Source organism: Pseudoalteromonas maris (genome assembly GCF_049257235.1).
Lineage (GTDB): Bacteria > Pseudomonadota > Gammaproteobacteria > Enterobacterales > Alteromonadaceae > Pseudoalteromonas.
The window spans coordinates 57,672-164,676 of sequence record NZ_JBMMUF010000008.1; the positions used below are offsets into that span (position 1 = coordinate 57,672).

The 107,005-nt window shown below is 44.4% G+C and carries 79 protein-coding genes and 2 pseudogenes (1 of these 81 running past the window's edge); 43 read left to right on the forward strand and 38 right to left on the reverse strand.

Annotated features, from left to right (window positions below):
* Positions 1-586 carry the end of an EAL domain-containing protein gene (locus tag AAEU32_RS11970; RefSeq protein WP_421970762.1) on the forward strand. 1,463 nt of this gene lie to the left of the window's left edge, so 586 of the gene's 2,049 nt are visible here — the last part of the coding sequence; its start codon lies beyond the left edge, outside the window; its stop codon occupies positions 584-586.
* Positions 587-731: 145 nt separating this feature from the next.
* On the opposite strand, the gene AAEU32_RS11975 is transcribed toward AAEU32_RS11970, so the two are convergent.
* Positions 732-2,024 (reverse strand): alkaline phosphatase, encoded by a 1,293-nt coding sequence (locus AAEU32_RS11975; protein ID WP_421970763.1) that lies wholly within the window; start codon positions 2,022-2,024, stop codon positions 732-734.
* A gap of 82 nt (positions 2,025-2,106) precedes the next feature.
* On the opposite strand from AAEU32_RS11975, the gene AAEU32_RS11980 reads away from it, so the two are divergent.
* The 6 genes from AAEU32_RS11980 (at position 2,107) to AAEU32_RS12005 (ending at position 8,035) form a co-directional block, all read left to right on the forward strand.
* On the forward strand, positions 2,107-2,970 hold the full coding sequence (locus AAEU32_RS11980) for an alpha/beta fold hydrolase (RefSeq protein ID WP_421970764.1): 864 nt from the start codon (positions 2,107-2,109) through the stop codon (positions 2,968-2,970).
* Positions 2,971-3,200: 230 nt separating this feature from the next.
* Positions 3,201-4,865 (forward strand): long-chain-fatty-acid--CoA ligase FadD, encoded by a 1,665-nt coding sequence (fadD, locus tag AAEU32_RS11985; protein WP_421970765.1) that lies wholly within the window; start codon positions 3,201-3,203, stop codon positions 4,863-4,865.
* Between the two features lie 45 nt (positions 4,866-4,910).
* On the forward strand, positions 4,911-6,050 hold the full coding sequence (gene rnd, locus AAEU32_RS11990) for a ribonuclease D (protein ID WP_421970766.1): 1,140 nt from the start codon (positions 4,911-4,913) through the stop codon (positions 6,048-6,050).
* Positions 6,051-6,115: 65 nt separating this feature from the next.
* Positions 6,116-6,850: a hypothetical protein gene (locus tag AAEU32_RS11995; RefSeq protein ID WP_421970767.1), complete on the forward strand. Its 735-nt coding sequence runs from the start codon at positions 6,116-6,118 to the stop codon at positions 6,848-6,850.
* 45 nt (positions 6,851-6,895) lie between these two features.
* Positions 6,896-7,519 (forward strand): DUF1294 domain-containing protein, encoded by a 624-nt coding sequence (locus tag AAEU32_RS12000; RefSeq protein ID WP_421970768.1) that lies wholly within the window; start codon positions 6,896-6,898, stop codon positions 7,517-7,519.
* Between the two features lie 228 nt (positions 7,520-7,747).
* The gene (locus tag AAEU32_RS12005) at positions 7,748-8,035 is read left to right on the forward strand and encodes a tetratricopeptide repeat protein (RefSeq protein WP_421970769.1); all 288 of its coding nucleotides are present in this window, start codon (positions 7,748-7,750) and stop codon (positions 8,033-8,035) included.
* A gap of 70 nt (positions 8,036-8,105) precedes the next feature.
* Here AAEU32_RS12005 and minE read toward each other — a convergent pair whose 3' ends face one another.
* The 3 genes from minE to minC are packed head-to-tail and all read right to left on the reverse strand — an operon-like array spanning position 8,106 to position 9,876.
* Positions 8,106-8,366: a cell division topological specificity factor MinE gene (gene minE / locus AAEU32_RS12010; RefSeq protein ID WP_421970770.1), complete on the reverse strand. Its 261-nt coding sequence runs from the start codon at positions 8,364-8,366 to the stop codon at positions 8,106-8,108.
* A 1-nt stretch (position 8,367) separates the two neighbouring features.
* The gene (minD, locus tag AAEU32_RS12015; RefSeq protein WP_421970771.1) at positions 8,368-9,177 is read right to left on the reverse strand and encodes a septum site-determining protein MinD; all 810 of its coding nucleotides are present in this window, start codon (positions 9,175-9,177) and stop codon (positions 8,368-8,370) included.
* A 6-nt stretch (positions 9,178-9,183) separates the two neighbouring features.
* The gene (minC, locus tag AAEU32_RS12020; protein ID WP_421970772.1) at positions 9,184-9,876 is read right to left on the reverse strand and encodes a septum site-determining protein MinC; all 693 of its coding nucleotides are present in this window, start codon (positions 9,874-9,876) and stop codon (positions 9,184-9,186) included.
* 185 nt (positions 9,877-10,061) lie between these two features.
* Here minC and AAEU32_RS12025 point away from each other — a divergent pair, with 185 nt between their 5' ends.
* From AAEU32_RS12025 to AAEU32_RS12045, 5 genes are all read left to right on the forward strand, one after another.
* Positions 10,062-10,343, forward strand: a complete 282-nt coding sequence (locus tag AAEU32_RS12025) for a YcgL domain-containing protein (RefSeq protein ID WP_421970773.1) — start codon at positions 10,062-10,064, stop codon at positions 10,341-10,343.
* A 106-nt stretch (positions 10,344-10,449) separates the two neighbouring features.
* Complete coding sequence (locus AAEU32_RS12030) at positions 10,450-11,424, forward strand: lytic murein transglycosylase (RefSeq protein WP_421970838.1); 975 nt, start codon at positions 10,450-10,452, stop codon at positions 11,422-11,424.
* 63 nt (positions 11,425-11,487) lie between these two features.
* Positions 11,488-11,985 carry a YcgN family cysteine cluster protein gene (locus AAEU32_RS12035; RefSeq protein WP_421970774.1) on the forward strand — a complete coding sequence of 166 codons (498 nt, stop codon included), beginning with the start codon at positions 11,488-11,490 and terminating at the stop codon, positions 11,983-11,985.
* A 325-nt stretch (positions 11,986-12,310) separates the two neighbouring features.
* Positions 12,311-12,697: an STAS/SEC14 domain-containing protein gene (locus AAEU32_RS12040; RefSeq protein ID WP_421970775.1), complete on the forward strand. Its 387-nt coding sequence runs from the start codon at positions 12,311-12,313 to the stop codon at positions 12,695-12,697.
* A gap of 195 nt (positions 12,698-12,892) precedes the next feature.
* On the forward strand, positions 12,893-13,555 hold the full coding sequence (locus AAEU32_RS12045; RefSeq protein ID WP_421970776.1) for a substrate-binding periplasmic protein: 663 nt from the start codon (positions 12,893-12,895) through the stop codon (positions 13,553-13,555).
* Positions 13,556-13,565: 10 nt separating this feature from the next.
* Here the strand turns inward: AAEU32_RS12045 and yegS are convergent, their stop codons facing one another.
* Entirely contained in the window at positions 13,566-14,462 is an 897-nt protein-coding gene (yegS, locus tag AAEU32_RS12050) for a lipid kinase YegS (protein ID WP_421970777.1), read from the reverse strand.
* 184 nt (positions 14,463-14,646) lie between these two features.
* Between yegS and AAEU32_RS12055 the strand changes: the two genes are divergently transcribed.
* The 4 genes from AAEU32_RS12055 to AAEU32_RS12070 all read left to right on the forward strand — a co-directional run bounded on the left by AAEU32_RS12055 (position 14,647) and on the right by AAEU32_RS12070 (position 21,615).
* Positions 14,647-15,918: a sugar MFS transporter gene (locus AAEU32_RS12055; protein WP_421970778.1), complete on the forward strand. Its 1,272-nt coding sequence runs from the start codon at positions 14,647-14,649 to the stop codon at positions 15,916-15,918.
* Positions 15,919-16,181: 263 nt separating this feature from the next.
* Positions 16,182-17,291: an aspartate-semialdehyde dehydrogenase gene (asd, locus tag AAEU32_RS12060; RefSeq protein WP_421970779.1), complete on the forward strand. Its 1,110-nt coding sequence runs from the start codon at positions 16,182-16,184 to the stop codon at positions 17,289-17,291.
* 202 nt (positions 17,292-17,493) lie between these two features.
* A complete protein-coding gene (locus AAEU32_RS12065; protein ID WP_421970780.1) occupies positions 17,494-18,276 on the forward strand; it encodes a substrate-binding periplasmic protein in 783 nt (260 codons plus the stop codon).
* A gap of 141 nt (positions 18,277-18,417) precedes the next feature.
* On the forward strand, positions 18,418-21,615 hold the full coding sequence (locus tag AAEU32_RS12070; protein ID WP_421970781.1) for an HD domain-containing phosphohydrolase: 3,198 nt from the start codon (positions 18,418-18,420) through the stop codon (positions 21,613-21,615).
* Here the strand turns inward: AAEU32_RS12070 and AAEU32_RS12075 are convergent.
* The 5 genes and pseudogenes from AAEU32_RS12075 to AAEU32_RS12095 all read right to left on the reverse strand — a co-directional run bounded on the left by AAEU32_RS12075 (position 21,600) and on the right by AAEU32_RS12095 (position 32,399).
* On the reverse strand, positions 21,600-22,580 hold the full coding sequence (locus AAEU32_RS12075; protein ID WP_421970782.1) for a proprotein convertase P-domain-containing protein: 981 nt from the start codon (positions 22,578-22,580) through the stop codon (positions 21,600-21,602). The two genes, AAEU32_RS12070 and AAEU32_RS12075, sit on opposite strands and share 16 nt — an antisense overlap.
* A 104-nt stretch (positions 22,581-22,684) precedes the next feature.
* Positions 22,685-26,188, reverse strand: coding sequence for a S8 family serine peptidase (locus AAEU32_RS12080; RefSeq protein WP_421970783.1), 3,504 nt, complete (start codon positions 26,186-26,188; stop codon positions 22,685-22,687).
* Between the two features lie 808 nt (positions 26,189-26,996).
* Positions 26,997-28,833 (reverse strand): annotated as a pseudogene (locus AAEU32_RS12085) (S8 family serine peptidase).
* Between the two features lie 554 nt (positions 28,834-29,387).
* Positions 29,388-31,622 carry a tetratricopeptide repeat protein gene (locus tag AAEU32_RS12090; protein WP_421970784.1) on the reverse strand — a complete coding sequence of 745 codons (2,235 nt, stop codon included), beginning with the start codon at positions 31,620-31,622 and terminating at the stop codon, positions 29,388-29,390.
* 3 nt (positions 31,623-31,625) lie between these two features.
* On the reverse strand, positions 31,626-32,399 hold the full coding sequence (locus AAEU32_RS12095; RefSeq protein ID WP_421970785.1) for a response regulator transcription factor: 774 nt from the start codon (positions 32,397-32,399) through the stop codon (positions 31,626-31,628).
* 419 nt (positions 32,400-32,818) lie between these two features.
* On the opposite strand from AAEU32_RS12095, the gene AAEU32_RS12100 reads away from it, so the two are divergent.
* The 6 genes from AAEU32_RS12100 to AAEU32_RS12125 all read left to right on the forward strand — a co-directional run bounded on the left by AAEU32_RS12100 (position 32,819) and on the right by AAEU32_RS12125 (position 45,091).
* On the forward strand, positions 32,819-33,319 hold the full coding sequence (locus AAEU32_RS12100; protein ID WP_421970786.1) for a YfiR family protein: 501 nt from the start codon (positions 32,819-32,821) through the stop codon (positions 33,317-33,319).
* On the forward strand, positions 33,316-35,712 hold the full coding sequence (locus tag AAEU32_RS12105) for a bifunctional diguanylate cyclase/phosphodiesterase (protein ID WP_421970787.1): 2,397 nt from the start codon (positions 33,316-33,318) through the stop codon (positions 35,710-35,712). The genes AAEU32_RS12100 and AAEU32_RS12105 overlap by 4 nt, the downstream gene beginning before the upstream one ends.
* A complete protein-coding gene (locus AAEU32_RS12110; protein WP_421970788.1) occupies positions 35,700-37,844 on the forward strand; it encodes a TonB-dependent receptor plug domain-containing protein in 2,145 nt (714 codons plus the stop codon). The genes AAEU32_RS12105 and AAEU32_RS12110 overlap by 13 nt, the downstream gene beginning before the upstream one ends.
* 307 nt (positions 37,845-38,151) lie before the next feature.
* Positions 38,152-38,637 carry an excalibur calcium-binding domain-containing protein gene (locus AAEU32_RS12115; RefSeq protein WP_421970839.1) on the forward strand — a complete coding sequence of 162 codons (486 nt, stop codon included), beginning with the start codon at positions 38,152-38,154 and terminating at the stop codon, positions 38,635-38,637.
* Between the two features lie 538 nt (positions 38,638-39,175).
* Positions 39,176-41,665: a sensor domain-containing protein gene (locus tag AAEU32_RS12120; RefSeq protein ID WP_421970789.1), complete on the forward strand. Its 2,490-nt coding sequence runs from the start codon at positions 39,176-39,178 to the stop codon at positions 41,663-41,665.
* A 24-nt stretch (positions 41,666-41,689) separates the two neighbouring features.
* Positions 41,690-45,091 (forward strand): hybrid sensor histidine kinase/response regulator, encoded by a 3,402-nt coding sequence (locus tag AAEU32_RS12125; RefSeq protein WP_421970790.1) that lies wholly within the window; start codon positions 41,690-41,692, stop codon positions 45,089-45,091.
* 62 nt (positions 45,092-45,153) lie between these two features.
* Here the strand turns inward: AAEU32_RS12125 and AAEU32_RS12130 are convergent, their stop codons facing one another.
* Positions 45,154-45,729 (reverse strand): lipid-binding SYLF domain-containing protein, encoded by a 576-nt coding sequence (locus AAEU32_RS12130; protein WP_421970791.1) that lies wholly within the window; start codon positions 45,727-45,729, stop codon positions 45,154-45,156.
* A gap of 84 nt (positions 45,730-45,813) precedes the next feature.
* On the opposite strand from AAEU32_RS12130, the gene AAEU32_RS12135 reads away from it, so the two are divergent.
* The gene (locus tag AAEU32_RS12135; RefSeq protein ID WP_421970840.1) at positions 45,814-47,025 is read left to right on the forward strand and encodes a tyrosine-type recombinase/integrase; all 1,212 of its coding nucleotides are present in this window, start codon (positions 45,814-45,816) and stop codon (positions 47,023-47,025) included.
* 7 nt (positions 47,026-47,032) lie between these two features.
* Positions 47,033-48,229 (forward strand): cation:proton antiporter, encoded by a 1,197-nt coding sequence (locus tag AAEU32_RS12140; protein ID WP_421970792.1) that lies wholly within the window; start codon positions 47,033-47,035, stop codon positions 48,227-48,229.
* Between the two features lies 1 nt (position 48,230).
* On the opposite strand, the gene ydiJ is transcribed toward AAEU32_RS12140, so the two are convergent.
* The gene (gene ydiJ / locus AAEU32_RS12145) at positions 48,231-51,272 is read right to left on the reverse strand and encodes a D-2-hydroxyglutarate dehydrogenase YdiJ (RefSeq protein WP_421970793.1); all 3,042 of its coding nucleotides are present in this window, start codon (positions 51,270-51,272) and stop codon (positions 48,231-48,233) included.
* 152 nt (positions 51,273-51,424) lie between these two features.
* Between ydiJ and AAEU32_RS12150 the strand changes: the two genes are divergently transcribed.
* Positions 51,425-51,637 (forward strand): PGPGW domain-containing protein, encoded by a 213-nt coding sequence (locus AAEU32_RS12150; protein WP_421970794.1) that lies wholly within the window; start codon positions 51,425-51,427, stop codon positions 51,635-51,637.
* A gap of 37 nt (positions 51,638-51,674) precedes the next feature.
* Here the strand turns inward: AAEU32_RS12150 and ppsA are convergent, their stop codons facing one another.
* Entirely contained in the window at positions 51,675-54,053 is a 2,379-nt protein-coding gene (gene ppsA, locus AAEU32_RS12155) for a phosphoenolpyruvate synthase (RefSeq protein WP_421970795.1), read from the reverse strand.
* Between the two features lie 147 nt (positions 54,054-54,200).
* Here ppsA and ppsR point away from each other — a divergent pair, with 147 nt between their 5' ends.
* Complete coding sequence (ppsR, locus tag AAEU32_RS12160) at positions 54,201-55,010, forward strand: posphoenolpyruvate synthetase regulatory kinase/phosphorylase PpsR (protein ID WP_421970796.1); 810 nt, start codon at positions 54,201-54,203, stop codon at positions 55,008-55,010.
* 62 nt (positions 55,011-55,072) lie between these two features.
* Here ppsR and AAEU32_RS12165 read toward each other — a convergent pair whose 3' ends face one another.
* Together AAEU32_RS12165 and AAEU32_RS12170 are read right to left on the reverse strand one after the other, a co-directional pair.
* Positions 55,073-56,422: a class II 3-deoxy-7-phosphoheptulonate synthase gene (locus tag AAEU32_RS12165; protein WP_421970797.1), complete on the reverse strand. Its 1,350-nt coding sequence runs from the start codon at positions 56,420-56,422 to the stop codon at positions 55,073-55,075.
* Positions 56,423-56,608: 186 nt separating this feature from the next.
* Positions 56,609-57,064: a low molecular weight protein-tyrosine-phosphatase gene (locus AAEU32_RS12170; protein WP_421970798.1), complete on the reverse strand. Its 456-nt coding sequence runs from the start codon at positions 57,062-57,064 to the stop codon at positions 56,609-56,611.
* Positions 57,065-57,264: 200 nt separating this feature from the next.
* Here AAEU32_RS12170 and AAEU32_RS12175 point away from each other — a divergent pair, with 200 nt between their 5' ends.
* On the forward strand, positions 57,265-58,137 hold the full coding sequence (locus AAEU32_RS12175) for a DNA replication terminus site-binding protein (RefSeq protein WP_421970799.1): 873 nt from the start codon (positions 57,265-57,267) through the stop codon (positions 58,135-58,137).
* 67 nt (positions 58,138-58,204) lie between these two features.
* Here the strand turns inward: AAEU32_RS12175 and AAEU32_RS12180 are convergent, their stop codons facing one another.
* The gene (locus AAEU32_RS12180; RefSeq protein WP_421970800.1) at positions 58,205-59,419 is read right to left on the reverse strand and encodes a replication protein A; all 1,215 of its coding nucleotides are present in this window, start codon (positions 59,417-59,419) and stop codon (positions 58,205-58,207) included.
* 785 nt (positions 59,420-60,204) lie between these two features.
* On the opposite strand from AAEU32_RS12180, the gene AAEU32_RS12185 reads away from it, so the two are divergent.
* The 4 genes from AAEU32_RS12185 to AAEU32_RS12200 all read left to right on the forward strand — a co-directional run bounded on the left by AAEU32_RS12185 (position 60,205) and on the right by AAEU32_RS12200 (position 67,258).
* On the forward strand, positions 60,205-61,443 hold the full coding sequence (locus AAEU32_RS12185) for an AAA family ATPase (RefSeq protein WP_421970801.1): 1,239 nt from the start codon (positions 60,205-60,207) through the stop codon (positions 61,441-61,443).
* A gap of 9 nt (positions 61,444-61,452) precedes the next feature.
* On the forward strand, positions 61,453-62,418 hold the full coding sequence (locus tag AAEU32_RS12190) for a transcriptional regulator (RefSeq protein WP_421970802.1): 966 nt from the start codon (positions 61,453-61,455) through the stop codon (positions 62,416-62,418).
* A gap of 136 nt (positions 62,419-62,554) precedes the next feature.
* Positions 62,555-65,590 (forward strand): DEAD/DEAH box helicase, encoded by a 3,036-nt coding sequence (locus tag AAEU32_RS12195; protein WP_421970803.1) that lies wholly within the window; start codon positions 62,555-62,557, stop codon positions 65,588-65,590.
* 396 nt (positions 65,591-65,986) lie between these two features.
* Positions 65,987-67,258 carry a DNA recombination protein RmuC gene (locus AAEU32_RS12200; protein WP_421970841.1) on the forward strand — a complete coding sequence of 424 codons (1,272 nt, stop codon included), beginning with the start codon at positions 65,987-65,989 and terminating at the stop codon, positions 67,256-67,258.
* On the opposite strand, the gene AAEU32_RS12205 is transcribed toward AAEU32_RS12200, so the two are convergent.
* Positions 67,259-67,408: a hypothetical protein gene (locus AAEU32_RS12205; RefSeq protein ID WP_421970804.1), complete on the reverse strand. Its 150-nt coding sequence runs from the start codon at positions 67,406-67,408 to the stop codon at positions 67,259-67,261.
* A 134-nt stretch (positions 67,409-67,542) separates the two neighbouring features.
* On the opposite strand from AAEU32_RS12205, the gene AAEU32_RS12210 reads away from it, so the two are divergent.
* Positions 67,543-69,210 (forward strand): substrate-binding domain-containing protein, encoded by a 1,668-nt coding sequence (locus AAEU32_RS12210; protein ID WP_421970805.1) that lies wholly within the window; start codon positions 67,543-67,545, stop codon positions 69,208-69,210.
* A 60-nt stretch (positions 69,211-69,270) separates the two neighbouring features.
* Complete coding sequence (locus tag AAEU32_RS12215) at positions 69,271-69,867, forward strand: hypothetical protein (protein WP_421970806.1); 597 nt, start codon at positions 69,271-69,273, stop codon at positions 69,865-69,867.
* Between the two features lie 391 nt (positions 69,868-70,258).
* On the opposite strand, the gene AAEU32_RS12220 is transcribed toward AAEU32_RS12215, so the two are convergent.
* Complete coding sequence (locus tag AAEU32_RS12220; RefSeq protein ID WP_421970807.1) at positions 70,259-71,863, reverse strand: isocitrate lyase; 1,605 nt, start codon at positions 71,861-71,863, stop codon at positions 70,259-70,261.
* 211 nt (positions 71,864-72,074) lie between these two features.
* Here AAEU32_RS12220 and AAEU32_RS12225 point away from each other — a divergent pair, with 211 nt between their 5' ends.
* Positions 72,075-74,252, forward strand: a complete 2,178-nt coding sequence (locus tag AAEU32_RS12225; RefSeq protein ID WP_421970808.1) for a malate synthase G — start codon at positions 72,075-72,077, stop codon at positions 74,250-74,252.
* Positions 74,253-74,319: 67 nt separating this feature from the next.
* Here the strand turns inward: AAEU32_RS12225 and AAEU32_RS12230 are convergent, their stop codons facing one another.
* Together AAEU32_RS12230 and AAEU32_RS12235 are read right to left on the reverse strand one after the other, a co-directional pair.
* Entirely contained in the window at positions 74,320-75,045 is a 726-nt protein-coding gene (locus AAEU32_RS12230; RefSeq protein WP_421970809.1) for a YebC/PmpR family DNA-binding transcriptional regulator, read from the reverse strand.
* 124 nt (positions 75,046-75,169) lie between these two features.
* Complete coding sequence (locus AAEU32_RS12235) at positions 75,170-75,766, reverse strand: HAD family hydrolase (protein WP_421970810.1); 597 nt, start codon at positions 75,764-75,766, stop codon at positions 75,170-75,172.
* A 343-nt stretch (positions 75,767-76,109) separates the two neighbouring features.
* On the opposite strand from AAEU32_RS12235, the gene AAEU32_RS12240 reads away from it, so the two are divergent.
* The 4 genes from AAEU32_RS12240 to AAEU32_RS12255 all read left to right on the forward strand — a co-directional run bounded on the left by AAEU32_RS12240 (position 76,110) and on the right by AAEU32_RS12255 (position 81,969).
* Positions 76,110-76,349: a hypothetical protein gene (locus tag AAEU32_RS12240; RefSeq protein WP_421970811.1), complete on the forward strand. Its 240-nt coding sequence runs from the start codon at positions 76,110-76,112 to the stop codon at positions 76,347-76,349.
* A 70-nt stretch (positions 76,350-76,419) separates the two neighbouring features.
* Positions 76,420-77,637 (forward strand): exonuclease subunit SbcD, encoded by a 1,218-nt coding sequence (gene sbcD / locus AAEU32_RS12245; protein ID WP_421970812.1) that lies wholly within the window; start codon positions 76,420-76,422, stop codon positions 77,635-77,637.
* Entirely contained in the window at positions 77,627-81,289 is a 3,663-nt protein-coding gene (locus tag AAEU32_RS12250) for an AAA family ATPase (RefSeq protein WP_421970813.1), read from the forward strand. Before sbcD ends, AAEU32_RS12250 begins: the two co-directional genes overlap by 11 nt.
* A 14-nt stretch (positions 81,290-81,303) precedes the next feature.
* Entirely contained in the window at positions 81,304-81,969 is a 666-nt protein-coding gene (locus AAEU32_RS12255; protein WP_421970814.1) for a class I SAM-dependent methyltransferase, read from the forward strand.
* Here the strand turns inward: AAEU32_RS12255 and AAEU32_RS12260 are convergent.
* On the reverse strand, positions 81,956-82,342 hold the full coding sequence (locus tag AAEU32_RS12260) for a response regulator (RefSeq protein ID WP_421970815.1): 387 nt from the start codon (positions 82,340-82,342) through the stop codon (positions 81,956-81,958). The genes AAEU32_RS12255 and AAEU32_RS12260 overlap by 14 nt on opposite strands.
* A 218-nt stretch (positions 82,343-82,560) precedes the next feature.
* On the reverse strand, positions 82,561-83,085 hold the full coding sequence (locus AAEU32_RS12265; protein ID WP_421970816.1) for a DUF6942 family protein: 525 nt from the start codon (positions 83,083-83,085) through the stop codon (positions 82,561-82,563).
* A gap of 176 nt (positions 83,086-83,261) precedes the next feature.
* On the opposite strand from AAEU32_RS12265, the gene AAEU32_RS12270 reads away from it, so the two are divergent.
* Together AAEU32_RS12270 and AAEU32_RS12275 are read left to right on the forward strand one after the other, a co-directional pair.
* Positions 83,262-83,774 carry a lipocalin family protein gene (locus AAEU32_RS12270; RefSeq protein WP_421970817.1) on the forward strand — a complete coding sequence of 171 codons (513 nt, stop codon included), beginning with the start codon at positions 83,262-83,264 and terminating at the stop codon, positions 83,772-83,774.
* Between the two features lie 387 nt (positions 83,775-84,161).
* Entirely contained in the window at positions 84,162-84,740 is a 579-nt protein-coding gene (locus tag AAEU32_RS12275; RefSeq protein WP_421970818.1) for a uracil-DNA glycosylase family protein, read from the forward strand.
* Positions 84,741-85,126: 386 nt separating this feature from the next.
* Here AAEU32_RS12275 and AAEU32_RS12280 read toward each other — a convergent pair whose 3' ends face one another.
* From AAEU32_RS12280 to AAEU32_RS12290, 3 genes are all read right to left on the reverse strand, one after another.
* On the reverse strand, positions 85,127-85,987 hold the full coding sequence (locus AAEU32_RS12280; protein ID WP_421970819.1) for a carboxylate/amino acid/amine transporter: 861 nt from the start codon (positions 85,985-85,987) through the stop codon (positions 85,127-85,129).
* Between the two features lie 117 nt (positions 85,988-86,104).
* The gene (locus tag AAEU32_RS12285) at positions 86,105-87,010 is read right to left on the reverse strand and encodes a dienelactone hydrolase family protein (RefSeq protein WP_421970820.1); all 906 of its coding nucleotides are present in this window, start codon (positions 87,008-87,010) and stop codon (positions 86,105-86,107) included.
* Positions 87,011-87,111: 101 nt separating this feature from the next.
* Positions 87,112-88,038, reverse strand: a complete 927-nt coding sequence (locus AAEU32_RS12290) for an NAD-dependent epimerase/dehydratase family protein (protein ID WP_421970821.1) — start codon at positions 88,036-88,038, stop codon at positions 87,112-87,114.
* Between the two features lie 284 nt (positions 88,039-88,322).
* On the opposite strand from AAEU32_RS12290, the gene arfB reads away from it, so the two are divergent.
* A complete protein-coding gene (arfB, locus tag AAEU32_RS12295) occupies positions 88,323-88,736 on the forward strand; it encodes an alternative ribosome rescue aminoacyl-tRNA hydrolase ArfB (protein ID WP_421970822.1) in 414 nt (137 codons plus the stop codon).
* Between the two features lie 78 nt (positions 88,737-88,814).
* A complete protein-coding gene (locus AAEU32_RS12300) occupies positions 88,815-89,309 on the forward strand; it encodes a type II secretion system protein (RefSeq protein ID WP_421970823.1) in 495 nt (164 codons plus the stop codon).
* 38 nt (positions 89,310-89,347) lie between these two features.
* On the opposite strand, the gene AAEU32_RS12305 is transcribed toward AAEU32_RS12300, so the two are convergent.
* Entirely contained in the window at positions 89,348-91,327 is a 1,980-nt protein-coding gene (locus AAEU32_RS12305) for a S9 family peptidase (RefSeq protein WP_421970842.1), read from the reverse strand.
* Between the two features lie 478 nt (positions 91,328-91,805).
* Between AAEU32_RS12305 and nhaD the strand changes: the two genes are divergently transcribed.
* Positions 91,806-93,233: a sodium:proton antiporter NhaD gene (nhaD, locus tag AAEU32_RS12310; RefSeq protein WP_421970824.1), complete on the forward strand. Its 1,428-nt coding sequence runs from the start codon at positions 91,806-91,808 to the stop codon at positions 93,231-93,233.
* 59 nt (positions 93,234-93,292) lie between these two features.
* Here the strand turns inward: nhaD and AAEU32_RS12315 are convergent, their stop codons facing one another.
* From AAEU32_RS12315 to AAEU32_RS12370, 12 genes and pseudogenes are all read right to left on the reverse strand, one after another.
* Complete coding sequence (locus AAEU32_RS12315) at positions 93,293-95,365, reverse strand: TonB-dependent receptor family protein (RefSeq protein WP_421970843.1); 2,073 nt, start codon at positions 95,363-95,365, stop codon at positions 93,293-93,295.
* A gap of 177 nt (positions 95,366-95,542) precedes the next feature.
* Positions 95,543-95,995, reverse strand: a complete 453-nt coding sequence (locus AAEU32_RS12320; RefSeq protein WP_421970825.1) for an NfeD family protein — start codon at positions 95,993-95,995, stop codon at positions 95,543-95,545.
* Positions 95,996-96,010: 15 nt separating this feature from the next.
* The gene (locus tag AAEU32_RS12325; RefSeq protein WP_421970826.1) at positions 96,011-96,967 is read right to left on the reverse strand and encodes an SPFH domain-containing protein; all 957 of its coding nucleotides are present in this window, start codon (positions 96,965-96,967) and stop codon (positions 96,011-96,013) included.
* A 275-nt stretch (positions 96,968-97,242) separates the two neighbouring features.
* Positions 97,243-98,733, reverse strand: coding sequence for a tryptophan halogenase family protein (locus AAEU32_RS12330; protein ID WP_421970827.1), 1,491 nt, complete (start codon positions 98,731-98,733; stop codon positions 97,243-97,245).
* A 15-nt stretch (positions 98,734-98,748) separates the two neighbouring features.
* Positions 98,749-99,762: a cupin-like domain-containing protein gene (locus AAEU32_RS12335; protein WP_421970828.1), complete on the reverse strand. Its 1,014-nt coding sequence runs from the start codon at positions 99,760-99,762 to the stop codon at positions 98,749-98,751.
* Between the two features lie 14 nt (positions 99,763-99,776).
* Positions 99,777-100,484, reverse strand: coding sequence for a SapC family protein (locus tag AAEU32_RS12340; protein WP_421970829.1), 708 nt, complete (start codon positions 100,482-100,484; stop codon positions 99,777-99,779).
* 14 nt (positions 100,485-100,498) lie between these two features.
* Complete coding sequence (locus AAEU32_RS12345; RefSeq protein WP_421970830.1) at positions 100,499-102,037, reverse strand: tryptophan halogenase family protein; 1,539 nt, start codon at positions 102,035-102,037, stop codon at positions 100,499-100,501.
* A gap of 117 nt (positions 102,038-102,154) precedes the next feature.
* Complete coding sequence (locus tag AAEU32_RS12350; RefSeq protein WP_421970831.1) at positions 102,155-105,133, reverse strand: TonB-dependent receptor; 2,979 nt, start codon at positions 105,131-105,133, stop codon at positions 102,155-102,157.
* Between the two features lie 431 nt (positions 105,134-105,564).
* Positions 105,565-105,765: a helix-turn-helix transcriptional regulator gene (locus AAEU32_RS12355; protein ID WP_421970832.1), complete on the reverse strand. Its 201-nt coding sequence runs from the start codon at positions 105,763-105,765 to the stop codon at positions 105,565-105,567.
* On the reverse strand, positions 105,762-106,193 hold the full coding sequence (locus AAEU32_RS12360) for a hypothetical protein (RefSeq protein WP_421970833.1): 432 nt from the start codon (positions 106,191-106,193) through the stop codon (positions 105,762-105,764). Before AAEU32_RS12360 ends, AAEU32_RS12355 begins: the two co-directional genes overlap by 4 nt.
* A gap of 86 nt (positions 106,194-106,279) precedes the next feature.
* Positions 106,280-106,498: a P-loop NTPase family protein gene (locus tag AAEU32_RS12365; protein ID WP_421970834.1), complete on the reverse strand. Its 219-nt coding sequence runs from the start codon at positions 106,496-106,498 to the stop codon at positions 106,280-106,282.
* Positions 106,499-106,656: 158 nt separating this feature from the next.
* Positions 106,657-107,005 (reverse strand): annotated as a pseudogene (locus AAEU32_RS12370) (transposase); the annotation flags it as partial.

A 107,005-nucleotide genomic window follows, 5' to 3' on the forward strand; every position in this document is an offset into this window, starting at 1 on the left:
GGACGTAGTCGACAGTTATGTGATTGATCAGCTTGAATTAGACTTACAGCAATTTAAGCGTCATAACTTGCATCCTAAAATTAGCTTCAATATCTCCCCTAAAAACCTCATTAATCGCCGCTACAAGCGCGTTATTAAGGCGTTTAGCAAGTTCCCTCAGCAGGTCGAGGTGGAAATTCTCGAGTCAACTTATATTGATGATTTTAATCGGACCCAAGAAATAGTTGGGCTGTTACAACAACAAGGAATACGGTGCGCGATTGATGACTTTGGTACGGGTTATTCCTGTTTGCATATCCTGAGTAAGTTAAACGTGGATACGATTAAATTAGATAGGAGCCTACTGCCTCTCGATAGTGAAGACAAAGCAATTCATTTGTATGAAAGCTTAACGCAGATGTGCAACCAACTTGGTTTTGAGGTCATCGCTGAAGGGATCGAAACTGAGTTTCATAAGCGCTTTATCGCGCCTCTAGCTGTTAGCCAATTACAAGGATATTACTTTGATGAGCCACTGCATCTAGAACAGGCAATGAGGCAGTTTGCTACTCATGCAAGCATACCTAAGCGAGCCAGAGCAGGATAATACCCATTGAATTAACTTGTTGTCGTAAAAAGTAAAAAAGCCGCTCTTGGAGCGGCTTTTGAGTCTTCAGTTTTCAGTAGGGTTGTTAAACTATGTTAACAAGCACTACAAACAGTAACTTAATATTGATTAGATATCAATAGTGTTATTTTTTGTTAATGAGGTTGATTAGTTTGGTTGCGATCTCGGTGTTGTTTTGCGATCCAATAAACTGCTCATAGCCCTGACCATAGGCGAATACTGGTACGTCAATTGCGGTATGGCCTGATGTTGTCCAGCCCGTATAGCTTGCTTCACTAATTAACTTTTTAACCGCTACCACCATGGTCTCAGAACCAGTTTGTTTCGCTTGTGTTAACAAAATTTCACGTTCACTCGTGTATTCCAAGCCACTGTCGGCTTCGAATTGAGTTTTCATGTCTTCACTGGCCATCAAGCGCTCAGCAATCACGTTTGCAGTCGCTTTTACACCTTTAACAACGTTGGCATCCCACAAATATTGGCCGTTGGCACCTAGTGTTAATCCGCCTGTTGAATGGTCCGCTGTGACGACCAACAAGGTATTCGGGTTTTTGGCGATAAAATCTTTCACTGCACTGATCGCGCCAGCGAAATCATCCATTTCAGCCATAGCGCAAGCGATGTCATTGGCATGCCCACACCAATCAATTTGGCTGCCCTCAATCATGATAAAAAATGGATTGTTATTTTGCTCAAGAAGAGACAAGGCTTTGCGTGTCATTTTAGTCAAGCGAGTTGGGTCGCTATCCAACGCAAAGGGTAAACCTTTTGCTGCGTATAAGCCGATCGCAGGTACTTGCTCGATATCGTTCAATTGCGTGAGGTTGTCATTGTATTGATAACCCGCAGCGACAAATTCATTGATTAGGTTTCTGTCGTCACGAATAAAATACTGCGTGCCACCACCGAGCATTAAATCAACTGGCATCTGACCTTTGATTTTGTTATCCACATAGTCGTTTGCGATGTCATTATAGTTACCGCGCGCTTCGTTATGCGCAGCGAAGCTCGCTGGAGTAGCGTGGTTGATTTGCGACGTGGCCACCAGTGCTGTTGTCATACCTCGTTCCTTGGCATACTCCAACATGGTTTTTAGCTGTTCTTTGTTCGTGTCAACGGCAATAGCGCCGTTATAACTTTTCGTTGCTGTTGCAAGTGCTGTAGCCCCAGCTGCACTGTCAGTAACATAGGTGTCATCATCAGGATAGGTGTGTGCTGAACCAACTAAAATGCTGTCAAACACGGTTGGGTCAACCACTTTGGTTTGTGGGTCATCCTTAAAATAACGATATGCGGTAGTGTAGGCAGGACCCATGCCATCACCAATCATGTAGATAATGTTTTGCGGTGCAGTTTGTTTTGCTGATGCTAAAAAGCTTGCGAGTGATAACGCGACTAATGTTATTGTACGTGCCATATCTATATCCTGTTGTCTGATAACGGCATCTTATACTGGCAAACTCAGAAATAAACAGCTTTGCGATGAATAAGGAATGGTTTTGTACTCATTTTCGATAAAAACACGAAATTTAGAGTTAAAAGGCTTAGCGAATACGCCGACACCCATCGGCTCTCATGAGCATGACATTGTGATTGCACTGCATGGTTGGCAAGACAATGCTGCGAGCTTTGCCCCTTTGATGTCATCAATGCCTAATGATATCCCAATGTATGCGTTTGATTGGCCAGGGCATGGGGGCTCAGATTGGCGAGGCGATGACGCGCACTATTATTTTGTGGATTACGTTGATGACTTAAACCAAGTCATTGAACAACTCTCGGCCAAGCGTATTCACTTAGTTGGGCACTCCATGGGGGCGATGGTCGCGTCGTTATTTTGCGCCTGCTTTGCTGATAAAGTAGCCAGTCTCACATTGATTGAAGGTATTGGCTTGTTGAGTGCCACACCCGTTGAATTGAAGTCTTTGCTGCAAAGAGCGTTGGTACAAAGAGGGCGAGAAGCAAAAATGAGGGTCTATGACTCAGAGCATGCACTGATTTGCCGTCGCGAGGCTGTGAGCGATTTTGACTATGATATTGCCGCGCAATTAATGCAACGTAACATCGCTGTCGTTGCCAATGGCGTGACGCTAACAACCGATCCTAAGATTAAGCACTACTCAGCATTTCGATTTAGTGAAAGCCAAGCCCATGCCTTGTTGGATGATATCTGTATTCCCACATTATTTATTAAAGGGATTGATGGTTACCAACAAGTCAAAAATAATGAAGTATTATTTTCTCATCATTACAGTAATTTATCTGTTCAAAGTATTGATGGCGGGCACCATTGTCACATGCAAAATGGTGCGCAATGCGCGCGCCTTATTGGTGCACATTTGCGTCAAAATGGCGCAAGATAATTGTAACTACACAACAAATGTGGGAATATCTGACAAAATTAGAGCTTTTGCTCGATTGTTATCAATTTCAACTTAGATTAAGGTTAGTAATGCTGTAGGTAGCAAAATGGTTATCTATGTGGGCATTAGTTTGGCGTCGCGCTTAATCACGCCGAGACTTGCGTAATCTGTTACGTCAAAACCCATGACTTCTAAGAGAACATTATAAGAAAAATTAATAGGAGCCTAGTGTGGAGAAAATCTGGCTTAAGCGTTATCCGAAGGGTTGTCCAGAGACCATCGATCCCGCTCATTACGATTCATTACTAACACTGTTTGAAAAGTGTTTCAGTGATTTTGCCAATTTGCCTGCATTCCAAAATATGGGTGTGACGCTGAGCTATCAGCAAATTGACGAAGCAACGAAAAAGGTTGCGTCATACATCAATAACGATCTTGGTCTAAAGCCAGGTTCAAAAGTCGCCGTGATGATGCCCAACTTACTGCAAACGCCTATTAGTATTTTGGGTGTGTTACGCGCCGGTTGCGTCGTGGTTAATGTGAACCCTCTGTACACTGTCAGAGAGCTTGAGCACCAGCTTAACGACTCGCAGGCGGACGCTATTTTTATCCTTGCTAACTTTGCCCATACGCTGGAAAAAGCCATTGCTCAGACTCAAGTCAAACATGTCATTGTCACAGAAGTTGGCGACATGGTAGGTGGTATTAAAAAGCACTTGGTAAATTTTGTTGTTAAGCACATCAAAAAGATGGTGCCAGCGTATAGCATCAACAACACCATTGCGTTTAGCGACGTGATGAAAAAAGGCGATGCGACTGCCTATAAACGCCCACAGGTGACCCTTGATGATCTTGCCTTTTTGCAATACACCGGTGGCACCACTGGCGTGTCAAAAGGTGCCATGCTCACTCATGGCAACATGGTTGGAAACCTCGAGCAGGTTTCGGGTTGCTTAGACAATATATTGGTTCGTGGTGAAGAAGTCGTCGTTACTGCATTGCCGCTGTATCACATCTTTGCACTGACGGCGAATTGCCTTACGTTTATGAAGTACGGTGGTAAAAACCTGCTAATCACTAACCCGCGCGACATGAAAGGCTTTGTCAAAGAGCTGAATGACAATAAGTTCACGATTGTTACCGGCGTGAACACCTTATTCAACGGATTGCTCAATACTGAGGGATTTGCTGACGTCGACTTTTCTAATTTAAAAATGTCATTAGGTGGCGGCATGGCTGTACAGCGCCCTGTGGCAGAGCAGTGGCAAAAAGTAACAGGCACGCGCTTGGTTGAAGGTTACGGCCTAACAGAGTGCTCGCCTTTGGTGACTGTAAGCCCTTATGACTTAGACGGTTACAATGGCTCTATCGGTTTACCTGCACCGAGCACAGACATTAAGTTGATGTTAGAAAACGGCGAAGAAGCACCGAAAGGCGAACCAGGAGAGTTATGGGTGAAAGGCCCACAAGTCATGAAAGGGTACTACAACCGCCCTGAAGCGACTGCTGAGTGCTTAAAAGATGGTTGGTTCGCAACGGGCGATATTGCCACATACGATGATGAAGGTTTCTTCTACATTGTTGATCGCAAAAAAGACATGATTTTAGTCTCTGGCTTTAATGTCTTCCCAAATGAAATTGAAGAAGTCATTGCTGAGCACAGTGGTGTGCTTGAAGTTGCCGCTGTTGGTATCCCTCACGAGGTCAGCGGTGAGCAAGTGAAAGTTTTTGTTGTGAAAAAGGACCCCTCGTTAACAGAAAAGGATATAATCAAGCACTGTCGTGATAATCTCACCAACTATAAAGTGCCTAAGTTGGTTGAATTCAGAGATGAATTACCTAAGACTAACGTAGGTAAGATACTGCGACGCGCACTGAAAGACGAACAAAAATAAAAAATAACAAGCCGGCATTAGCCGGTTTGTTTTTGAGGAGCAAAAGTGGAATATCAGTTAATTACTGAGCAGCATGTGCTGAATGATTTTGTTGAGGCAATTGGCAACTCAGAAGTGTTAGCGATAGATACAGAGTTTATGCGTCGCCGTACGCTCTATCCAGAAATAGCCTTGCTGCAGGTGTTTGATGGACGCCACCTTGCCCTGATTGACCCTCTTTGCGAACTTGATTTCGCCCCTTTATGGGAATTGCTAAAAAACCCAAACATTCTCAAGGTATTACATTCACCTTCGGAAGATATCGAAGTCTTTCAAAATTTTGCAGGCTTCGTACCCTCACCATTATTTGACACCCAGTTTGCTTTACAACTATTGGGCTCGGGAAACTGCGTTGGCTTTGCCGCTATGGTTAAAGACATTCTTGATATTGAAATCGATAAGAGTGAATCGCGTACTAACTGGTTACAACGGCCGTTGCGTGAGAGCCAACTTGAATATGCGTCTGCGGATGTGGCTCACCTTTTACCGTGCTTTGAAAAAATTGTGGCGCAAATTAATGAGCGACAATGGTTTGATATTGTTATCGCAGAGTCACAGTTAATCGCTCAAAAGCGGGCATTTCAAACCCCTGATGAATTGCTATACCGAGATATAAAGGGGGCATGGCAATTGGGAGGGCGCGATTTAGCGGTACTCAAGGAGTTGTCAATTTGGCGTCGCGAAAAAGCACAGCGAAAAAATTTAGCACTTAATTTTGTCGTCAAAGAAACCAACATGGTTGAAATCGCAAAACGTCGTCCAAGCTCGTTAAATAGTATGCGCAACATCCCCGGTGTGGATGCCATGGAAGTGAATCGCTCTGGCAAGGAAATGCTCGCGTGTATAGAACGTGGCAAAGCCGTTAGTGATGAACAATTGCCACAAAAAGTGCTGCGTTTAATGGATTACCGAGGTTATAAACAAGCCGCAAAAGACATTAAACATAAGATAGCAGCAGAGAGTAAAGAAACCGGGATCCCCGCGGATGTATTTGCTAGTAAAAAGCAGATAAATCAGTTAATTAGCTGGAGTTGGAAGCACGATGAGACTGAGCGGGCAATGCTGTTTGCACCTGATATATTGCAACCGTGGCGCGCTCAATATCTCACTGGCGCGCTAAAGGATTGGTTGCCAGAGCCCAAGTAGCCGTTAATAGTCAAATTGGACATACCCGTGCTTAAGATTATCTTTTAAGTACATGTTTTGATTTTATGAGCAAAGCAATGGTTTCCAATTTTAGGCAGTGTTTTTTACCTCTTGTGTTAGGTTTATGTGCAGGTTGCTCACCAGAGCCAAAAGAAAACAACCGCACAACAACGACATCATCCGATCCCCAAGTCAGCATTGCTCAAGGTGCGGCGCTGTTGCACGATGGTAAAACGCTATCAGGACAAACAGTCGCTCAAGGCTACGGCATGACGTATTCTGACACCGCGATGGATGAAATTATTCCTGCACTGCCCATCTTTGGCTTTGCCAATGGCCAAGGTTTTAATGGTGTAACAACTGTGTTCAGGGAAGATCATGAAGGTAATTGGCACTTGAGTGTCAGCGATCAAGTATACAATCCTGCACATGGACCTGCATCTGCAGCGAGTGGTTCACAATCAGTGCAAACAGTACATATTCAATTGCCCAATGAGCCACACATTGACGCCCGTTTTGGTAAGGAAATGGCGTATGGCGGCGGATATTTTCAAATAAAAAACGACGTTAATGCCGACACAACGACCAGTTGGAATACCTCTTTTAGCTATAAGCTGGAGATTGATAAGTGGCAAAAGCAAGAATCTCGGGTGGGATCATGTGGTAACCCTGCGCTTGGCAAGGCCAGCGGTAAAATATTCGCCAGCTTTAAAGGCTCCGAAATTGAAGGGCGGGTGCGTAACTCATGGATATCAGGACAGTTTACAGATGCCGCCATTGTTTATTGCCCAAAACAATAATAAAAATAAGTACCACATATAAAGATTGAACAATCAGGTTAAAAAATGAACTATCAAGGACAGGTCACGCAGTGGCATGATGATAAAGGTTATGGTTTTGTTCACACCAACGGCCAAAATGAACGGCTATTCGTTCATATTAAAGCGTTTGAGTCTTCACATTTGCGCCCTAAAGTGGGTGACATCATCGTGTTTAAAAAATCAAAAGATAGGCAAGGGCGTCTGCAAGCAACCGATATACGCTACGCTTCTAAGCACAGAGCTAAAAAGCAAAAACCTTCCCCTACGCGCAGGCATGGTGCAAGACTGTGTATTCATCTTTGCGCACTGGCGATTATTATCAGTGTGATTGCATCCGACATTCCAATTTGGCTATTGGCGGTGTTTGCGTTGATGAGTGTTATCACCGCACTCGCATATTATCGCGATAAAAATAAGGCCCAACGTGGTCTTTGGCGGACTCCCGAGTCAACCTTGCACCTGATGTCATTATTAGGTGGGTGGTATGGCGCTTTTTGGGCGCAAAACGCGTTTAACCATAAATCTAGAAAGCCGTCATTTTTATTTGGCTTTTGGTGTAGTGTTGTTGCCAATGTCGGATGTGTTATTTGGCTTACCACAGAGCATGGGGCAGAGTATGTGAGATTGCTTAATGCCTTTGCTATATGATTGGAACGTCTAGTGGATATACCACTCAATTAAATCCATGAGTTAAAAGGCACAATATAAAATGTCTCACTCGACACAGGTTAACGAAGGATTGAAATAGCGTATGAAAGCCATTTTTGGCGTCAAAGGTAAGGAATATAAAGTAGATTTCTCAACATCTCTTTGCAAGGTACACAGGCCATCATTGATTATTATGCGCAATTGTCTGAACAAAAATATGGTTTTACAGTGTCTGCCGAATCGTCATTGAGTGTGCTACCTGAGTCTAAGCTTGCAGATGCTGCGCAACAAAGCATAGAAATATATGAGCAAGTTGCTGCACTTTACCCAAATTCAGCATACGCTTTTAGTAACCTTGCATCAGCTTATGCCAGCGTAGGGAAGCTTGAAAAAGCAATAGAATTGCAAAATATCGCGGTCGAAAAGTCCAAAGAGATGGTGCAATGGCATCAAAACAATCTTCAAAACATACTGGATGAATACCAAAAGCAGCTAGGTACAGACAATGTACAGTGACATCGCGAGATAAATTAAAAAAGGAAGCCTATTGGCTTCCTTTTTTATGCACCCTATTGTCAAAAAGTGATTATTTTTCTGCGTCAGGCAAGGTGACGTTAAGTTCTAATACCGCTAGATCGTCTTCATTTTGCTCTAGCTGTACTTGTACTGCGTCTGCGTCAATGGCTACGTACTTACGGATCACGTCTAAAATATCTTGTTTTAATTGTGGTAAGTAATCCGGTGTGCCACGTTGCGAGCGCTCATGTGCAACGATAATTTGCAAACGCTCCTTCGCCATTGAGGCACTGGTTTTTTTCTCTGAACGAAAGTAATCGAGTAAAGACACATTATCCTCCAAAAATCCGTTTAAACAGGCCACGTTTCTCAACGTCCAAGAAGCGAAACTCAACTTGCTCACCAAGTAGGCGACTGATCGCATCATGATACGCTTGGCCTGCGTCAGATTCACTGTCTAGTGATACAGGTTGGCCCTGGTTTGATGCGTTAAGAACGGCTTGTGACTCTGGAATAACACCCAGTAAGTCAATCGCTAAAATGTCGTTAACGTCTTCCACCGATAACATTTCACCACGTTGAACGCGTTCTGGGTTATAGCGAGTAAGTAGCAAATGCTCCTTTACAGGCTCAAGACCTTCTTCCGCGCGGCGAGATTTACTTTGCAAGATGCCAAGGATACGGTCAGAGTCGCGCACTGATGAAACTTCAGGGTTCGTGGTTACAATCGCTTCATCGGCGAAGTAAAGTGCCATCATTGCACCTGCTTCAATACCCGCTGGAGAATCACAGATAATGAAATCGAAATCGTTTTTCAATTCATTAAGTACTTTCTCAACACCCTCTTTTGTCAGTGCATCTTTATCACGCGTTTGCGAAGCCGGTAGAATGAACAACTTATCAACACGCTTATCTTTAATAAGTGCTTGATTAAGGTTCGCTTCACCGTTGATTACGTTGACAAAGTCATACACAACGCGGCGCTCACAACCCATAATTAGGTCAAGGTTACGCAGGCCTATATCGAAATCGATAATGGCAGTTTTAAACCCTTTAAGCGCAAGGCCTGTACCAATTGCGGCGCTTGAGGTTGTTTTACCTACCCCGCCTTTACCAGAAGTTACGACAATAATTTTTGCCATGTGTCTTTATCCTTTAACCAATGCTGATATATGAAGTGAATCTTGGCGTTGGCGAATGCAGGCTGGTTGGCCCCATAGCTCACCTTGCAGTGAATCACTGATCCAATAACTGCCATTGACCGAAACTAATTCAGCTTCGAGCTTTTGGCAGAATATTGTGGCGTCTTTGTTACCTTGCGCACCGGCAATAGCACGGCCGCGCAACGTACCATAAATATGAATGTGGCCATCGGCGATGACTTCAGCACCATGGCTCACAGAGCCAAGTACAATTAAATCACGTCCTTTGGCATACACTTGCAGCCCCGAACGCACCGTTGTCTCAACAACCATTGTTGGTTGAGCTTCAACGGTTACTGGAGCAGGGGTCACAGCTTTAGGCTGCTGTGCATCTTTGGAATAGTTAACAACGGAAAAGCCAGCCTCTTTGGCTGCCGTATGCTGTATATCGCTGCCGCTACATACACCAACGGGATTAAAGGCAAGACCTTTTAATAAGGAATGAAGTTGGATGAAATCAATATCACACTCTTGGATGGCTTCAAGGTTGATCACCAAAGGTGCGCCCGCAAAAAACTTTGGGGCTTGGGCTATTTTAGCGTCCAATTGTTTACCCAAAGCAGACAAATCAGACGTTAACAACCGCAGCACAGAAAGAGTAAAGAGATTCCCTTTTAATTCGAATAATTGTTCCGACATAAGCGCTCATACTTGTGTGGCCGAATTATTAATTATCACCAGAATCGCACCGTAATTTTGTTGTTGTTAAGCATCATTGGTGTGCGAATTGGAGTTGAGCTTTGGCCACTAAACTTACCACATGATTATTCACTCATGGTATAGTGTCAAGGTGTGTTTCGCAACAACTTAAAGGCCCTAAAAACATGCTATGTGCAGTATATAAGAGCAAGAAAAAGCCAGATACCTACCTTTACTTGCCAAAAAGAGATTTTTTTGATGATGTACCAAAGCCACTGATGGACATGTTCGGTAAACCTGTGTTCGTGATGCTGATCAATCTTGCGACTAAATCACAGCTTGCATTGGCGGATATTGACAAGGTTAAGGAAGAATTAAGCGACAAAGGGTTTTATTTACAAGTGCCACCACCAACAGAGAACATGTTGGATGAACTAAGAAGACAAAATGGAGTAGATAGTGATTAAAAAAATCAGCAAGTATTTCGCCAGCGCCTTTAAACCAGTTGCACTTTCAAGCATTGCATTTGCAGTGAGCGCAACGGTTGCTTTTCCTTCTCTGGCAAACTCGCAGATGCAAAGTGTTGAACAACAGCAAAATGCGTTCGATACCTATGTTGCTAAATTACGCGAAGAAGCGTTACAAAAAGGCTATAGCGAACAGTTGATTGACTCGGCCTTTGCAACGATAACCTTTAAACCTAAGGTGATCAGTGCCGATAAGAATCAACCTGAAGTTAAAGAAACGCTTGAAACCTACCTCCCCAAGCGCGTACCTGATTGGAAGGTTAATCGCGCCCGTGAACTCTATAAAAAGCATCAAACAGTGCTTGAAAAAGTTGCCGAGGAATATGGTGTGCAAGCGCGTTTTATTGTTGCTTTATGGGGATTGGAGAGTAATTTCGGCCGCATTCAAGGTGGCTATCCTGTGATCTCTAGTTTAGTGACGCTCGCTTTTGACGGTCGTCGTGAGGCGCTATATAAAAGCCAGTTATGGGCAGCGCTCGATATTCTCAAAGAAGGGCACATCGATCTGGCGAACTTTAAAGGTTCTTGGGCTGGCGCGATGGGACAAACACAATTTATGCCCACATCTTTCAATGCCTACGCAGTGGATTACAACGGCGACGGTCGTAAAGACATATGGACAACAGAGGAAGATGCGTTCGCATCGATTGCCAATTATCTCAAAAGTGTGGGGTGGAATGACGAGCTAACGTGGGGTCGTCAGGTCAAATTGCCGTCAGACTTTGATCACAGCACGATATTACAGCGAGGCACGCGCAGCCATTCGCAGTGGCTCGATCACTGGGCTGACTCTGAGCGCTCATTGGCACAATGGCAGGACCTTGGTTTGCGCCGTATGGATGGCTCAGACTTACCTAAGCGTGATATCACCGCTGCACTGGTCATGCCTGATGATACAAAGGGCCGCATGTACTTAGCCTACGACAATTACAAAGCGTTGATGAATTGGAACCGTTCATATTACTTTGCTACCAGTGTTGGCTATCTTTCCGATCGCATTGGTTACCCTGCTATCAAGTAACTTCAGTTAGTAATCCCCTTTGCTAATTTGGTATACTGCGCCCCGAATCAAAGGGGCGTATGTATGTTAGAAGATAAGTTTTGGGAAACAAAATCACTCAAGCAAATGAGTGAGCAAGAGTGGGAAGCCATCTGCGATGGCTGTGGTAAGTGCTGCCTCAATACATTTATTGATAGTGAAGACCAAGAAGAGTTTACCCCCACAGATATGCTTCGACCCGGTGAAGAACTTATTTTTACCAATATCGTCTGTCAGTACCTTGATAATAAAACGTGCAACTGCACGGCGTATGAGCAACGACAAGAGCTGGTAGAAATGTGTGTGAAGCTCACCAAGGACAATATTGATGACTTCTTCTTTTTACCGAAAAGTTGCAGTTATCGTCGCCTTCATGAAGGGCGAGGGCTTGCCAGTTGGCATCCGTTGTTGAACAAGGGCAAAAAGTCAAAAATGCATGCTGCTGGCATGAGTGTACGCAACAAAGTAGTCAAAGACTGCGACGTGCCTTTGGAAGAATTTGAAGATCACATCGCTGATTGGCCGATGTTTGATTGTGACTAGGGCGTGTTGACCTTTGTTGTTTGTTTTTGCAGCACGGCCTAGCGCTGATGAACTTTGTTGTTGGTTTTTTCGCCAGTTGTTGGGGTGTTTTGACAATAGCATCATCAACTTTGCAACATGACCCATTCCAAGCATTGAACGCCTTAGGTTTGAACAAAATACATACCTCAAAGGTTAACAAGCGCCAACTGTGCGTACATATTCTCCCTAATCAATGCCTTTTGTTGCTTTTGCTCAAAAAAATATTATTTTTTGTTTACAGAACAAGTAAACATGTTAGCATGTGCGCGTTTTTTAACCAGAGTATGTCTGAGAGAAAAAATTAATGAGTTTAAGCCACGGTACCACGCATGTGGAATTACATGATGGCATCATTGAAGTTGCTTTTATTGGCAGTTTTAATATTTATGGTGTGCAGGCTTTCGTCCAGAAGGTCAAAGATATTGTTTCCCAGTTAGGTGAACAAGAATTCGCCATGCTTATTGATAATACCAAGGTGGAAGGTGGGACTCCTGAAGCATACGATGAGCTCAATAGGTACAATGAATGGCTGTGCACGCAAGCTATGGTAGCAAAAGCCTTTGTGATGGAATCGTCGATGGCTATCAGTATTCTTTTACAGCGCACCCCTTCGCTGGCTAAGCAAAACGTCGAATTTTTTACCAACGTTGAAGATGCACGCCAGTGGTTAAAACAAAGGCTCGCCAACTAGGGTGGGTGCTCTTGGCCGTTTTGCTCGGCCTGTAACTTATTCTTTTGGCTAATTTACCTAAGCCCCCATTCGTTACTATACTTTTCTTTATTTGCTTGTGTATTGGCTTTTATGTTGCGTCGAAGCATATGTTTTTGCTGTAGTTTAGCTACATTACTGCCGCTGTCTGCGGTGGCTCAAAATCTGACCGTTGGGATGGGAAACTTCGAGCCATACTTTAACGCTGAAACCAAAAACGGCATTTTTACTGAAGTCGTTCGCAAAGTGTTCGAAGAGATGCCCAACTACACCATAGATATGGTGTTTGGCTTGTCTAACAAAGAATTGCAACTGTCATTTGATAAACGCATCCTTGATGGCGTGACCAATGTGCTCGACTTTAAGGAAGACGCGTGCCTTACCGACCCTGTGTTTCGGTTTCAAGATGTTGCCGTGACGAAAGCTCACCGCAAAATTGAGATTAACAGCGTGAGCGACTTGAAAGGTAAAAAGGTTGTTACATATCAAGGTGCTAAAGTATTTTGGGGTAGCCAGTTTGCAAATGCAGTAGGGTCAGCAAACTACCTGGAAATACAAGAACCAGAGCGTCAAGCGTCAATGCTCTTGGCCGATAGGGTGGACGTGAGTATTGGTGATCTGTTTATTTTTATGAACGCACTGCAAACAGATACGGAGTTTGAGGCGACGCTCGAAGATTTCACTGTCCATGAAATCTTTCCACAGAAATTCAGCTATATGGCATTTCGTGATCCACAAACGTGTAAAGCGTTTAACCAAGCGCTGCGTAAGCTCAAGAAAAGTGGCGAGTATGAGCTGATTTACCTGCGTTACTTGCAAAAGTTTGGCTATCAAAGTTAATTTCGGTTCATCAAACAATACAAGGGCAATCAGGGCCGAGCACTAAACGTAATTCATTCGCACATACCTCGAAGCGAATATGGCGGCTTGGGTAGGGTTCGCCATCTAGATTTAACGGCCCTGGATGTTCGCATTCATATTCAACCCAGGCACTTTTGAGGCGCATTACATATTCGCCATCAATAGTGTTGTCTTTGAGCTCAGTGATCACCTGATTAACAGCACTAATGGGAAACTCTAGTAACGCGACAATATCAAGCAATCCGTCGTTGAGGTACGCATTGGGTGCCAGTTGTTGGCCTCCACCTGCTTGTCGGCCATTACAAATTGCACCGACTATCATGTTCGTCTCATAACGTGTGAGCGGGGTGGTTAGTTTGCCGGCATAGGGCTTGAAGTTTATTGCCTGAACTAAACCTGTAAGCGTATATGCGCCGCCACCGAGGAAGTTCTTCAGCTCGACGGGCGTGTCATTAGTGACTTGTGCGCCGAACCCTCCGGAGGCAACGTTAATGAAGTACCGATCATTGGCTTTGGCGACGTCAATATCTACGCTATTATTTTCAACGGCGAACAGCAGCGCTGCATAATAATTGTTCGGTATAGCGCATGCCGTTGCGAAGTCGTTCGCTGTCCCCATGGGGATTATTGCCAACTCCGGGCGTGTTGAATGGGAGTGTTGCATCAGCGCATCGACCGCTTCGTTTACGGAGCCATCTCCGCCAGCAATTATCAATCTGGGTATACCCTCATCAATACTTTCGTTGACAAATCTATGCACATCGCCATATTCCCACGTTACGCGCACCGAAATATCATTATGTAATTGTGCTCGAGCACGTGATACGGCACGCCTAAATGCCTCTTGCCCAGCTTTCTTGCCATTGACGATAATTCTGACTTCCATATGTCTGTTTCCCATCGATATTTATGTTTTTAGATTATAGGTACATGGAGGCATTAAGCACAAATAACTGCGGCGTAACCAATGGCCTGCTATCTGTGTGAACTAGAACGTTCCAAAATTTATGTTGTGACGTTAATAAATTGATCTGTAGAATCAAATACAACAATAAGAAGGAGAACATTCTGTGAGTGAAATAAATCCAAGTCAGTCATTTGCCAGCGCGCAAGGGCCGCAAAAAAATTACACCTTGCCACTGGTGGCGATGACAACTCTGTTTTTTCTATGGGGTTTTATAACGGTTTTCAATGACTTGTTGATCCCAAGGTTGAAAGCTGTCTTTGATCTGACCTTCTTCGAAGCCATGTTTATACAGTTCTGCTTCTTTGGTGCCTATTTTGTTATGTCTTTACCTGCGGGTTTACTCGTAAAACGCTTTGGTTATAAAAACGGCGTGGTGAGCGGATTGCTTGTTGCGTCAGTGGGGTGCTTATTATTCTATCCAGCAGTGGCAGTGCATGAGTATTGGCTATTTTTAGGCGCGCTTTTTGTGTTGGCCTCAGGGGTTACCATTTTACAAGTATCTGCCAACCCCTATGTTGCAGCGCTTGGCCCAGCAAAAACGGCATCAAGTCGTCTTAACCTTGCACAAGCATTGAACTCTTTGGGTACTACAGTAGGCCCCATCGTTGGTAAATTTTTACTCTTTGGTGGCAGTGCAGCGTTAGTCACTGAAGCGGCGAGCGCTGACAGCGTAAAAGTACCGTATTTGATGTTGGCGGTGGCGCTACTGAGCATTGCGGTATTGTTTGCTATTTTGAAGTTACCTGTCATTGAAGAGCACACCGAAGAGCACGATTGCAAGGCGAAAGGGCAGCCGTTGGCCGAGGCGCATCATTTGGTGTTCGGGGTGCTGGCCATTTTCTTCTATGTAGGTGGTGAAGTGGCAATCGGTAGTTTCTTGGTGAACTATTTTGGCGAGGCAAGTATTGCTGGCTTAGCGGAGCATGATGCAGCGCCATACCTTGCGTATTACTGGGGCGGAGCGATGGTTGGGCGCTTTATTGGTTCTGCTGCGTTGCAAAAAGTCGCGGCGCATAAAGCGTTGTTGTTTAATGCCTCTGTGACAATTGTACTGCTACTTGTTTCTATTAACAGTAGCGGTGCGATAGCGATGTGGTCAATACTGGCGATTGGTTTGTTTAACTCTATTATGTTCCCAACCATTTTCACTTTAGCCATTGATTCATTGAGTTCACTTACCAGTAAGGGCTCTGGTTGGTTATGTTTGGCTATTGTAGGTGGCGCACTGGTTCCGCTATTACAAGGGTATATCGCCGATACCATAGGCTTACAATTTAGCTTCTATGTACCGCTGTTGTGTTACGGGTATATCGCTTGGTATGGCTTCAATTTCCCTAAACTACTAGGCCATTGGAAAGCAAGATTAGCCAGCTAACTTAATTAAGTCGTGTATTAAAAAGCCATCGTCTTATGCGATGGCTTTTTTGTATGTTGTGAATACGTATTCATAGGCGTAAAGTGCGCATAGTGATTGGAACGTTCCATTTGTGTGTCCCCGCAATAGATTGAAAATAATTGAAGTTGCTCTATACCCTCTAGAGTAATTCGGTATGCAGTGGTATTGTCTGCCATTACCCGACGGTTAAGTTCGGGAGACTCACGCAATATGTTTAAACATCTTTTCATAAGGATACAGTAATGAAAAAAGTAGGCCTAGTCGGCTGGCGCGGTATGGTTGGTTCCGTACTGCTTGAGCGAATGCAACAAGAAAATGATTTTGCTCATATTGACGTGACGTTTTTTACCACTTCACAAGCAGGGCAGTTGGGTCCCGATATCGCAGGTGAACCAAAACCTCTATTAAGTGCATTTGATATCGATGCATTGCGTCAAATGGATATCGTGCTGACGTGCCAAGGAGGTGATTACACCAATGAAGTGTATCAGCCATTGCGCGATAGTGGTTGGCAAGGCTATTGGATTGATGCTGCATCGGCGTTACGTATGAAAGACGATAGCATCATTGTTCTCGACCCAGTAAACAAAGATGTTATTGAGCAAGGTTTGGAGCAGGGCGTTAAAACCTTTGTTGGTGGCAACTGTACCGTATCTTTGATGCTCTTGGCTCTTGGCGGATTGTTTGAACATGACTTAATTGAATGGGTAAGTCCAATGACTTATCAAGCCGCCTCAGGTGCGGGTGCGCGTAATATGAAAGAGTTACTTGTGCAAATGGGTGAGCTTAACCATGTTGTTGCCGACGACGTCACTAACCCAAGCAGCGCGATTCTCGATATCGATAAAAAAGTGGCGAATAAGATGAAAGATGGCAGCCTAAGTTGCGATCAGTTCGGCGTACCATTAGCGGGTAGCTTAATTCCTTGGATAGATGTGCCGATGCCATCGGGACAAAGCAAAGAAGAATGGAAAGCACAGGTTGAAGCAAACAAAATCTTGGGTTCGTGCATTCAACCTATTCCTATCGACGGTTTGTGTGTGCGCGTGGGGATGATGCGTTGCCATGCTCAAGCGCTTACAATTAAACTGCGTGAAGACATCAGTGTTGATAAAATTGAACAAATTCTGGCATCACACAATGAATGGGTTGATGTCATTGTCAATGAGCGTGGTGCATCAAGCCAAGAGCTAACGCCTGTCAATGTAGCAGGAACTTTGCGTATTCCTGTTGGGCGCATTCGTAAACTCAGTATGGGGCCACACTATATCAGTGCGTTTACTGTTGGTGACCAATTACTTTGGGGTGCAGCAGAGCCTTTACGTCGTATGCTGAGGATCATCACTGGCTAACCCATACACTGGATATGTCAACGAAAGCGGCTTTATGCCGCTTTTTTAATGCGTGTTCCGATTTTCGTAGACTTTTGTCTGTATCTTCCCTAGCATAGCCTTGAAAGCGGTTTCATATTGCATTTGACCTATGTGCTATGAATCGCTGACCCAAAATGTAATAGAGTTTAAGCGTCTGCTAAGTTGTACTATCAGGAAGTGTATGATGTTAAGGATTATGTGTGTTTTACTGCTTTTAGGCAGCTGGGGCCATACGCTAGCAAGAGACATCAATGGCGGATACCCCAATCACTTTCCTCCCTTTAGTATCGCCCAAGAGCAAGTAACGGGCATTATTCCCGACTTACTCAGTGCTATGAATGAGTATGGCGGTCCGCGTTATTATGCGGCGCCCTATGCTAATAATCCGGTGAAGCTGCTAAGTGAAGGGCAACTTGATTTTATCTTCGATTCTCAGCGTTGGTCAGATAATGTAGAGCACTATTATTGGAGTGAGCCAATCACTCACATCAGCGACATTTTAGTCGTTAACAAAGACTCAAAAATTAATGCTAACAGCCTTGATGAATTTTTTGCATTAGCGCGCGCTATGCCTGTTCGCTTGGGCGTTAAGTACATGTATGTTTACCCTACACTCAACGAAGCGATGACTAATGAAACATTACTAAGGCGTAACTATTATACAGAATATGCGTTGTTAGATGAGTTAAAAGGCGCACATGGGCAAGTGCTTGATGCGGTAGTGATGTCACGCCTTGTGTATCAATACTTGGTATTAAATAACGCAGAGTTTGCTAACGCGTTTCGCATCTTGGAGTTTGATGTTGATAGTGCGCCTTATCAGTTTCGATTTCCAAAGACCCGGGATGGAAAGCTAAATTGGTTATTTACCAATGAGTTAATCTCTAAACTTAAGAGTGACGGTGTGATTGAGGGCATTGTGAAGACGTATGTGCACACGCCTCAAGATAGTGTGACAGATTAGTCAGCAAGTACCCTGGTTGGTGGTGATAACTGCTGTTCCCATATCAATACTAAAGTGGTAAATAAATCGCTTAAAAAATCTAAGCTATTAATTAAATTGTATTAAGCTTTCTGTATGAAAATTAATTTATACGGTTAGCGGATGCCATTTAATATAAAACCAAAAAGAACGCGCTTCACAATTCGCCTTACATTAATTGCCTCTTTTGTTCTAGCGTGTGCGTTTACCGCCGCGGTAGGGATAGTTTTACAGTTTTTATTTAGTAACCATTTAGCGACCGCATCAGCGCAGGATAAATTCGCAACTATTGCTCAGCAAAGTAGTTATCAAGCGATAGCGCAAGAACGCAGCGCTATTAGTTTAACGCGCACCCTCAAACATAATTTAATTGCCCAGCGCCTCGATATTGGCGCGCTCGACAAAGACGCACTGCTCGCACTGAGCACCTTACTTGAAGGTTCAAACAAGGTATTTTCACTGTTTATTGGTTATCAAAATGGCGAATATCTTGAGTTATCTAATTTAGAATCGGCCCCGGGATTAAGGCAAGCGTGGGGCGCTGCCCCTAGTGACCGCTGGGTGCTAGTACAGGTTACAGCAGAATCGTCAACACCTGATGAGGCTAGTGAACGTGTACAGATAACGTCTTATTTAGATAGTGCCTTGAATGTGCGTTTGCAGCAAAAGCAAAACAGCAATTATATGGCAACGTCACGACCTTGGTTTAGTGCAGCCAACAGCGAAAGTGTGACAAAAATACCGCCGTATATGTTTAGCTTTATAAACCAGCCTGGCACCAGTTATTCCATAAAAAACGAAAATGGTGATGTGTTTGGAGCGGCGATTATTATGTCGTCACTCAGCGAATATATGTATGTCAGTGGCTACGACGGCAAAAGTAGGGCCTTCATGTTTGATGACAACGGTGTTATTCGTGCTCAGCAAGTTGATCGTGAAAGCCGTCGTGTTACCAGTACTGCGAAAATTGCCTTGAGCGACGAGCAGCAAAAGCTGATAAACGAGATAGGCACACTCACGGTTGGGGTGATGGATGACTACCCACCGTTCGAATATAACCTATCTGGTGAGCCCAGAGGGTATGGGCTTGAACGCCTGCAATTGGTGGCAAGTATGCTTGGGTTACAAGTCAACCTCGTCAATGGATATACCTTTTCTGAATTAATAACCCAGCTCGAGCAGGGCCAAATTGACATGATGTTGGGTTTGATGAAAACCCGTCAACGTGAGGAGTTTGGTGCTTTTGCAACGCCTCATTATTTACCCAAGGTTGTATTTGCGACTAACGATCCGTCACTTGCTGGCGTCACATCACTGTCGGCATTGGCAGATAAACGTATTGCAGCACAAAAAGGCTATGCAATTACTGGGTTTTTGCAAGAGCGCTTACCAAACGCCACGTTTGTAGAATATAACGATACCCTTGAGGCAATGCGAGGCGTGCAGTTTGGTGAAGTGGATGTTGCCTTTGATTTGCAGGCAGTGGTGCAATATATAGAAACTTACTTCTACATAGATAACTTGCAAGTTAGCGATGAGATAGAGGAATTCAAAGGGCAAAGTGACTTTGGCTTGCACCATATAGTAAACAAAGATTTAGCAGCACTCGTTGCGCTGATTGACCTCGCGCAAAGCCAAATTGATGCTAAAGCGCAACAGCGCTTAGAACAAAAGTGGCTCACTTTTGGTAATGACCTCAGTCAACAAGAGGGTCAACTCAACCAATTACCGACGCCACAAATATTGGCATTGGCAACATCTGGAAAGGCCATTGATACCCTTAGCAGTATCGATATCGACGGTGTTGCACATCTGCTCTACATTACTCAGCTGACCGGTTTGTTAAACAGTGGTAATCGCGAATACATGGCGTTTATGGTGCCAGAGCAACAGGCGTTTGCAGAGCGCAATAGCTTTCTCAGTAACTCTATTATTGTGACGCTTGCCATATTAGGGCTAGTGCTGGTGGTGATCACCCAATTGGCTAGAAACATGGCTAACCCAATTCAGCGTCTGATTGCCGAGAATCACAAAATCAGTAGTCGCAATTACAACGAAGTCGATTATGTCTCCTCCCATATAGAAGAAATTCACCAGTTATCCAAATCATTGGTGGATATGTCAGAGTCCATTTGTGAATTTGAAATAGGCCAAAAAGAACTGTTGGACGCATTTATTCAACTTATCGCACAAGCTATCGATGAAAAGTCTCCATACACTGGCGGACACTGTGCACGTGTACCTGAGTTGGCCATTATGCTGGCCCATAAAGCGAACGAGTCTGATGACCCTCAATTTAGTGATTTGAAATTCAAAACTGAGGATCAATGGCGAGAGTTTGAAGTCGCCGCGTGGTTACATGACTGCGGAAAAATTACCACGCCCGAACATATTGTTGATAAAGGATCTAAATTAGAGTGCATTTATAATCGTATACATGAAATACGTACGCGCTTTGAAGTGTTATTGCGTGATGCAGAGATCCATTACTTAAAAGAGCTCATGGCAGCTCCCCAAAACAAAGAATCCTTAGCGCGCGAATTTGCAAAGCGCAGAGAAGACATCATTGCTGATTTTGAGTTTATCGCCAATGCCAATGTAGGCGGTGAATTTATGGAAGATGCCGACATTGATCGTTTAATGAATATTGCTAAACGCACGTGGCACCGAACGCTCAGTGATAGAGCAGGTTTGTCGCCAGAGGAAGCGCGCCATATGCAACAATATGATGAGTTTGAGCCCGGCGAAGTGCCCATATTGGCAGACAAACCGGAGCATATTATTAAGCGTCAAGTTGATGTGGCTGCGCGCGACGGTGGCTATGGCTTTAATATGCAGGTGCCTGAAAATAAACAAAATATCGGTGAATTATATAACCTTGGTATTAAGCGTGGCACGCTCACTCCAGAGGACCGTTATATTATTAACGAGCACATCACCAGCACCATTCGCATGCTCGAAACATTGCCCTTACCCAAAGAATTAGCGCGTGTCCCTGAGTATGCGGGTGGTCACCATGAAAAGCTCGATGGCGGTGGTTATCCTCGCGGCCTCACTGGCGAGCAGATGTCAACGCCGGCACGGATCATGGCCATTGCCGACATATTTGAAGCGTTGACTGCCAATGACAGACCGTACAAGCAAGCGAAAAGTTTGTCTCAGTCTTTGAAAATAATGAAGTTTATGGCTCAGGATGCGCACATAGATAAAGGTTTATTCAATCTATTTTTACAAAGTGGTGTTTATCTTGATTATGCACAGCGCTATTTGCAGCAAGAGCAAATTGATCATCCTGATATTAATGATTACTTGGTCAAGTAGTGAAGATTCGTTTGCCTCAAGGGGGATGGCTGCGCGTTGAAACCCGTAATATGAAGTTGCCAATGATTTAATGTGCCGATGTTGCCAGGCGCTTTGTCACGAAGTTGCAGTGTCCAAGTGCCATAGGCATTTTGGCCATTAAACACATTGGTGTTGTAAAGTTGATTAATATCACTCATAGAGCCTCCATCGCGGTCATGCAATGTGTAAATTTGTCCAATGGGAGACACTAAAACCACTTCTAAATCGCTCCTCCAACTGTGTTTGAGCATTAAACTCACTTCAAGCGCAAACGTGTTCAAATGATAAGGAACGAAAATTTCGCTGGTACTGGCAAGTACAGAATTATCTTCGATAACGACACTCTCGCTGTTGGTAAATGTGTATGAGTGGGCATCATGGGGAATGACATTAAGCGCTACTGAGCTTTGTTTTACTTCCTCACCTTTGCTTGCGGTGACTGTAAACACATATTTTCCAAACTGAGTCGATTGCTTAGTCGGTACGTGTAATACAATTTGCTCACCTGCACTGACACGTGTTTTTGATAAGGTGCTGCCAGCAAGTGCCGCTGCAACCGACACATTCCAATGCGCCCCTGAGGAGGCGGAGTCTTCGATACAAAACGCAAATGTGGCCGTCTCGCCAGCGTTAATTGTTTGCATGTAATTATCAGCGAACAGCGCAGCGTTGTTCAGTGAATGTGAGTCACTGTCGATGTCATTTTTTGGCTTGACGTGGGAATTGAGTGAATTCGGTGATGGTGCGACCAAGTTGCTGTAGTTTGAAAAAGAACTGTCATCGAAGTGTGTAAAAAAAGATAGGCTGGTGGTTATGGGCAAAGCAGAGCTAGAACCATTGCTTTGGAGCATGTTGGAAACTGGAGTGTGTTGGGCAAGCCATGGCTGATTGAGCATGGTCGAGCTTAAGAGCGAGAGTCCAATTAGCGATGTCAAAACGTTCATAACCTAGGTTCCTTTATGGGTGAAGAGCGTCTCCTTTTTTGCTCTTGTTTATGTAGTTAGATGAAATAGAAGGCCCACGTGGGGCCTTCTAGGAGGGTTACAACTTAGTTACGTTTACCCTTGCTCTTAGGCATGGCCGCAATTACCAATTCATAAGAACAGTTTGTGGTGTTGGTCTCACATACTTGGTAAGTGAAACTCGTAGCAGTTGAGTTAAAGCGATCTGTGTAAGAATCCTTCTTCACACCAGATTGAATTAACGTACCGTTACGATAGATATCAACAACCACAGGGTTTGGTGATGTCCAAGATAGTTCCGTGGTGATACGGTCGCCACTTTTTTGTGCATTACCGTCTAGGACAATTGTTGGCTCTGGTACAGGCTCAGTCACAGTCACATCTTTACTTACTGAGTGAGTCGCACCGTCATCATCACTTACAGTTAACGTGACAGTGTAGGTGCCTGCAACGCTATAGCTGTGTGCTGGGTTTGCAAGTGTTGAGCTTGCGCCATCGCCGAAGTTCCAAGACCATGTAGTTACTGCGCCGTCAGTGTCGCCACTTAGGTCAGTAAATTGAGCATCTAGGTCGCTCGTGGTAAAGCTAAACTCAGCTACTGGTGCAACGTTTGTCGGTGCATCTTCAACAGTAAGCGTTACTTGAGCTTGGTCAAATGCGTCTTGCGAGTCATGTGCTACAGCTGTGATTGTATGTGCACCTGCACTTAGCGTGTTTGTGCTAAATAGGGCGCCTGTACCAATCTTACCGTCAAAGTTAGAGTACCAATCAATGCCCGCGCTCACGTCACCGTCTTCAGCATCTGTTGCTGTACCATCAAATGTGATGCTGTCTCCAAGCATGAAGCTAGAACCGCCTGTTGGTGCATTGATTGTCATCACTGGAGCTTGGTTTTCTGCTGGTGGTGGTAGAACCGCGTCACCATTTGATACCGAGATGCTCCAGTTATTTAATACGCCTTCCATTGTGTAGCTAGACGTGTCTTCTACGTATAGACGCCATGTGCCTTTGCTCGACTCGCCAGCAAACTCAACCGGTGTGAATGTGTGCACGAGGTCGGCATTCCAGAATTGGCGCCAAGTCACGAGCTTCACTTGTTTACCAGAAGGTGATTGAAGCCATACGTTTAGGTGTTGCACTGAATTGAATGAAATATCTACAAACACTTCCATTGCATCAATGCTTACACCCGTTGGCAGGTCGATTTCAGTGTAAACGCGACCACCCCACTCAGGCATAGGCAGTGCTGTGTTGTTTGCGCCACTAACTGTGGTATTTGCATTGGCAACTGACAGCTCAATCGTTTGCTCGGTTGTTTGGCCCGCAGCATCAGTTACTGAGGCGCTAACAATGTGATCGCCAACCGATAAATCAGACTTAGAGAATGTTGCACCGTTGCCGATTACACCATCAATGTTTGAAGTCCAAACGATATTCGCTGTTAAATCACCATCTTCAGTATCAGATGCGTTAGCGCTAAACGTAATGGTTTCGCCACTTAGGAATGCGCCGTTATTAATTGGCGAATTAATGCCAACATTTGGTGCAAAGTCCGTCGTGCTCAGCGGTGCGCCACTAAGTTTCAATGACCAGTTATTAAGTACACCCGCATCGTTATTTGAGTGGTCAGCGACTTCAAGAGCCCATTGACCAAGGCCATTATCAAGCTCGTGATCAAATGTTTTGAAAGCCATTTGAATGCGGTTGCCAGATTGCCCTTCACGATCGCGAAGTACAGTCTCTTTACCACTTGGTGCAATCAATTTAATCACTAAGTCAGCAGCCCAATCATGGGTGATATCAATAGAGCCTTCGACCTGTGTTAACACCATATCGTGAGGTACATCGATAATGCTGATTGCTGGGTCGTTCGGATTTGCATCGGCGATAAGCACGCTGTCGTTGTTAGAGTACTCGGTAGTAACACTGCCTTCTGGCCAGACACGAAGTGTTAGCGGCAAAGTCTTAGAGATAGTACCGTCAGTCGCTGTCACAGTCAGGTTGTAGGTACCTGGTTGTGTCGCAGAAGAAGTGTTAATTGTCATAGTCGTCGCTGTGTCAGCGGCAACTGGGTTTTGGCTGAACACGACTTCGGCATTAAGCTCAGGTACGCTTGAAAGACTCATAGTTGCTTCGCCAGTGAAGCCACCAGCAGCAGTTAGGTCAATCACAAAGTTTTGGCTAACGCCTTGGTTTACTGTTGCGCTGGCAGGAGTCGCGTCCATAAAGAATGACGGGCCTGTACCACCTGAATCTGTCAATGCATTGATAAGATTCAAACGCTTCGAGTTGATGGTTTTACCTTCCAATGACACTAAGTGATCACCGGTATTCATCAAGATGCTCTTAAGCTGTGCGGTCGTTAAATTAGGGTTACCCGACAACAATAAAGCCGCCGCGCCCGCAACATGTGGCGATGCCATTGAGGTGCCGCTAAACACGTCATAAGCGCCATTAGGCGTGGTCGACAAAATGAACGAGCCTGGGGCCGCGATATGTACTTTCTCATCACCAAAGTTAGAGAAGCCAGAAAGGTTATCGGCATTGTCTGTTGAAGCCACCGCCATAACGTTTGGTACGTCGTAACCTGCAGGGTAGAAGCCGCCGCCGTCAATGTCAGCCGAATCGTTACCGGCTGCCGCCACGAACAACATGTCAGCATTGTTTGCTGCGGTTATTGCGTCTTTTAGTGTTTGAGTGAAACCACCGCCACCCCAACTGTTATTAAGTACGCGAACATTGTGACCCGCATTTTTTAGGCCTACCATGTAATCAATACACTGAACACCATCAGCCAGCGTACCACCGCCTGAGCCTAAGAAACTACAGCCAACCATGCTGGTACGCCAGTTTACACCGACAACGCCAAGTTGGTTATTACCCGCAGCGCCGATAGTACCTGATACGTGTGTTCCATGAGCTCCAGTATCTTGCGGGTTACCATTATCTAAAATTGCTGAAATACCGTGAACATCATCAATATAGCCGTTGCCGTCATCATCAATGCCGTTGCCTGCAATTTCATTTGGGTTGCGCCAAATGTTTGCCGCTAAATCTGGGTGTGCAAAATCAAAACCAGTGTCGATAACACCGACAATGACAGATGCATCACCAATGGTGTAATCCCATGCTGCTTCAGCCGAGATTTTCTGCATACCATACAGTTCGCCGTAGCGTGTGTCGTCAGGAATAGCCGTGTGCTGAACGATGAAGTTAGGCTCTGCATATTCAACGAGAGGGTGGTTTTCAAGGCTAGCCAAGACGCTTTCTACCTGGCGGCCTTTTCCGAGCTTTAAAACAGCAAGACGTCCATTGGCGATGTTACGAAAACGATCATCAACGCCGTCTTCATTTTTGTCTTTAAACGAAACACCAAGGTTTTGTGCAAGAGCTTTACGTTCGTTTTTACTTACCTTTTGTTTGAACTTAACGATCACCGTTTCTTGGTCATACTGCACTGCCGCTTTAGGTGGTGCTTGCAATGGTGCTTGAGCAACCGCCAGAGCAACGGGACTGAGTGTTGCTAGTAGCGAAGTGCTTAGCAATGTTGATAATAATCTGGAAGATGACTTCTTGGGTGTTTTCATCATCTGTACTCCTGTTGTTTGTAAATTAATCATTTGGTTGGTTTAGTTGTACGCACCCACTTCATTCTCCCTGTAAGACGACGCACGGTTCGCACTTCTTGTATGCGAATGTATATATTTATATACCTAGATATGTATATGATCAATACAAAGTTATCAATTAATTCACATTTATTTACTTAAATTGTAATATTTAGATTTATCTAATTGAAATTAAATGATTTAGTTGGTTGTGTTTTTTCTTGGTGTAATGTGGTTTTAGCGAGGTTTTTAAGGTTTTTCGAATCTTAATATGTATGCGAAGGGGTTATTTGCAGCGACTATGAAAGTGCTTACATACATAAATATACAAATTATGGTTGTGTGCGAATTTACCCGACAAGACCAACTCTTGTTACATATCACTTCAGGTAATGCGCTAGGTAAATAGTGCGCTGGCTAACTAATGTGCTAACAACTTGGAATTTTCACTATGTAGAGATTGTGCCCAGAGAGTTGGTCACGCCCAGAGCATGACCTATAGCCCGCCAAAGCGATGAGTTGCCTCGCTGGGTGGGAAGCAGGGGATGAGTGACAAAGATGCACACGTGTTTGTACTGATTAACAATAGGGATAGCAAAGGAGCTGTGTATGTAGGCGTTACGTTGAGTGTGATAGGCGTCGGTTGAACTAATTTAAATGGGCTATGGGGTTAACTAACTTGCTTATAAGTTATAGCAGTCAATATCAGGCACAAAAAAGCAGTGTCCCAATGGGGTAGGGCACACTGCTTTGATTTGAACAAATTTCAGACCTCAGAGGTCAATATGTCCTAAAAACTTACGGTTACGTCACTTGAGCACACACTTGTATCAACTGAGTCGCACGCTTTGTAGACAAACGTACCTGATGAGTTACGCGTAAATTTGTCGCTATATACAACATCGGGTGCAACTGTCGCGATGAAGCTGCCATTGCGATATAGGTTCACGTCTCGGCTCGCCGATGCAACAAGTTCAACCACGTTTTTACCCTTGTTCATGGTGTGAGTTGCTGTCAATTCAGGCGTTGTTGGCGGCTCTGTAGGTGGTTCTGTTGGTGGCTCACTGCCACCTTGGCAACCATTAGCTGTTAAGTAATCGCTCGCCGCTTTGGCTTGAACTATGCCATAGCCGAAGTAGACATCATGCCCTTGCGCACCTGCATCTAATGCGGTGGCCTTTAAAGCTTCGCGAATTTCTTCACCTGTACAGGTCTCATGATTGGACCATACCAACGCGGCAACGCCAGCAACAGCAGGTGTTGCCATTGATGTGCCACTCATATAGCCATAATCAGACGCACCGATTGATATTGATGCTGACGTAGCGTTCACCATAGCATCACGATCTGCCAATGCCACACCGGTTGCTGGGATTGATGTTTGGTTAGCAGTGCCTAATGTGCCGTACAGCATGCCGTCGACATTATTAACTATCACAGCGCCAATACCACCTGAGTTTTCGCAGTTCAGCACTTTGTCATGAAAACTAATATTACCGCGGTCAATAACACATATTTTACCCGCTGCATTGTTATCTATCAGTTCGGCGGTGCCCATAAAGTAAGTTGCGCCACTGGCATCGCCGGTGTTCTCCATACCTGAGTTGGCAATCGCAGTGCCATCAACACTTAGAGATGAGCTAATCGCTAAACCCGCTGGATACGTTGACAGAGTTTGTACACCGCCTGCTGTCGCTTCAACACAAATGGTTTCATCAAATGACGCGCGTTTACCGCGACCGCTGGTACAGCTTGGGAATTGTGAGAACTCGGCGATATTATTGTCTGCATCGTTTGCACCGATCATCATTACAGAAGGGTAACCTGCAGGATATGAACGCGCAGAGTTTCCATCGTTACCCGCTGCTGCAACAATAAAACCACCATTGGCAACAAAGTTCGCAAATGCGTTTGATTCTGTGTTGTTAGCACCACCGCCACCGAGACTCATGTTAATAATGTTGGCGCCGCCTTCAGAGCATTTCTGTGTTGCGTAGGCGAGATCTGATGAATATGCCCATCCGCTTTCGAGGAACACTTTAACAATATGCATGGGCACACCCGGCGCCATGCCGATAACGCCATAGTCATTGTTGGCTGCGCCAATAGTCCCAGCAACGTGAGTACCGTGTGGGCCACCATGTACGTCCCATGCACCCGTACCTGGGTCGTCACTACCAGTAATAGCAGGCCAGTTGAAGTCAGTGTTTGATCTATCTAAACCTGAATCGATCACACACTTTCATATCGCTTGCGCTATTAAAACTGAGTTGGTTTGCTTGTGATTGGTACACCGCATAAGGGGTAAGTTGTTGTGTTTGGGGATTGCCTGCATCGTCGTTATAGAGCGCCATTTGCCAACGTCGTTGGTCTTGCTCTACCAATTTTACATGGGGATTGTTGAGCAGGCCTTTGACTTGTTGCAGGTCTTTTCCTGCAAACGTCGCAGCGATAAAGCCGTTTCCATCAACATGGATATCCGCGCCAGATTGTGCTGCCAACGCTTTAACAATGCCTTTGTTAGCATTATCTACTTGGATGACAAAGCGAGAATCTTGCGCTTGGGCGCCACTGGCAAGGCATAAGGTAATGGCCGATATAGCACTTGCTAACTTCGTTATCTTCATAACATGACTCCTGTTATGTAGGCTAAAGCACGACATGAAGTGTTTCCCTAAACTGCATTTAGTTACTTGGCAACCTACGGCACATACCAAATTGCGTATCTTTTGTTGTCCCTGCTGAAGTACAGATACACATTCGAATACATGCAAAGCATTAATCTTTTGTTTTAACTAATAAAAGTTATTTACGGATTGATCTACTTTGAAATCAATATATACATTTATATACATATAGATTCAAAAGATCAAACTTTATTAACTTCTTTTTTGCATTTGCCTGTTCGAAAGCGGAGTTTTGCTGTTGTTCGCCGCATAAACAACAGGGCAATTACATTAGGGTATGTTGATGTTTGCAGTAGTCATTGAGGTGTTCTGCTAAGGCAGAGCCTACATCGCATAGTGATTCTATGTCTCGTAGGTGATAACGCCGCGAAAATACCCCAATGCCACTTCCTTGAAGGCTGAAACAAAGTCCGTTCCTCAAAGGTAAGCACACCCTAGCTGTTAGTTGAAGTATAGTCAGTGATGTGTGTTCTTGCAGAGTAAGATGGTATTTGTTAGTGGGTCTTTGTTCTGGCTTTTGGGCAGTGAAGGATGATTTTTGCACCGCCTAAGGCGGAAGTCTCAATACTCAATGTCCCTTGATGTGCTTGTATTATCTTTTTCGCAAGCGCTAGACCCAAACCAACACCACCTGAGTCACGACAGCGACTCAAATCTAAGCGCACAAATGGCTCTTGCACACGTTGGCGCTGGTCCAGTGGAATGCCGGGGCCATCATCCTCTACGATAATCTCGTAAAAGCTTGGTTGATTGTTGAGGGTCACACATACCTGCTGTTTGGCAAAGCGCGCGCCATTGCGCACTATATTCGACACTGCTCTGTTAAGCGCTGTGGCGTCAGCCTCAACAACACAGGGCTGCTGTCCTTTCTCGTTTAAATCAAAGTCAATATCTGGGTAGAGGTCTACATGCGACTCCAGCAGCGTAGACAACATATTGCCAAGTTTTACGTCGCTGTATGTGATGATATCGCCATTGTTTTCAAGCTGAATAAAGTCCAAGGCTTCTTTGATAAGCTGTTCTAATTCACTAAGTCCGTCATTGATTTTTATCGCAAGAGTATTGCCTGACTCATTGGCTAAGTTGGCCTCTAGCATATCAAAGGCCAGTTGCACTCTTGCCAATGGCGCTCTGAATTCATGGGCAATGGCTTGGATTAGTTCTCGCTGCGACTTGATGTTTTCGTTGAGTGAACGGTTTATCTTGTTCTGATGCATACGCTTTAAAAACAGCAAAATAAACGCAAATAGTGCACACAAACTGGCGATAACGGTATTGCGGTTATAGCGCTGTTGTTCAATCTCTTTTTGCTTTAGGTTCTTATCGGCTTGAAGCAACTTGATTTGTTGTTCGCGCTTTTCTGCCTCAAAGTGACTTAACAAAAACGCCATGCGTTGATCGCTTTCAGAGTTAAACATCTCGTCATTCAATTGCTTAAACTTTTCTAAGTAGGTGAGGGCGCTGGCTAAATCACCTCTATCTTTAAACAGAATGTATAAAAATTCATAGGCGTCTCGGCGCAGGCGTTTGTCATCGGTGTCGGTCGCGACTTCCACTGAGCGATTCGTTAAATGGATTGCCCGCTCATAATCGTTTTCTAATTTTGCTACTTTGGCATTGACCAATAGGGCATTCGCTTGCAGTGGCACAATTTGCAGTTCGGCTATGTGTTGCAGTGCTGGTTGCGCGTGCTCTTTGGCCTTTGCGGCGTCCCCGAGCTCTATAAAGGTGCTGGCGATATCAATATGAATACGTGCCATTAACCCCTGATCCTGCAGCTGCTCTGCTATCTCTAGCGCTTCGTCATATTGATGTAATGCTGCTTCAAATTGGCCTTTGCGTTGATGGGTCGCTCCTAGGCTGGTGAGTGTTTCTGAGGTGCCTAAGGTGTCTTTAAGGCTTTGGTAATAGCCCAGAGAACGCTGTAAATAAGACAGCGCCAAATCATAATCTTCTAGATAAAAATAGGTAAGACCAATGTTGCCTAAAATTTGTGCCAACCCCGGGATATCATTGAGCTCCTCTCTGATTTTTAGAGACTTCAGTTGATAATCCAAAGCAAGGCTATAGTTACCACTGGTGCCATGCATATTGGCAATGTTATTCAAAGAAACGGCAATGCTTTTAGGCTCATCCATTTGCGTTTGCAGCTCAAGCGCGCGTTGAAAATTTTCCAGCGCCTTTTTGGGTTGCCCCATGGTTTGATAGATGATGGCAATGTAATTGGTGGTATTGGCAATTCCCCGGGTATCGTCTTGCTTCGTAGCTATGTCTTTTGCAATCTCAAATTGTTTAAGAGCCGAAGGGTAATCAGCGGTGCGCCAATAAATAATGCCCTGCATGGTAGTGGCTACGTATATACCGCGGGCATCAGCGAGTTCAGTGGCAATCTGTTTGCTTTGATTGGTGAGCTGTTGTGCACGCTCGTACTGGCCCATGGAAACCAATGTCCAAATCATATTATTGAGCACCGTAGCGTGGCGTTTTGGGTCTGGGCTTTGCGCAAATACAATTAACGCTTGGTCGGCGTATTCCAAGCTTTTTGGTGGGTCATTATCGCGATACGCTTCCACCAGTTCGGTAAGTATGACGCCCTTATCCGTTAATGGTGCGGTGCTAAGTTGCCGCTCTAACTCTGTGATACGTTGTTGACGTTCATCTGCATAAGCGGCGTTATTAAGACATAGCGCGCTCAAGAACAAGAGAATGTATAGCAACTTAGCAGGCATGGTTTATCTATCCCCCACAAATAAGTAACCTTTGCCGTGAATAGTTCTAATTCTAGTGGATGGGCTATTGTCATCGCCTAATTTTTTGCGAATGCGGGACACGCGTAAATCAATGGTGCGATTGGAGCTTTCATATCCTAAACGAGAGAAATGTTCGGATATAAAATCACGGGTGCATATCTCTCCTGGACGTCTGGCAAGTAACGCTAGTAGTTCAAACTCAGCCGTGGTCAAGTCGACCGCCTGACCCTTGTGTTCGGCAGTTTGGTACTTAGTGTCGATAACCAGATTTTTAAACTTAATTAGGCTTGATTGGTCTTGGGCATCATTTAACTGCGGGTCAGTTCTCTCTGCCGTTAGTGGCGCAACACTTTGTTCATTGGGGTTACGACGAAGCAGGGCTCTTACTCGAGCGAGTAGCACGCGAGAGCGCACAGGTTTTGCTAGGTAGTCATCCGCACCGGTCTCAAGACCTGCAACTTCATCAATATCATTATCTAATGCGGTGAGCATTAAGATAGGGCCGTCATATACACCCTCAACACTGGGGTGGCCATAGCGCACTGAGCGACACACCGACAAGCCATCCATATCAGGCAACATCACATCCAACACCACTAATGCGGGCTGTTCATTAACGATACGTTTCACCGCATTTAAGCCATTGTGCTCAATGCGAGTGGTGTAGCCGTTAGTTTGCAAAAAGTCACTGACTAATTGAGCGAGCTCGGTGTCGTCATCAACGATAAGGATAAAGTTGTCTGCTGTGGTATTCATTTGTAAATCCAGACGGTTATGTTAATACTTAAACAATAATACATAGGGTGTATTAATTTGTATATTTTTGTTTTTTAGTATGAACCACTAATGCGTAGCAGGGTAATACGCGCACTGAACCTTGTGCACACACCCATCGCACCGTAAGCCATGATTGAAAATCAGCTTCGCTCACTGATCAGCACATAAAGAACCAAACTGGGGGTGATGCTCTTATCCAAACGGACCTAAATGGACGGTCATCATGCGTTTTCACAAAGCCAATCTATACTTTTAGTATGAAGGTTTGTTTTTTCTACAAATCAATGATGTAGGACGTTCTTTGTTGGACTCTCTGTCATTACGATGAACTGCGCGTGGGGCGACTTACTCTGAAAAACTTTTTAATCACTTTAAGCAAGTATATTTTTATATTTGCCATGTCAGCTTATCCTATACAGAGCCTCGCTAATGTGGACGAATATGCCGTGAAAACGGCATTTGTTTATAACTTTACAAAATTTGTTGAATGGCCGTCGAGCCAAGGGCGTGACGAAAGTGTTTTTCGCGTTTGTGTTGTAGGCGAGCAAGACATATTGCAACGTTTAGGGCAGTTGAACGATAAAGTATCACGTGGCCGGCACATTATTGTTGAACAAAAAGTTCCGTATGACACGTTTGATAACTGCCACATCGTTTATTTGGCATCCCAACCCACTTCACAAGTTACTGAGTTGCTGGCGCGGCTAGCAAACAGCCCAATTTTAACCATTGGCGAGTACAAAGGCTTTGCATCATCGCACGGTATTATTGAATTTCATGTTGATTATGAAAATCGAGTCAGGTTAAAGATTAATGCAGAGCGCGGTAGAAAGAATCACTTAAAGCTCAGCGCACAGCTGCTTGAAGTTGCCATGTTGGTCATGGGGAACAAAGTATGACTTGGTGGCAAAGAGCGTCGGTTCAAACCAAAACCACCATCATTACCACCGCATGTAGTGCGATTGCCGTGTGCCTTGCGTTGGCATTTAACTTTGCGTATCTAAGTCAGGGCGAGAAAGATAGACTGCACACTGAACTTGAAATCGTCAGTGCTATTATCGCCGATAGAAGCACCGCAGCAATTCAGTATTATGATCAAAACACGGGGCAAAGAAACCTTTTATCTTTGTCTAACTTTAGTGCCATTATCGTGGGCTGTTTGTATACCGAAGATAATGTGTTGTTTGCATCTTATCAACGAGACCAAGTAGCCGGGCACAAATGTGAAAATACCCTCAAGGCGTCAGATAGTGTGGTGACAGATGACAGCATGGCGTTGGTAACCGATGTGGTGCTAGACAAGCAAGTTATAGGCTCTTTGTATATTAAGTCAGACCTTTCTACTGTGCAGACCACCATTGAACATCACGGCATGTTTGCATTGGCGATTGTGGTGGTCACTATACTTGTGTCGGCATTATTAGCGACAGGCGCACAACGCATTCTCACTCAACCCATTGAACGATTGCGCAGTACCGTGCTGCGTATAAAGCATAGCGGCGACTATTCGATGCGAGCGAATAAAGACACTGAGGATGAAGTTGGGGAGTTAGTGGATGCCTTTAATGCCATGCTTGAAGAGATTGAAGATACCAATGATTTTATAAAACGCAGTGAAGAGCGCTTTAGAACACTGACTAGCGCCTCGACGATCGGTATTTTTCAATTGGATAAAAAGGGTGCAATTGTTTATAAAAACAAAAAGTTCAGCCATATCACCGAGAACGAAACGCAATACAGCGACCTTAAAGACATCATAGATGTGGTGCACAACGAAGATCGTGAAAAAGTGCAAAGTAAGCTCGAATACGCATTGAAAAGGCAACAGAGCGTTGAAATAGAGTTTAGATTAATAACCAACATCGCTTGCCCACTGCATGTGGTGTTTTCGATGAAACCACTGCGCATTGATGAGCATGCAATTGAGGGATTTATTGGCAGCCTTACTGATGTAACTGAGCTGGCTACAACGCAAGATCAGTTAAGGCAGTTGGCGCTATACGATGACGTTACGCACATTGCCAACCGCCATTTATTTAACAACCGCTTGGAAAAGGCAATTCAATGTGCAGTGCGTGACAATCTCGATATAGCCGTGTTCTTCTTTGATCTCGATAACTTTAAAAAAATAAATGACACCTACGGTCATGATCTGGGTGATAAGTTGTTGCTTGAAGTGGCCAGCGCCATGAAAAAATGCATTAGACCCGGAGATACCATTGCCCGCATGGGGGGCGATGAGTTTACCGTATTAATTCCTAAATTAGACTCCCCGTTAGAAGCACGGATTATTGCTGAGCGTTTTCAAAAAGCATTGAATGCACCAATGGTCATCGATGGCAAAGAGATTATTGTTACCGCTAGTATCGGATTAGTAATTAGCCACCGAGACAATATGAGCTCAGTGGAATTACTCAAAAATGCAGATATCGCTATGTACCGCGCGAAAGCACTCGGGCGCAACCAATACTTATTGTTCTCTGAAGAGTTACAACTGCAAATTGAGCATCAAATCAATATCGAACGTGAGCTTAAGTCGGCAATTCACAACGGCCAGTTGTATCTGTGTTATCAACCACAAATTGATTTGACCACGCACGAACTCATTGGTTTTGAAGCATTGATCCGCTGGCATCATCCGCTAATGGGCTATATCCCTCCGGATGAATTTATCCCCATTGCTGAAGAGTCCGAGCTGATCCTGGCGCTTGGCGAGATGGTCATCGAACAGGCAACGCAGGCATTGAGCGCGATGATCAACGCCAATGTATTAACCCAAAACGCGCGGGTAGCGATTAACCTCTCGGCACGGCAATTTAGAGACCCTAATTTGGTATCACACATTAAACGTTGTGTTAGTGCTAATAACATTTCATACAATGCCATTGAGTTCGAAATCACTGAGACGTTATTGATGCAAAACATTGATAAAAGTCGACAAATTTTGGACTCATTTACCGAGCTGGGCGCTACTGTGGCGATTGATGACTTTGGTACTGGCTATTCATCATTGAGCTATCTCAAACAGTTTCCCATCGATTTAGTAAAAATCGATCGCACGTTTATTAATGATATCCCCAATGACAAAAATGATATGGAACTGACCTCTGCAATTATTGCGATGTCTCATGCGCTTGGCATGAAGGTCATTGCTGAGGGCATAGAAACACAAGAGCAAATGGACTTTCTTACACAAAGAGGGTGCAACTATGGGCAAGGCTATTTATTTAGTGAGCCCAAGCCTCTCGATTTCTGGCTCGAAAACGCAAAGGAAAAACAATGTATTCCTTAACACCTAAACATTCAAAAACAGCAATATCGTACCTTGTGACATTGATACTGGGTTCTGTCATCGCGACCAACCACGGTCATGCATCGCAGCCAGAGGATGATTTGTTTTCAATGTCGTTAGAGCAACTCAGTAAAGTGAAGGTAAGACAAGCATCGACCTTAACTAATACTGTTGTGCAACGCATTCCTGCCAGTGTGACCCGTATATCCAAAGAAATGATAGCTAATACACCTGCCAGAGATCTTGATGAACTTCTAGAAATGTATGTGCCTAACTTGCAACTGATGAAGCACGGAGGCTCCGGTCAGCACATAGGTATTCGGGGCATTATCAGTGACCTAGATAACAAGTTTCTTGTTGTGGTTAATGGTCAAGTGATGAATAACAAAGAAACGTTCGGAGCGATATCAGAGCGTTACATGCCATTTTTAGGCGATATAGACTACATCGAAGTGGTGCGTGGCCCAGGTTCCGTGTTGTATGGAGCAGGTGCGATCAGTGGGGTGATAAATATTAAAACCTTGTCATCGCACACACACAAGGGCGTAAAAATAGCGGCTAAAGCAGGTTTTATTGAAGAATATCAAAAGTTGGAATTTAAATATGGCGGCAAAGTGACCGATGAGCTTGGCTTTTTCGCTTATATTGGGCTTAGCCACTACGACGGTGCTGACCCTGATGATGCTCCATTGGTGTTTAGCCGTGATGGCGACTTTTACAGTGCCGGGCAACGCAATACCAGCGACTTTATCGTAAATGATAACAGTACGTTGTTTGATACCCCGCTCTTTAAAATGCATTTTCAATTGGATTGGGAAAATACCGAACTGTGGCTGCGCAGCACCAAAGGCAGTTGGCTTTACGACAACGCTCGCCATTTTATTGACCGCGAAGGTAGCTTTGAGGGCAGTGGTAGGGGGATTGTTTATGTACAAACAACCGCGGGTCTATCTCATGATTATACAATTGCCGATGATTTAACGTTGACCGTTAACGCCACAGCGGAAATATTTGATACCGGTCAGCATCAATATCGCCTAGAACCCAAAGATGGTCCTTATACCCTAGTAGGGAGTGAGCATGAATGGTCCATAGATAGCCAACTTAATTGGGTAATAGATGCCAATAATGAGCTCGCAATGGCGCTGAGATATGAGCGCGGTTTTTACAACCGTAACGCGCAGTGGCTCGACACCGATAATCTCGATCGAGACAGCTATAGCACTGACACCTTAAGTATGACCGGTGAATATCAAACCTTATTGAGTGAAGATTGGACCTTATTCTTGGGGGGCCGCCTTGATAAGCACAGTATTGCGGGTTCTATGTTCTCACCACGTTTATCACTCGTACGCGCCACTCAAGAGCAACAGTTGAAGCTCATCTACAATCGCGGTGTACGCAGGAGCGATGAACGTATTTTACGCCAGCAAAAACTTACCAATACAGCGCCAGACATCGAACAAATCGACATGGCTGAAATTCGCTACGACTGGCATACACATCTGCCTTTGTCGTACGCCGTTGTGGCCTTTTACTATGAACATGAACTGCTTGGGTTTTTACCTCAAGCAGCGGGCGAAACGCAAATAGGGGAAATTATCGCAAACGGCATTGAGTTTGAGATGAGTTATAAAACAGACGCGCATACGTTCGGAATTTCCCATGCGTACACTAATCTGATTGATTTTGAACTAAAAAGCGATGACTTACGCAACCAAGTTTATTCATCTGAGCCGTATGGTTACGGCGATGACCTAGCCAATTGGTCAGTACATTATTCGAAACTTAATTGGCAATGGACACTCAGTGAAAATCTCAATATTAACAATCTATTGCGTTATTACTGGGGCTACCCAGGCGCTGAAGATTATACCGCTTACAATAACCAAGTGTTGCAGGCATTTAACCGAGGTTTATCCGATGGGCGAACAGATGCATTCGATGCCAGCGTATTTTGGGACATAGGTGGCTACTACCGTATCAATAACACCACACGATTGAGCTTTGAATTGCACAACGCACTGGGTTGGTTTGATAAATCACTTAATAAACGTAATTTCTATGCCCGACAAAGCGGATACCGGCTTGAGGCTGCAGCGGTGAGCGTTGGCATCGATGTGAGTTTTTGATGGTAATGAAGATTAAGAGGTAATTATTTTTAATCCTATAAATTAGATTATGTTAAATGGTGTTTTCGGTAGATCAACACTTTGTGTCGCTTTGGGAATTTCACTGTTCGTCAGGAATATTTCATCGAAATAGGAATCTTGAAAACAGACCTCGACTGATCTTCCCTCAAACAGCTAGACATCTTTTATTTTGAATGATGAAGTAAGATAGAAGGTGTTATGAGAAATAATTTCTGATATATCAATAAAATCCGTTGAGCCAATAAATTAAACGAATACAAGGAAAGTGATGTATAGAGGTTAACTAATCAAATGGGATGATGCGAAGGGATTTGGTTTCATAAAAACTGAGCAGCTAAAATCAAATACCTTTATCCACATCTCTACCCTCAAACATATGAGCCGCAAGCCTAAAGTTGGTGATTTCATATACTTTGATATTGAAAAACACGATGGGAAATCTCGCGCCGCTAACGCACGGATTGAAGGTGTGACGACAAGTAAGCCCAAGCGACAACAAAGATCAAATAACTCTGGAACAGGCAGAATCTTAGTTATTGCTGTGGTTTGTATAGTTATTTTAGGTGGAGTATTTCACCGAACCGTCAACACAAGCACATCGCAGTCCATATCATCAGAATATACAAACCCTAACTTTAAGTGTGATGGGCGCCAGTATTGTAGCGAGATGACTTCACGAGCTGAGGCAGAGTTCTTTATACGGCATTGCCCGAATACAAAGATGGATGGTGATAGAGATGGCAAGCCGTGTGAAAATGATTCTCGGTTCTAAACTATGACACCGGCAGTATACACTGATAAATTAAATAGCCTGAAGCCAGAAAGTTGAATCGACACTAATTGCCTAGACCTCTGTTAGTAAATCTCTTGGTAATAAGCAGGATTGTGAAGTCATCTCCCACTTTAATGTCCATTAGCGATTTACGATGATACTTACCAATGTTGACGCAAGGAACGCATTATTACGTGGTGTTTAAGCATGGGCTGCTTGTGATGAATTTACATTAACCGTCTTGTATGTAATTTAGGTAAACGCTGTATACTTTGTTTGTACCTTTATTATAAGCGCAGGTTTGTTAATTTATATTTACACTTTATTTTTATTCTTTAAAACCCATTGAAATGCAAATTAGTGCAATAAATACAATAGGTTAATTGTAATGACGTAGCGTCTTTGCATTTCATCAATAAAGCAGCAAAAAGTATTACTACCGCATTGCTTACCATAGGCTAAGCTAAATAGGGAGAGAAACCATTTAAAAATAGAGGGCTCCATGCGTTGTTTTAAAAAATTAAAACTCAGGTAATGTATGAAATTTCCTATTGACGAGTCTCATTACAAGTTAATAATTGACGCAGCAACGGACGCAATCATAAGCAAAACGCTTGATGGTATTGTGACGAGCTGGAACAAAGGAGCTGAGCGCTTATTCGGTTACAGCGCAGAAGAGATGATCGGCCAGCCATTATTGAAAATTTTCCCGCCCGATAGAGTCTACGAAGAGTCCCAAATTTTAGCTGATATTGCTGATGGCAAAACAGTCGAGCACTTCAAAACAGTGCGCATGCATCAGCAAGGCTACCCTATCCACATTTCAGCCAACATTTCGCCTATTTTTGATGATAACGGTAAGGTTATTGGAGTTTCTAAGATTGCCAGAGATATCACCAAACAGGTAGAGCTTGAAGAAAAAAGCAAATTACTTGAGGCCATTGTTGCCTATTCTGATGATGCCATAGTGAGTAAAACATTAGATGGCATAGTGACGAGTTGGAATAATGGGGCAGAGCGTATCTTTGGTTACCCTGCCAACGAAATAATTGGTCAGTCGGTGCTCATATTGTTCCCTGAGGACCGTAAAGAGGAGGAAGCATTTCTCATTAGTGAAATTACCGCGGGTAAGTCGGTAAACCATTTTCAAACTATTCGGTTGAGAAAAGATGGTGAGAAGGTCCCTGTGTCTGTGAGCCTATCGCCCATCAAAAATAAACAAGGGGACGTAGTCGGAGTCAGTAAAATTGCACGAGACATTAGCTCTCAAATTGAATTAGAGCAAAAAAATGCTCATTTTCAATCACTTATCGATTGCTCTGAAGATGCAATAATTAGCTGTGACCTTGATGGTGTGATTACAGGCTGGAACTCAGGTGCTGAGGCTCTGTTTGGTGAGCGCGCCCGCAAAATGATCGGGCGATCGATGGATAGATTCGTACCCAGCAAATACGAAGATGAAGAACGCTACCTCATCGCACAAATCACCAGTGGTAAAAAAGTCGAACACTTTTTGACCGAGCGAGTAAACGCGCAAGGTGACACCATGAGTATGTCGCTCGCGGTATCACCGATTGTCGATATAACCGGTGAAATCATTGGTAGCTCAACGGTGTATCACGACGTAACGGCACAAACACAAGCACAATGCACATTGCAAAAGCTCAGTGAAATCGACCTTTTAACACAACTCTATAACCGCCATGCATTTGTTGCCAAGCTAAGAGAGCATATTGCTCAAGTACCGCTTAACCAAAAAAGTGCGGTTATCTATTTGGATTTAGACCGCTTTAAAGACATTAACGATAAACAAGGCCATGAGTTTGGCGATAATGTACTGTGCCATGTTGCTCATACCTTGGTGGCGACCTTAGATGACTCTGCTGTCTTATGCCGAATTGGTAGTGATGAATTTTTGATTATGCTGCCCGATTGCCGAGAGCGCGAAGCAGAAATTATGGCGCAAACAGTACTCAATGAACTGCACAAGCCTTTTGAGGTTAATTCGGTGGTGAATGTGTTATCGGCAAGTATTGGCGTGGCTATATATCCAGAACATGGCAGAGATCCCAAGGCTTTAATCACTAATGCTGATCACGCGCTTGTACACTCCAAAAATATTGGTCGCAACGCCTACACCATTTACAACAAAGAACTAGCAAAAGCGCTTTCTCGTAACCAGCTTATTTCAGTGGAGTTGCCAAAAGCAGTCGTTACCGGGCAACTGTATATGAACTACCAACCCATCATCCATATGAAGTCAGAACAAGTGTCAAAGGCTGAAGCACTTATTCGGTGGAATCATCCGCAATTGGGCTTTGTAAGTCCGGCCGAGTTTATCCCCGTAGCCGAGGAAAATGGATGTATTAATGATATTGGTCAATGGGTATTTGGCCAAGTGGTTACTCAATTGGGTGAGTGGACAAAACGCTATAGCGACGATTTCAAAGTGAGCATCAATAAATCTCCAGTACAATTTCATACTGACGACCACGCCCCACAAACTTGGAGAAAGGCGCTAGTGGAGCAAGGTCTTAAATGCGAAAACCTTGTTGTGGAAATTACCGAAGGTAGCCTCATGCTGAGCACCTCCGTCAGTGAAAGTAAACTAAAGGATTTCTCAGCGCTGGGTTTTGAGTTAGCTATTGATGACTTTGGTACTGGCTATTCCTCCTTGGCTTACATCAACAAATTCCATATTGATTATGTGAAAATCGACCGTAGTTTCGTGAGTAAAATTGAAACCCATCCTGATCAATTAAATATTTGTGAAGGCATTATCTTGCTCGCCCATAAATTAGGATTAAAAGTGATAGCAGAGGGTATCGAAACAGAGGCACAGCACAAACTACTTAAAGACATGGGGTGTGATTATGGTCAGGGGTATTGGTATTGCAGACCCGTGTCAGCGCAAGCATTTGACGAATTTATGCAGCGTGTTCTAAAAGAACCGATAAAAGAGCCAACTGAAATGCAAGCAAGCAAAAAGAAAGTTGCCACCATCGAACAAAAGTCATTTAAAAGATAAATAGAGTTAAGGACTACTGAATATATGAATCATCGTCGCTTGCTTACACTCACTGTTATCACCGCCATCATTGCTTTGATATTATTAGTGGCGTGGAATGTCAGTATAAAAACAAAGCTGACTCAGTCAGCAAATAGCATGGCCATTGTTACTGATGAAATTAACAACGACGTATTGAATTTGTACAAATTGCAGCAAGTTATTGGTTATGGTGGCTTCATTCATAACCTCAAAAATTATGTGCTTAGAAAGGACGAGCAATATTATGATGCGGCAATTCAAAATCTCGTGCTAGCAAAGCAAGTGCTTTATGATATTGAACGAAAGTCCCCTCAAGCAAATTTTGTTCACGTTGAATCTATTCGGGCAACACTTGCTGAATATCAAATCAAACTTTTAGAAGCCAAAACCCTTGTATTACAGGGCCTAGAGGTTCAAGAGATAGACACGCAAGTAAGAGTGAGTGACGCACAAGCGTTAAATGCTATAGAAGCAATTACAAACTCGATGCTTACTGAATATACGTTAGCTAATAACAAAGCAATAGCCAACGTTGCTCACGTCAACGACTTGGTAAATTTGGGCTATTTTTTATTGATACCTTTATTATTTCTCGTTGTTGTTGTGGTTCGCCTCATTCGTGGGTTGCAAAAGCACAACCGAGAAATAGAGGAAACGAAGCATGACTTGCAATCTTTGTTAGATACTACCCCCGACAGCATTTTGTCTATCAACATTGATGGTGAGATTATCCGCGCAAATGCCAGTGCGAAAGCGTTTTTTGGGTATCAAGAAGCGCTCGTTGGCATGAATGTAGATCAATTGCTGCCTAACGATTTGCAATCATCTCACGCCAATTTACGGAAGATGTTCTTTCAACAGCCAAACACTCGCATGATGGCCAAGGGTAGACGCGTCCAGGCGCAAACCGCATCGGCTGAATGTCGAGATGTGTCAGTCAGTCTGGGACATGCCAATATTAATGACATTGACTTGGCAATTGTATGCTTACGGGATGTCACTGAAGAAAATGTGGTTAAACTCAAGCTCGAAGACTTTAGGCAGCGGGTTGAGCTTGCAAGTGACGTTGGCAGAATGTCGTTTTGGTACTGGGACAATGAACGAGAGGTGATGGTAACGGATCATCTTGATATTGATTCAGGCAAACATTTAAAGCAACAGCTATTGTCCATGGACCAGTGGCTTGCTCATATTCATGACGATGATCGAGAGTTGTTTTTGGATGCCTTAAAACATTGTGAACAATCCAAAGAAGCGGTCACCATATATTACCGCGTTAAAGCTCCCAAAGAGCAGTTCAGAGATATGCGCGTGATCATGGTGCCGCAAACTGAATCAGATGTTCCTAACAGTGTACTCACTGAACAGCTTCGTACTCGTACTGTGGGAATGAGTTTGGATATTACCGAGCAACGCAAAGTTGAAACTGAATTGGTATTAGCACGTGAAGCAGCTGAGTCTGCGAATGTCGCAAAAAGCCAGTTTTTAGCCAATATGAGCCACGAAATACGCACCCCAATGAACGCCATCACAGGTATTATGACGTTACTTATGGAAGCGCGTTTACCTGAAAAGCAAGCTAGGCTAGTGCGCAGTGCCTATAGTGCTGGCGACTCTTTGGTCAATATTGTTAATGATATTCTCGACTTCTCTAAATTAGAGGCCGGTGAAGTCAGCATAATGAACGACCCTTTCAGCCTTGATGAAGTACTCGATAAATTGATAGATCTATACAGTGTGGTTGCCCAAACCAAGAGCGTGATTTTACAATTGGATGTAAAGCCCGATGTGTACATTAGCCTCATCGGGGATGGTCTTCGTTTAGGCCAAATTCTAGGCAATGTGCTAAGCAATGCAGTGAAGTTTACACCAGCGGGGAAAGTGCGTATCCGCGTTGAATTAGTGCGTGCTCATAGCTCTAGTTGTCGATTGCGGTTTTCAATATTCGACACGGGTATAGGCATGAATGAGCTACAGATAAAAACCATCTTTAAGCCATTTCGGCAAGCTGATAACTCAACAACACGTGAGTATGGTGGCACGGGTTTAGGGTTGAGTATCTGTCAACGACTGCTGGATATGATGGGCTCGCAAATGCACGTCAACAGTGTGCTTGGTCAGGGATCGGAGTTCTACTTCGAAATCGATTTCTTACTCCAAGAAGAGTCCAAACGTTATCAAGATTTAATCGCAGATGAGAAGAAGGCGCTGGTAGTTATAGAAGACACGAACCTCGAGGAGACCATAACTCAGTATTTCAGCCATTGGGGCGTGAAAGTAGCCTGCTATAACAATGTTAAACGTGCATACAATGTACTACAAAAAGAGCTCGAAGGTTTTGACTTACTGTTGATCCACTTCCCTAGCGAAGGGGCAACAAACCGTGTATTAGACCTTTGCAAACTGTGGCGAGAAAGTCATGAAGACAGAAAAGAAAGCCTCATTGTTATCACTGCTCCGGCCAATTGTGAGCGCACTGAGCTTAAAGAGTTGACGCCAATCTTCATTGTTGAGCCGCCCACCCCATCGCGATTATTTGACGCCATTAACAGTGGTAAGCTTGGACTAGTACTCAGTAGTGATAAAACCAACATGCTTGAGTTAGCCAGAGATAAAACCATACCGATTCAAGGTGCAAAAGTGCTGCTCGCTGAAGATGTGAAAACGAACCAAATTGTTGCGGTAGACTTTTTACAGACGCTGGGATTACAGGTCGATGTGGTAGAGAACGGCTTAGAGGCAATCGAATCGGTGAAAAATGGCGAATATGATATCGTGCTGATGGATTTTCATATGCCCATAATGAATGGTATTGATGCAACGAAGAAAATTCGTCAATTCAAATCTGCTGAACAATTACCAATTATTGCAATGACCGCGGCAGTGTTTGCGCAAGACAAACAAGCCGCATTCGACTGCGGTATGAATGCTCACATCCCTAAGCCCATTCAAATATATCAACTTGCTTCCACCTTGGTTGATTTTGTTCAGCAAAAACGGGGTATGACAACAGAGGCGATGAATGTGCATGTTGAACAAATCGAGTCCATCGATTTGAACAAACTAGACGGCATAGTTGATTTGGATTCTGTAGAGCACAATTTTGGTCATAATCCAGTGATATACCAAAAGTGTTTAGCGCACTATTGCAACGACTTCATAGACTGGAGTTGTGAACTGGACAGGTTGATAGACCAAGAAGAATTTGAAGACGCTGCTAAATTGGCGCATAAGCTCAAAGGCGCTTCTGCCAATATATATGCGACATCATTGTCTCAAGCAGCAAGTGAATTACAATCATCGTTGAAGCAAAAAGATGTGTCTCAAGTCAATCGAGTAAAGAATCAGCTCGCACAGTTTTTATCAAAGCTGGATGTGTTAAACAAGCTGGTCAAAGGTGCTTAGAGTGAGGTTGGGTTGACATGGATACGCACAAAGACTGCGCGTATCCAAAGCAGTGCAGATAATTAATTTAGCTCTGTGTCTACCCAGAACTTAGTGCCTTTTAAAACAGCCTGTAGCGCCAATCCCGTTTCGGTCAACGAGTACACAGTGACATCATCAGCAATTGCCTCTGCGGCAAGTGCGCCACCATCTTCTTTATGTTTTGCTGCTGCATCGGCGTTGCCACCAAATGCCCAGCCATGGTCAATAAAACGATTTAATGCCGCTTCACTGTGGAACACCATAACGACATTGAAATCTTTAACACCCAGCCCTAAACCAAGACCTGCTTCACCCATATTCATGTATGTAGATTTACCGGTTCGATTATTTTTTACGACCCCATATCCGCCACCAAAACTGGCGAAAATAACATTAACATTGGCGTTATCAAAAACAGCATAACCCGCACTGTTAGCGATTTGGTTTTGAACATCTGGTTTTTGAACGTACAGATCTTTGAGTGTTTGGGCGCGCATACTTTGTACAACCTCCCTTTTGGCTTGCGGGCTCGCATTGCCAGAAGTCGCACAGCCACTGATGAGTGTTGTCGTAATCGCTATTACACTGCTCATTATCAATAAACGCGTTAATTTCATAGTCAGTCCTTAAGTAATGTCCAATACTAGAAAGTAGTGGGCTTTGTGGTAAGCTAGGTGAAAAAGTATTACGTTCAATATCTTATGCCTACCCCGTTAGTCGATACGTTTAAACAGCTACGCTATCAAGTTGCACACTTAGAAGATGGCACATTAGCGAGTGAATATCCGCAACTACATGCGTTTTTACATGAAATAAGCTTAAGTGTAGCTGAAACAGAGACTGATTTGTCGTTTATTTATAGATATTTGCACGTTTATGGACGAAAGTCTGATGCCACGTTTACGCGTTTTAGAAATGAAATAGAGCGCTTTGCGTTGTGGGCCTGGTCTTTGAAGAAGTGCTCTGTTTTTTCGTTACAGCGAGAAGATATAGAGCATTACATCGACTTTGTTGTCTCGCCAGATGAAAACTGGTGCTCGAGCTCTGTGCAGTGGCGTTTTAAACAGCATATGGGTCAACGTTTGAGTAACCCTAAATGGCGCCCGTTCATGCGCAAAGATACCAAGCCAAGCCAACAAAGCCTCAACGCCACATTTACCGCACTTAATGTGTTTTATAAATTCGCCATTTTAGAAGAGAAAACATTCGCTAACTTTGTCCCTGTTGTTAAGAAAAACAGTCCATACTTAGTGGTGCAATCACAAATTAATCAACCTGATACGCTCAGTGATCTGCAATGGGAATATGTGTTGAGAGTAACCGAAGAAAGTTGCGAGCACACATCAGAACTAGAAAGGAACTTATTTGTACTCGCCTGCCTTAAAGGGTTGTATTTGCGTATATCCGAATTGTCAGAGCGCGCTAATTGGTCACCGGTCATGTCACACTTTTGGCAAGATGCGGATGGTTTCTGGTTTTTGCGGGTGATGGGTAAAGGTAATAAATTACGCGATGTGACGCTTAGTGAAAATTTCACACAATATTTAACGCGTTATCGCCAATATAGAGGAATGAGTAGTTTGCCTCGCGTGGATGAGCCTTTTCCGTTAGTACATAAGCTGCGAGGCAGTGGCGGCATGACGGTAAGACAGTTGCGCCGGTTAGTGAAGCAAAGTTTTGACTTGGCAATTGCAGCGCTAGCTAAAGATGGTTTTAGTGAAGAGTCTGAAAAGCTAAAAGCAGCAACCTCCCATTGGCTTCGCCATACGGGCGCAACGCACGATGCAGCAACAAGGCCATTAAAACATTTATCAGAAGATTTAGGTCATGCAAAGTTGGCGACCACAGATCAGATATATATTCAGTCGAACATTAAAGAGCGTGCTAAATCAGGTATAAAGCGCAAATTATAGGTGGATTATGGAATATTACATTGCAATCATTCTTGCGTTAGCATTTTTTATATATTCCATCTCCTTTCGCCAACTTGCACGCGCAGAGCTAACAGGGCCAATGTATTTTGTGTTGGTGGGCGTGTTTATGGCAGCGGTGTTTTCATCGCAATTGAAGTTGACTCAACCACTGGACAATTTGCTTCCTTTGATTGAGTTGACCCTCGCGGTATTTCTATTTTCAGATGCTGCCAAAACGCGCATCGCCGTGCTGGAGCGCTCCTATAAAATTCCGCTGATCTTATTGTTTGTTGGTTTGCCGCTCACCTTCTTTGCCACCTGGTTTGTAGGTTACATGCTCTTTAGTAACGAGAGTCTTTTGGCGCTTGCCTTAGTGGCGATTATCCTCACTCCCACTGATGCAGCACTAAGTAAAGGGATCCTTGACGCCAAAGCTGTGCCGGTCCATGTCCGCGAAGCCATCAATGTAGAAAGTGGCCTTAATGATGGCTTGTGCGTGCCCATTTTCTTGTTTTTATTTTTGTCTTGGCAAGCAGGTGCATGGCTAGAGCCGCTAAAAATGCTGGAGTTTGTCGTGACAGAAATAGGTATTGCTTTGGCCAGTGCAGCATGTATTACGTACATTGCAACACGACTCATTCACTTTAGTGCCATGCACCATTATTTCGAAAAAGCGTCGAGTCCGTTTTTAATTTTGTCATTAGCGATTATTAACTATTCTGTTGCTCAGGCGCTCGGCGGGAGTGGCTTTGTAGCAGCGTTCAGTGCAGGATTGCTGTTTGATAAACTATATGTGCGTCAACCACAGATTAAATTAATTGAGCAAAGCGAGAATATCGCGGACTTTTTTGCTTATCTCATTTGGTGTTTGTTCGGAGCGTATACTTACTGGCAATTGCACAGCATCGAGTTGACAGTCAATAAAGTTGCATTTGCATTGATTGCTGCAACAGTAGTGAGGGTGCTACCTGTACTGATAAGCTTGTGGTTATTCAACGGTATGAATTTTAAGGATAAATTTACGATTGCGTGGTTTGGTCCACGAGGCTTAGCATCAATTGTGTTCACGCTTATGGTCATCGACTCGGATGATGGTTTGATAAGCGAACTGGCTATTTTAACCATCCTTGCGAGTGTGTTCATTCATGGGGTAACGACTCGGCCAATTGCCAAGTCATACGAACACACCCACAGTGAACGCTAAGTTAGTTTAACAACTGAGCAAGTACTTCAATCGGGTGTTTGGGTTTGTATTTGGCAAAACGCTTGACCTGACTCCTACAAGAAAATCCGGTGGCTAAAAGTTGAGATTGCTCTGTGTTATCGACCTTACTTTGCCAACTTAGCTCATACAAAGCCGTGCTATTTTCTTGATTTTGTAACTCATGGCCATAGGTCCCGGCCATACCACAACACCCCGTGGCTTGCGGTGATAGCTCAAGGCCTAAGTCTGAAAATATCTTTTTCCATACGTTAGCACTTTGTGGCAGTGAGGTTGTTTCACTGCAATGGCTTAATAGCACGTAGGGTTTACTTGGCTCAAACACTTGCTGTTTAAAGGTTTGTGTTGCTAACCATTCGTGCGCTACCAATACTTCAAACTCTCCCCTGCTCTGGCCGAGCACGGTGTTATATTCATCGCGATAACACAACACCAGCGAGGCATCTAAGCCAACTAGCGGTATACCCAGCTCGCTCACTTGCTCTAAGAACTGCGCACTTGTTTTTGCTGTGCGCGCGAACTTGTCTAGGAACCCTTTAACGTGCTGCGGTTTTCCGTTTGGCTTAAACGGCAGTAAAATTGGCTTTTTGCCCAACGCTTGCGCCAATTTAATAAAGCTCTCTACTAACTCAGCTTCATAAAAACTGGTAAATGGGTCTTGTACAATAAGCACGTATTCACTGCGTTGCTCATCACTTAAAGACGCGAGTTTTGCTAAATCAAACCGCTCTAAAGACGCTGTGCGTGAGGCCAGGTTCGGATGACTCGGGGTCGGTGTGTCGACATAGCCAAGCGTATTTCTTATCACCCACTGCACAATATCGGACTTAACGAGCGGGTTGGTAAGCGCTGAAAACTTCGCAAGTAACGGCGCTGTTTGCTCAATACCCGCGACTAAATAGTCTTTTAGTGGTCGGTTGTATTGGCTGTAGTAAAAATTCAAAAAGCGAGCTCTGAATGTAGGCACATCTACCTTTATTGGGCAGGCGGTGGTGCAGGCTTTACACGCCAAACATTCATCCATGGAGTCTTTCACTTCATGAGAAAAGTCATATACGCCTTTGCGCTTATCTTGCGTGTTTAAAAAACGTTCCCACCATGTTGGGCCATCTTTTTTGCTGATAATCTTTTCTTGCTCAAGAACATCAACACCTTGCTCGTTTTGTAGCCGGAGCCACTCGCGCATTAAACTCGCTCGACCTTTAGGGGAATATCGTCTGTCACCTGTGGCCTTGTAACTTGGGCACATAGGTGAGCTGACATCGTAGTTAAAGCACAAGCCATTACCATTACAATTCATACTGGTATCAAAGCTGTCTCGCACTTGGATATCAATTTGCCTATCGAACCAACCGCGCTTTTTGTCATCGACACTGACCAGTTTGTCGTTACTTTCAAGTGGTGTACAAATTTTGCCTGGATTGAGTTTATTGTTTGGGTCAAAGGCTGACTTGATGCGACGCAGTTCGTTAAACAGTTCTTCGCCAAAGAAATTTGGACCATATTCACTGCGATAACCTTTGCCGTGTTCGCCCCACATTAAGCCACCATATTTCGCTGTTAATTCAACTACTTGATCAGAGATTGAGCGAAGTGTCTTTTCTTGTTCGGGGTCGCACATATCCAGTGCCGGGCGAACATGAAGCACGCCGGCATCGACGTGTCCGAACATGCCATAATCGAGTTGGTGACTGTCGAGTAACTGGCGAAATTCACCAATAAAGTCAGCTAAATTTTCAGGTGGCACAGCGGTGTCTTCAGCAAAGGCGATTGGCTTTTTAGCGCCTTTTGTATTGCCAAGCAGACCCACTGACTTTTTGCGCATGGCATATATTTTTTGGATGTCGCTGACGTCGTTAGTTAGCTGATAGCCAATAACGCCCGCTTCACGATTAGCGATAAGTGCATCAAGTTTTTGGCATAGGCTGTGAATCTTATCGGTCATGTCCTCTTCACGTTCCGCATTGAACTCAACCATATTGAGTCCTTGCATGGTATGGCCGGGAACGTCAGTTATTAAGTCCGATACTGAGTGCCAAACAATGTCCTCGCGCGCCAAATTTAGCACCTTACTATCTACGGTTTCCACCGATGTTGCTTGTGCATCAACCAAAAAGGGGGAATTTCGAAGCGCAGAGTCAAAACTATCGTATTTTATATTGATAAGAGTTTTAAACTTCGCAATTGGAGTTATGTTCAATTTGGCCTCGGTGACGATTGCCAGCGAGCCTTCTGAACCTGTGAGCACACGACCGATATCAAATTCACTCATGTGTTCATTAAAAACATGTTCTAAGTCGTAACCGGTTAAGAAGCGATTTAAACGTGGGAACTTTTCTAAAATTAAATCGCGTTTTTGTGTCGCAACATCGAGTACCGTTTTGTATAGACGACCAACCGCGGATTCTTGTAGCGCGATGACTTGTGCTTGCTCAAGCGTCATGGCTTGAGTATTTAATTCGCTGCCATCAGCGAGATAGGCTTTGAGTGCTAATGTGTGATCTGACGTTTTCCCATACACTAAGCTCCCCTGCCCTGATGCATCGGTATTGATCATACCGCCAACGGTTGCGCGATTACTGGTTGATAAATCTGGCGCAAAAAAGTATCCGTAAGGACGCAAGAAATCATTGAGCTGATCTTTGATAACACCGGCTTGCACTCGCACCCAACCTTGCTCTTCATTGATCTCCAGAATCTCACGCATGTGCCGAGACAAATCGATGACAATTCCAGGGGTGAGTGATTGGCCATTTGTGCCCGTGCCACCGCCACGAGGACCGAACGTTAACGATAAGAATGGGTCGCGAGATGCAGTGTTAAGTGCAAGTTGTACATCTTTGTTCGTTCTTGGAAAGATGACTCCTTGAGGTACTTGTTGATACACGCTGTTGTCGGTCGCCGCGAGTAATCGCGTTGAGTAGCTGGCATCAACCTCACCGCTGAACCCTTCTGCTTTTATTGTTTTTAGATAGTGAAGGACTAACTCTGAGCTAACTTGTTCGGCACGTAACTTTGCAATCATGATGGCTAAATAATTTAAGAAAAACGCGATTATTATAACACGGTCGTCATGGTTAGAAATTGAAGAATATACAGATTGTTACAAATTGAAATGACTTTTTGTCATGCACTGGGCTATGGTCAATAAGTAACTTGAATCTTAGGGAAGTAGTAATGAAAAAATGGCTTATGAATGCAGCGGCTGGCTTGTGCTTTTTATTGGGCATTGTCTTCGCTGTGGTGCCCGGACCTTCTGTCATTTTCTTTTTGATAGGCTTAACCTTGTTAGCCTTTCACTACCCGTTTGCGCGTAAGTATCTGAAAATTTGTCAAAATACATTAACGCGTGGGTGTCAGTTGCTTGATAAAAAACTGGCAAAAAAATAAAGGGCGAAGATTTCGCCCTTTATCATATTTGCTCAGCTTAGTTTTCTTTTAGCTTGTCAGCTAAATATAACCAAGTTTCTAGCACTGTGTCTGGGTTTAGTGATACTGAATCAATACCCTCTTGTACTAGCCATGCTGCGAAGTCTTCATGATCTGAAGGACCTTGACCACAAATACCTACATACTTACCTTTGGCTTTAGCGGTTTTAATTGCCATAGATAGTAGCTTCTTAACCGCTGGATTGCGCTCATCAAATAGGTGCGCAATAAGACCAGAGTCACGGTCAAGACCAAGGCTAAGCTGCGTTAAGTCATTTGAACCGATTGAGAAACCATCGAAGTATTCAAGGAATTCATCCGCAAGCAGTGCGTTTGATGGTAGTTCACACATCATGATCACTTTGAGACCATTTTCACCGCGTTTAAGGCCATGCTCTTCAAGTAATTCAATAACGCGCTTACCTTCTTCAAGCGTACGCACGAATGGGATCATGATTTCAACATTGGTCAAATCCATGTCATTGCGAACACGCTTGATAGCTTCACATTCAAGCGCAAAACATTCGCGGAAATCTTCACTGATATAACGTGACGCACCACGGAAACCAATCATTGGGTTTTCTTCTTCTGGCTCGTACTGTTGGCCACCAACAAGGTTCGCGTACTCGTTCGACTTGAAGTCAGACATACGAACGATCACTCGCTCAGGTGCGAATGCACAACCCAGCGTTGAAATACCCTCAACAAGTTTTGCGATGTAGAACTCACGTGGAGACTCATAACCTGCAATGATATCTTTAATTTCTTCTTGTAGCTCAGGTGATTGCGCGTCGAAGTTAAGTAGCGCTTTAGGGTGAACGCCAATCATGCGGTTAATGATGAATTCCAAGCGCGCTAGGCCAACACCTGCGTGTGGTAGACGAGCAAAGTCAAACGCGCGGTCTGGGTTACCCACGTTCATCATTATTTTTAATGGCAGGTCTGGCATTTCATCAACGCGTGAAGTCAGTACTTCATACTCAAGTTGACCTTGGTAAATGAAACCTGTGTCGCCTTCGGCACAAGACACAGTCACTTCTTGATCCGCTTTGATTAAGTCAGTGGCGTTACCACAGCCAACTACTGCTGGAATACCTAATTCACGCGCGATGATTGCAGCGTGACATGTACGGCCACCACGGTTAGTAACGATAGCAGCAGCACGTTTCATGATAGGTTCCCAATCAGGGTCAGTCATGTCAGTCACAAGGATGTCGCCTTGTTGTACTTTATCCATCTCATCGATAGAGTTAAGTACGCGCACAACGCCAGCACCAATTTTGTGACCGATAGCGCGACCTTCAGCAACAACGCTTGAAGTTTGCTTAAGCTGGAAACGTTCCATCACATTCGCATCTTCGTTAGAGCGCACAGTTTCTGGACGTGCTTGAACAATGTAAAGCTTGCCGTCGTTGCCATCTTTTGCCCATTCGATGTCCATTGGACGACCGTAGTGCTTCTCGATGATCACAGCTTGCTTTGCAAGGTCCATGACTTCTTCATCAGTAATAGAGAAAGTGTTTGATTGCTCAGGTGCTACATCGACAATTTCTACTTGCTTACCATGCTCTTGGTCTTGCGAGTAAACCATTTGAATTGCTTTAGAGCCGATGTTGCGACGTACTACAGCTGGTTTGCCTTTTGCTAGCGTGCCTTTATGAACATAGAATTCATCTGGGTTTACAGCGCCTTGCACCACCATTTCACCAAGACCAAAGCTTGATGTAACGAATACTACGTCTTCAAAACCAGACTCAGTGTCGATGCTGAACATAACACCTGAAGATGCTTTGTCAGAACGAACCATGCGCTGAATACCCGCAGACAAAGCAACGCCTTTGTGGTCGTAACCTTGGTGTACACGGTAAGAAATTGCACGGTCATTAAAGAGTGAGGCGAAAACGTGTTTGATTGCAGTCATTACTGCGTCGATACCGCGCACGTTCAAGAAGGTTTCTTGCTGGCCAGCGAATGAGGCGTCTGGCATGTCTTCTGCGGTTGCTGATGAACGTACTGCGAAAGATACGTCGTGGGCTGGGTCTGCGTGTAATTGGCCGTAGGCCTCGCGGATTGCTTTATCTAAAGCATCTTGGAAAGGTGTGTCGATGATCCACTGACGGATTTCGGCACCAACTTTGGCCAATTCATTAACATCTTCAACGTCTAATTTATCTAGTACATCGTAGATGCGAGCATTCAATCCAGATTGCTCAAGAAACTCGTTAAATGCAAATGATGTCGTTGCAAAACCACCGGGTACTTGCACACCCGCATTAGCTAGGTTCGAAATCATTTCACCAAGAGAGGCATTCTTGCCTCCTACTCTCGGTACATCTTGCATACCAAGTTCTTGATACCAGAGAACGTATTCTTGCACGGAACTTTCTCCAAAAAACAAATTGTAAGTTTGGTCATTGTAAACAATGACCTTTTAAATGAGGCGCCGACATTCTACACTGGCAACCGCTATTGCGTAAACCGCTGCATTGCGGTTTCACCGGTGTAATTTAAAAAAGGGAGCGTTATGCGCAGCGCATTTTATATCTCAGATGGCACTGCCATCACCGCGGAAGTCTTTGGAAACGCGACATTATCTTTGTTTCCTATGGAATTTGAACACACTACAATTCCATTTGTTGAAACGACTAAAAAAGCATTACAAGTGAAGGCTCAAATCGAACAAGCTGCGGCACGCAGTAATGAAAAACCCATTGTCTTCTTCACTTTTGTTAACCCAGAGCTCAGTGAAATCATCTTATCCAGTAACGCAGTGTGCTATGACTTTATCAGCGCATTTAGCAAGCAGCTGCAAGGGGAACTTGGTGTAGAGCCGGTGCCAAAAGTTCATCGCACACACAGTATTCATGAGCAGAGTTACGATTATCGGATCGCCGCTGTAAACTATGCATTGGCGAACGATGATGGTGCCAATATCAAAGACTATCAGCAGGCAGATGTTATTTTAGTGGGGGTAAGTCGCAGTGGTAAAACGCCGACAAGCCTGTATCTTGCGTTGCAATACGGTATTAAAGCGGCAAACTACCCGTTGACTCCTGATGATTTAGACTCAGGTGAGTTACCTAAATGTTTGCAGCCATACAAGAATAAGCTGTTCGGTCTAACCATAGCACCAGAGCGCCTAGCGGCGATTCGTAATGAGCGTATGGCTAATTCTAAATATGCGTCTTTACGTCAATGTCGAATAGAAATTCGAGAAGTAGAGATGATGTATAAGCGTTTTCGCATCCCACATTACAATTCTACTCATCATTCGGTCGAGGAAATGTCAGCGAAGATAATGGCGGAAACCGGTTTGCAACGTCGCAAATATTAACGTGTTTTAAGTAGAAAAAGCGCCGCTTAGAAAAGTCCGGCGCTTTTTTTGTACGTAGGCTATTAGCTACGAGCGTCTTTGAGCAAATCTGCCACTAAGAAGCCAAGCTCCAATACTTGATCAGCATTGAGGCGTGGATCACATTGAGTGCGATAGCGCTGAGCTAAATCTTCGTCTGACAAGCCGTATGCACCACCAGTACATTCAGTGACATGCTGCCCCGTCATTTCAAGGTGTACACCACCGGCGTGAGAACCTTCCGCTTTATGTACTGCAAAGAATTGGCTAATTTCACGCAAAATGTTATCGAAGCTTCGCGTTTTATACCCAGAGCTGGCCTTTTCAGTGTTGCCATGCATTGGGTCAGAACTCCAAATTACTTTGCGACCTTCTTGTTGTACGCGACGAACCAGCGCTGGCAGCTTTTCAGGCAATACATCTGCGCCCATACGCGTGATCAGCGTGAGGCGACCTGGAATATTGTCTGGGTTCACGGCATCAATCAGCTCAATCAGTTCATCAGGGGTCATGCCAGGACCAACTTTTACGCCAATTGGGTTTTTGATGCCACGGAAAAACTCAATGTGTGCATGATCGAGTTGGCGTGTGCGCTCGCCAATCCATACAAAATGCGCAGAACAATCATACCAATCACCACTTAGGTGGTCGCGACGAGTTAGCGCTTGCTCGTAACCAAGCAGTAGCGCTTCGTGAGAGGTATAAAGTGACGTTTCGGTTAGCGATGGTGCATTCGTTGAGTTAATGCCACATACTTCCATAAACTCGAGCGCGTCTTGAATGCGATCAGCTACTTGTTGGTACTTCTCTTTTAGCGGGTTCGCTGCAACAAAGCTCATGTTCCAACGGTTTACTTGGTGTAAATCAGCAAGACCACCCTGTGCGAATGCGCGTAGCAAATTCAGTGTAGATGCACTGTGATGATACGCCTTCATTAGACGCTGTGGGTCGGGTACACGCGCTTGCTCGGTAAATTCATAACTATTGATAATGTCACCGCGGTATGACGGAAGGCTTACGCCATCAATTGTTTCTAAATCACTTGAACGTGGTTTTGCAAATTGACCAGCCATACGTGCGATTTTTACAACCGGACATTTGCCGCCGTAAGTCAATACAACCGCCATTTGAAGCAGTGTTTTAAATGTATCGCGAATGTTCGCTGCATTAAAATCGGCGAATGACTCTGCACAGTCACCACCTTGCAGTAAAAATGCTTTACCTTCACATACATCTTCAAGTTGTTTAAATAAACTGCGAGTCTCTTCAGCAAACACGAGCGGCGGCGCGCTGTTAAGCTCTGCTTCAACACTGCTTAGGGCGTTTTCATCTGGGTATGTTGGTTGTTGGACGATTGGGAAATCTCTCCAACTATTTGGGCTCCAGGGCTTCACTACTTATTTTCCTCATTCCTATTGTTACCTCACACTCGAAAGTACCGAATGGCGGGCCCTGACGCAAGGGTAAAACAAAATAAATGGCAAATAAAAGATTATATCTTATAGAGTGAACGCAAAAACAATAATGAACACATCATACTATAGGGTGTGCACTGGTATACTCAGCATCTTATAAATTGATTAACGATATTGTTCTAACAACGCATCAATCGCTATTTCGCACATTTCAATTACCTCAACGAAACCTTTTGCCCCGCCATAATAAGGGTCTGGTACTTGGCTTAATGTTTCGTCAGGGTGATAGTCCAACAGACGTTTGAGTTTTGCTGGCGCATCTTGTGGTTTAATAGCCTGTGCATTAGCAAAATTTTCGTCATCCATAGTGAGGATCAAATCATATTCATAGAAATCATCCGCGGTTAATTGCTGCGCTCTTAAATCACTTAAGTCGTAACCATACATTTTGGCGTGTTCACACGCGCGTTTATCTGGCGCCTCTCCTACGTGGTACGCTGCCGTTCCTGAGCTTGCGAATGTAAAGTTGTTAGCGCCTAGTGTTTTTGCTTTGTGTCTAGCTATGCCATGCGCTGTTGGCGAGCGACAAATATTGCCTAAGCAAACAAACATTATTTTCATATCCATCCTTTTTATAAATATGTGGTGGTGTGAATTAACAATACCTGAGATGTAGCCATTGGCAACCACACTATGAACACATCATACTTACACAAATACCAAGAAAACCTCAGCGCTTGTTTCGTTTATAATTGTAAGTTAACCAAGAACATATGTGCTAAACTGCCAATATCGATTATGTATGATGTGTTCGCTTTTATATGAGTAATTTGAAAACCAATCTTCGTGCAACATTTGATTTAGCCCAGGAATACCTTGAGGGTCTGTGTAAATTACTAGATATCTGGCAACCCCGACAAACACATTATTTTGAGTTACCAACACCCTTATCTCACGAAGAAACAAAAACCAAAGAGCATATAGAGGTTAAACATCATGAAAATGATATAGCGCTAACACACATAAAAAGTGCGTTTACTGATTTTTTCAAAGTCGGCGATCAAAGTGGAAAAGTCATGAAGCGTCACCCTGGCGTAGTGTGGCTACCTAAAGAAGCGTTTGTACAATTTGAACCTTACCTTCTCAAAATTAATGAGTTGAAATCTCAATTTAAGAACACGGTACTAAGTCTGGATAATAGTGATGCACGTTTTGATCTTGTTCACAGTGCTGTACCGGGTTTAATTACACTTGCTTTTTATCGGCAACTTCATTTTGAAGCGAACAATCCTTATTCAATTCGTTATACTTGGATGACTAAACATTCGACCAAATCTCTTACTCGTAAGTTAGCGCTCACTATGCTTGAGAGAAGCAGTGCATATTCTAATCCCCGAATGATTGATCAGACATCTTGGCAACAGCTCGTTGAGCAAGAAAAACGTAAAGTCGCCAGTTTAAGTGAGAATGAAATGTTGCGTATCCGTCGTCCCATCAAAGTAACACCGGAAGTGAATGTTCGTTTCGCTGACAATCGACGCTACCATGTCAGTGGTGCTCTGCCCTTTTTAGTATTTGATGATAACCCTGATTTAAAGCTAGGTTTGCTAGCGAATTATCAACCCAAAGACGATCCGCGTAAACAAGAGCACGAGTACTTGGTTGAACGGCTCTATCTAGCTAAAGGTGTGTAAGTACAAACTAACTTCCTATTACTTTAAAAAGCCCACATTTCGTGGGCTTTGTTAGGTATTAGCTAAACTATTTCTCAACGATTTCTTCTAATCGTTCCTCATCGATGATTTCTGCATCTTCGACAATGCGTTTACCACCTTGGATTTCTATTCGCTTGTTTTGTTTATTCAATGTGAGAATCTCTTCACAGAATTGATCTGAAGGGTGCATCTCATAAACGTAGTCGATTATTTTTCCACTGTTATCATCTTTCACATTAGAAATACTGTAATCAGAGATCGCGCCTTTATCGATCAAATCCTTCATTGTCGTGGTCATATCACGACGTAACGCTTTGAGTTTATTATCGGTAATTTTGTCATCAGCATAGATAGTGCCGTACTTTTCCATTATCGACAGTAAGCGAAAATGATACGTTTTACCTGGCGCTGCGTATCTCCATAAGTGATATAAACGCAGCATCATCCAGCGAGACAAACCACGTTTTAGTTCTTGGGCGCGGTTAAAGTAGTAACCCTTGTACTCAAGGTTATCAATCATGTTATGAACAAAGGCGTTCAAACATGCTACGCATTTTACATTACCGCCCTGCCCTTTCTTACCACTGAAGTGCAAAGAGGATAAAAAGTTCATATTCGACTCATAAAATGAGTCGTCTATATTTGAATTTTTTGTGTCAGTCGCTGTGTACTTAAAAGATAGTTTCGAACCTTGTAGCGCTTCAAGAGATTCTTTAATTTGCGGGTATGGCATTGATTGGCCAACGGCTTTTAGCTCTTGCGCCAATTCGTTCATTGAAAAAATGACCGCATATTGAATGCCTGACTTAAAGTTAATTTTTACGATTTTACCTTTAGAGGCCAAGCGGATCAGCGCGCGTTCAACTTTCTCTTCTCTGTCAGATGGCCACACTAAGCATTCAACTTCTTCGCCTTCAAGCCGAGTACTGACTACCGCGGGTGTTATTTTGATTTCACCTTCATACAAAATGCCGTCAACTTTCTCAGAAATACGACGTGTAATGATGGTCTTTTTAGGAGCATCTTCAAGTGGCAGTTTTTTGTGGCCAGAACGAACAAAGCGACCCCATAAATCATAATGATTAAACGTATTCGAGTACGCACGCAATCCGTGCATTGAATTTTCTATGGAAATTCGAACGTCTTTGTTATCTGTAAATAAAGCGAGATTTTCATTATCTGTTGCGCTTTCAACGCCATTTATCTGGCCTCGCAAAGAGTCTGGTAAGTTTTCTACCGAGATGTTTACCTTGCGGTTCATTATTATTTTCCATTGATATCGATGCCAACGTTAATATCAACACATATAAAGATAAAAGTTAATCATCAATGTTAGTAAAAATCTGATCCCATTGTCATATAGTTTCTCGAGATCACATTTTTACCAACTCTTTACCTATATGAATACATAGGTGTAGTTTTTGGATCAGAATTTTACTTACTCGGCGCTACTCAGATCAGTTTTTTACTTACTCAGCTCGTCTTTTTGGCTCACATGCACAGAGATAACTTATTTTTGTTTTATTTTTGTACAAAAATAAGTGAGGATTTTTGTCTGTGTGCATAACTACGAATGCGCTTAGTAGAGATCTGATCTATAGCAAGTAAGGATCCGATCTCTATGTACTTATCACGACGTTTTCATAGTGGGAATGTGCATAACTGGCGGTTGTAAGTTAGTAAAAATACGATCTATACAGTAAATTTTGTGAACATATATGTAGGTAAGCTGTGCATAACTCACAAGCCAGATTTTTACTCAGTAAAACAATGATCTAAGTGTTAGTACGAATCAGATCTTTACCAAGTAAAAAACTGATCTAAAGAAAACATAAATATTTATATAATTCAGTAAGTTAGCCTCTTATTTTCGCTCTCTAATCTATTATTACCTATATATTTAAACGTCATTAATCTTCTTATTACCTTGTAGTAAATTTATCAGTAATTTATTTTTCATGTTTTTTGTAGAATGTCGTCTAAAATATATGTTTACAGCTAAAGAAGTGGACATTATACTTAAAGCTCAATGTTAGGGATACAATAATGACAATAAAACAAAGTGCGCTAAATACTTATCAGTTACTCAAAGCAACTGCTGAAGTTGCAGAGAAGTCTCTTGAAGGTCGGATCCAACATTACCGAGCTCATCTTAAATCTGACGAAAAAGAGTTACGAACCTACACTCAAAAAGCGGCAGCCGATCTCCTTGGTTGTAATAACAGAACATTGAAACGCCGTCATGATCAAGGTGATTTTGATCACATTGATATTCGCAGAGGTGCCAACGGCCATTATGCCTACACATTAGCGAACATCTACAAAATGGCTGATGTAATGGGTATTGAAGCTGATCATCGTGGCGCAGACGATAAGCTACAAGTGATTGTTATTAATTCACTTAAAGGCGGTTGCGGCAAGACAACCAGTATGGTTAATATCGCCGCAGCGTTGGCGACTACGAATATTAAGCGTTATCGTATCGGTATTATTGACCTTGACCCACAAGGCTCTTCATCGAGCTTTTTCCCACCAGGAGAACCCGATCCAATAACAGTTGGCGATCTAATGCGTGATTGTATTGAATTGGAAGAAGGCGAAACATGGTCAGATATTGTCAGTGACGCATTTTTGCCAACCCATATTCCTAACATCCGTATATTGCCATCCGGCATGGACGATTTTTATTTTGAACACGAAATAGCGACAGCATTGCGCCAAAGCGGTGATTACGACAAAACTCGGCACTATCACAAGTTGCTAGAAAAGGTAATTGAGCCAGTGCAAGAACAGTTCGACATCATTCTTGTTGATACTGCGCCATCACTTAACTTTATGTTTTATAACGCATTAATGGCATCAACGGCGATGTTAATCCCTGTTCACCCTGAAGCGGTGGACTTCGATGCAAACAATAAATATCTCAAACGCCTAGGTGAGATTTACCACACCGTTGCGGCTTTGGGTCATGATGGCTGGGACTTCATGCAGTTCTTGGTTACAAACTATGTTAAGGGTAATCACTCGCAGCGTGACATTGTAAAAGATGTGCGTTCCGCGTTTGGACGCCAAGTCATGAGCTACCCAATAAATCACAGTAGTGCTATTACAGCGAGTTCTTCATCTTTCAATACAATTTTTGATCAGAAAACATCTGATAGTTTGGCTAGCCGCGAGTCTTTGGTTAAAGCACAGGAAAATATTAAAGACGTGGTTGATGAGTTAGAAATGCTAATTCGTTCGAATTGGCTATCAACACAATCACAACTTAAGGCTGCACAGTAAGGTTTAACAATGGCAAAGAAACGTAAAAACGACACGCGAATAGACCCGTTTGCTACCGCTGTTGAAAGCAGTAGTTTGGATCAACTTCTCGAGCAAGCAAAGGCTGGTGATGTGATCAGTATGCCCGCTCCTAGCGATCCCAACCGAACTATTCGGCTGACTTGTCAGGTTATTCCTCACATCGATATTGAAGCGCGTACCAAGGTGTACGGCAAGAATCGGCGTGTACAAGCGCTACTTACCGAAAAGTCCGTTGCTGATATTTTACCGGCGATCACAGAAGATGGGCGCAACCAACATCCCGCATTGGCATGGGAGCACGAAGGTGGTTTGTTCGTATTGGCGGGCTCAAGGCGTCGAAAAGCCTGTATTTTGGGTAATGCCGATTACTTGGTACTGAGCTCTCCTGATTTCAATGACGAAGACGCGAAGATTTTAGCTGTTTCATCGGATCAGTATATTGCGCCAAGTCTTTGGGAATTGGGCCAGGCCTATGCCTCGACGCGTGACGAGTTGAAGCAACAAGGTAAAAAAGGCTCTTACCGCGAGATTGCTCAAATTGAAGGCGTATCACACACAGCCATCGCTGATGCGATTAAAGCATATGAATGCCTGCCAAAAGAAGTGTTGGCGCTTTATCCAACTGCTAACCATGTTGGCCGTGAAGTGGCTAAGAAGCTTATTCAGGCGCGCGAGAAAGATGTAGATAACTTTAATAGCCGTGTTGCGAGTTGTGCTGACGCCTTTGATGATGTGACTTTTGATACCGATGACAAAGCTGCATTGAATGTCACAAAATACTTATGTGAAGTGGTTGCAGCACCAAAACGTACAGAAGATATCAAGGTAGATAATGATTTTGTTCGTATCCAAAGGCACAGCAAAAGTGGCGATTTGACTATCAAAATAGATAATAAGGTGATGACAGATAAACGCTTTTCTCAACTGGCTAAGGTCTTGGAAAGCTTTAATTAATCACTGCAATATTGAGTCTAAGAAAGCCTCTCATTGGTAATGTGGGGCTTTTTTGATGGCTGCAACCCAAATAGCAGGTCTTTTTACGGCTGCTTAAAAGCGATATACTGCCCTATTTCAATTTGCGGGTTAGTCCATGTCGTCATCGTTTACAAAGGAAGACTTGTTAGCTGTTTTTGCTCAGTTCAATGAGCAAGGACCTGACTTTCCTTTGTCCGAGCAAGAGTTAAAAGCGCTTTTCACCAAAGGTGTCTATGCTCGTGCTCAACAAATGCTGCGAGATGAACAAGTGCTGTGGGTGAAAGCTAATGACGCTTTTTCACACATTGATGCTCAAGTAATGGATGATGACGGCACCACGTTTGATCAACAAATCACCATAACCCTCAAGCAAGCTAAACCTCGCGTAGAGGCACACTGTAGTTGTAACGCCAAGATCAAATGTAAGCATGTGGCCAGTGCATTACTGCACTTAAAGTTGCAAAGCCAAGGCGAGTATGCGCAGCATTATCAATTGGAAGATTGGTTTAATGAGCTAGCCGACAGCCAAATGGCAAGGCCAGAAAAAGACAATGTATTGTTGTTCGAATTGCACTCGCATCAAGGCCAATTGCAGGTGGTGCCCAAAGTGGCTCCTAATACACCTGAAGGGCTCATTTCCCAAGGACGCGCACTCACAGAGCAGCAAAGTAGTGCGCACGTCACCCCCAAAGGATTGGATGAAGACGACTTTCGTCTTTTTAGCCTTGTTCGCTCTCAGAACTCTCCCGGTCAAAGCGCTTTGCTTGGCTCTTGGGGAGCAAAAGTGCTGCATCAACTGCTTAATCGCCAACGCTTATTTTTTGAAAAAAGCCGAACCCCCTTATCCATCAGTAAACCACTAAAGGTGGAATACGACTGGCATATTGAGGGAGAAAAGGCTGCATTGACGTGCTCATTAGCTGGGCTTGACGCCAACTGTATACTGGCCACCGCCCCGCCCTACTACGTTGATGTTGCAAGCAATTGTGTGTACGCACTCGAAACACCGCTGAGTGCTGAACAAATAAGGCAATTGGCTAAATTTCCGTTGGTCCCAAAAGATGAGGTCGAGACTGTTTCTAGGCGTTTGCGCAAAGCGCTTGGTCCTGTAATTAAACAGCCAAAAAAAAAAGCGCGCGTAAAGTTCAGTCTAAAGTTCCTCACTAAGCAGTCGCCATTTATTGTTAGTGCAAGTGGTGAGGTGCCCTCAGAGGCCGCGCTGTTGAATATGGGCTTGGAGCCATGTAAAGGTCCTTTACATTCGAATTACCAACTTTTTATCGACCCTCAAAACGCACCTAGAGCCCTGTTTGAGCTAAACCACGCGGTTGAGTATCTCGGTGGCAAAACTGTTAATGCACCGCGCAGCGCATTACAAAAAGTACATAATGGTGAGTTGCAGTTAGTGATCACTGCACTTAGTGGTCACCACCTGCTTGGGTTCTTCCAAATAGTCAGTGGCGCGATAACTCGTCCATTAAGCGTATCTGACCTCCATGATGCCAAAGCTTACAGCGCGCAATATTGCTTTATTGAGCATCAGCAAGGGGTGTTGATTATAGAGGCTGAAGCAGCACAGAGTGCGTGTGCGTATCTCAAGCGTTATGTTCATGATAAAGCGAACGTGCACTGCACAATACCGCGCAGTTTGTTTGACGAATTGCAAGCAAGTCATTTTTGGCGCGTTGAGATCAACAGTCACATAGAGCCTTTGTTGCAAAAGCCTACCTTAGATTCTTTGAAGCCAGTGGTGTTGGCCAACGATGTCTCGTTGCGAGAGTATCAAAAGGCCGGTGTTAATTGGTTACAGCTATTGTCTATGCAGGGGCTCGGTGCTGTGCTCGCGGATGATATGGGGCTGGGTAAAACACTGCAAGTAATTGCTTATCTATCGACATTGGATGCACAAAAGCAACACCCCCATGTGGTGATCTGCCCCACTAGCCTAGTGGGGAACTGGGTTAAGGAGTTCAGTCGCTTTGCTCCTCGCATCAGTGTGCAGGTCGTTGCTGGCACGAACCGAGTGGATGTGTTGCAAGGTCTCAGTAAATATCAGGTGATAGTAACCACTTACACACTATTCAAGCGTGACTTCGTCTTTTATCAGGGCGTCGACTTTCATACGGTGGTGCTCGATGAAGCGCAGGCAATAAAAAATCCTCAATCTCAATTGAGTCACAAGGTAAAGCAATTAAATGCCCGTTTTCGTTTGGCCCTCAGTGGTACACCATTTGAAAATAATTTATTTGAGCTTAAGTCGGTATTCGATTTTGCCATGCCTAGTTTGCTCTTTAGCGATAGGCATTTTAAAAAGCTGTATGTTGAGCAAAACAGCCAAGGGCGCAAAGCGCTCGCCGATGTCATTCGTCCGTATTTGCTAAGACGAGCAAAAGCCGATGTACTCAGTGAGTTACCTGGTAAGACTGAAATCATCAAACAACTGGATATGTCTAAAGAGCAAGCTGATGTATATCAGCACTACTATCAGGCATTACATAATAAACTGAATAACCTAGTGTCAATGCAAGGCATTGGTAAAAGCAAGCTGCAGTTCCTTGATGCATTGCTAAAACTCCGCCAAATTTGTTGTCATCCTCAGTTGGTTGACGAGCACTATGGCGCTAGCAGTGCGAAGTTGCAATGGCTTGAAGAACACCTTCCTGCGATGCTTGCGCAGGATCATCATGTGATCATATTCAGTCAGTTTACGTCTATGTTGCGTATAATTGCCCGCCAACTAAGCACACAAGGCATTGACTATGCGTTACTTACCGGACAGACGCGCAACCGAGAGCAACAAGTTGATGATTTCCAAAGCGCACGTAAACGGGTGTTTTTAATAAGTCTCAAAGCCGGTGGCAGCGGACTAAACCTTACTCAAGCTGATACGGTTATTCATTTTGATCCATGGTGGAACCCAGCTGTTGAGCACCAGGCAACGGATAGAGCGCATAGGATGGGGCAAGAACGATCAGTGTTTGTGTATAAACTTATCGTGGCCAATTCTGTAGAGCAACAAGTGCTAGAGTTGGCTGATAAGAAACGTCATTTGGTGGATGAATTACTCAATGGTAGTTTATTGTCGGATAAAAAAATTGATGATAATCAATTGCTTGAAATGCTGAACTTAGAAAGTTCAGAAAAAGTCTAAAATTCTTTGAACTTAACTGTGAATACGCACTCTATATCTATGCTTGCCACGCAAGCACCCTATGTTGATTTCCCTGATTAAAAATGAATTTAAGGCCAGCTGACTAAGCTGGCTTTTTTTGCCTCGGTTTTATACCAATCAACTTAAATAGATGATCATTCAATAAGGCTAAATAGCGTGCTCATGTTGTTAAAATTTCCTATGTACAATAGGTATAAGATCTATAAAACCGTACTTTGCTGATACAATGAGTAATATCACCAAATAAAGAATAATAATGAGTGTGAGATAGGTATGTTCGACTTTTTATCCGCTTCTTCCCCTGCACTGCTAGCATGCCTTGCTGGTTTTAGCCTTACTACCGGTTATCTTGTTTTACGCGTGCGCCGTCTGAAAATGCAATTAGTCTCTGCGACTGGGCACCACCAACAGCAACTCACAGATTTAAACAATCAACTAGAGCATGCACACCATCGTTACAGTGAGGCACAACAACAAGTTGCAGCGGAGCGTGACTCAGCGAATCAATTACAACAAAAAGTGACCTTACTCCATGGCCGATATGAATCACTAAAAGCAACTCTGGAGCAAAAAGAAAGTCACTTTGCACAGCAGTTAGCCTTACTTCAAGAATCAAAAGAGACCTTAAAACAAGAATTTTCTGTATTGGCGAATAAATTGTTTGAGGACAAGTCGAAACAGTTTAAAGACTTGAATCAAGAAAGTATTGAGCAACTTCTCAAACCCGTGCAAGGTGAGCTCAAAGGTTTTCGCGATAAAATGGAGCACATTCATAGCCAAGAGTTGCAACAGCGCGCAGCGTTAAAAACAGAGCTTGTGCATCTGCAAAAACTCAATCAGTCAATCACAGAGCAAGCTGAGCGCCTCTCTAACGCCCTACAAGGACAAAAGAAGACTCAGGGTAACTGGGGCGAGTTGATGCTAGAAAACGTCTTAGACAGCGCTGGGCTGCGTTTAAATGAAGATTACCGCCGTGAAGTGAGCTTAGAGTCCGAACAAGGCCGATTCCGCCCTGATGTTGTCGTTTATTTGCCGCAACAGCGTCATATCGTTATTGACGCTAAAACGTCACTGAACGCCTATACCCGTTATGTTAACGCCGAATCTGAGTTTGAGGCGGCACAAGCGCTGGCCGATCATGTTCAGGCCGTCAACGATCGTATTAATGAATTAGCAGCGAAAGATTACTATCGCCTAGAGCAGCTAAACTCGCCTGAAGTAGTCATTATGTTTGTGCCCATAGAAAGTGCGTTTGTTGAAGCCCTAAAGTTTCAACCTGATTTGTATCAACGCGCAATTGAAAAGAATATTTTGGTTGCAACGCCGACCACGTTACTTACCAGCCTCAACATTGTTAAGCAGCTATGGCGCTTCGAAAGCCAATCAAAACATACTCAAGAACTAGCAAAACGCGCAGAGCGATTTTACAACAAGCTCAATAGTTTCTTGGTATCTATGGAAGGCGTTGGAAAGCAGTTAGACAAAGCGCGTGAAACCTACGATAAAGCCTTCGCGCAATTATACAGTGGTAAAGGTAACCTCATTAAACAGGCGAATGACTTCAAGGAACTCGGTGTTGCTGTGCAAAAAGAATTACCCGAATCACTGACTGAAAAGGCGGAACTTGAATTAAAACAATGTGATTAGTTATTCAGCTTTTGTCCGTGCAAGTTGCACGATGCCGATAATAAAAAACAGACTTGCCAACACATAGAGTGCCCAAAACTCACCAAGCAGTGCTGCGCCTGTGAACGCCGCTGCACTGCAAATAAACAGCCATCCTGATAGCTTTACCATTGCCCTTCCCTAGTCTCTTTTTGCGTAACCTGTTGTTTCTAAATTAAAAACAGGGGCGTAAACCCCCTTTACACTTCATAAAAGTGTCATTTAACTACTCTATTCTTGGCTCAAAAATAAACATGGGCTAACACATGAACACGCATCATCAACCCTCTTGGACTCAGCAGCTAAATGAACTTCAAAGTGTAGTGCAAAATAAATACGGCATCGAAATTATTGCCGAAAAATTTAATCGTAATGAATCTTATCGCACTCTCGTGCTTAGCGAGTTAACTTTGCTAGAAGACCCAGTGGTAAATGATATTATTGCAGCAATAAAAAAGTCCCACCACACGCCAACTCAAAGCTCAACCCCCTCTAGTGCCAAAGGCACAATCTCGCGGTCTATTTTAGTAACAGGATTGTTAGTGACACTTGTTGTGTTTATCGCCTCTTATTTCTTGTTGTTTACTAATCAGTTGCAGCCGATTAAAGAGTCAAAGCAAATGGCACCGCAACAGCCTGTGAGTAAAGTGAGTGAGCGCTCTGCCAAGGCACCTCTAATGCAACCCAAATTGGCTTTTCATATTCATGGTTCAAATACAATTGGTGAAAAACTTGCTCCGGCGTTGTTACAAAGCTACTTAGAACAAAAAGGAGCAACCGACCTTACATGGCATCAAGGTGATACAAGTGTGGAGCGCGAATTGTTTTATAAATTAGATGACAAGCCATATTTTATAGAGCTTCATGCCCATGGTTCTAGCACGGGGTTTGCTGATATCCTCTCTGGAAGTGCTGATATGGCCATGTCATCTCGACAAGTGAAAGCCAAAGAGGTCGAACAACTCAAACATCAGTTTGGAGATTTTTCGCAAGTCGGTAATGAACACATTATTGGGCTTGATGGCTTGGCGGTCATAGTGAATCAAAATAACCCCATAAGTCATTTAACCACCGCACAACTAGCAGACGTGTTCTCAGGGAAAATTAGCAACTGGCAGGAACTTGGTGGAAAATCAGGGGCGATTAATCTGTATGCCCGAGATGCGAAATCTGGGACCTGGGATACGTTTAAATCCCTTGTATTAAAAAAGCATCAAGCTCAGCTTAGTACATCAGCACAGCGTTATGAGTCGAGTTCAGAACTCTCAGAGCAGGTATCTCAAGATGAGCTCGCTATCGGCTTTATCGGTCTTAATTATATTTTATATAACAAAGCCATTGCCGTGTCAGAAGGGCAACAAACCGCGCCTATTTATCCTACTCGGTTCACCATAGGCACCGAAGATTATGCCTTGTCACGCCGCCTTTATCTTTACACTCCGACCACGGCCGACATGTTCGTTAAAGATTTTGCTCACTTTGCTATCTCGCACAGCGGGCAAGAGATTGTGTCTGATACCGGACTTATCTCTCAGAACATCCATGTTGAGAAAGTCATTGCGCCACCCCTTGCGCCTGCGCTTTATAAACAATATGCGGCCCAAGGTCAGCGCCTATCCCTGACATTTAGATTTCACTTTGGCAGTGATCAGTTGGACAACAAGGGCAAGCGAGATTTACAGCGGTTACTGGCGTTTTTGGAAGACAACCCGAGCAAACGAGTGGTGCTAATGGGCTTTTCAGATAACTCCGGTGATATGAGTAAGAATCAATTATTATCCAATCAGCGTGCCGTATCAGTTGCAAATGAACTGAGCGCCAGGGGGATAAGCGTATTTGATACGCAAGGGTTTGGAGAATCCTTGCCGGTCGCTAATAACGACTCAGCGCTAGGGCGAGAACGTAATCGACGAGTTGAAGTCTGGGTTCTTTGAATGTTAAACAGCGAGGCGAGCCCTGATGCTTGCCTCCCTAACTTTGATAAAGGAATAGGTATGTTTGCAATACTGTCGGATTATCATAACCTCAGTCATGCATTTGCACGTTTGAGTATGCTTGAAGCGATCCGTTTGAAGCGAAACTTGGATCAGGTTTTTACTGACTTGAAAATGCCATCGACAGCGCTCATTGAAAAAATGCGTGAGGAAGGTCTGCTGGTTGACGCGCCTATTGTTAATAAACGCGCAGACAATGAAGCTGCTCAATCAATCATCCAAAGTCATTTAGGGCAGTTGTTTTTGGATTATGGCAGGCTAAAACAGGCGTTGTCCTCTTTGACTTTGGCGCAACGTGTGGCTTTCAAAGAGTCTGTTGATATTGCTGTGAAGGCCCTTAACTTACCCTCTGAATCCCTTACGCAAATGATGGCACAAGAAGGGATATCCATAGACAACCTAGAGCAGGATGCGACTCACACCGCATCACAGCAAATTCGAGCCCGCCTTAATACCGCTGCAAGCGAACAGTCCACCCTAGCACAGGAAGTCAAAGAGCGTTTGAATGCACTCGCTCGAGCCCATGCCAATTCTGAGAAGGAAATGTTGTCATTGGCTAGCTCTGATGTTGTGCCGCTTAGGCGTAATCAAGCTTAGAGCGTGATGTTGAGGTATTACAAAAAATATAGGCCATCTAGTTGATGGCCTTTTTAGTTAGTAAAAAAGTGGTCTGAGATAGTCTGTGGAGTTAGTAAAAATGTGGTTTGCGTTAAAATTTCGCTTCAATACAGTTAGTAAAAAAGTGGTTTGAGTCCTCAAGGCGCTACCAGTGGAGTATTTTCTCTGTGTTATCCCCTAAGTTACACATAATGACAAAGGGGCGCAGGTTCTACCTTGTCAAAACAAGCCAACGCACGCTTTAAAAACACGCTGGTAAGGCGCAACACAATCAATGGTTTTTTGGCAACTAATCCGGTTTAGGTAAACTGGGTAAAATGCTGATCCAAAAAAAGAGCCCAATTGGGCTCTTGGTTGCAACACACTTTGATTAGAACTGGTTCATGGTATTGGCTTCGCCACCTGCTTTAAGCGCATTTTCGCCAGAGAAGTACTCTTTATGCGTGTCACCAATGTTCGACCCTGCTAAGTCTTGGTGTTTCACCGAGGCTTGCTCACGACGGATCTCTTGGCGCTGGACATCTCGTACGTAAGCGAGCATACCTAAGTCACCAAAATAACCTTCGGCAAGAATATCAGTGCTCAGTGCCGCAGTGTGGTATGTAGGTAAGGTGATCAGGTGGTGGAAGATACCAGCTTCACGCGCGCCATCGCGTTGGAAGTTCTGCACCAGTTCATCCGCTGCACTAGCGAGTTCGGAATTATCCAAACTGATGTCCATTAATACTTTTGCATCTGCACTTGGGTCTGGGTAGGCACTTAAGTCGCGGCCCTCTTGTTGCCATTGTGCGTAAACTTGCTCACGGAATTTAAGTGTCCAGTTGAACGACGGTGAGTTGTTGTACACTAATTTAGCATTTGGAACGTGCTCTCGTACACGGTTAACGAGCTCTGCAATTTGCTGCACATTAGGCTTTTCTGTTTCAATCCATAGAAGGTCTGCACCGTGTTGCAAGCTAGTAACACAGTCCAGAACAACACGGTCTTTTTCCGTGCCCGCACGGAATTGATACAAGCCGTTATCAAGTCGTACTGGCTTGCATAGCTGACCGTTGAGTTTAATCGCCATTTCATTGTCTGCTAGCTCATCCGCACTGCTGATAGGTTGCGCATCCAAGAAGCTAATATATTGACTTGCGAGGTCGCCAGACTCTTTGCTTACCGGAATTTTCTGAGTCAAACTTGCGCCTAAAGAGTCAGTTCGCGCAACGATAATCCCGTCATCAACACCCAGCTCCAAAAATGCATAGCGAACAGCATTTATTTTCGCTAAGAAGTCTTCGTGAGGAACCGTAACCTTCCCCGCTTGGTGACCACACTGTTTTGCATCCGATACTTGGTTTTCGATTTGGATGGCGCATGCACCGGCTTCAATCATCTTTTTGGCTAATAAGTAAGTCGCTTCTTCGTTACCAAAGCCGGCGTCGATATCGGCAATAATGGGTACCACATGGGTTTCGAAATTATCTATTTGAGCCTCAATAGCGCTGGTATCCACTCCCTTTTGACGTGCGGCGTCGAGGTCGCGATAAAGGTGATCCAGTTCACGAGCATCTGCTTGTTTTAAGAAGGTATAAATTTCTTCGATGAGTGCGGGTACCGACGTTTTCTCATGCATACTTTGATCAGGAAGCGGACCAAATTCAGAACGCAACGCCGCGACCATCCAGCCGCTGAGGTATACATAGCTGCGCTTTGTTGTTTTTTGGTGGCGTTTGATAGCCATTAGCATTTGCTGAGCGGTAAAGCCATGCCAACACCCTAAAGACTGTGTGTATTGGCTTGAATCTGCGTCATAGGCTTGCATGTCTTCACGCATTACCCTAGCTGTGTATTTGGCGATATCTAACCCTGTTTTAAAGCGGTTTTGTAACTGCATACGTGCTGCATACTCTGGGCTAATTGTGCTCCATGCGGGACCATTTTGCTGGCAAAGCGTAGCGAGATTATCTATCTGTGCGTTGTAATGTTTCATAATGCGTATCCTTTGAACGAGTAACGGTTATACAGTGCGGAACAAGGTGAGAGGTTGCCGCGTTGTTTTTTTTACACTAGGCGCTTTTTTTGTGATTTATTAAATTTATAGTTGTTATTGTGGCTATATTTTCAGTGAATGGTTAAACAGTTCACATTCGGGTGATTTAAGTTACAGTGAAATGACACTTTCTCGTTTAAAGGAATTGATCATGGCACAGCGCATCTCTCACAGCGGCTTGTCTATTGACGCTTGTCTGTATGAGTTCATCACGCAAGAGGTTTTGCCTCATGTAGGGATTAATGCAGACACTCTGTTTCAAGGTGTGGCAGATATCGTTACCCGACTGACTCCCATCAATAAAGCGCTTTTAGCAAAGCGTGACACCTTACAACAGCAGATTGATAGCTACTATCAACAACATACCGAGCATAACCTGGATGAATATACTGCCTTCCTTAAAGAAATAGGTTATCTCGTCGACGCACCTGAAGATGTGCAAATTGAAACTTCCCACGTTGATGCAGAGATAGCCACCATGGCTGGTCCACAGCTGGTCGTGCCGGTGAGTAATGCACGCTTTGCACTTAACGCAGCGAATGCCCGCTGGGGCTCTCTGTATGATGCGTTGTATGGCAGCGATGTTATTGGCGAGGAAGAAGGGGCTGAGCAAGGCGGTCAATATAACCCAGTGCGCGGTTTTAAGGTGATGGCTTATGCTCGTCAGTTTCTAGATAGTGCGTTACCTTTGCACAGTGGATCTCATATCGAAAGTACCGAATATGCCATTAATAACGGTGAGTTGGTTGTCACACTTGGCGACTCTCAGCAGGTGACACTTGCAGACAAGACACAACTGATTGGTTTTCAAGGGCAGCCGCAACGACCCAGTGCATTACTTTTCAAACATAATGGTTTGCGTTTTATTGTCTGCATTGACCCTCATCACCGTATTGGCAGAGACGACAAGGCCGGAATCAAAGACGTTATTCTCGAAGCTGCATTGACCACCATTATGGACTGCGAGGATTCGGTCGCCGCGGTTGATGGTGAAGATAAAGCCCATGTATATCGCAATTGGTTCGGATTAATGATGGGGGAGCTCAGTTGTGAATTCACAAAAGGTGAACAGACACTAAAGCGCACACTTAATGAGGATCAACAATTTACTAAGTTAGATGGTACGCACATTAACTTGCATGGCCGTAGCTTGATGTTTGTGCGTAACGTAGGCCACTTGATGACAAATCCGGCTATTTTAGACGGTGAAGGTAATGAAATCTTCGAAGGTATTATGGATGCCGTGTTCACCACCTTATGTGCTCTTCCCCAAGTGAATGGCCAAGCTAAATTGGCCAATTCTCGCCATGGTAGTATCTATATTGTAAAACCTAAGATGCACGGCCCCGAGGAAGTCGCGTTTACCAATCAGCTTTTCAGTGAAGTCGAATCGCTATTTGATTTACCTGCGTTCACGTTAAAAATGGGGATTATGGATGAAGAGCGTCGTACCTCAGTGAATCTTAAGGCCTGTATAGCACAAGCAAAACAGCGTGTTGTATTTATTAACACGGGCTTTTTGGATAGAACTGGCGATGAAATTCACACCGCAATGAAAAGTGGCATGGTGTTACCTAAAACCAAAATAAAAGAACAGCCTTGGATTAATGCATACGAAAAGCGCAATGTTGCCATTGGTTTAGAATGTGGTTTGAGTGGGAAAGCGCAAATCGGCAAGGGAATGTGGCCGATGCCAGATAAGCTTGCCTTGATGATTGAACAAAAAATTGCCCACGTTCAATCAGGTGCCAACACGGCGTGGGTGCCCTCCCCTACTGCCGCCACTTTGCATGCTTTGCATTATCATCAATATAACGTATTCGACCTGCAGCAAACGCTTGCACCCGCAGACCACACGTCATTGGTTGATTTGTTGACGACACCTATCGACAATCAGCAGGCGTTAACGGCAGAAGACATTCAACTTGAGCTTGATAACAATGCCCAAGGGATACTCGGTTATGTTGTGCGCTGGGTTGAACAAGGGGTTGGTTGTTCTAAGGTACCAGATATCAACAACGTTGGCTTAATGGAAGACAGAGCTACATTGCGCATTTCTAGTCAGCATATTGCTAACTGGCTCTACCATGGTGTGTGCAGTGCTGAGCAAGTAACCATGACGATGCAACGTATGGCTAAGGTCGTAGACGAACAAAATGCTGGGGATCCAAACTACCAGCCTATGGCAACTGATGAACAAGCCCTTGAAAAGAGTATTGCGTTTAAAGCGGCGATGGACTTGGTGTTCAAAGGTTGTGAGCAACCAAGCGGTTACACAGAGCCATTACTGCATCATTATCGTCGCGTTTTTAAAGCGCTTTGTGCATAAGTGTAAAGCCCCTTTACACCAAAAAGCCGGATATTAATCCGGCTTTTTTTTGAAATTAATCAGATGCTTACTTATCTACAATCGCGTTGTGATACACGTTTTGAACGTCGTCACAGTCTTCAAGCATGTTCATGAACTTCTCAAAGTTCGCAATGTCATCTTCATTCGTAATTTCAATGTGTGTTTGTGGTACGAAAGTGATTTCGTCTACTTCGAAATTAATCCCTTCGAATGCTTCAGACAGTGCTGTTTTCGCTTTGAAATACTCAGTGTGAGGTGCAAATACAGATACCTTGCCGTCTTCAACTTCAACATCAGTAACATCAACATCAGCCATCATGAGTGCTTCAAGTACTGCTTCGTCATCATCGCCTTCAAAGCCAAGGATAGCGAGGTGGTCAAACATGTGTGCCACACAGCCTGGGCTACCAATTTTTGAGTCCGTCTTAGTGAATGGTAGACGTACATCTTTAATCGTACGGTTTGGGTTGTCTGTTAAACAATCGACAATGACCATGCAATTGCCAGGACCATAACCTTCATAACGAGCTGGTGAATAGTCTTCCCCTGCTCCACCCGCGGCCTTCTCAATCGCTTTATCAATAACGTGAGCTGGTACTTGGTCTTTCTTAGCTTTATCAATTAAACGACGAAGAGAAAGGTTTGTTTCTGGGTCAGCTCCGCCGTTTTTTGCAACGACGTAGATTTCTTTACCGTACTTTGAGTTTACTTTTGTTTTTGCCGCGGCTGTTTTAGCCATGGCGTTTTTACGAACTTCAAACGCTCTGCCCATTTTCGATCTCTCAAGTTTGAATATTATTTCTGGCGATGATTTTATCAACTCAAGGCAAAATGGGCTAGTACCATGTTTTTATAAAAGCGATATACGTGTCGGTTAAAAAAGAAAAACCTTCTATTTAACATAACTTAAAAATAGAAGGTAACTCACTGAAGCATTTCATTACATAATCAGCGCTGTGAGCATATTCAGGTAAATCGTCTGGCGCGTACAAGCAAGAACGCATTTTTGCATTGTGTGCGGCCTCAATGTCGTATCGGTAATCACCTACGTAGATAAGATCGGATGGATTCATTTGCCATAACTGCGCGATATGAAGTAACGCGCTGGGGTCTGGTTTAGGTGGTGCATCATCGCGTGTCAAAACCACATTAATCGGCAGAGGGTTTCTGGCAATCTTGATTTGGGTGGCTTGTTCACAATTACGCGTCACTATGGCCATCGGGATGTCATGTCGGTGAAGTTGGTAAATGGCCTGCTCTACTCGAGGTAAGAAGCTCGCTTGATGTGCATCTGCTAATTCATGTTCTAATATAATATTCTCAGCGCGAGCCTTTTCTTCTTGGTCAAGGTTTGCCACAAAATCTAGAATATCCTCACTGGGGTGGCAGTTAATTTCATCTCTTATTCGCGAAAAATCCAGAATTGAACTGAACAGTGTGCCGTCCATATCAAAGATTGCTCCACGCAGCTGTGTGTGTTTGCTATGTATCATTACATGCCCTTTTCATATTTTTTTAAGTATACGTTGTGAGCTGTTCAATAGCGCATTAATTTACTAAATTCTATGCTTTTTAAAATGCTAATGGATGTAGAAATATGCATTTAAATCATGTTGTTGCATCGTTTTGTAAAGGGGGTTGCCAATGAAATTATTTCACCCCCCTCTAAAGGGGTTGCATTCAGAGTCCTTTTAATTTTAGAATTTCGCACTTTTTTAAATTGTGATCTATAAAAAAGGGACAACGAAAGCGGTTAAATCTCGTGTCGTTTTATAAAGTAAGCGAAAGGAAGATCACTTAGATTCGCACATAGCAGAATAATAATTTGGTGGCGCTATGGATTTTTACGTCCTGAAAAAGAACGAAGAGTTGGTTGCTATTCCAGCCGATGAGCAGCATTGCAAACAATACTTAGATAATGGCTATTATTACGTTGATAAGGTCGCTGCTTGCGATGAAAATACAGCTATTCGGCAAACAAAATCTCAGTATCAACGCAATCTACGTATACCATTGATGGCATTTGCCATTGCTATTCCGGTGTTGTTTGTAACCTGGTGGCAACTCACTCACTAAGCGTTTAACGACGACATCGCTTTTTCTTCCATGATATAGTGAGCGCATAGAATGATAATAATATAGATTCATGCGCTTATTACACACTTCTGATTGGCACTTAGGTCAGCTTTTTTACGATCATGAGAGATATGACGAACACGCCGCGTTTCTAAGCTGGTTGCGTGAGGAAATTGTACAACAAAAGGTCGACGTGCTGCTTATCAGCGGCGACATCTACCACACAGCCACTCCCCCTACTCGTGCTGAAAACCAATTTTATCAGTTTATAAAATCAGTCAATTCCGACAATCCACAACTGTCTATCGTCGTGATTGCAGGGAATCATGATTCTTCGAAGCGCATTACTACGGCAAAGCCTCTTTTGGCTCAGTTTAACACCCATGTGGTCGGCCACTTTGAACATCAACATCCGTCACAATGTGTAATTGATATACACAAAGACGACCAACACCTCGCCGTGCTCGCTTTACCTTATCTACGCGCCTGCGACATCGCAGATGTGAGACAAAGTTACAGCATGTCAGTGAAAAACGCCTATCAGTCCATGTTAGATTGTGTGGATGTGACAGACAATACGCATATTGTTGCTTTGGGTCACCTGCATGCTCGCGGTGCAGCTGTGAGTGAAGACTCAGAACGTGCATTGGTGATTGGTGGCGAAGATGCAATAGGCTGTGACGTATTTCCTGAGCAAGCTAGTTATGTGGCGTTGGGTCATTTACATAAAGCGCAAAGAGTTAATAACAACGAACATATTCGTTACTCAGGTACACCCTTCGCGATGTCTTTCGCCGAGCGAAAGTACCAACATCAGGTGGTGTTAGTCGACTTACACACAGATCAGAGTATTAGTGTAAACCCCCTTTACATACCCCAATTTAGAAAGTTGCATCTTGTGCCCCAGAGTGAACTGTTATCCCTTGATGAAGTGTGCTCACACATTCGAGAGATAGAAATGGCTGAAAACGAAGTCGGTTATATTCGTGTGCGTTTGCCTAGCAGTGAATTAGCCGTCGATTTCAGAGCAAAGATAGAGGATGCCCTGTTGAATAAGTCACTCTTATTCTGTGGGGTAGAGCGGGTACGTAAGGACTATGATGAAAAATCAGCTGACTTTGAACTGCAAGACCTTGGAGAGTTAGAGCGCCTAGATGCTACGCGCTTGCTGGAAATTGCTTTAGAAGATCATCCTGAATTGTGCAAAAACGACATGTCTGAAGAAGTAAAATCTTTATTCGAGCGCCTAGTGGAGGAGGTTGAGCTCGGAGGTGCTAATGAAAATTAATCGCCTGCAAATCCATAATTTAGCGTCCCTTGTAGACGCAGACATCGATTTTAGTGCGTCTCCACTTTGTGATACTGGCTTGTTTGCGATAACCGGTGATACCGGCGCTGGGAAAAGCACACTTTTAGATGCTCTTTGTCTTGCTTTGTATGATAAAACCGCTCGCCTATCTAACGAAAGTACTCAGAAAGTAGAATTCAATGGTGACAATGTACGCTTGAACGACCCTCGGCATCTGTTGAGGCGAGGCACAGGGGTCGGATTTGCTCAGGTTGACTTTACTGCAATCGACAATAAGCAATATCGAGCTTTGTGGAAAGTATCCAGGGCACGAAAGAACCCTAAAGGCCGACTTCAAGCACCTGTGCATGCATTGTATGAACTCCCAAGTGAGCAATTGGTGTGTGATGCAAAGTCTGAAACAAAGAAGGTGATTGAGCGCCTTATAGGTCTTAATTTCGATCAGTTTTCACGCGCGGTAATGTTGGCGCAAAATGAATTTGCGGCATTTTTGCGAGCACAAGGAGACGATCGTGCTGCGTTACTAGAGCGACTCAGTGGCACACAAAAATACTCATTAGTGGGGCAACGCGTCTATGAAGGCTATAAGCAAAAGCTCACTGAAGTAGAGACGTTTCAACAATCAATGAATGCGGTTCATCTACTCTCACAAGAGCAAGTTCAGAGCTTTACTGAGGAATTAGCAGATTCACGCACTAAGCTAGCCGAGCGCAAAGTTGAACATGAGTCCATTAAAGCGCAAATGCAGTGGTACCACAGCGAGCAACAGCTTGGACAAGAGTTAATGTCTTCGCGTGACGCCCTCGCTAAAAACGCTACCGACATGGAGGCAATTGCGGCGCCCTATGCACAGGCAAAACTCAGCGCTGACTGTTGGCAAATAGAAGAGGTGGTTAATAACGAGCGACGGTTAACAGAGCGCCTTATACAGCAGCAACGTCGTATCGACGAATTACGTCAAAGTACCACGGAACATCAGTTAACAGAGACCCGCGCAAAACTTAATCAAGCTGAGCAAAAGCTCAAATCCGCTCAGGCTGAACTCACTGAGCAAAAACCTCAGTTAGAGCAGGCCACAATTATTGATGTGAAGGCAGCACAGCTAGGTGATAGCTTGGCTAAGTTAGCAAATCAAGAACAGCAACTTACACAGACGCAACAGGCATTAAATAGCAGTGTCGTTGAGCTTGAAAAATCGCAGCAACAGTTAGCTTCGCAATTAGCGCTAGCCAAACAGCAACACCATGCTCAGCCTTGGCTTGCCGAGTTAGTAAAAAATTGGTCTCACTATGCCCATCTATGGCATGAAATCATGGGATTAGTAAAGGGGACTGATGAGAAAAAAGCCCAGTTACACTCTGTTTCGCAAACGCTGAGTAATGCGCAGGAACAAGAGACTAAACTGGCCAGCTCGGTTGAGCGATTACGCGCCAGTGCATCTGATTTAAATACCCGGGTCGACCTTGCTCAACAACATGCAGCGCAAGTATGTCCAACTAGTTTGCAGCAGCAACTCAGTGAGTTACATCAAGGACATGAGCGTTTTGCGCAGCGCCATCACACGCAGCAACAGATTAATCAGCTCATCGAGCAACAGCACATAGCTACTGAGCAGCTGCATGCCTATGAGCAAGAGCTGTGTGAACTTGCACCACAGCAGGGCGTACTTGAACAAGCACTGGCGAGTGCAGAGGCGGCGTATCAACATACACAGTTGCGTGCGAGTGAGCAGATCACTAATTTACGTACTCAACTCGTAGATGGTGAACCATGTGTAGTATGCGGTTCACAGCACCATCCTTATGCCAACGATGAGCACAAAGACAGCGCTTTTGCAGCGTTATTAGCTGATTTCAAAGAGCAAGTGCGTGTTGCTAAAGCGAATTTGGATCAGTATTTAACTAAGTGCAATGATCTGCACACCTCAAAGCGCTTGGCGCAACAAGGTTTGGCACATAATCACGAACAACTCGCTACATTAACTGCCCAAGAGCATGAGCTTACAGCGTTATTGTCAGTGTTTGCGCAGCAGGTTGCCCCTGACGAATTAACTGATCAGTATTTTACTAACGCGATAGGGGTCATTGAGGAGCAGCTAGCGCAGCAGCAAAAGCGAGAAACTGAGTTAGTAAAATTACGATCTGAGTATTCACAGTGCTTACAGACGCTTGAACAAGCTGCAGGCCAACTTACCCAGCATCAACAGCACCACCAAAATCAACAACGTGAGTACCAACGATTCAGTGATGAAATTAACGCGGCACAGACACAATGTGATGCACATGTTAGTCGCTTAGCATCTACTTTTGCCCAGTGCGATTGGTGGAAGGACGATGTCATCCATTTGTGTGATATATGGCCTGAACTGGTGAAAAGTAAAGAAAAATTCGAGCGTCAACAAGAGGATATAGAGACGCTTGAGCGACGTTTAGCGCAGGGTAAAGATACATTAGATCAGAATTTTACCAAGTTAGAGTCCGTATCTTCATCACTACAGGAGTTACACGCGCAGCAACAGGAACTAGAGCAAGAGATCACTGTTTTACTAACTGAGCGATACACGCTTGTTGCTAAAGAACGCCAACCAAAGGTCCTGTTGGGTGAACTTGAATCAGCGTTGGTAAAGGCCAGCGATGCGCACAAAAGCATGCTAGAACAGTTACATAGTTTGGATAGCCAATTAGCGAATGAGCGCAGTGAATTAGCGCACTTAGTAAAAAATTGTTCTCAGTTACATGCCGACTTGGATGAAGCAAATACCGCCTTTAGCCAATGGCATCAACAGACATTTACAGACGGCACTGCGCCAACTAAAGAGCAGATCATTGATTTACTAACTCAAGATAGAGCGGCTGTGCGCGAAGTGCTTGAACACTATGCGCGTTTGCAGCAACAAAGCATACGCCTTGAAGCGCAACTTGAGCACACCAAGGAGCGCATTACCAAACACCAACAGCATGCTCCAGAGCTCACTTTGCCCATGCTTCAAAGCAAACTCACCAGTGTAGAAAGCGACATTGATGAGGTGCAGCAAGCGATGACTCTGGTTGCCGCTAAGCTCGAAAATCATAATCAAAACCTTGCACAGCTGGCCGATAAGGCGCAGCAACTACAGCAGTTGCAGGCGCAACTGGAGACGTGGAGCGTGCTCAACAGTGCGCTCGGTGACGCGCAAGGTAAGCGTTTACGTAATTTGGTGCAAAGCCAAACCCTTGCCATTTTGCTGGCGTATGCTAATCAGCATTTACAAAGTCTTTCGAAACGCTACCGGTTAACGAGAATAGCGGGTACCCTTGATATCGCCATCATCGATCAAGACATGGCAGATGAACAGCGCAGCGTAAATACGTTATCTGGCGGCGAGTCATTTTTGGTTTCACTCGCATTGGCTCTAGGACTGGCTTCTTTGTCATCCAATAAGGTTAAAATAGAATCCTTGTTCATTGATGAAGGCTTCGGTACGTTGGATGCGCAGACGTTAGATGTGGCCATGGACGCGTTGGATAACTTGCAATCGCAAGGGCGCAAAGTTGGCGTTATTTCGCATATCGCTCAGCTTACCGAACGCGTTGCCACGCAAATTAAGGTAACCAAACGCCCAGGAGGCTATTCACAGGTGAGCTGTGAGTAAATAAAGGAGGTCTAATGCCGACATTTACAGGTGATGAAGCGATACATTATGACAGCCGTATTCAGCGTCTTGTACCCGGTTATGAGTTACTGCACCAACTTACTCGGGCGCAATGTCAGGTGCAGCTCAAAGCGGATGCCAAGGTGTTGGTTGTAGGAGCCGGAACCGGTAAAGAAGTGCTTGAACTGGCCAAAGAAAACCCACAGATGCAGTTTGTGGCGCAAGATATTTCGCGCGATATGCTAGATATCGCTCAGCAGCGTTTTAACGAAGCGGGAGTGCACAGCAGGGTAAAGTGTCACCTTGGTTCATTAGAGGGCTTAGAAGGGGCCTTTGACGGCGCTATATGCCTGTTAGTCATGCATTTCATTGCTGATGATGGTGGAAAAGCACAGTTGCTTAAACACATTCGTGCACATTTGCACAATAACGCTTGGTTGTGGATAGCTGATCTGATGAAGCCCGAAACTCAGTTCGAGCGCGACGCGCAATTTGTTGTGTGCCAACAACTCGGGCTAACTGACATTGGCGTTGAGCGCACTCGTCAGTCATTTGCTACGTCATTTTTCGCACTCGATCGAATGCGCTTCGCGCAATTGCTAGACGATAGTGGCTTTAGTGTGGCTCATTGCTACTTCAAAGCATTGAGTTTTGCAGGGTATGCAATCAGCTGTGAGTAGCCTTTTGGTCTTCTTTAAAAACTAAATCCAGCTGTTTTTGTAAGGTCGCAAAGTTGAATGGTTTCACAATGAAGCCATCGACTTTTGCTTTAATGAGATCTGTCACCACTTCTTTTTGATCCTCACAACTGACAACGATAACTGCGATATCATTCCATTTTTCATTGGCTCGGATACTTAGGAACAGGTCTTTGCCACTGATTTTAGGCATGTGCAGATCGGTCAGAACGAGGTTATACCTTTTCTTCTTGAGCATCTTTAGAGCCTGCTCACCATTGGTTGCCTCATCCACGTGTTTAAAATCTAATTTACGTAGCATATTGGTCAATACATGGCGCATTAGAGGCATATCGTCAACAACTAGTACTCTCACATAATCCCTTAAATTCGTTGCAATCTTTCTAGTGTAGCTCAGTTTTAACACTGTGCTTAATACCAATTCACTTGAAAACTATCGTGCTCACGTCGTTAAACTTTTTCTAAGTACAATAATTACATAAGAACAATTTTAATGAATTCAGCACATCATTGATCCAGCGCTCTACCTAATCACGTGTTTTTGCCGAGGTCTATAAATCAATTTTCATTACGCTACGCATTTAAATTATGATCAATGAGCTGGCATAACGTCTCTATTTTTACATTACTTAGTTGTCTGTAGTCAAAATAAGGACAAACAATAACGTTATTTTCTTTATCTATAGCAAATTCATCATTGAGCCAGATCAGATTTATACCAAGTGAAGAGTCACCACTCAGTTCTTTAGCATGTTGACGACCGGCTATCACATGCAATGCCGCTGTGCTGAGATCTGGGTCGCTAAATAGCAAAGCTGTTTTCGATTTTGCACTGAGAAGACATTCATCGCGCAATTGCTGCCATGATTGCACACAGTTCAATGAAAGCGATTTAGGTTGTAGCGTAAAAAGCCACTTAGCATACACATTAAATACTTTGCGCCAGCCGTTGCCAGCTTCGCTATTAATCTGTTCAATCAAGTGTTTATTCAATGGCAAAACCGTATCGAGTTGTTGGTATTGAATTAGCCTTGGTCGGTTTTTAACATAGACTCTAATAGTAGCTTTCTCATCACCAAACCCAATGCTGTGGTGCATAATTTAAATACTCTTAGTAAAAATTTGATCTGTTACACGTGCCGAAGTTTACTAACGCGTTAAACCAATCTAGTTTTATGAGCGTACATACGACGTCGACTCGCTCGTAATCGTAACGATGGATGACAAAATAATCTACTTCATATCAATAAATTACTTTAAGAAGAGGACCTTCGATGCGTAATAAGATCATTATTTTACTAACCTTGATGCTGAGCGCCTGCACCTCCATGCCTGAGCAAGTCGCTCCGGTGACCCCTTTCGACCTGCAAAAATATACGGGCACTTGGTATGAAATTGCGCGCATGCCGCACTCATTTGAGGAGGGCCTGTCAAAAGTAACAGCCACCTACAGCATCAATGAAGACGGGACGGTTAAGGTATTAAACAAGGGTTTTGATGCACAACAGGGGCAGTGGTCCAGCGCTGAGGGAAAAGCTAAGTTTGTCGGTAGTGATAATGTAGGGCATTTGCAAGTGTCGTTTTTTGGCCCGTTTTACTCGTCTTATGTTATTTTCAAACTCGACCAACAAGGATATCAGTACGCTTATATTAGCGGCTACAACACTGACTATGCATGGTTGTTAGCTCGAACGCCTGAGGTAGAACAGGCACTTATTGATGACTTCAAACAAGAGTTATCACAACGGGGCTTTGCTTCAGATAAGCTGATTATAGTGGAGCAATAAACTACTAAAAAAGTTGTAAAGGGGGTTTACAGATCAGTTTTTTACTAACCTGTCAGTCATGAGTTAGTAAAAAACTGATCTGTACTTTCACAAAATAGTCATTCACTTAACCTTTAGATTCAGTATTCACATGCGAATAAATCGCATCGTTTGATGTTCACCAAGCTTGCTACATGACGACACTAGGTCGTGTTGACACTTGCTGTTAGTTTTAAACAAAATACCTACCTCAAAAGTGAAGACGCTCTGGGCTAAGTTAGTAAAATGCTGATCTGCGTATTGATGAGTCATCAAGGCAGTAGAGTTAGTAAAATGATGATCTACAGCAAACATTAATGCACGTGTAAAGGGCGAGAATGGGATGCTTATACACGTAGGGGAGGGCGCATGGCCTTGATTGATGACATTAAAGACTGCCAGCTTTGCCGTGACACTTTGCCCATGGACCCCAAGCCGATTGTGCAGTTCAACCCTGAAGCTCCCATATTGATTGCCGGGCAGGCCCCGGGAATAAGAGCTCATAAACATGGGCGGCCCTTTTGCGATCCCAGCGGGGATAGATTGCGACAATGGTTAGGGGTGACGAGTGAGCAATTTTATAACAGCAAGTATTTTGCTATTTTGCCGATGGGATTTTGCTACCCTGGTACAGGCAAAAGTGGTGATCTGCCTCCTATGCCACTGTGCGCGCAAACGTGGCGCGCTGATATTATAACCCAGTTAAAAGATCGAAAACTAACGCTGGTTTTGGGTCAATACGCTATGAATTATCACAGCAAAAGGGGCTATAAAACAGTCACTGAGGCCGTTGAAGATTGGCGTTCAAGCTGGCCTGAACAACTTATTTTGCCACACCCAAGCCCCCGTAATAATCGTTGGTTTAAGCGCAATCCTTGGTTTGAGCTAGATGTTATCCCGCAACTGCAGGCGCGTGTCAGACAATTATTATGGTCTGTTGACCTTTGAAGTAAGTCTTTGGTTGACCCCATTGGGCAGCGCCATTGGGGTGTTTTTTCTGCGTTTTCGCCTGACTTACATAGAACGACTATGCGACGCAGGCTCTCCCTTGCCAAGAGGCCCCAATGACAGCTGCAAAAACACACAGAAAAGGTCAACAGACCCTAGAATAAGCTGAAATAAAATACTACCCAAGTAGGTCTAATGACACGTATTTTCTGATCTCATCTTTAATATCAAACGAAATATGGATACTCAAAATGACCCATTATCTTAGTGCTTTGTTGTTGCTGATTTGCGTGTGCTGCGTTGTACCATCACTTCATTCGTAAGGATGATGTTCTAAAAAGTATGCTGTAGAAAAAACACGGGGGGTGTAAACCCCCTTGCCAACATTAAGCCTTATTGGGCTTGTTGAAGTATTTTTCATTAATAATCAAAGCAAGCATGATAATTGCGCCACCTATACTCAAGCGGACGATATCGGCATCACGATTCCATATCAGGACGTTAACCAGAATCCCTGCGGGAATAAGCAAGTTATTCATGACCGCCAGGGTGCCTACGTTTACCTGAGTAGCCCCTTTATTCCATGCAAAATAACCCACTCCTGAAGCGATTAAACCCAGATAAATCAGAACCCCCCATTGGGTTGGTGTGTGTGGAAGTTGCTCGCTATTGCCAAATAGGGCATAACTCAATAACGCAACCAGCAAAGCGCCAATAAAGAAGCAGCCGAAGACTTGGTGTTGTGACACATGGGCATGGTCGCGCATCAGTCGCTTATACAAGACCTGACCACTGGCAAAACACAGGTTAGCAGCTTGAACGATGGCAAAGCCGATAACAAAGCCCTGATTGATGCCATCATAACGGATCGCCACGGCGCCAATAATCGCAAGCAATGCCGCAGCTAAGAAACCAAGATTTAAGTGCTTATCTAACGCGTCATTTAGCAAGGTGACATAAAGCGGGGTCATGACTGTGAAGAGCAGCACCTCGGGCACAGTTAGAAATAAAAATGAGTGGTAGTAAAAACCATACATCAAACCGAGTTGAATGCCGCCGATGCCCATTAGTTTTAGCGCCAAATGAGTGTTTAATTGCTGTAAACGTAAAAAGGGTAAAAACACACACGTTGCCAGTGCAATGCGAGTAAGCGCAGAAAACCAAGGGTCTACCTGTCCTGCTAAATAAACGCCGATAAGGCTAAAAGAAAAAGCCCACAGTAAGGTGGTTGCTAATAGATAACTCATGATGACACTAACTTGATGACACAAAACGTTATTATGGCGCGCAATAGCGCCTATAAACAACCGAGTAGTTCGGAAATAAAAAGGGGCGTCTAGCCCCATGTTTCTCAATAGCGTTGTTTAAAGGAGTAAATGCGTATTAAAAAACGCGAGGGTGTGCTGCCACGCCAGCTCTGCATTCTCTTTGTCATAGCGGGCTGTGGAGTCATTATGAAAGCCATGCTTGGCGCCTTTATACATATGCATTTGGTAAGGAACTCCTTGCGCCTTCAAGTCTTTTTCATAATCGGGCCACGTGTTGTTTACGCGCTCATCAAGTTCTCCAAGCTGGATGAGTAAGGGCGCTTTAATATTCTTGCGCAGTGCTTCGCTCGCTGGGGTGCCATAAAAAGGCACGCCTGCGCTTAGCAAATCACTCTCTACAGCGGCAAGATAATTGACAATGTAGCCACCGAAACAAAAGCCCACCGCACCCAATTTGCCATTGCTTAAGGGATGTGCTTTTAAGAAACGGGCGGCGGCGACGAAGTCGTTCTGAATTTTCTCTCTATCCATAGAGCGCTGCATTGCTCTGCCATCATCGTCATTGCCCGGATAACCGCCCAGCGGATACAGCGCATCAGGTGCGAAAGCGATGAACCCTGCTTTGGCTAAACGCCGTGCCACATCTTTGATATAGGGATTCAGGCCTCTATTTTCATGCACTACGAGTACAACAGGCCAGGAGGCTTTGTCGCTGGCGTTGTTGCTTTGTGGGATGACTAAGTAGCCCTGACCAGTACCGTGGCCTTTAGGGGATTCAAAGGTTGTATAGTTGGCCTTTATGTCTGGGTCGTTAAAGGACACTTGCTCGGCGAGTGCATAGTTTGGCAGCAGTGCGCTGGTGAGTAGCGCCATGGAGTAACCTGCTGCGACTAGGGTACCTAACTTCTTCATAAAGGTGCGCCTGTCCATTAAGCCATGCGCATATTCGTCGTACCAATCAAAGGCTTCTTTGGGGATGTGGTCATTGCCTTGGTAGCTCATATCCATGTCCTGTAAGTTATTGGTTTAGCGGTTAAGTGTAGACCAAGAAGCACACTTAGTTGTGCCCCTATCGAGCAGATTGATACGCGCTAAAATTGTATTTAGTCCACATCCAATAAGGTGTGACGTAGCCCTGCTTCATAGCGTGTGATTTCAAAATCAGGAAAGCGTGTTTTGAATTTTGTCGAATCAAAGAGGTTATCTGCAGTGTATCGCCCTAACAGCTCTTTGGTTTCACGTACTTGCTTGTTAAATAGGCCAATTAGGGTGTGTTGCCAAGGCTTTAAAACAGTGTAGCCACAAGGACGATTCAATATACTTTGTGCAAGAGTAATTATTTCTGCGTAGGTAAGGCGATTGTCGTCACAGGGGAGGTGCCACGTTTGATTATAAGCATCAGGAGTATTACCCAGTAGCGCCATTGCTCTACTTGCATCAGGTGTATAAATCAAAGTGCGCAGGGTATCGTCGCGCATAAAAACGAGTGCCTTTTTGCCTGATTTTAGTTTGTCTAATACCGTTGCGTTGGTGATGCTTTGGGTTTTGCTCGGGCCGTAAAACTCAGGCGCACGACAGATCATGGCTTCGATTTGATGGTTGTCCATCGCGGTTAATAACATCTGTGCTGCTTGAGCGCGCGCATGGCCTTTGCTGCCATGGGGCTCAAAAGGTGATGACTCGCTCTGCAATTGCGCACTTTGTTGGTACATGTAGGTATTATCAAAGTACACAAGTTTTGCTTTATGGTGCGCGCACGCTTTGATGACATTAGCCATCATGATGGGCCATTGCTTTAACCAAAGCGCCGAATCTATCGGCATTCCTGCACATAGGTAAACAATATGAGAGCCCGCAATGGCGCGCTCAGTTTGCGCATAATCGAGCAGATCAGCACTGACGATTTCATCACTGGGATGAACCTTGTTGGGATTGCGACTCACTAGGCGAATACTCTGCGTATATTCTTGGCGTAAAACCTGCGCTAATTCAGTACCTATTTGCCCATTTGCGCCCAAAATAGTTTGCATCTTATTGACTCCTAGTAGTTCATTGCTTGGAACCGAGGCTGGGAGGCAATATCCTCAAGCCACCGCACAATATCAGGGTAGGTTTGCAAATTAAAACACGCCCTAATTATTGTTTGCGTTAGTTTCTGTTTTTATTAGCGCGTAAGTGTATCGCCAATATGCGTTATAAGGACATCTACAAATTCTGTAAACCCCCTTTGCAGTTCACAAAAAAGAAGTGCGCTTTTTCCGATTAAGTCGCGATGTTACACTTATGCCTTCTTTGCAGTTATAACATTCACGGCATGCTACAGATATCAAATAATGTCACCATTGATGAGTGGGAAGTGGAGCTTTCAGCTATTCGCTCACAAGGGAGTGGTGGTCAAAACGTTAATAAAGTGGCGACAGCCATACATTTGCGTTTTGATATTCATCGCTCGAAGTTGCCAGATTTCTATAAAGAGCGCTTGCTCGCCTATCGTGATACCCGCATTACCAAAGATGGCGTGATTGTGATCAAAGCACAAAGCCATCGCACGCAAGAGCTCAATAAAGAAGAAGCGCTAGCGCGTTTGAAAGAGCTTATTTTAGCTGCAACTAAGGTGGAAAAGGCGCGCCGGGCGACTAAACCTACTCGCAGCTCTCAACGTAAACGCGTGGATAAAAAGGTACAGCGAGGGCGTACAAAAGAGCTTAGAAAAATGCCTAAGATGTAGGCATGACTTATACGATCTTTTTATTACCTCATTTTGTATCTATAATAAATCCAACGTATTGATACTTGGCCTAATAGCGTGCGCAAATCCAGTTCCGGTTTTACCCTTATTGAGCTCATCGTTGTGATTGTATTATTGGGAGTGCTCGCGGTGACCGTGGCACCCAAAGCGCTAAATTTAAAAACCGATGCCCGTATTGCCGCTTTGCAAAGCGCTGAAGCAGCGTTTAAAACGCTTGATACGTTGGTGTATGCAAAGGCGTTAATACAAAATCAAACTGGAGTCGATTCTGGCGTGTTCAATATTGATACCGATGATGATGGTAGCAATGATGTCATTGGTTATTATGGGCATATCAAGTTTGTTGGCTCTGTGCGTAATTTGCTTGAACTTGATGATTCTTTGGCAATTAGTAAATCATCCGGGCCAACATTTAGCACGGCTTACTACCTAATTTATTATGTAGATACGCTCCCTACAGCGAATCAACGTTGCATGATAGAAGTCTTTTACCCAGATGCATCTGCGCTTAGCGCGCCAATTACAACAAATCTCGTTGTTGACGATTGTTAAAGGGAGCAGCGCTTCACTGCTCCCATTGAGCCACCAAATTACTGCTCTTTATCTCCGTACTTTTCAAACCACCAAAGAATATAAGCGACTTTGGCCATCAAATTAGATGGGCGCTTGGTGATGCCGTGTGACGCATCAGGAATACGTACCATGGCGGTATCTACACCTTGTAACTTCAGAGCTTGGTAATATTGTTCGGTTTCTGATATTGGGGTGCGGTAATCCGCTTCTCCGGTTAATAACATGGTTGGCGTTGTAACATTACCCACATAGCTAATAGGAGATCGTTTCATGTAATGCTCAGTGTGATCCCAAGGTTTGCCAGGGAACCAATAGTCGGTAAAAAATGGATAGAAATCAGCAGTTAGCACGAAGCTGAACCAGTTGATAACGGGTTTTGCAACAACCGCTGCGGCAAATCTATCTGTGTGCCCAACAATCCATGAGGTTAACACTCCACCGCCTGAACCACCGGTCACAAATAACTTATCTTTATCAATGAAGCCTTTAGCTAGCAGCGCATCTACACCTGTCATCAAGTCATCGAAATCATTACTTGGGTAGTTATGATGAATCGTTTGCGCAAACTCTTTACCGTATGAATCACTCCCTCTTGGATTCATATATAAAACTACATTGCCTTTTGCCGCAAAGAGCTGTGCTTCAGCACTGAAATGAGGGCCATAGTTGGCAACAGGACCACCGTGGATCTCAAGGATAAGCGGATACTTCTTGCTAGCATCAAACCCCGGCGGGTAGACAATCCACCCCTGAATATCGAGGCCATCATGTTGGGATTTCACCCACAGCTCTTCAACTTTACCTAGATTTTTATGGCCAAGCGCATCGTCGTTTAGCTGTGTTAAACGACGTATTTCGGAGCGTTTGGTGATAGCAATATCAGCAGGCCGTTGAGTGTCTGCAAGAGTGAATGCTATCTCGCCATCTTCGCTGATATCAAAATCACCCCCTGAATACGGGCGCCCAAACGCCGTGCTACCTATTTTTTCGGTAATGAATTTGCGTTTCCCTTTCAAAGGCTGGTAGGCGAGGGTGGTTTGTCCTTCACTGTCGTAACTGAAATAAACCCCTTTGCTTGTGCTGTCCCATTGGATGCTTTCAACCGAGCGGTCTAGGTCATCAGTGATACTTTTTGTGTCCCTTGACTTTAAGTCACGAATGTATAGGCGCGTGTTTTCGTAGTTAGTGCGTTTATCGTCGTAGCCCGTGTAGGCAAGGTAGCGCCCGTTGGGCGACACCTGGGGCTGGTTGTCGGGACCGTTCCTGTCAGTAAGCGCGGTAATTTCTTTGGAGTCGAGATCCAGCGTATAGATTTCTGAATTAATCGGTTTTAATTTGGCATCATCATGGCGATTAGCTGAGAAATAAAGTGTTTTACCATCACCACTAAAGCTCAGTGTGCCACCATGATTGAAATCTCCATGGGTTAACTGATTAGCATTTCCCCCTTGGGCAGAGATGCTAAATAGGTGGCTAAAGCCCGCTTTGGTATAACCTGCGCCGTCAGCACGATAGTACACATCGTCAATGAACACAGCTGGGTCTGCCCATTTCGCACCTTGTGGTTTGCCGGGCAAGTTTACTGGGTTTTTCGCTGGCGCAGGCACAAACATACTAAAGACGAGGGATTTACCATCGGGTGCCCATGTCGGTTTAGAAGGGCTTTGGGTGAGATTGCTTATTTTGCTCAGTGCCCCCGTTTTTAGCCATTTCACGTACAGCTGCGCGCTGCCATCTCTGGTTGAAATAAAAGCAAGACGGTCACCGCTGGGCGACAATACTGGAGCGAAGTCTTGGTGCAACCCGCTCGTCACTGGCATCAGTGTTTTATCGTCAGTGCTTACTTGCCAAATATTGCTGAACTTGGTGTCAGTTTTAATATCCATGCGGTTGCGGACAAAAAAGACTTGTTCACCATCATCAGCAATATCGATTTGGTTGGCATATTCTAAGTCGAACACATCTTCAAGCTGCAGGGGGGTGAGCTCTGCTGCCATCGATAGGCTCCCTGAGGTGAGAGATAGAGCGCACGCAACGTGGCGCACAACATGTGTAAATTTCATATTCAATCCTTCGCACTAAACAGAACATTAGTTGTAGATTGACTGTTACACGATTGCAACTTGTTGCGCTGAGTGTATGGGGTAGCTCTTATTGGCGAGAAGAATAAAGTGAATAGATTTTATAAATGCAGCTAACTCAATTGGGGTGCTAATTTTTATAGTGATAAGGGGCCGTTAACGCACAAGCATATTCGGTTTCATTGCTAAACTTGATTAACAACGATTGTGGGGGATTGCTACTTGCTCATAATAAATTACAGCGACACCTTTTGCTTACATCTTTTAGCTAAGACTTTGTGTTAGCTTAAATTGGCGGCGTTAATTTGTGGTTTTGCGCCGATACCGTAAATAAACCAAACATCACTCAATTTATTTTTAGGAGAAAAGGGCCTGCACCGAGCCCACTGCAGCTATGAAGCAAATAATAATTACACTTATCACCTTGCTGTGCTCGTTTTCTGCTGTGGCGGCACAGGAAAGCACGGCGAATTTGAACCTCACTTCCACCACTGCCGGTTACGCGGCGCTCATTATTTTCACTATTGCCTACATCTTGGTCATGGCTGAAGAAAAGCTGCATATGCGCAAGTCTAAGCCTGTACTGGTTGCTGCAGGCTTGATATGGATTATCATCGCCAGTGTCTACCCCACTGAGCATGCTGCTGTGGTGGAGTCAGCGTTTCGCCATAACCTACTTGAATTTGCTGAGCTCATGCTCTTTTTACTCGTAGCAATGACCTATATCAATGCCATGGAAGAGCGGCGGTTGTTTGATGCCCTGCGCGCATGGTTGCTTAAAAAAGGCTTCACCTATAAGCAATTGTTTTGGATCACAGGCGCGTTAGCATTTTTTATCTCTCCTGTGGCGGATAACTTAACCACAGCACTGTTAATGTGCGCTGTGGTAATGAAAGTTGCTGAGCACGACAAAAAATTTGTGGCGTTGTGTTGCGTGAGCATTGTGGTTGCAGCGAATGCGGGCGGTGCTTTTAGTCCGTTTGGTGATATTACTACGCTTATGGTGTGGCAAGCGGGGCAGGTGACCTTTACCGAGTTCTTGCGCTTGTTTATACCATCGCTTGTTAACTACCTAGTGCCTGCCATTGTGATGAGCTTCTTTATTGAAAACCGCACTCCGACAAGTGTCGACAACGACGTTGAATTAAAACGCGGTGCGCTGCGCATTACAGCGTTATTTTTGTTAACCGTTGCTACAGCCGTTGCATGCCATATCGTACTGCACCTGCCGCCTGTGCTTGGCATGATGATGGGCTTGGGTTATTTGCAATTCTTTGGCTATTACCTACGTATGACCTTGCCAGGCTCTTTGGCGCGTAAACGTGCCATGGCTGAGCGTCAAGGAGATCAAAAGCGGCTATCGCAACTTGGTAGCGTGGTGCCATTTGATGTGTTCAGCAAAGTATCACGAGCCGAATGGGATACCTTATTATTCTTCTATGGCATTGTGCTGTGCGTTGGCGGGCTTGGTTTTATGGGGTATCTCAGCCTGCTTTCAGAGTCGTTATACGGCAACATGAGTGCGACCTTAGCAAACAGTATTCTCGGTGTGGTGTCGGCGGTTATTGATAACATTCCGGTGATGTTTGCAGTGCTGTCGATGGAGCCTGACATGTCCCATGGTCAGTGGTTGTTGATCACGCTCACTGCGGGCACTGGTGGTAGTTTATTGTCTATTGGCTCTGCCGCAGGCGTGGCACTGATGGGCCAAGCGCGAGGCTATTATTCATTTGCATCGCACCTAAAGTGGACACCTGTGATTGCTCTGGGTTACGTTGCCAGCATTGCCGTGCACTTGTGGATCAATAAAGCGGTATTTTAGTCATATAAGGCGCGTATTCACTCACGCTTAACGAATATGCGCCTTCATGATGCACCCGGTTATTGCCACTGATAGCGCAAGGTGACTAATGCTGTTCTGGGTTTACCTGGGAAGTATCTATCGCCACTGAAGGTGGTGTAATCAGCGCGCTCTGCATAGCGCTCATCAAATAGATTCTCGATACGCATAGTGGCTTGCCATTGCTCACTCAGTTGCCAGTTTGCTCGCAAAGCAAATACGTCGTGGCCCTCGTAACTGTGCTGATTTTCTGCGTCAGTAAAATAGTTATCCATGTGGTGCCACTGTAACGATATCATCAACGCATCTGAGGCTTGCCAATTGATGCGGCTATTTGCCACCCATCGAGGAGCGGTATCCATGATATTGCCTTTAATATTTTGCTCACCCGATATTTGCTCATGCTCATAGGTATGCAAAGCATTGCTGATTGCTGTTTCTAGACGCCAGTCATCCGTTAGGGTGTAGCTCAATTCTAACTCGAGTCCTCGGTGCTTACTTTGCCCCTGACTGACATTGAAAAAGTCACTGTCGCGGTAGATGACATTGTCTTTATTCATCACATAACCGGCCAATGTAAACTGTATGTCGTTGTAAGCCCCCTTTACACCCATCTCGATGCTGTTGAGTGTTTCACTGTCTAAATCGGCTATTTGCTGCGCTCGTTGCAGCTGGTATAACTCCGAAGTTTGTGGCGCCCGGTAGCCCTTTGCGATGTTGGTGTAGGCAATGAGGTCGCCATTTACTTGATAGCTTATTGCTAACTTTGGTGAAAGCTCACTGAATGTTGTTTGGCCGCTGGCTGGACGGGAGTATCTACAACCACCCATGGCACAGGTGCTGCCATCTTCTTTGGTGCGCCCAGCAAGCATATGATTTTGATAATCATATTCTAAATGTTCATAGCGTGCGCCAAAATCTAGTTGCCACCGTGTACTGCGATATTGCAGCGCTGCAAATGGCGCAAACTGACTGGCATCAACTCGGTAATCATAGTGCTTACCTTGTGGAATCGTCGCTTGCAAAAATGCTGAGCCAGATGTGGGATTACCTTGGTATTGCCACATATCACCTTGGGTAAATTCTGCATCCAAACCAAGTTGCACGCGCCAGTTGGTTGTCAATGTATGTTGTAGCAGCGTATTTACGCCAACACTGCGTTGCGCATTTTTCTCGAGTGGTTGTCCGGGTAAGAAATGCTTTAAAAATGTCATTTTTTGGTCGCGTACATAAGGCGTAATAGCAATGTCAGTGGCTTCATCGTATTGCCACAGCACGTTTGACCATGCGCGTAGCGCACGATTATCACGAAACGCTTTTGGGTTGGCATTTTGCTTGGCCAAGTCTCGGTCTTTGTAGCTTTCAAACCCCTCAATATAGCCAGCTGTTTCTTGGTTTAGGTTGGTATAAGTGATACCGCTTCGCACGGTGATAGTACTAGTCTCGTAACGATGCTGAAGGTTTACTTTTTCTTGGTCGACTCCCTCATCATCGCGGTAGCCGCCGTCACGAGTTAGGCTAATATTGACGCCAAACCCTTGCTGGCCTAAATCCTGACCTAATTGCAATTTACCCCGTGTGTAACCGTAGGAGCCAACATCTAATGCCGCAAAACGCCCGCCATAGGTCGGGTTGTCGGTGATCACATTTATCACACCGTGCACGGCGTTTGCACCATAAAGCACAGATCCAGGTCCTTTTAGCACTTCAATGCGCTCTGCCATTTCCATGTGCGCTTCAAAGAGCTCATTCACGTTACAAAAGCCCGAAGCGCGCAATGGAATGCCATCTTCGAGCGTAAGAATGGCACCACATGCACCCGAGCCGGTAAAAACAGGAGAGCGCAAAGCGGGGAGGTACTCTTGACCATTACCATGTTGGATGTTTGCGCCGGCGATGGTTTGTAATGCCTTTTCGATGTGTGTGGCACCAATTTGCTCAAGAGTATTTTGACTCACGCTACTAATCGCTAATGCTTTGATGTCGTCATCAATGGCAAAGCGTGAGGCTGTGGTGGTGATGCGTTCGATACTTTGTGTGCCATCTTGCGCGAAGGCGATAGGCTGAAACAGTGAAGACAGAGAAAAAACGATAAAGAACTTACTAAAGCGCATAGACATGTCGAATTCAAAATTTTTTGTTAATGGTAATGGGCTTACTTATACGCCGCAAACCTATGCGATGGATTATCCCAATTGAATTTAATCTCTCAAGGAGGGGGCAATATTTAAACAATAAAAAAGCACACAGTCTTCATTAGCTCTGTGTGCTCCTACTCAATGGTTTTGGGGCTATTGTGCTTCTACCCACATTACGCCGACATCTTTTTTGACCACTTTTACTTTGGTTCCGGCAGTAAGTGGGTGCTTACTTTTTAGTTTCCACTCAATGCCAGAATAAGCGTGAGTCGTCAAACCTTGCTCGTCCACATCATTGCTCAAAACAAAGCTTAACTCGGCGAAATCGGAGTTAACTTCGCCACTGTCTCTTTGTTCCTGCATACGCTTAAGCGGCTTCCACAGCACCACAGACAAAATAGCTGTGACGAGGGTGTTACTCCATAACGCCGTGGTGACGGTGCTGTGTAGTAAAGAGAAGTTCATCAGCATACCGGTTGCCAGTAAAGACAAACCTAAAAACAACAGGATAAAAGTAGACATACCGAGCACCGCCACTTCGATGATCAGCGCAACAACGCCTAAGATCATCAAGGTTTCAGCGAGGTTATTGGTTATAAACTCCATAATCAACTCCTAGGTTTAGCTACTTTTTTGTTTATTGTTCAAGGAGTTGATGATTGACATGCCTTGAGCAACTAAAGAGCTTGCATCTGTACCACTGTCAGGTAGTAACACCACTGAAGATTCACGAGCAATGGCCTCTTTAGCTGCGATTGCTTTCGTTGCCAAGTCTAGCTGAATGGCTTTTTGACCTTTTTCAGTTTCTGCTGCTTCACCGACTTTTAGAAGTGCGTCGGCTTGTGCTTCAGCAACCGCGATGATGGCTTGCGCTTCACCCTCTGCACGTAAGATTTGCTCAGCTTTTTCAGCTTCAGCAGCAAGTACTTGTGCTTGCTTTTTACCTTCTGCAACGTTGATTGCAGATTGGCGATCACCTTCAGATTCTAGAATTTGCGCTCGTTTTACACGCTCTGCTTTCATCTGCGCTTCCATTGCTTCCATAACAGAGTTAGGTGGCACAATGTCTTTGATTTCATAACGCAGAACCTGGATACCCCACGGCTCAGACGCTTGGTTTATCGCCGCAACAATATTGGTGTTGAGCATATCACGCTCTTCAAAGGTTTTATCCAGCTCCATTTTACCCAACTCTGAACGCATGGTCGTTTGCGCCAATTGAGTCACAGCGAACACATAGTCATCTACGCCGTAGGTTGCTTTGTAGGGGTCAAGAACACGGAAATAAAGTACACCATCAACAATCAGTGAAATGTTGTCTTTGGTAATCGCAGATTGTGATGGTACGTCTTGCGCCTGCTCTTTTAAGCTTCGATCCGCGGCAATGCGATCGATAAATGGCACAATAAAGTTCAAACCTGCTTCTTTGGTTGATTGATATTTACCAAAGCGCTCGATAAGCCATGCACGATTTTGTGGCACGAACTTAACGCTGCTTTTTAGCATCACAATGACAAAGATCAGTAAGAAAGCCTCGACAGTGAATAACATATCAAGGATTTGCGAAATTGGGTCCATAATACTCTCCTTAGAAAAGACCGTTGGTACCTATTTTGTTGATAGAAGTGTTTAATTTAGCACCGGTTTTTAGACTAGCATTGGTACTCACTTAGGGCTACTAAAAAGTGCAATGCCAATGCGCATAGATATGTGAGTATGATACCTAACCTGCATAAATAACCGCGATTTAAGTAGGTCGCTATAACTCCTGTGTAAAGGCAAATTAGTTAGCGCATCAGCAATAAAAAAGGCCGCTTAGCGGCCTTTTTGGTATTTTGAGGGTTCTAATTTTATTAAAGCATGGTCGATTTGCAGTGGTGATTAATGAAGTCTTGGTGGCTTGGCAACTGCTGTGCTAAGCGCAGAGAATTCATTTTTATATGTTCTAAGAAATCAACCAGCTCTTTGTCTGTCATTGTATCGACAATAGGGTGGTACTGTTTTGGCATGATCCCTTGACCCAGCATGACTTGGATCCACGAGTTTTCGCCAAAAAGCTCATTGGGCACTTTAAATACGCGGCCTGTCTCACGGAATAAATCGATACGATGTTGTAAGCTCTCAGGTATTTCCATGCTCTTACAGTGACGCCAGAAACGACTGTCTTCGCGATTAGTCACGTGGTAGTGCAGCACGATGAAGTCGCGAATATTATCCACTTCATGCGCCATTTGCGCGTTAAATTCGTCAACATCGCTCTGCTGTACCTGATTTTGCGGGAACATTTGCAGCAGGCGCACAATACCGCGTTGGATCAGGTGAATGCTGGTCGATTCTAACGGCTCGATAAATCCTGAGCTCAAACCCAATGCGATACAGTTTTTATTCCAATGTTTACGACGTTGTCCCGTTTTAAACTTGATTAGTCGCGGCTCAGTCAATAACTCACCCTGTACACTGGCAAGTAAGCGCTCTTTGGCTTGCTCATCAGATACATACTTGCTGCAATAAACGAGGCCATTACCGACACGACTTTGCAGTGGAATACGCCACTGCCAGCCCCATTCATGGGCAATTGAGCGAGTGTATGGGATTGGATCTTCAACCGCTGTTGTTTGCACGGCTAACGCCGAGTCACAGGGTAGAATGTGAGTCCAGTCGTCATAACCTGTGTGTAACGTTTGCTCGATAAGCAGCGCTCTAAAGCCTGTGCAGTCGATGAATAAGTCACCGTCTATTACTTGTCCTGACTCGAGCGTTAATGACGTGATGTAGCCTGTTTGGTCGTTAGTTTGGACCGAGGCGATTTTGCCCTCTTGGCGTTTCGCGCCATGTTCCTCGGCCATGTTACGCAAGAATTTAGCGTACAAACTGGCGTCCAAGTGATACGCGTAGTTAACGCCGTTTTTGGGCAATACTGCAAATTTATTCTCGTAGGCTGCGATGGTTTCAGGGCTATATTGCGCATAGTCGCCGGCAATACCACGCTCTACGCCTTTGGCCCAAAAGTGCTGAAAGCCACACGCCCAACAATCCTTGCCCGTTGTGCCAAACGAGTGGAAGTAGTCTTCGTTAACGTTGCGCCAGTTCTCAAAGGCGATACCGAGTTTAAACGTGGCGTTGGTTGCAGCCATAAACTCTTGCTCTTTGATACCTAATAGCTGGTGCAGGGTCAGTAACGGCGGAATAGTGGCTTCGCCCACACCCACAGTACCTATGTCATCGGATTCAACGAGTGTGATATCAAGGTGTTTGCCTATCAGCTTGGCAATAGACGCCGCGGCCATCCAACCTGCGGTGCCACCTCCGGCGATCACGACCTTTTTAATGCCTTGTGTGTTCATGTTACTTCTCCGCCATTAACGGTTTAATTTGTTTAACAGCTGCGCTCTGAGTCTTTTTGCTTGCACCGGGTCAATGTCGCCCAATGTGCCTTTGCGCTGCTGTGGAATATGGTTATGAGCATCCTCGTCGTCATTGAAGACGAATTGCTCAAATATGTTCTGCCACGCTTGCTTTTGATTAGCAGGTAATTGCGCAATCGATAACAGTGCGTGGTTAAGTGCATCAGCTGGATTGCCCAAATAACTCGGAGTAGAGCGCCACCAATAGTTTACGAGTGCATTAATATCACTCAAACTTTCAACATGGTGCCACCACATACTTGGAATAAATAGCGCATCACCCGGCTCTAGCTCTGCGACCTGAGCATGGGCAAGGGCTTTAACAAAGCGCGGGTACTTTTCTAAATCTGGTGCATTGAAATCCACCAAGCTGATAGCTTGTCCTGCCGGTGTAAAATCCAGTGGGCCAATGTAGAGGTTTTTAACTTGCTCTGGTGGAAATAAAGTGAACTTGCGACGCCCAGCTACCACACAAGCAATGTTATCTGGAAAATCAAAGTGTGCGGCAATGCGGCTTTTGTTACCAAACCACAGACTCACTAACGGGTTTAATTGCTCAACACCAAGCGGGTTTTCGGCCATGAGTTTGGGAAACCACATAGGCACAGATGTTGACCCCATGTACAAGGTAGGGGGCTGGTTGTCATCTTTGTGCTGGCGTAGTTTTTCGATTAGCTGCCCAAGAGAAACGCTTGCTGGTGAAAAATTGAAACCAGACATATCGTCATTGTAAAAAATGCGTCCTTCAATCTCTGGAGCACCGTAATACGCCGTGATCGGCTGGCCACTATAATGCTGCAACAAATACTCGCAGAAGGCATCGTCGCCGCGCTGCGCTTGTTGCACAAGGGGCCAGTCACTCACTAGCCCTTTGAGTATAAGTGGCTCTTGGCTTTGCAGTACGTCTTCACCGAGCGCATTGATATCAACGCCCTCAATGGTGCGTACTTGCTGCTTGAGTGACAACATGGCCGCTCCTACAATTACGCTTGTTCGATTTGTTGGTTCTTCATCGCAACCAGTTTTGCAAACTGCGACTGTGACGCCAGCATCATATAAATTGCGAACAGGTAACCACTTTGATGAATCGCTGACATTTGCTCTGCGCCGAGTGCTGCTAATTTATCTTCATTGATGGTGTAAAAGCCAAGCAAACGGTGCTCAGCGCCGTTGTTCAAGGTGATGTCTAAAGAGAAAGACTCAATTAAATCAAATTCATTGAGCATTTCGATGAACTTTTTGTTGTCTTCAACACCATGGTGCAACGTTTCGAGCATATCGCCTACACGTTGCAGGTAAGGGGTGTTACCACCAAACTCTAGAAACAGCGGCTCACCTTCATCGGTGCTTACGCGCGGGCTTTCCATATCGATATGGATAACGCGTTGGCCGTTTTGTTGACCAATTGAGAACGGGTGTCGCTCAATGGCCAGTGGTACATAACCAGATTGCCAGCCATCAGCATTCAAAAATAGGTTTTCACCCGCTTGAAAGCCAAACAGAGTGACAGGGTAAAACTGACCTGTCTGTGCATCTTTATGAAGCACAATAGGGTAGTACGCTTGTGCTGTTCTGAACTCAGCAGGGAAGGTTAGCGATAGCATTTGGTCGTCGCCAAATTCTGCTGATTTTTGTGTACGCACTTTGATATTTTGGTGGTCAACGTTGTTAAGTAATTCTGTTCTTGCCATCTTCTTATCCAAATTTAAATCTTGTTGAGGCCATGGGCGCGAATTTTATCGAGCAACGCTCGATTGGATTCCAATGCACCAAGCATTTTTTCAGAGGTTGCGCGGATCCGTGCAAATTCATGCTGCGCTTTTTGTTGGTTTTTGTGCCAACTTGTTGTTGTTCTAAGTGTAGGCAAGGAATTCATGCCATAAAGTATGTACTGATAACTCGCCGCTGGGAATAACTCCTCTGCATAAGGCAGATCGTAGCGACTTGGAATTTTGTTTTGCCAATGCGCCAAGCGCTCCTGCAGTGATGCAGGAATAGAGTCTGTGTGGCGATTATCACGCCAGTAATCGCTGTCATCGCGCTGTGACAACACATAGTGCAATTTTAAAAATTCAATAAGGTGTTGCCAGCGATAGCTAAAGGTTTGGTTGTAACGCTCACTGACAAGCGCCATATCTGCTGATGTTGCAGGCAGTTGTTCGGCAATAAATTTAGCGCCGAGTTCAATCATTACCAACGCCGAGGCTTCGAGTGGTTCAATAAACCCCGCCGACATACCAATTGCCACACAATTGTGGTGCCAAAACTTTTCACGGTAACCCGGATTAATGCCAATGGTGCGAATGTCCAAGTGCTCGACATCAGCGCCTACATAAGCCGCAAGCTCCAATGCTGCATCCTCAGGTGAACTGTGGGCGCTCGAATACACGTAACCTACGCCGCGGCGCGTTTGTAGGCCAATATCCCAAATCCAACCGGCTTTTTGCGCCGTTGATAATGTTGCTGATGCAATCGGGCTATCTTCATCAGGGTAGGGCACTTGCACAGCAAGTGCTCTGTCGTTGAACAAGATATGCTTTTGGCTCTTAAATTCAATACCGTAATGTTGCGCCAGCAACAGTGATGAAAAGCCCGTGCAATCAATGAATAAGTCGCCAGATACTTCACCATGATGTTGTGTACTCACGCTGGTAATTGCGCCGTCAATGGGGCCATTCACCCCAGTGACATCATCAACAATACGACGAACATGCAGTTGCTCTTGGCAATGGCTTTGCAGCAAGGTAACAAACTTGCCTGCATCTAGGTGGTAACCGTAGTTGTTTACGAATGCATATTCAGGTGTCGATATTTGTTTTGGGGCTCGCCCGCGCTCAATTTGTAGTGGTTGCGCAGACGCCGCATAAGCAAAATCAATTTTATCGTGATGAGCAAACCAGTAGGCCGCCAAATCTAGCTCATTGCTAGCACCTGGCACTGTAAAAGGGTGATGATAGGCGTCATTATCAGCGCCGTTTCGCCACTTTCTAAATAAAGAACCTTGCTTGAAACTGGCGTTACAGCAGTTAAGGAATTGTGTTTCACTGATACCGATGCGTTCAAGGGTTGAGCGCATAGAAGGCCATGTGCCTTCGCCTACCCCAATGTGGGCGATGTTATCAGACTCGATAAGGGTGATTTGAATACTTTTGTCAGGAGCATACTCTGCAGCAAGTAGTCCCGCAGTCAGCCAGCCAGCGCTGCCGCCGCCAACAATCACTATGTTCCTCACAGGAGTATTCATATTTACTTCACTTCTTTTTGCCTTATTTGCTACTACATTATTAATACACACTTTCGTGGTTAAAGAAAACGGTAGCCACTAAGGCTACGGCTACCGTTTCTTTATTATCAGCTTCGCTTAGAAGGTGTAACGAGCACCAATGTTAAAGCGACGACCAGTTTCCGCTAGGTTAACTAGCTGCTGTGAAGCACGTTCATGAGCACGGTTGTATTCATCTGTTAGGTTAATACCTTCTAGGAATACAGTTACGTTCTCAGTTGCTTCGTAGCTCACGTTAAAGTCCCACTGACCGTATGACTCAACGTAAATTGGGTTCGGCTTGCCGCTGAAGAATGATTCACCAGCAAGGAACTCATCACGCCAGTTATATGCGATACGCGCTTGTAGGCCATCTTTATCGTAGAAAGCAACAAGGTTGTATGTATCACTCATACCTGGAAGTGCGAACTGAGGCTCTTGACTTGCATTGTCGTAATCAAAGTCACCGCTTACAAGAGTCGCATTCGCTTGGAAACCAAAACCAGTGTCACCGATTAGGTGCTGAACCGCTAGCTCCCAACCTTTTAGAACTGCGTCGTCTTGGTTCACAGGGATAGTGATGTCAAACATTGCTGCATCATCGTCACCCGCTACACCTAGAATTTGACCAAGCTCATTCACTGTATCTGGGTAGTTAGCAATGATGTAGTTACGAATTTCAGTCGTTGTTGCATCTGCACCTAGTGCTGCTACGGCTGCGTCGTAACGAGAGCCTTGCGCTGGGTGAGGTAGGTTAAACGTTGCTTCACGCACTACGTCTGTACCGATGAAGTTCTTACTGTCTTTGTAGAAGAAACCTACTGACGCGTAGCTACCTTCTTCGTAATACCATTCAGCTGATAGGTCGTAGTTTGTTGATTCGAAAGGTTTCAAACCAGGGTTACCACGTTGACCTGAACCGCCGTTGATACGTACAAGAGAGTTCAGTGTTTGACCACCTTGGATACGGTCATAACCAGGACGTGCAATTGTCTTACTGATTGATGCACGAAGCTTCACTTCTTCAGTTACATCGATATCAAAGTCGATGTTCGGTAGGAAGTTGCTGTAATCACCAGTTAGTTCTGAGAATTCTTGCTCACCCGTTGAGATAAGGTTGAATTCGTTATCACCTGCCCAGGCAATGTTTGAGTAGGTAGGAACTAGTGCACGAGACGTTACGTCAGTTTCTTCGTAACGCGCACCCACTGACACGTGGAATGGCATGTCGCCCATTTCGCCTGCGAAGTTAAATTCAACGTATGCCGCTGTGATTTCTTCTTTAGTGCGACGGTCTGTCGTCATGTCAGAAGATGCACAGAATGATGTGCCACAATCACCTACACCACCAAGAACACCATATGTTTGGTCAGCAATAGCGCGGATTGTGTTGAAGTCCCAACGGAAGAATTCTTGTAGTAGTGCAGGATCACCGCTACCAGATGCGTCGAACTTGTCACCGATTGAGTCAAGTACGAAAGCGTCTAGAGGTAAATCGCCAGCAGCACCTACGCCACCCCAGTTATCTTGTTGAACGTTTGAGAACGCAGAGCGGTTGTTCATTTCAGAAGAGCTAATACCAAAGTTGATGCTTTCAACGATACCATCGTCAAATACATAGCTACCTTTGATTTGTGCTTGCTCGATTTCACTCTTCATTTGGCTGTTACGGAACGAGCTACCTGTTACGCGCATATCAGCTGCATTGATACCTGAAACGCCATCAGGGTATGTGATGCTAAGCACAGGGAAGTCATTGCTGAAATCAGTTGATGTAACAGCACGAACCCATGTCGCCATACCAATTACGTTGTTACTACCGTAAGGGCTATCAGGGCGTGATTCAGCTGATGAATCGTGGTAGTCGAACTCTAGCTCAAAGTTATCGTTAACTTGCCACTCTAGGTTAAAACCAAGTGACTTGTTTTCGTTCACAGTTTCGAAGCTACCGGCACCCATTGCTAAGTCACCCGGTGCGCCGAACGCTTCTGTGTATACAAGTGGTGCAGACACTGGACCATCTGTCCATACGCCGCTTGACGGACCAAAGTTGTACCATGCTGATACGTCATTGTATTGGTCAGAGAATTCGTTTTTAGCGTACGTGTAGTCAAGTGTTGCTGTTACAGAGTCGACTGGGCTGTATTGCAGTGTTAATTGACCGTTAGTACGAGTACGCTCTACTTCGTGGAATGAATAACCCACGCTTTGTGGTACAGAGTAAATACCATCTGCGTCTGGGTAGTTTTCATGTGCACCTTCACTTGCTGGGATTAGACCACCCCAGTCTGCGTTGCCGCCAGCCCAGTCGTAACCATTGATGTTACCTGGGAACGTACGCCAACCGCCTGTGAATGCTTGTTTGTTACCACTATCACGCTCTTGGTATGAAGCCGAGATAGCCACACCAATTGTGTTATCAGCAAATGTATTGCTGTATAAGCCTGATAGTTCAGGAGTGATTGAATCGCCTTCATCCGTTGAGTCATCCATCACGCCTTTAACACCAAAGGTTGCTTTTAAACCTGGAGCGTTAAGAGGACGAGTTGTCAGGATGTTGATAGTAGAACCGATACCACCAGTAGGTAGACTCGCTTTACCAGTTTTTGATACTTCAACGCCAGCGACACCTTCAGAAGCGATGTTAGCGAAGTCATATGCACGAGAAGATGATGCGTTTGTTGCTTCAAGTGAAGAAGCAGGCATGTGGCGACCGTTTAGGGTTACAAGGTTAAACTCTGGGCCGAAACCACGGGCTGTAACTTTTGAACCTTCACCGTTTGAACGGTCAATTGCGATACCTGTAATACGCTGTAGAGACTCAGCAAGGTTTGTGTCTGGGAACTTACCCATGTCTTCTGCTGTGATTGCATCTACAACACCCGTGGCGCTGCGTTTAACGTCCATAGACTTAATTAAACTGCCGCGGATACCTTTAACTTCAATGACTTCGATGCCCTGATCGTCTTGTGCACCTTCTTCTGCTGCATTGGCTTGGAAAGCCATCATAGAAGAAGCACCAAGAAGCAACGATAGGCTCGTTGCTAAGGGCGTCTTTCTGAATTGTTGTTTTCTCATTATGTTTCCCCTTGATACACCCTGAAGTCGTTAACCAACCAAATGAAAGCGCTTACAAAAAAGTGTAAAAAATATATTTTGTTGTCGCTTACTAAAAATGTAAGCGCTTTCAAATTTAAACCATGCCTAAAAATAAATCAATAAAAAGTCTGATCAATTAACGGTGTATTTACATTCATACTCACATCGTCATGATTATCAAGGCTTGCAGCTTTGAGGAGGGGTATCGTTATAGCGCATAATTCCACCTAAAGTATCACCTTGAAAGGTCATTTTTATTTATTCTTATCATTAGGTTACCTAAGTAAAGACGACAAATTTAAATCTCGCCAGAATAAAAGTACACAAGAAGGAGGGAGTGTTGAAAGTGTGATGGTAAGTCTCTAATTTTAATCACTTTTGTATGAAGGTATTAAATGTGGAATGACGAGCTACCGTGGCTGCTCGTCATCAAAAATATCTTCAATACGCATTTCAAACAACCTTGCGCACTTAAATGCCAGTGGCAAACTTGGGTCAAACTTGCCTTTCTCTATGGCGTTGACTGTCTGTCTAGAAACATCGAGCGCATTAGCCAAATCAGCTTGCGTCCAATCACGCTCAGCGCGAAGTACTTTTAAGCGATTCTTCATTCTTCGCCCTCATCATTCAGGCGTTTGTTCATCACAATGAGGGTTGTTAGGTAGGTTAGCGACATGAAGATGACTAAATGGGAGATGTCCTCATTGAAGTTGAGTATGCCGCTGGATTGCACCACAGAATACGCTAAACCAAATACCACGCTCGCACCCAATGTAATCCCCATGGCATTAAGCTGTATGCGTTGTTGCATTTCATCCAACCCCAAAATCTGCTTTTTGTTTGCCATAATCATCATCACTCCGACCAGCACATTAATACTAATAGCGATAATGCTGATAAATGTTTGCTCCTTGGGCCACATTACGTGAGGACCGAATGATGCAATCGCTAAGGTGATTAACCACGCAGTCGTCCACTTGGCTAAATTCAATGTGTTTAGCTTATTACGCTGTTTAAACGATAGTTCTTTCTGGCTCATAAATTTCACCTGTTAAGCAATTTAGTTTGACTAAATATCAATCAAGCAAGCCGTTAAGTCAAGTGTATTTTACATTAAGGTTGGTTTTATTTACTTTTTAGACGCTCACTTTCTGATAAGTTGATCGTTTCTTCTATGCCACAACGTGCACAAAAATGGTCATCGTGGCTTATGAGTATAAATCCGCCGTGATACTCAAAAAGTGCCTTAGCAACATAGTCCTGTGCATCTAAATCAAGGTGGTTGTCTGGCTCATCTAGCAGAACTAAACAAGACAGCCACCTTAAAAAGGAAGAAGAGTTCATAACTTTTCTCTATGGTTTGCTAGATAAAACGCGCATTTTTGCACTCCATGTGATTAAAGCAAACGGTTAATTCACCTGAAATATCTGATTTTACACATTTCAGACGTAGGTTGGTCAAAGAGGGTTAGCTCTTTATCAAATCAGCTGTGTTCTGCGAGTTAAGCAAATAAGGCTTTGCTGTTACTAAGGCAACTTCGTCGCTGTCGGTGCATATGGTTGGCGTAGGTGGTGATTGTAGACTCTTTACCAACGACATTTTTAAATACCTTAGTCAAAGTGATGGTTAGTTTAAGCCAGTTATCAGGGCTGATATCGAGGCGCTCCAATATGGGGGTTGCAGCATTGGGTATTGCCCCGCGTTTATCTTCTCGTATGCAGCGGCCTGTCCAATCAAGAAGCTCAAGGTAAGTACTGAGCTCAAATGGCAGTCCTTTGGGCATATGTTTGCGCGGGTTGCCTGCAAAGCGAAGAAGGCTTTTTGGTTGTTTTGTTTCTTTGGCTGCCTCA

What these genes read in the sequence shown, in the direction of transcription:
- AAEU32_RS12215 (WP_421970806.1), top strand. Translation starts at nt 69,271, where the DNA reads ATGTTTGCAATACTGTCGGATTATCATAACCTCAGTCATGCATTTGCA.
- AAEU32_RS12335 (WP_421970828.1), bottom strand. Translation starts at nt 99,762, where the DNA reads ATGTTGTCACTCAAGCAGCAAGTACGCACCATTGAGGGCGTTGATATC.
- AAEU32_RS12070 (WP_421970781.1), top strand. Translation starts at nt 18,418, where the DNA reads ATGCCATTTAATATAAAACCAAAAAGAACGCGCTTCACAATTCGCCTT.
- AAEU32_RS12220 (WP_421970807.1), bottom strand. Translation starts at nt 71,863, where the DNA reads ATGAAACATTACAACGCACAGATAGATAATCTCGCTACGCTTTGCCAG.
- AAEU32_RS12000 (WP_421970768.1), top strand. Translation starts at nt 6,896, where the DNA reads ATGAACTATCAAGGACAGGTCACGCAGTGGCATGATGATAAAGGTTAT.
- AAEU32_RS12325 (WP_421970826.1), bottom strand. Translation starts at nt 96,967, where the DNA reads ATGGACCCAATTTCGCAAATCCTTGATATGTTATTCACTGTCGAGGCT.
- AAEU32_RS12275 (WP_421970818.1), top strand. Translation starts at nt 84,162, where the DNA reads ATGGCCTTGATTGATGACATTAAAGACTGCCAGCTTTGCCGTGACACT.
- AAEU32_RS12110 (WP_421970788.1), top strand. Translation starts at nt 35,700, where the DNA reads ATGTATTCCTTAACACCTAAACATTCAAAAACAGCAATATCGTACCTT.
- asd (WP_421970779.1), top strand. Translation starts at nt 16,182, where the DNA reads ATGAAAAAAGTAGGCCTAGTCGGCTGGCGCGGTATGGTTGGTTCCGTA.
- AAEU32_RS12205 (WP_421970804.1), bottom strand. Translation starts at nt 67,408, where the DNA reads ATGGTAAAGCTATCAGGATGGCTGTTTATTTGCAGTGCAGCGGCGTTC.
- AAEU32_RS12255 (WP_421970814.1), top strand. Translation starts at nt 81,304, where the DNA reads ATGCCGACATTTACAGGTGATGAAGCGATACATTATGACAGCCGTATT.
- AAEU32_RS12150 (WP_421970794.1), top strand. Translation starts at nt 51,425, where the DNA reads ATGAAAAAATGGCTTATGAATGCAGCGGCTGGCTTGTGCTTTTTATTG.
- AAEU32_RS12290 (WP_421970821.1), bottom strand. Translation starts at nt 88,038, where the DNA reads ATGCAAACTATTTTGGGCGCAAATGGGCAAATAGGTACTGAATTAGCG.
- AAEU32_RS12185 (WP_421970801.1), top strand. Translation starts at nt 60,205, where the DNA reads ATGACAATAAAACAAAGTGCGCTAAATACTTATCAGTTACTCAAAGCA.
- AAEU32_RS12180 (WP_421970800.1), bottom strand. Translation starts at nt 59,419, where the DNA reads ATGAACCGCAAGGTAAACATCTCGGTAGAAAACTTACCAGACTCTTTG.
- AAEU32_RS12365 (WP_421970834.1), bottom strand. Translation starts at nt 106,498, where the DNA reads ATGAACTCTTCTTCCTTTTTAAGGTGGCTGTCTTGTTTAGTTCTGCTA.
- AAEU32_RS12130 (WP_421970791.1), bottom strand. Translation starts at nt 45,729, where the DNA reads ATGAAATTAACGCGTTTATTGATAATGAGCAGTGTAATAGCGATTACG.
- AAEU32_RS12135 (WP_421970840.1), top strand. Translation starts at nt 45,814, where the DNA reads ATGCCTACCCCGTTAGTCGATACGTTTAAACAGCTACGCTATCAAGTT.
- AAEU32_RS12280 (WP_421970819.1), bottom strand. Translation starts at nt 85,987, where the DNA reads ATGAGTTATCTATTAGCAACCACCTTACTGTGGGCTTTTTCTTTTAGC.
- yegS (WP_421970777.1), bottom strand. Translation starts at nt 14,462, where the DNA reads ATGGAAGTCAGAATTATCGTCAATGGCAAGAAAGCTGGGCAAGAGGCA.
- AAEU32_RS12230 (WP_421970809.1), bottom strand. Translation starts at nt 75,045, where the DNA reads ATGGGCAGAGCGTTTGAAGTTCGTAAAAACGCCATGGCTAAAACAGCC.
- AAEU32_RS12095 (WP_421970785.1), bottom strand. Translation starts at nt 32,399, where the DNA reads ATGAATACCACAGCAGACAACTTTATCCTTATCGTTGATGACGACACC.
- AAEU32_RS12315 (WP_421970843.1), bottom strand. Translation starts at nt 95,365, where the DNA reads ATGCGCTTTAGTAAGTTCTTTATCGTTTTTTCTCTGTCTTCACTGTTT.
- AAEU32_RS12210 (WP_421970805.1), top strand. Translation starts at nt 67,543, where the DNA reads ATGAACACGCATCATCAACCCTCTTGGACTCAGCAGCTAAATGAACTT.
- AAEU32_RS12285 (WP_421970820.1), bottom strand. Translation starts at nt 87,010, where the DNA reads ATGAGCTACCAAGGCAATGACCACATCCCCAAAGAAGCCTTTGATTGG.
- AAEU32_RS11995 (WP_421970767.1), top strand. Translation starts at nt 6,116, where the DNA reads ATGAGCAAAGCAATGGTTTCCAATTTTAGGCAGTGTTTTTTACCTCTT.
- AAEU32_RS12225 (WP_421970808.1), top strand. Translation starts at nt 72,075, where the DNA reads ATGGCACAGCGCATCTCTCACAGCGGCTTGTCTATTGACGCTTGTCTG.
- AAEU32_RS12190 (WP_421970802.1), top strand. Translation starts at nt 61,453, where the DNA reads ATGGCAAAGAAACGTAAAAACGACACGCGAATAGACCCGTTTGCTACC.
- AAEU32_RS12120 (WP_421970789.1), top strand. Translation starts at nt 39,176, where the DNA reads ATGAAATTTCCTATTGACGAGTCTCATTACAAGTTAATAATTGACGCA.
- AAEU32_RS12195 (WP_421970803.1), top strand. Translation starts at nt 62,555, where the DNA reads ATGTCGTCATCGTTTACAAAGGAAGACTTGTTAGCTGTTTTTGCTCAG.
- AAEU32_RS12270 (WP_421970817.1), top strand. Translation starts at nt 83,262, where the DNA reads ATGCGTAATAAGATCATTATTTTACTAACCTTGATGCTGAGCGCCTGC.
- AAEU32_RS12030 (WP_421970838.1), top strand. Translation starts at nt 10,450, where the DNA reads ATGCAAAGTGTTGAACAACAGCAAAATGCGTTCGATACCTATGTTGCT.
- AAEU32_RS12240 (WP_421970811.1), top strand. Translation starts at nt 76,110, where the DNA reads ATGGATTTTTACGTCCTGAAAAAGAACGAAGAGTTGGTTGCTATTCCA.
- AAEU32_RS12355 (WP_421970832.1), bottom strand. Translation starts at nt 105,765, where the DNA reads ATGAAGAATCGCTTAAAAGTACTTCGCGCTGAGCGTGATTGGACGCAA.
- minD (WP_421970771.1), bottom strand. Translation starts at nt 9,177, where the DNA reads ATGGCAAAAATTATTGTCGTAACTTCTGGTAAAGGCGGGGTAGGTAAA.
- AAEU32_RS12105 (WP_421970787.1), top strand. Translation starts at nt 33,316, where the DNA reads ATGACTTGGTGGCAAAGAGCGTCGGTTCAAACCAAAACCACCATCATT.
- nhaD (WP_421970824.1), top strand. Translation starts at nt 91,806, where the DNA reads ATGAAGCAAATAATAATTACACTTATCACCTTGCTGTGCTCGTTTTCT.
- AAEU32_RS12025 (WP_421970773.1), top strand. Translation starts at nt 10,062, where the DNA reads ATGCTATGTGCAGTATATAAGAGCAAGAAAAAGCCAGATACCTACCTT.
- AAEU32_RS12045 (WP_421970776.1), top strand. Translation starts at nt 12,893, where the DNA reads ATGGGAAACTTCGAGCCATACTTTAACGCTGAAACCAAAAACGGCATT.
- AAEU32_RS12065 (WP_421970780.1), top strand. Translation starts at nt 17,494, where the DNA reads ATGATGTTAAGGATTATGTGTGTTTTACTGCTTTTAGGCAGCTGGGGC.
- ydiJ (WP_421970793.1), bottom strand. Translation starts at nt 51,272, where the DNA reads ATGATTGCAAAGTTACGTGCCGAACAAGTTAGCTCAGAGTTAGTCCTT.
- AAEU32_RS12035 (WP_421970774.1), top strand. Translation starts at nt 11,488, where the DNA reads ATGTTAGAAGATAAGTTTTGGGAAACAAAATCACTCAAGCAAATGAGT.
- AAEU32_RS12265 (WP_421970816.1), bottom strand. Translation starts at nt 83,085, where the DNA reads ATGCACCACAGCATTGGGTTTGGTGATGAGAAAGCTACTATTAGAGTC.
- AAEU32_RS12305 (WP_421970842.1), bottom strand. Translation starts at nt 91,327, where the DNA reads ATGGCAGCAGAGCTCACCCCCCTGCAGCTTGAAGATGTGTTCGACTTA.
- AAEU32_RS12200 (WP_421970841.1), top strand. Translation starts at nt 65,987, where the DNA reads ATGCAATTAGTCTCTGCGACTGGGCACCACCAACAGCAACTCACAGAT.
- AAEU32_RS12125 (WP_421970790.1), top strand. Translation starts at nt 41,690, where the DNA reads ATGAATCATCGTCGCTTGCTTACACTCACTGTTATCACCGCCATCATT.
- AAEU32_RS12040 (WP_421970775.1), top strand. Translation starts at nt 12,311, where the DNA reads ATGAGTTTAAGCCACGGTACCACGCATGTGGAATTACATGATGGCATC.
- AAEU32_RS12175 (WP_421970799.1), top strand. Translation starts at nt 57,265, where the DNA reads ATGAGTAATTTGAAAACCAATCTTCGTGCAACATTTGATTTAGCCCAG.
- ppsR (WP_421970796.1), top strand. Translation starts at nt 54,201, where the DNA reads ATGCGCAGCGCATTTTATATCTCAGATGGCACTGCCATCACCGCGGAA.
- AAEU32_RS12250 (WP_421970813.1), top strand. Translation starts at nt 77,627, where the DNA reads ATGAAAATTAATCGCCTGCAAATCCATAATTTAGCGTCCCTTGTAGAC.
- arfB (WP_421970822.1), top strand. Translation starts at nt 88,323, where the DNA reads ATGCTACAGATATCAAATAATGTCACCATTGATGAGTGGGAAGTGGAG.
- sbcD (WP_421970812.1), top strand. Translation starts at nt 76,420, where the DNA reads ATGCGCTTATTACACACTTCTGATTGGCACTTAGGTCAGCTTTTTTAC.
- AAEU32_RS12350 (WP_421970831.1), bottom strand. Translation starts at nt 105,133, where the DNA reads ATGAGAAAACAACAATTCAGAAAGACGCCCTTAGCAACGAGCCTATCG.
- AAEU32_RS12345 (WP_421970830.1), bottom strand. Translation starts at nt 102,037, where the DNA reads ATGAATACTCCTGTGAGGAACATAGTGATTGTTGGCGGCGGCAGCGCT.
- AAEU32_RS12100 (WP_421970786.1), top strand. Translation starts at nt 32,819, where the DNA reads ATGTCAGCTTATCCTATACAGAGCCTCGCTAATGTGGACGAATATGCC.
- AAEU32_RS12080 (WP_421970783.1), bottom strand. Translation starts at nt 26,188, where the DNA reads ATGATGAAAACACCCAAGAAGTCATCTTCCAGATTATTATCAACATTG.
- AAEU32_RS12090 (WP_421970784.1), bottom strand. Translation starts at nt 31,622, where the DNA reads ATGCCTGCTAAGTTGCTATACATTCTCTTGTTCTTGAGCGCGCTATGT.
- AAEU32_RS12170 (WP_421970798.1), bottom strand. Translation starts at nt 57,064, where the DNA reads ATGAAAATAATGTTTGTTTGCTTAGGCAATATTTGTCGCTCGCCAACA.
- AAEU32_RS12320 (WP_421970825.1), bottom strand. Translation starts at nt 95,995, where the DNA reads ATGGAGTTTATAACCAATAACCTCGCTGAAACCTTGATGATCTTAGGC.
- AAEU32_RS11975 (WP_421970763.1), bottom strand. Translation starts at nt 2,024, where the DNA reads ATGGCACGTACAATAACATTAGTCGCGTTATCACTCGCAAGCTTTTTA.
- AAEU32_RS12360 (WP_421970833.1), bottom strand. Translation starts at nt 106,193, where the DNA reads ATGAGCCAGAAAGAACTATCGTTTAAACAGCGTAATAAGCTAAACACA.
- AAEU32_RS12075 (WP_421970782.1), bottom strand. Translation starts at nt 22,580, where the DNA reads ATGAACGTTTTGACATCGCTAATTGGACTCTCGCTCTTAAGCTCGACC.
- AAEU32_RS12330 (WP_421970827.1), bottom strand. Translation starts at nt 98,733, where the DNA reads ATGAACACACAAGGCATTAAAAAGGTCGTGATCGCCGGAGGTGGCACC.
- AAEU32_RS12140 (WP_421970792.1), top strand. Translation starts at nt 47,033, where the DNA reads ATGGAATATTACATTGCAATCATTCTTGCGTTAGCATTTTTTATATAT.
- minC (WP_421970772.1), bottom strand. Translation starts at nt 9,876, where the DNA reads ATGTCGGAACAATTATTCGAATTAAAAGGGAATCTCTTTACTCTTTCT.
- AAEU32_RS12235 (WP_421970810.1), bottom strand. Translation starts at nt 75,766, where the DNA reads ATGATACATAGCAAACACACACAGCTGCGTGGAGCAATCTTTGATATG.
- AAEU32_RS12340 (WP_421970829.1), bottom strand. Translation starts at nt 100,484, where the DNA reads ATGGCAAGAACAGAATTACTTAACAACGTTGACCACCAAAATATCAAA.